The organism is Bounagaea algeriensis (assembly GCF_054491375.1).
Genome location: NZ_CM137102.1, coordinates 115,343 through 227,802, shown reverse-complemented (window position 1 = coordinate 227,802; position 112,460 = coordinate 115,343). Strand labels below are relative to the sequence as shown.

107 protein-coding genes, 3 tRNA genes, 3 pseudogenes and 1 riboswitch (1 of these 114 cut by a window edge) are annotated in these 112,460 nt (G+C 70.3%); of the genes and pseudogenes, 63 read left to right on the top strand and 50 right to left on the bottom strand.

The annotated features are described in order from the left end of the window. Positions 1–525: 525 nt before the first annotated feature. Positions 526–939 (bottom strand): VOC family protein, encoded by a 414-nt coding sequence (locus tag ACVGV2_RS01055; RefSeq protein ID WP_459164175.1) that lies wholly within the window; start codon positions 937–939, stop codon positions 526–528. A gap of 138 nt (positions 940–1,077) precedes the next feature. On the opposite strand from ACVGV2_RS01055, the pseudogene ACVGV2_RS01050 reads away from it, so the two are divergent. Both ACVGV2_RS01050 and ACVGV2_RS01045 read left to right on the top strand, forming a co-directional pair. Beyond that, a pseudogene (locus tag ACVGV2_RS01050) lies at positions 1,078–1,158 on the top strand (recombinase family protein); the annotation flags it as partial. A 506-nt stretch (positions 1,159–1,664) separates the two neighbouring features. Continuing rightward, positions 1,665–1,868: a hypothetical protein gene (locus tag ACVGV2_RS01045; RefSeq protein ID WP_459164174.1), complete on the top strand. Its 204-nt coding sequence runs from the start codon at positions 1,665–1,667 to the stop codon at positions 1,866–1,868. A 217-nt stretch (positions 1,869–2,085) separates the two neighbouring features. Here the strand turns inward: ACVGV2_RS01045 and ACVGV2_RS01040 are convergent, their stop codons facing one another. Then, a complete protein-coding gene (locus ACVGV2_RS01040; RefSeq protein WP_459164173.1) occupies positions 2,086–3,048 on the bottom strand; it encodes an arsenic resistance protein in 963 nt (320 codons plus the stop codon). A 67-nt stretch (positions 3,049–3,115) separates the two neighbouring features. After that, the gene (locus ACVGV2_RS01035; RefSeq protein ID WP_459164172.1) at positions 3,116–3,577 is read right to left on the bottom strand and encodes a DUF5313 family protein; all 462 of its coding nucleotides are present in this window, start codon (positions 3,575–3,577) and stop codon (positions 3,116–3,118) included. A 230-nt stretch (positions 3,578–3,807) separates the two neighbouring features. On the opposite strand from ACVGV2_RS01035, the gene ACVGV2_RS01030 reads away from it, so the two are divergent. The 3 genes from ACVGV2_RS01030 (at position 3,808) to ACVGV2_RS01020 (ending at position 5,278) form a co-directional block, all read left to right on the top strand. After that, positions 3,808–4,275 (top strand): MarR family winged helix-turn-helix transcriptional regulator, encoded by a 468-nt coding sequence (locus ACVGV2_RS01030; RefSeq protein WP_459164171.1) that lies wholly within the window; start codon positions 3,808–3,810, stop codon positions 4,273–4,275. Positions 4,276–4,463: 188 nt separating this feature from the next. Beyond that, entirely contained in the window at positions 4,464–4,697 is a 234-nt protein-coding gene (locus tag ACVGV2_RS01025) for a hypothetical protein (RefSeq protein ID WP_459164170.1), read from the top strand. Positions 4,698–4,807: 110 nt separating this feature from the next. Continuing rightward, the gene (locus ACVGV2_RS01020) at positions 4,808–5,278 is read left to right on the top strand and encodes a GtrA family protein (RefSeq protein WP_459164169.1); all 471 of its coding nucleotides are present in this window, start codon (positions 4,808–4,810) and stop codon (positions 5,276–5,278) included. Positions 5,279–5,515: 237 nt separating this feature from the next. Here ACVGV2_RS01020 and erm read toward each other — a convergent pair whose 3' ends face one another. From erm to ACVGV2_RS00995, 5 genes are all read right to left on the bottom strand, one after another. Continuing rightward, a complete protein-coding gene (erm, locus tag ACVGV2_RS01015) occupies positions 5,516–6,340 on the bottom strand; it encodes a 23S ribosomal RNA methyltransferase Erm (protein WP_459164168.1) in 825 nt (274 codons plus the stop codon). Between the two features lie 459 nt (positions 6,341–6,799). Next, positions 6,800–8,758, bottom strand: a complete 1,959-nt coding sequence (locus tag ACVGV2_RS01010) for a PIG-L family deacetylase (protein WP_459164167.1) — start codon at positions 8,756–8,758, stop codon at positions 6,800–6,802. Then, entirely contained in the window at positions 8,755–11,022 is a 2,268-nt protein-coding gene (locus ACVGV2_RS01005; RefSeq protein ID WP_459164166.1) for a hypothetical protein, read from the bottom strand. Before ACVGV2_RS01005 ends, ACVGV2_RS01010 begins: the two co-directional genes overlap by 4 nt. Then, on the bottom strand, positions 11,016–11,447 hold the full coding sequence (locus tag ACVGV2_RS01000) for a GtrA family protein (RefSeq protein WP_459164165.1): 432 nt from the start codon (positions 11,445–11,447) through the stop codon (positions 11,016–11,018). Before ACVGV2_RS01000 ends, ACVGV2_RS01005 begins: the two co-directional genes overlap by 7 nt. Next, a complete protein-coding gene (locus ACVGV2_RS00995; protein ID WP_459164164.1) occupies positions 11,435–12,484 on the bottom strand; it encodes a glycosyltransferase family 2 protein in 1,050 nt (349 codons plus the stop codon). Before ACVGV2_RS00995 ends, ACVGV2_RS01000 begins: the two co-directional genes overlap by 13 nt. 568 nt (positions 12,485–13,052) lie before the next feature. Between ACVGV2_RS00995 and ACVGV2_RS00990 the strand changes: the two genes are divergently transcribed. Continuing rightward, positions 13,053–13,511, top strand: a complete 459-nt coding sequence (locus ACVGV2_RS00990) for a nuclear transport factor 2 family protein (protein ID WP_459165820.1) — start codon at positions 13,053–13,055, stop codon at positions 13,509–13,511. 573 nt (positions 13,512–14,084) lie between these two features. On the opposite strand, the gene ACVGV2_RS00985 is transcribed toward ACVGV2_RS00990, so the two are convergent. The 4 genes from ACVGV2_RS00985 to ACVGV2_RS00970 form a co-directional block, all read right to left on the bottom strand. Then, positions 14,085–14,157: transfer RNA gene (locus tag ACVGV2_RS00985), tRNA-Arg, on the bottom strand. 28 nt (positions 14,158–14,185) lie between these two features. Next, positions 14,186–14,274 (bottom strand) — tRNA-Ser (locus ACVGV2_RS00980). A gap of 256 nt (positions 14,275–14,530) precedes the next feature. Then, complete coding sequence (locus ACVGV2_RS00975; protein WP_459164163.1) at positions 14,531–16,531, bottom strand: acetoacetate--CoA ligase; 2,001 nt, start codon at positions 16,529–16,531, stop codon at positions 14,531–14,533. Positions 16,532–16,588: 57 nt separating this feature from the next. Continuing rightward, entirely contained in the window at positions 16,589–17,281 is a 693-nt protein-coding gene (locus ACVGV2_RS00970; RefSeq protein WP_459164162.1) for a dienelactone hydrolase family protein, read from the bottom strand. Between the two features lie 195 nt (positions 17,282–17,476). Between ACVGV2_RS00970 and hisC the strand changes: the two genes are divergently transcribed. Then, complete coding sequence (hisC, locus tag ACVGV2_RS00965) at positions 17,477–18,529, top strand: histidinol-phosphate transaminase (protein WP_459164161.1); 1,053 nt, start codon at positions 17,477–17,479, stop codon at positions 18,527–18,529. Positions 18,530–18,855: 326 nt separating this feature from the next. Here hisC and ACVGV2_RS00960 read toward each other — a convergent pair whose 3' ends face one another. Both ACVGV2_RS00960 and ACVGV2_RS00955 read right to left on the bottom strand, forming a co-directional pair. Beyond that, positions 18,856–19,353: a hypothetical protein gene (locus ACVGV2_RS00960; protein ID WP_459164160.1), complete on the bottom strand. Its 498-nt coding sequence runs from the start codon at positions 19,351–19,353 to the stop codon at positions 18,856–18,858. A gap of 66 nt (positions 19,354–19,419) precedes the next feature. Continuing rightward, positions 19,420–20,241 (bottom strand): L,D-transpeptidase family protein, encoded by an 822-nt coding sequence (locus ACVGV2_RS00955; RefSeq protein ID WP_459164159.1) that lies wholly within the window; start codon positions 20,239–20,241, stop codon positions 19,420–19,422. 304 nt (positions 20,242–20,545) lie between these two features. On the opposite strand from ACVGV2_RS00955, the gene ACVGV2_RS00950 reads away from it, so the two are divergent. Further along, complete coding sequence (locus tag ACVGV2_RS00950) at positions 20,546–21,784, top strand: hypothetical protein (RefSeq protein WP_459164158.1); 1,239 nt, start codon at positions 20,546–20,548, stop codon at positions 21,782–21,784. A 236-nt stretch (positions 21,785–22,020) separates the two neighbouring features. Here ACVGV2_RS00950 and ACVGV2_RS00945 read toward each other — a convergent pair whose 3' ends face one another. The 5 genes from ACVGV2_RS00945 to ACVGV2_RS00925 all read right to left on the bottom strand — a co-directional run bounded on the left by ACVGV2_RS00945 (position 22,021) and on the right by ACVGV2_RS00925 (position 26,522). Next, positions 22,021–23,346, bottom strand: coding sequence for an IS701 family transposase (locus tag ACVGV2_RS00945; protein WP_459162755.1), 1,326 nt, complete (start codon positions 23,344–23,346; stop codon positions 22,021–22,023). Between the two features lie 187 nt (positions 23,347–23,533). After that, positions 23,534–24,373, bottom strand: a complete 840-nt coding sequence (locus ACVGV2_RS00940) for a hypothetical protein (protein ID WP_459164157.1) — start codon at positions 24,371–24,373, stop codon at positions 23,534–23,536. Then, a complete protein-coding gene (locus ACVGV2_RS00935; protein ID WP_459164156.1) occupies positions 24,370–24,936 on the bottom strand; it encodes a DUF6114 domain-containing protein in 567 nt (188 codons plus the stop codon). Before ACVGV2_RS00935 ends, ACVGV2_RS00940 begins: the two co-directional genes overlap by 4 nt. A gap of 21 nt (positions 24,937–24,957) precedes the next feature. Further along, positions 24,958–25,569 (bottom strand): DUF6230 family protein, encoded by a 612-nt coding sequence (locus ACVGV2_RS00930; protein ID WP_459164155.1) that lies wholly within the window; start codon positions 25,567–25,569, stop codon positions 24,958–24,960. 503 nt (positions 25,570–26,072) lie between these two features. Continuing rightward, positions 26,073–26,522 (bottom strand): hypothetical protein, encoded by a 450-nt coding sequence (locus ACVGV2_RS00925; protein ID WP_459165819.1) that lies wholly within the window; start codon positions 26,520–26,522, stop codon positions 26,073–26,075. Positions 26,523–26,836: 314 nt separating this feature from the next. On the opposite strand from ACVGV2_RS00925, the gene ACVGV2_RS00920 reads away from it, so the two are divergent. Genes ACVGV2_RS00920 through cobM form a run of 3 tightly spaced genes read left to right on the top strand, consistent with a single transcriptional unit; the run spans position 26,837 to position 29,179 of the window. Continuing rightward, a complete protein-coding gene (locus tag ACVGV2_RS00920; RefSeq protein ID WP_459164154.1) occupies positions 26,837–27,235 on the top strand; it encodes a pyridoxamine 5'-phosphate oxidase family protein in 399 nt (132 codons plus the stop codon). A gap of 4 nt (positions 27,236–27,239) precedes the next feature. After that, positions 27,240–28,439, top strand: a complete 1,200-nt coding sequence (gene cbiE / locus ACVGV2_RS00915; protein ID WP_459164153.1) for a precorrin-6y C5,15-methyltransferase (decarboxylating) subunit CbiE — start codon at positions 27,240–27,242, stop codon at positions 28,437–28,439. After that, on the top strand, positions 28,436–29,179 hold the full coding sequence (gene cobM, locus ACVGV2_RS00910) for a precorrin-4 C(11)-methyltransferase (RefSeq protein WP_459164152.1): 744 nt from the start codon (positions 28,436–28,438) through the stop codon (positions 29,177–29,179). The genes cbiE and cobM overlap by 4 nt, the downstream gene beginning before the upstream one ends. A 248-nt stretch (positions 29,180–29,427) precedes the next feature. Here the strand turns inward: cobM and ACVGV2_RS00905 are convergent, their stop codons facing one another. Then, entirely contained in the window at positions 29,428–30,498 is a 1,071-nt protein-coding gene (locus tag ACVGV2_RS00905) for a cobalt-precorrin-5B (C(1))-methyltransferase (protein WP_459164151.1), read from the bottom strand. Between the two features lie 20 nt (positions 30,499–30,518). Here ACVGV2_RS00905 and ACVGV2_RS00900 point away from each other — a divergent pair, with 20 nt between their 5' ends. Continuing rightward, entirely contained in the window at positions 30,519–31,259 is a 741-nt protein-coding gene (locus tag ACVGV2_RS00900; protein ID WP_459164150.1) for a cobalt-precorrin-6A reductase, read from the top strand. Here the strand turns inward: ACVGV2_RS00900 and ACVGV2_RS00895 are convergent. The 3 genes from ACVGV2_RS00895 to cobG are packed head-to-tail and all read right to left on the bottom strand — an operon-like array spanning position 31,247 to position 34,754. Further along, positions 31,247–32,839 (bottom strand): precorrin-2 C(20)-methyltransferase, encoded by a 1,593-nt coding sequence (locus tag ACVGV2_RS00895; protein WP_459164149.1) that lies wholly within the window; start codon positions 32,837–32,839, stop codon positions 31,247–31,249. The two genes, ACVGV2_RS00900 and ACVGV2_RS00895, sit on opposite strands and share 13 nt — an antisense overlap. Continuing rightward, positions 32,836–33,462, bottom strand: a complete 627-nt coding sequence (locus ACVGV2_RS00890; RefSeq protein WP_459164148.1) for a precorrin-8X methylmutase — start codon at positions 33,460–33,462, stop codon at positions 32,836–32,838. Before ACVGV2_RS00890 ends, ACVGV2_RS00895 begins: the two co-directional genes overlap by 4 nt. Beyond that, positions 33,459–34,754, bottom strand: a complete 1,296-nt coding sequence (gene cobG, locus ACVGV2_RS00885; RefSeq protein ID WP_459164147.1) for a precorrin-3B synthase — start codon at positions 34,752–34,754, stop codon at positions 33,459–33,461. Before cobG ends, ACVGV2_RS00890 begins: the two co-directional genes overlap by 4 nt. A 38-nt stretch (positions 34,755–34,792) precedes the next feature. After that, positions 34,793–34,962, top strand: a riboswitch (cobalamin riboswitch). 118 nt (positions 34,963–35,080) lie between these two features. On the opposite strand from cobG, the gene cobN reads away from it, so the two are divergent. From cobN to ACVGV2_RS00860, 5 genes are all read left to right on the top strand, one after another. Continuing rightward, on the top strand, positions 35,081–38,713 hold the full coding sequence (gene cobN, locus ACVGV2_RS00880; protein ID WP_459164146.1) for a cobaltochelatase subunit CobN: 3,633 nt from the start codon (positions 35,081–35,083) through the stop codon (positions 38,711–38,713). A 130-nt stretch (positions 38,714–38,843) separates the two neighbouring features. Then, positions 38,844–39,851 (top strand): cytochrome c oxidase assembly protein, encoded by a 1,008-nt coding sequence (locus ACVGV2_RS00875; protein ID WP_459164145.1) that lies wholly within the window; start codon positions 38,844–38,846, stop codon positions 39,849–39,851. Positions 39,852–39,947: 96 nt separating this feature from the next. Further along, positions 39,948–40,568 (top strand): DUF5134 domain-containing protein, encoded by a 621-nt coding sequence (locus ACVGV2_RS00870; protein WP_459166090.1) that lies wholly within the window; start codon positions 39,948–39,950, stop codon positions 40,566–40,568. Positions 40,569–40,610: 42 nt separating this feature from the next. Beyond that, positions 40,611–41,177: a sigma-70 family RNA polymerase sigma factor gene (locus ACVGV2_RS00865; RefSeq protein ID WP_459164144.1), complete on the top strand. Its 567-nt coding sequence runs from the start codon at positions 40,611–40,613 to the stop codon at positions 41,175–41,177. A 108-nt stretch (positions 41,178–41,285) separates the two neighbouring features. Continuing rightward, positions 41,286–42,041 carry a zf-HC2 domain-containing protein gene (locus tag ACVGV2_RS00860; protein WP_459164143.1) on the top strand — a complete coding sequence of 252 codons (756 nt, stop codon included), beginning with the start codon at positions 41,286–41,288 and terminating at the stop codon, positions 42,039–42,041. Positions 42,042–42,250: 209 nt separating this feature from the next. On the opposite strand, the gene ACVGV2_RS00855 is transcribed toward ACVGV2_RS00860, so the two are convergent. Both ACVGV2_RS00855 and ACVGV2_RS00850 read right to left on the bottom strand, forming a co-directional pair. After that, complete coding sequence (locus ACVGV2_RS00855; protein ID WP_459164142.1) at positions 42,251–43,273, bottom strand: zinc-dependent alcohol dehydrogenase family protein; 1,023 nt, start codon at positions 43,271–43,273, stop codon at positions 42,251–42,253. Between the two features lie 94 nt (positions 43,274–43,367). Further along, the gene (locus ACVGV2_RS00850) at positions 43,368–44,135 is read right to left on the bottom strand and encodes an SDR family NAD(P)-dependent oxidoreductase (protein WP_459164141.1); all 768 of its coding nucleotides are present in this window, start codon (positions 44,133–44,135) and stop codon (positions 43,368–43,370) included. Between the two features lie 142 nt (positions 44,136–44,277). Between ACVGV2_RS00850 and ACVGV2_RS00845 the strand changes: the two genes are divergently transcribed. From ACVGV2_RS00845 to ACVGV2_RS00825, 5 genes are all read left to right on the top strand, one after another. Further along, complete coding sequence (locus ACVGV2_RS00845) at positions 44,278–45,201, top strand: helix-turn-helix transcriptional regulator (protein WP_459164140.1); 924 nt, start codon at positions 44,278–44,280, stop codon at positions 45,199–45,201. Between the two features lie 721 nt (positions 45,202–45,922). Further along, positions 45,923–46,270, top strand: a complete 348-nt coding sequence (locus ACVGV2_RS00840) for an SAV_915 family protein (RefSeq protein ID WP_459164139.1) — start codon at positions 45,923–45,925, stop codon at positions 46,268–46,270. Further along, positions 46,267–46,566 carry a hypothetical protein gene (locus tag ACVGV2_RS00835; protein ID WP_459164138.1) on the top strand — a complete coding sequence of 100 codons (300 nt, stop codon included), beginning with the start codon at positions 46,267–46,269 and terminating at the stop codon, positions 46,564–46,566. Before ACVGV2_RS00840 ends, ACVGV2_RS00835 begins: the two co-directional genes overlap by 4 nt. Positions 46,567–46,585: 19 nt before the next feature. Beyond that, positions 46,586–47,821, top strand: a complete 1,236-nt coding sequence (locus ACVGV2_RS00830) for a WXG100 family type VII secretion target (RefSeq protein ID WP_459164137.1) — start codon at positions 46,586–46,588, stop codon at positions 47,819–47,821. Positions 47,822–47,837: 16 nt separating this feature from the next. Continuing rightward, a complete protein-coding gene (locus ACVGV2_RS00825; protein WP_459164136.1) occupies positions 47,838–48,467 on the top strand; it encodes a hypothetical protein in 630 nt (209 codons plus the stop codon). A gap of 14 nt (positions 48,468–48,481) precedes the next feature. Here ACVGV2_RS00825 and ACVGV2_RS00820 read toward each other — a convergent pair whose 3' ends face one another. Then, positions 48,482–48,679, bottom strand: coding sequence for a hypothetical protein (locus ACVGV2_RS00820; RefSeq protein ID WP_459164135.1), 198 nt, complete (start codon positions 48,677–48,679; stop codon positions 48,482–48,484). A gap of 23 nt (positions 48,680–48,702) precedes the next feature. Between ACVGV2_RS00820 and ACVGV2_RS00815 the strand changes: the two genes are divergently transcribed. Both ACVGV2_RS00815 and brnA read left to right on the top strand, forming a co-directional pair. Next, positions 48,703–48,954, top strand: coding sequence for a BrnT family toxin (locus tag ACVGV2_RS00815; protein WP_459166089.1), 252 nt, complete (start codon positions 48,703–48,705; stop codon positions 48,952–48,954). Next, the gene (brnA, locus tag ACVGV2_RS00810) at positions 48,944–49,177 is read left to right on the top strand and encodes a type II toxin-antitoxin system BrnA family antitoxin (protein ID WP_459164134.1); all 234 of its coding nucleotides are present in this window, start codon (positions 48,944–48,946) and stop codon (positions 49,175–49,177) included. Before ACVGV2_RS00815 ends, brnA begins: the two co-directional genes overlap by 11 nt. A 153-nt stretch (positions 49,178–49,330) precedes the next feature. Here the strand turns inward: brnA and ACVGV2_RS00805 are convergent, their stop codons facing one another. The 3 genes from ACVGV2_RS00805 to ACVGV2_RS00795 form a co-directional block, all read right to left on the bottom strand. Next, complete coding sequence (locus ACVGV2_RS00805) at positions 49,331–50,023, bottom strand: TMEM175 family protein (protein ID WP_459164133.1); 693 nt, start codon at positions 50,021–50,023, stop codon at positions 49,331–49,333. A 144-nt stretch (positions 50,024–50,167) separates the two neighbouring features. Then, positions 50,168–50,395: a hypothetical protein gene (locus ACVGV2_RS00800; protein ID WP_459164132.1), complete on the bottom strand. Its 228-nt coding sequence runs from the start codon at positions 50,393–50,395 to the stop codon at positions 50,168–50,170. Between the two features lie 404 nt (positions 50,396–50,799). Then, complete coding sequence (locus ACVGV2_RS00795) at positions 50,800–51,150, bottom strand: hypothetical protein (protein WP_459164131.1); 351 nt, start codon at positions 51,148–51,150, stop codon at positions 50,800–50,802. A gap of 465 nt (positions 51,151–51,615) precedes the next feature. Here ACVGV2_RS00795 and ACVGV2_RS00790 point away from each other — a divergent pair, with 465 nt between their 5' ends. From ACVGV2_RS00790 to ctaD, 3 genes are all read left to right on the top strand, one after another. Next, a complete protein-coding gene (locus tag ACVGV2_RS00790) occupies positions 51,616–52,791 on the top strand; it encodes an NAD-dependent formate dehydrogenase (protein WP_459164130.1) in 1,176 nt (391 codons plus the stop codon). A 191-nt stretch (positions 52,792–52,982) separates the two neighbouring features. Continuing rightward, positions 52,983–53,423, top strand: a complete 441-nt coding sequence (gene cynS / locus ACVGV2_RS00785) for a cyanase (RefSeq protein WP_459164129.1) — start codon at positions 52,983–52,985, stop codon at positions 53,421–53,423. A 120-nt stretch (positions 53,424–53,543) separates the two neighbouring features. Further along, positions 53,544–55,229: an aa3-type cytochrome oxidase subunit I gene (gene ctaD / locus ACVGV2_RS00780; RefSeq protein WP_459164128.1), complete on the top strand. Its 1,686-nt coding sequence runs from the start codon at positions 53,544–53,546 to the stop codon at positions 55,227–55,229. Positions 55,230–55,367: 138 nt separating this feature from the next. Here the strand turns inward: ctaD and ACVGV2_RS00775 are convergent, their stop codons facing one another. Further along, positions 55,368–56,531, bottom strand: coding sequence for a beta-ketoacyl synthase N-terminal-like domain-containing protein (locus ACVGV2_RS00775; RefSeq protein WP_459164127.1), 1,164 nt, complete (start codon positions 56,529–56,531; stop codon positions 55,368–55,370). Positions 56,532–56,921: 390 nt separating this feature from the next. Here ACVGV2_RS00775 and ACVGV2_RS00770 point away from each other — a divergent pair, with 390 nt between their 5' ends. The 5 genes from ACVGV2_RS00770 to ACVGV2_RS00750 all read left to right on the top strand — a co-directional run bounded on the left by ACVGV2_RS00770 (position 56,922) and on the right by ACVGV2_RS00750 (position 61,972). Then, entirely contained in the window at positions 56,922–58,910 is a 1,989-nt protein-coding gene (locus ACVGV2_RS00770; protein WP_459164126.1) for a putative bifunctional diguanylate cyclase/phosphodiesterase, read from the top strand. Between the two features lie 244 nt (positions 58,911–59,154). Continuing rightward, entirely contained in the window at positions 59,155–59,493 is a 339-nt protein-coding gene (locus ACVGV2_RS00765) for a hypothetical protein (RefSeq protein WP_459164125.1), read from the top strand. A gap of 163 nt (positions 59,494–59,656) precedes the next feature. After that, positions 59,657–59,992, top strand: a complete 336-nt coding sequence (locus tag ACVGV2_RS00760) for a cupin domain-containing protein (protein ID WP_459164124.1) — start codon at positions 59,657–59,659, stop codon at positions 59,990–59,992. Between the two features lie 211 nt (positions 59,993–60,203). After that, positions 60,204–61,721 carry a molybdopterin-dependent oxidoreductase gene (locus tag ACVGV2_RS00755; RefSeq protein ID WP_459164123.1) on the top strand — a complete coding sequence of 506 codons (1,518 nt, stop codon included), beginning with the start codon at positions 60,204–60,206 and terminating at the stop codon, positions 61,719–61,721. 14 nt (positions 61,722–61,735) lie between these two features. After that, positions 61,736–61,972 carry a heavy-metal-associated domain-containing protein gene (locus ACVGV2_RS00750; protein ID WP_459164122.1) on the top strand — a complete coding sequence of 79 codons (237 nt, stop codon included), beginning with the start codon at positions 61,736–61,738 and terminating at the stop codon, positions 61,970–61,972. Positions 61,973–62,104: 132 nt separating this feature from the next. Here the strand turns inward: ACVGV2_RS00750 and ACVGV2_RS00745 are convergent, their stop codons facing one another. Further along, positions 62,105–63,040 carry an Acg family FMN-binding oxidoreductase gene (locus tag ACVGV2_RS00745; protein WP_459166088.1) on the bottom strand — a complete coding sequence of 312 codons (936 nt, stop codon included), beginning with the start codon at positions 63,038–63,040 and terminating at the stop codon, positions 62,105–62,107. Positions 63,041–63,336: 296 nt separating this feature from the next. Further along, the gene (locus ACVGV2_RS00740; protein ID WP_459166087.1) at positions 63,337–63,642 is read right to left on the bottom strand and encodes a DUF3040 domain-containing protein; all 306 of its coding nucleotides are present in this window, start codon (positions 63,640–63,642) and stop codon (positions 63,337–63,339) included. Positions 63,643–64,321: 679 nt separating this feature from the next. Between ACVGV2_RS00740 and ACVGV2_RS00735 the strand changes: the two genes are divergently transcribed. Continuing rightward, a complete protein-coding gene (locus ACVGV2_RS00735) occupies positions 64,322–64,546 on the top strand; it encodes a hypothetical protein (protein ID WP_459164121.1) in 225 nt (74 codons plus the stop codon). A gap of 126 nt (positions 64,547–64,672) precedes the next feature. Here ACVGV2_RS00735 and ACVGV2_RS00730 read toward each other — a convergent pair whose 3' ends face one another. Then, the gene (locus tag ACVGV2_RS00730; protein ID WP_459164120.1) at positions 64,673–65,173 is read right to left on the bottom strand and encodes a hypothetical protein; all 501 of its coding nucleotides are present in this window, start codon (positions 65,171–65,173) and stop codon (positions 64,673–64,675) included. Between the two features lie 497 nt (positions 65,174–65,670). On the opposite strand from ACVGV2_RS00730, the gene ACVGV2_RS00725 reads away from it, so the two are divergent. The 7 genes and pseudogenes from ACVGV2_RS00725 (at position 65,671) to ACVGV2_RS00695 (ending at position 69,663) form a co-directional block, all read left to right on the top strand. Next, positions 65,671–66,531, top strand: a complete 861-nt coding sequence (locus ACVGV2_RS00725; RefSeq protein ID WP_459164119.1) for a hypothetical protein — start codon at positions 65,671–65,673, stop codon at positions 66,529–66,531. A 674-nt stretch (positions 66,532–67,205) separates the two neighbouring features. Then, positions 67,206–67,706 carry an STAS domain-containing protein gene (locus ACVGV2_RS00720; RefSeq protein ID WP_459164118.1) on the top strand — a complete coding sequence of 167 codons (501 nt, stop codon included), beginning with the start codon at positions 67,206–67,208 and terminating at the stop codon, positions 67,704–67,706. Positions 67,707–67,779: 73 nt separating this feature from the next. Next, positions 67,780–68,031 carry a hypothetical protein gene (locus ACVGV2_RS00715; protein ID WP_459164117.1) on the top strand — a complete coding sequence of 84 codons (252 nt, stop codon included), beginning with the start codon at positions 67,780–67,782 and terminating at the stop codon, positions 68,029–68,031. 491 nt (positions 68,032–68,522) lie between these two features. Next, positions 68,523–68,891: pseudogene (locus ACVGV2_RS00710) on the top strand (helix-turn-helix domain-containing protein); the annotation flags it as partial. 23 nt (positions 68,892–68,914) lie between these two features. Continuing rightward, on the top strand, positions 68,915–69,370 hold the full coding sequence (locus ACVGV2_RS00705; protein ID WP_459166095.1) for a transposase: 456 nt from the start codon (positions 68,915–68,917) through the stop codon (positions 69,368–69,370). Then, positions 69,346–69,432: pseudogene (locus tag ACVGV2_RS00700) on the top strand (hypothetical protein); the annotation flags it as partial. The gene ACVGV2_RS00705 and the pseudogene ACVGV2_RS00700, both read left to right, overlap by 25 nt. A gap of 9 nt (positions 69,433–69,441) precedes the next feature. Then, positions 69,442–69,663 carry a transposase gene (locus ACVGV2_RS00695; protein ID WP_459166086.1) on the top strand — a complete coding sequence of 74 codons (222 nt, stop codon included), beginning with the start codon at positions 69,442–69,444 and terminating at the stop codon, positions 69,661–69,663. A 71-nt stretch (positions 69,664–69,734) separates the two neighbouring features. Here the strand turns inward: ACVGV2_RS00695 and ACVGV2_RS00690 are convergent. Next, positions 69,735–69,819, bottom strand: a tRNA-Ser gene (locus ACVGV2_RS00690). 72 nt (positions 69,820–69,891) lie between these two features. Further along, positions 69,892–70,350 carry a MarR family winged helix-turn-helix transcriptional regulator gene (locus ACVGV2_RS00685; RefSeq protein WP_459166085.1) on the bottom strand — a complete coding sequence of 153 codons (459 nt, stop codon included), beginning with the start codon at positions 70,348–70,350 and terminating at the stop codon, positions 69,892–69,894. A gap of 200 nt (positions 70,351–70,550) precedes the next feature. Between ACVGV2_RS00685 and ACVGV2_RS00680 the strand changes: the two genes are divergently transcribed. The 10 genes from ACVGV2_RS00680 (at position 70,551) to ACVGV2_RS00635 (ending at position 82,753) form a co-directional block, all read left to right on the top strand. Beyond that, on the top strand, positions 70,551–71,519 hold the full coding sequence (locus ACVGV2_RS00680) for an ABC transporter ATP-binding protein (protein ID WP_459164116.1): 969 nt from the start codon (positions 70,551–70,553) through the stop codon (positions 71,517–71,519). After that, a complete protein-coding gene (locus tag ACVGV2_RS00675; RefSeq protein ID WP_459164115.1) occupies positions 71,516–72,289 on the top strand; it encodes an ABC transporter permease in 774 nt (257 codons plus the stop codon). The genes ACVGV2_RS00680 and ACVGV2_RS00675 overlap by 4 nt, the downstream gene beginning before the upstream one ends. A 57-nt stretch (positions 72,290–72,346) precedes the next feature. After that, entirely contained in the window at positions 72,347–73,327 is a 981-nt protein-coding gene (locus ACVGV2_RS00670) for an NAD(P)H-quinone oxidoreductase (protein WP_459164114.1), read from the top strand. Between the two features lie 96 nt (positions 73,328–73,423). Continuing rightward, positions 73,424–74,572, top strand: a complete 1,149-nt coding sequence (locus ACVGV2_RS00665; protein ID WP_459164113.1) for an IS30 family transposase — start codon at positions 73,424–73,426, stop codon at positions 74,570–74,572. A 292-nt stretch (positions 74,573–74,864) separates the two neighbouring features. Beyond that, the gene (locus ACVGV2_RS00660) at positions 74,865–75,404 is read left to right on the top strand and encodes a bacterial proteasome activator family protein (RefSeq protein ID WP_459164112.1); all 540 of its coding nucleotides are present in this window, start codon (positions 74,865–74,867) and stop codon (positions 75,402–75,404) included. 212 nt (positions 75,405–75,616) lie between these two features. After that, positions 75,617–76,474, top strand: a complete 858-nt coding sequence (gene wzm / locus ACVGV2_RS00655) for a galactan export ABC transporter permease subunit Wzm/RfbD (protein WP_459164111.1) — start codon at positions 75,617–75,619, stop codon at positions 76,472–76,474. A gap of 12 nt (positions 76,475–76,486) precedes the next feature. Next, positions 76,487–77,419, top strand: a complete 933-nt coding sequence (gene wzt, locus ACVGV2_RS00650; RefSeq protein ID WP_459164110.1) for a galactan export ABC transporter ATP-binding subunit Wzt/RfbE — start codon at positions 76,487–76,489, stop codon at positions 77,417–77,419. 70 nt (positions 77,420–77,489) lie between these two features. Beyond that, on the top strand, positions 77,490–78,446 hold the full coding sequence (glfT1, locus tag ACVGV2_RS00645; protein WP_459164109.1) for a galactofuranosyltransferase GlfT1: 957 nt from the start codon (positions 77,490–77,492) through the stop codon (positions 78,444–78,446). A 411-nt stretch (positions 78,447–78,857) separates the two neighbouring features. Then, entirely contained in the window at positions 78,858–82,220 is a 3,363-nt protein-coding gene (locus ACVGV2_RS00640; RefSeq protein ID WP_459164108.1) for an arabinosyltransferase domain-containing protein, read from the top strand. 236 nt (positions 82,221–82,456) lie between these two features. Further along, positions 82,457–82,753 carry a hypothetical protein gene (locus ACVGV2_RS00635; RefSeq protein ID WP_459164107.1) on the top strand — a complete coding sequence of 99 codons (297 nt, stop codon included), beginning with the start codon at positions 82,457–82,459 and terminating at the stop codon, positions 82,751–82,753. Between the two features lie 155 nt (positions 82,754–82,908). Here ACVGV2_RS00635 and ACVGV2_RS00630 read toward each other — a convergent pair whose 3' ends face one another. Continuing rightward, positions 82,909–83,340, bottom strand: a complete 432-nt coding sequence (locus ACVGV2_RS00630) for a GtrA family protein (RefSeq protein ID WP_459164106.1) — start codon at positions 83,338–83,340, stop codon at positions 82,909–82,911. A 241-nt stretch (positions 83,341–83,581) separates the two neighbouring features. Here ACVGV2_RS00630 and ACVGV2_RS00625 point away from each other — a divergent pair, with 241 nt between their 5' ends. Beyond that, entirely contained in the window at positions 83,582–84,946 is a 1,365-nt protein-coding gene (locus tag ACVGV2_RS00625) for an FAD-binding oxidoreductase (RefSeq protein ID WP_459164105.1), read from the top strand. A 73-nt stretch (positions 84,947–85,019) separates the two neighbouring features. Further along, positions 85,020–85,775, top strand: coding sequence for a decaprenylphospho-beta-D-erythro-pentofuranosid-2-ulose 2-reductase (locus ACVGV2_RS00620; protein ID WP_459164104.1), 756 nt, complete (start codon positions 85,020–85,022; stop codon positions 85,773–85,775). 159 nt (positions 85,776–85,934) lie between these two features. On the opposite strand, the gene ACVGV2_RS00615 is transcribed toward ACVGV2_RS00620, so the two are convergent. Then, positions 85,935–87,536 carry an alkaline phosphatase D family protein gene (locus tag ACVGV2_RS00615; RefSeq protein WP_459164103.1) on the bottom strand — a complete coding sequence of 534 codons (1,602 nt, stop codon included), beginning with the start codon at positions 87,534–87,536 and terminating at the stop codon, positions 85,935–85,937. 310 nt (positions 87,537–87,846) lie between these two features. Here ACVGV2_RS00615 and ACVGV2_RS00610 point away from each other — a divergent pair, with 310 nt between their 5' ends. Beyond that, positions 87,847–89,172, top strand: coding sequence for an IS701 family transposase (locus ACVGV2_RS00610; RefSeq protein ID WP_459162755.1), 1,326 nt, complete (start codon positions 87,847–87,849; stop codon positions 89,170–89,172). 197 nt (positions 89,173–89,369) lie between these two features. Next, positions 89,370–89,843 (top strand): YbaK/EbsC family protein, encoded by a 474-nt coding sequence (locus ACVGV2_RS00605; RefSeq protein ID WP_459164102.1) that lies wholly within the window; start codon positions 89,370–89,372, stop codon positions 89,841–89,843. 47 nt (positions 89,844–89,890) lie between these two features. Here ACVGV2_RS00605 and ACVGV2_RS00600 read toward each other — a convergent pair whose 3' ends face one another. The 5 genes from ACVGV2_RS00600 to glf form a co-directional block, all read right to left on the bottom strand. Further along, positions 89,891–90,448 (bottom strand): Uma2 family endonuclease, encoded by a 558-nt coding sequence (locus ACVGV2_RS00600; protein ID WP_459164101.1) that lies wholly within the window; start codon positions 90,446–90,448, stop codon positions 89,891–89,893. Between the two features lie 122 nt (positions 90,449–90,570). Beyond that, positions 90,571–91,551: a decaprenyl-phosphate phosphoribosyltransferase gene (locus ACVGV2_RS00595; protein WP_459166084.1), complete on the bottom strand. Its 981-nt coding sequence runs from the start codon at positions 91,549–91,551 to the stop codon at positions 90,571–90,573. Positions 91,552–91,723: 172 nt separating this feature from the next. Further along, positions 91,724–92,191 carry a phosphatase PAP2 family protein gene (locus ACVGV2_RS00590; RefSeq protein WP_459164100.1) on the bottom strand — a complete coding sequence of 156 codons (468 nt, stop codon included), beginning with the start codon at positions 92,189–92,191 and terminating at the stop codon, positions 91,724–91,726. Positions 92,192–92,352: 161 nt separating this feature from the next. Beyond that, on the bottom strand, positions 92,353–94,311 hold the full coding sequence (locus ACVGV2_RS00585; RefSeq protein WP_459164099.1) for a glycosyltransferase: 1,959 nt from the start codon (positions 94,309–94,311) through the stop codon (positions 92,353–92,355). A gap of 1 nt (position 94,312) precedes the next feature. Beyond that, positions 94,313–95,506, bottom strand: coding sequence for a UDP-galactopyranose mutase (gene glf / locus ACVGV2_RS00580; protein WP_459164098.1), 1,194 nt, complete (start codon positions 95,504–95,506; stop codon positions 94,313–94,315). A gap of 423 nt (positions 95,507–95,929) precedes the next feature. Here glf and ACVGV2_RS00575 point away from each other — a divergent pair, with 423 nt between their 5' ends. Then, positions 95,930–97,219: a glycosyltransferase 87 family protein gene (locus ACVGV2_RS00575; protein ID WP_459164097.1), complete on the top strand. Its 1,290-nt coding sequence runs from the start codon at positions 95,930–95,932 to the stop codon at positions 97,217–97,219. Between the two features lie 669 nt (positions 97,220–97,888). Here the strand turns inward: ACVGV2_RS00575 and ACVGV2_RS00570 are convergent. From ACVGV2_RS00570 to ACVGV2_RS00560, 3 genes are all read right to left on the bottom strand, one after another. Next, positions 97,889–98,086, bottom strand: a complete 198-nt coding sequence (locus ACVGV2_RS00570; protein WP_459164096.1) for a helix-turn-helix domain-containing protein — start codon at positions 98,084–98,086, stop codon at positions 97,889–97,891. Positions 98,087–98,401: 315 nt separating this feature from the next. After that, positions 98,402–98,941: a DUF3558 domain-containing protein gene (locus ACVGV2_RS00565; protein ID WP_459164095.1), complete on the bottom strand. Its 540-nt coding sequence runs from the start codon at positions 98,939–98,941 to the stop codon at positions 98,402–98,404. After that, positions 98,938–99,351, bottom strand: a complete 414-nt coding sequence (locus ACVGV2_RS00560) for a hypothetical protein (protein WP_459164094.1) — start codon at positions 99,349–99,351, stop codon at positions 98,938–98,940. The genes ACVGV2_RS00565 and ACVGV2_RS00560 overlap by 4 nt, the downstream gene beginning before the upstream one ends. A gap of 292 nt (positions 99,352–99,643) precedes the next feature. Here ACVGV2_RS00560 and ACVGV2_RS00555 point away from each other — a divergent pair, with 292 nt between their 5' ends. Further along, complete coding sequence (locus tag ACVGV2_RS00555; RefSeq protein WP_459164093.1) at positions 99,644–100,522, top strand: LLM class flavin-dependent oxidoreductase; 879 nt, start codon at positions 99,644–99,646, stop codon at positions 100,520–100,522. Positions 100,523–100,585: 63 nt separating this feature from the next. Here ACVGV2_RS00555 and serS read toward each other — a convergent pair whose 3' ends face one another. Next, entirely contained in the window at positions 100,586–101,851 is a 1,266-nt protein-coding gene (serS, locus tag ACVGV2_RS00550) for a serine--tRNA ligase (protein WP_459164092.1), read from the bottom strand. Positions 101,852–101,996: 145 nt separating this feature from the next. Between serS and ACVGV2_RS00545 the strand changes: the two genes are divergently transcribed. Continuing rightward, positions 101,997–102,998: a septum formation family protein gene (locus ACVGV2_RS00545; protein WP_459164091.1), complete on the top strand. Its 1,002-nt coding sequence runs from the start codon at positions 101,997–101,999 to the stop codon at positions 102,996–102,998. Positions 102,999–103,258: 260 nt separating this feature from the next. After that, entirely contained in the window at positions 103,259–103,609 is a 351-nt protein-coding gene (locus ACVGV2_RS00540; RefSeq protein WP_459164090.1) for a metallopeptidase family protein, read from the top strand. Positions 103,610–103,633: 24 nt separating this feature from the next. Here ACVGV2_RS00540 and pheA read toward each other — a convergent pair whose 3' ends face one another. Continuing rightward, positions 103,634–104,569, bottom strand: a complete 936-nt coding sequence (gene pheA / locus ACVGV2_RS00535; protein WP_459164089.1) for a prephenate dehydratase — start codon at positions 104,567–104,569, stop codon at positions 103,634–103,636. Between the two features lie 343 nt (positions 104,570–104,912). Here pheA and ACVGV2_RS00530 point away from each other — a divergent pair, with 343 nt between their 5' ends. From ACVGV2_RS00530 to ACVGV2_RS00520, 3 genes are all read left to right on the top strand, one after another. Next, the gene (locus tag ACVGV2_RS00530; RefSeq protein WP_459164088.1) at positions 104,913–105,533 is read left to right on the top strand and encodes a macro domain-containing protein; all 621 of its coding nucleotides are present in this window, start codon (positions 104,913–104,915) and stop codon (positions 105,531–105,533) included. Between the two features lie 68 nt (positions 105,534–105,601). Further along, complete coding sequence (locus ACVGV2_RS00525; RefSeq protein ID WP_459164087.1) at positions 105,602–106,171, top strand: DoxX family protein; 570 nt, start codon at positions 105,602–105,604, stop codon at positions 106,169–106,171. Between the two features lie 84 nt (positions 106,172–106,255). After that, positions 106,256–106,897 carry a response regulator gene (locus ACVGV2_RS00520; protein WP_459164086.1) on the top strand — a complete coding sequence of 214 codons (642 nt, stop codon included), beginning with the start codon at positions 106,256–106,258 and terminating at the stop codon, positions 106,895–106,897. A gap of 2 nt (positions 106,898–106,899) precedes the next feature. On the opposite strand, the gene ACVGV2_RS00515 is transcribed toward ACVGV2_RS00520, so the two are convergent. Continuing rightward, on the bottom strand, positions 106,900–107,538 hold the full coding sequence (locus tag ACVGV2_RS00515) for a nucleoside/nucleotide kinase family protein (protein ID WP_459164085.1): 639 nt from the start codon (positions 107,536–107,538) through the stop codon (positions 106,900–106,902). A gap of 1 nt (position 107,539) precedes the next feature. Further along, positions 107,540–108,907, bottom strand: a complete 1,368-nt coding sequence (locus ACVGV2_RS00510) for a sugar porter family MFS transporter (protein WP_459164084.1) — start codon at positions 108,905–108,907, stop codon at positions 107,540–107,542. Between the two features lie 164 nt (positions 108,908–109,071). Here ACVGV2_RS00510 and ACVGV2_RS00505 point away from each other — a divergent pair, with 164 nt between their 5' ends. Next, complete coding sequence (locus ACVGV2_RS00505) at positions 109,072–110,094, top strand: LacI family DNA-binding transcriptional regulator (RefSeq protein ID WP_459164083.1); 1,023 nt, start codon at positions 109,072–109,074, stop codon at positions 110,092–110,094. 12 nt (positions 110,095–110,106) lie between these two features. Here ACVGV2_RS00505 and ACVGV2_RS00500 read toward each other — a convergent pair whose 3' ends face one another. Beyond that, positions 110,107–111,261, bottom strand: coding sequence for a GAF domain-containing sensor histidine kinase (locus ACVGV2_RS00500; RefSeq protein WP_459164082.1), 1,155 nt, complete (start codon positions 111,259–111,261; stop codon positions 110,107–110,109). A 213-nt stretch (positions 111,262–111,474) separates the two neighbouring features. On the opposite strand from ACVGV2_RS00500, the gene ACVGV2_RS00495 reads away from it, so the two are divergent. Continuing rightward, positions 111,475–112,460, top strand: the 5' portion of a protein-coding gene (locus ACVGV2_RS00495; RefSeq protein WP_459163172.1) for an IS30 family transposase. 163 nt of this gene lie beyond the right edge of the window; 986 of the gene's 1,149 nt are visible here — the first part of the coding sequence; the start codon lies at positions 111,475–111,477; its stop codon lies beyond the right edge, outside the window.

Genomic DNA, 112,460 nt, shown 5'->3' with positions numbered 1-112,460 from the left:
CGGGGTGGCCGCGGAGCACGACAGGAGTGCGCCCACCGGGGTGGGCACGGGATCCGCATCCGACTCCCGCTTCGGGAGGGCCGGGTGCGGCGAGGGGATGTCCGGTCGAGGAGCCTGCAACGGCGGACCGGCCCGGAGGCCGGAGCAGTTCTCGGCTCAGCTCGCCGGCGGTCCGCGAAGGACCGCACCCCGCATTTCGCGCCGCGTTCCGGTGTCGTTACGTCGAGTGCGGCGAATCACAGGTCCCCAGCGCACGCCGGGGCCGAGGGACGGGCCGTCTCGGCTGTCGCGCTCCACCAGCGTCACGGCTTCGTCGGCACCGAAGAGCTTGCAAGCCTGTTGCCCGATGGCGCGACCAGGGAGCAGTTGATGTCGAAGACGCTCGATCAACCAGCCCCGTCGGACCGGACGACGGAAAACCGCCCCTGCGGTCACGCAAGAGGATCGGCTCGCGGACGCTGCACATGGAGGTGAGTTGCTCCGCCATGTGCAGCGGCTTCGCCGGGTGGCTACTCAGCCGGGTGGCTACTCAGACGGGATGGCTGCGGGGTCCATGTACACGACCTCCCAGTAGTGGCCGTCCGGGTCGCAGAAGCTGCCGCCGTGCATGCCGGGCATCTCGTGCTTCTCCGCCTCCGGTGCCTTGGAACCACCTGATGCGAGTGCCTTGCGGACCAGCTCGTCGACCTCCTCCGCGCTGTCCGCGGACAGGGCCAGGATCGTCTCCGTAGTCTTGGTCGCGTCGGCGATCTCGCGTGTGGTGAAGGTCTGGAAGAACGGCTTGACCAGCAGCATCACCGTGATGGTGTCGCTGATGACAATGCTCGCCGCGTTCTCGTCGCTGAACGACTCGTTAATTTCGTAGCCGAGGCCGGTGTAGAAGTTCTTCGAGACCTCGAGATCCGAGACCGGCAGGTTGATGAAGATCATCTGCGCCATGACGCCTGTCCTTTCCTGATCTTTTGCTGTTGTTCTCCTGAAGTCGGCTGGTCGCTCTGCCGGGGTGGACTGACCTCGCCACCGGAAATCATCGCCCACCCGCGAAGTGTTCACCACCAGAGCCGGTTGCGGATCTTCGGCGACACCCCGGGCGTGCCGAAACTCGATCGACTGGCCCGGTCGGTGCCGGATACTCGCGCCATCGGCGATGACCTCGCCGAGGTCTGCACCGTCTCCCGCACCGCGGTCCACCGCACCCTGCAGCGCATCCCCGACAGGCAACCACGGTGACGACACCCCCCAGCGCCTCCGCGCTGGCTGGTAGCCCACTGCCGGCGAATCCCACGCGGTCGAATGCCGCTGGCTACCAGTGCACGGCCCGCGGAACCCGGCGTCAAGAACACACTTTCCGGTGCCTCAAGTCCGAATCCGAGCAGCAGGATCGGGCCGTTGCGCAGCACAATCCACTATGCACAAAGTTGTGCCTGGGATTTCACCGCACTGCTGGAGGCCAACCGGGGGCCAGTGCGTAGTCAACGGTCCCTACAGGACACACGGGCAGAGCAGTACATGAACACCTTGTGGTGAAACCCCGCCGTGTCACTCGGCGTGCACCCCGACGAATCGGTAGACAAGGAGTGCGCCGCGGGCTGCGATCCGGTCTCGGGCCGGTTCCCGACACCCCACCGGCGTGGTCGGACCCAGTGACACAGAAAGGAACCCCCATGCGTTCTCTGGTTCGCGGAGCTGTTGCCACCACCTTCGGACTGACCCTCGCGCTCGGTGGCGCGGGCGTGGCCGCCGCCGGCGGCGGCCACCACGAGGAAGTCGACGTCGACGCCTGCCAGGTGGTCAGCTGCAACGTCTGGAACTGGCACTTCTCCGACGACGACATGCAGGGCATGAACTTCGGTTCGGTCCTGAGCTGACAGCGGCAGCTGCACCGCCGACCCTGCCCTCCCCGGGGGCAGGGTCGCAGTGCGTTCCGGGCCGGTTCCGAGCGAACCCGCCCGCGCGCACGGCCGAGCCGTGCGATCACGCACGCGGCAGGCTCCCGGCCAACCCCAGCACCCGGCCAACGCCAGGCCACCGCCCGCAACAGCGGAACGGCTCGACAACGACCTTCTCCGAGGACAGCGCGCCCTTCTACCGGGACGTCGGCAACAGCCGCGGCACGAGGCGGATGCAGACGAGCATCCCGGCCAGCTCCACCAGCGTTTGCGTCACCACGACCGCCGGTGTCAGCGCGTACTGCGCCGGCAGAGCCAGCGCCAGCGGCAGCACGACCAGCGAGTTGCGCGTGGCCCCGGAGAACACCAGCGCCCGCCCGCGCGGCGCGTCGAGCCCGAACAACCGGGCCACGACCACTCCGATGAGCGCCATGACCACCAAGAACGCAACGTAGAGCGGCACGACCCGCACGACTTGGCCGATCTCGTGGCGCACCGCGGGAACCTGCCCGGCCACGACGACGAACAACGCGACCGCCAGCAGCGGCACCATCGCCGTCTGCACCCCCGAGCTGAACCGCTCGCCCGTCCGGTATCGCGCGGCAGCCGCCTCGGTGAGCCAGGCCAGCACCAGCGGCAGAGCGATCACCAGCAGGAACGCCTCCAGGAACGGTGCGGGATCCACGAGCTCACCCACACCCGGGCCGAGGAACAGCAGCAGGAGCACCGGCAGCGCGAGCATCTGCGCCAGCAGCAGCACCGGAGAGGCCGCCACCAGGCGCTCGCTGGCCGCACCCGCCAGCCCGGAGAAGACGATCACGTAATCCACGCACGGCGTGAGCAGCACGAGCAGCACGCCCAGCAGCACCGCGCGCGGCAACGCCACGAATCCCGTCAGCGCCGCCACCACCAGCGGTACGACCGCGAAGTTGAGCACGAGCAGCGCGAGCAGGAACCGCACGTCCTTGAACGCCCGGACCAGGCCGCGCGCCGGGACCTGGAGGAACGTCGCGTACAGCAGCGCCCCGAGCACCGGGTAGAGCACGGCGTCGAACAGCGGCGCCGCCGTGGGCAGCACCGCGCCGGTGAGCGCTCCGAGGCACAGGCCGACCAGGTAGCAGGCGATCTGGTGGCGTTCCCACCAAGGAGGGGTTGGCACGCTTCCGGTGTAGCAGGAGGTGCGCAGCTCGCGACCGCTCACCCGGGGAAGGCGCCGCCGGGCGGATTCACTCCCCCGCGGTGCCGCGTGGCGCACCGTTCTCGGCGGTGTGCTCGTCCGGAGGGGTTTCCGGCCGGGGCGCGCCCGAGTTCCGCGGGCCCGCGCCCTTGCGCGCGGCTTCCCGCTCGGCGATGCGCCGGTCCCTGAGCGCCCGGGCCGTGCCGAGGCGGTAGCCGTGCTTGTGGATGCGGTGTTCGACCGTGTGCTCCATGTACGCAGCGGAGAACCACAGGGCGAGGATGCCCCCGCCGAGCAGGGCCATGCCCTTGATCCACAGCGGTCCGGGCACGAGCAGGAAGAGCAGGCCGGGGCTGATCTGCACGAGGCTGCGGCCGAGGTGGCGCAGCACCCAGGTCCGGGCCGTGACGTCGTGCAACACCCACTCGCGGTAGCGCTCGGGCAGCCGTCCGCCGAACGCGTACCAGATCCACAGGATCGGATTCGGCCGAGGCGGCCGCCGGTCGCTCACCTTCCGCTCCTTCGCGCTGCCGTGCTGTTCTGCTGCCGTGCTGGTCCGCTCTCGGGCTGGTCTGTCACCGGGTTGGTCGGTACTGGGCGGGCCTGGGACTGGGCTGGTCTGGTGCTGGGTTGGTCTGGTACTGGGCTGCTCTGGTACTGGGCGGGTCACCCGGCGGAAGCCGGCGCACAGGAAAGTAGCATACTCATGTTTAGCGTACTAATGACCAGGAAGGTGCCGCGTTGGAGCAGATCGACCTGGGCGAGGACCCCCTGAAGCTGGACCGGCAGGTGTGCTTCGCGCTGTCCGTGGCCTCGCGCAACGTCATCGCGATCTACCGGCCGCTGCTCGCACCGCTGGGGCTGACGCACCCGCAGTACCTGGTGATGCTGGCGCTGTGGGAGCGGTCCCCGCGTTCGGCGAAGGAGCTGAGCGAGGTCCTGCACGCCGAACCCGCCACGCTCTCACCGCTGTTCAAGCGGCTCGAGGCGATCGGCTACGTGGTGCGCGCCCGCGGGCAGCAGGACGAGCGCTCGCTGCACGTCCACCTCACGCAGGCCGGCAGCGAACTGCGCACCGAGGCCGAGAGGATCCCCTACAAGGTGGTGGAGCTGCTCGGCCTCGACGTCGCGGAGCTGGAGCACCTCAACGAGGTGCTCGCCCGGCTCATCACCGCCAGCGCGCAGATCCTCGACGAGGGACACGGCTGACGCGACGACCTCTCTCCGCGCACTCCGATCCAACCACACCCCTCCTGACCAGGGGTTCGGACATTTCTCGAGAAATGTCGCCGACTTTTCTCGAGAAAAGTACACCCCCTCGTTTCGGTAAGGTGCTTGACAGCGGAACCGGCGGGACTCCCTGTGCGGAAGGGCTGCGGCGCACCTACCGTGCGGGTGTGCAGCTCGTGGTCGGCGAAGGACGGCCGGCGGAACAACGACCCGCAGGCCGCACGGGGCAGCGCACTGCGAACGCGGCAGGAGCAGGCGCTCCCGCCCTGCTGCACGCCGCCGCCGACGGCCAGGCCCTCTGCGGAGCCGAGCTCACCGCGATCCGCCAGGAGCCCTGGGACCCGAACGCCCCGCGCGCCTGCCCCGACTGCGTCGCCTCCGCCCCGGCCGGCCCGGAATGAGCGGCCTCGTACGCGGTCCTGGCGCGGCTCCGCGAGCACTGCGCTGGGCGAATCCGGTGCGCATCACGACTGCTACGGTCACCGCCGGAACGTGCTGACCAGGAGGTGGCGTGGCCGCGAACGCAACCCGCGCACCACAGGACGACGCGCACCAGCGGGGACTGCTCGCACAGGCCTTCCGCTTCGGACTGGTCGGCGTCGGTGGTGCGATCGTCGACTACGGCAGCCTCCAGGTGATCCTCGCGGCCGGAGTGATCCCGGACCTGGCCCGGGTGCTGAGCTTCAGCATCGGCAGCACGTTCGTGTACCTGATCAACCGCCGTTGGACCTTCACCTCGCAGCGCGACCTGCGCGAGGTGGTCTCGCTGGCGATCGTGCTCGCGTTGACGTTCGCCCTGGTCGGTGGCGTCAACGCGCTCGCCCTGCGCGGTCTCCCCGACTCGTCGTGGACGATCACGCTGGCGTGGGCGATCTCGCAGGCCGTGGGGACCGCCTTCAACTTCCTCGCCCAGCGCACGTTCGTCTTCCGGCACCGGAGCACTCGCGCGGATGACGACGCCCCCGCGCGGTCGGCGCAGTAACGCCGAGCGCGAACACCCGCACACCGCACCAGACCGCACACCCACTGGGGACGCCTTCGGAAGTGCCACGGCGACCACCGCCGCGGCACTTCCATCGGCCCGGCACGACGCAGCCAGCAGCGGGACCGCTCGCAATGCGAAACGAACGAGCTCCCGCAGCCGACCAACGCAGACCAGTCCACGAGCGACGCTCGCCAGAGCCGCGGAGCCAGGCCTGGAACCGGCTCTCCGGAAACCTCACCTCCCGTTCCGGGAACCACCCTTGCGTGCGGTGGCGCCCTTCGCGCGGCCGCCCGGAACGGCTCCGCGCACTTGCTGCCACAGCGCGGCCCACTGCTCGGCGGTCAGGTCCTTCGGCAGCGCCCGGTCGGGCACGCGTTCTGCGCGCAGCCACGCGTCGAGCGCGCCGCGGTGCAGACGTCCGGTGCGGTTCAGGATCTCCCGGAGTCCGCGCCCGCGGCCGGTGAAGACCTGCTTGACGAACGCCTGGTAGGCCACGCGCTCGGCCACCAGCGGATGCCGGCGCCGGTGCACCACCAGCAGCCCGCCGTCGACGGCCGGCTCCGGCCGGAACGAGCGGGCCGGTACGCGCCGGTGCAGCGTGAACTCGTACCACGGCCACCAGGAGGCGGTGAGCATCGAGGCGCCGCCGACACCCGCCCGGCGGCGCGCCACTTCCCACTGCACCAGCAGGACCGCGGTGTGCCAGTGCGCCGCGGACAGCAGGCGCTTCAGCACGGCCGTGGTGATGTGGAACGGCAGGTTGCCGACGAGCACGTGCGGCTGTTCCGGCAGCCGGAACCGCAGGATGTCGCCGGTGACGACCGCGACGTGGGCCGGGGTTCGCCGCTGCAGGCGCCTGGCGCGCTTCGGGTCGAGTTCCACGGCGGTGACCGGCCGCCGCGAGCGGCTCAACGGCGCCGTGAGGGCGCCGTCACCGGCCGCGAGTTCCACGATCGGACCGTCCGTTGCGGCGACGAGGCCGTGGATCTCGTCCACGACCGCCGGATCGACGAGGGAGTTCTGGCCGAGCTCGTGCGGCCCTCCCGGATGTGAAGACATGAGTGCGCTCCGCGCGGAGAGATCGGAAGCCGGCGCGGGACACCGCGGCCGGCGATGGCTCCGAAGCGCGGCGGAGCTGGCGACGCGCGCTCAGCGCTCGGTCAACGCGCGCTCAACGCTTGACGACGCGCGCTCAGCGCTCGGTCAACGCGCGCTCAACGCTTGACGACGCGCGCTCAGCACTCGGTCAACGTGCGCTCAACGCTTGACGACGCGCGCTCACCTCCGCCGCTGTGCGCGGCGGATGCGGATGTAGAACGCGGCACTCGTGATTCCCATCGCCGGCAGCGTAGCAATGCCGGCTCGCACGCCCCACCGAATTTTGCCCACCTCACCGCAGAACCGCCGCACCGCAAAACCGCCGCACCGCAGAACCGCCGCACCGCTGCGGAGACCGCTCCCGAGGCGGCTGTCCGCCCACGCCCCGCTGCTCCGCACCGGTGGCGAATACCGGCCCGGTCAGCCGGCGTGCGCCGCGACCTCGGGGGAAGCGGTCACCGCAGGACGCCATCCCGCGGAGGCGGCGTCGGCCGAGTCCTGCGCGCCGGTGTTGACCACGAGCCTGCCGTCGACGCCGAGCCCGACGAGCGTGATGGTGCCGTCGGGCTCGGTGACCGCCGCGGGGTGATCGGTGACCGCACCACCCAGGTCGGTCCAGCTCCCGCGCGGTCCGGCGCGCTCGGCCACGTGCACGGCGCCCGCGCTGTCCCGAGCGACCCGGACCAGGTCGGCGCGTGCGCGCGGCCCCGGCGCGGCCAACACGGGGACGCCGATCCCACCGGGGCTGGGCAGCGCAGCCCGCCCCTCCCAGCGGCCCTGCGGGGTGAGCGCGCGCTCGACCAGCTCACCATCGCGGTTCGTGCGCACCAGCAACCGGATCCGCCCCTCGCGGTCCCGCTCGGCCACCGGTGCTCCTGCGGGCTCGGCCGACCCGATCGGCACCACCTCGCGGCTCGCGCCCCCGCTGTCCGGAGCCTCCCAGTGCAGCACCTCCTCGCGGGTGGCGGCGAACACGTGCACCGCACCTCCCCGACCGGAGACCACCGAGAGGCCGTCCTGCACGTCGGCTCCGCCGAGATCGGTCCACGGCTCCCGCTGCAGGCTCCCGGGAGTGCTCTCCCCGCGGATGCTGACTCCGCCGGTGGCGTTCTTCACCGCCAGCACGATCCGCCCGTCCGAATCCACGGTGCCGGCGGGCGGTCCGGTCTGCGCCGGGTCACCTCCTGCCGGGGCGTCCAGGACCTGCCACTCCCGCGGCCAGCTGCCCTGCTCGTCCTGCCGCTTGACCAGCAACCGCGCCCCGTCCGCGCTCTGCGCGAGCAGCACCAGCCGTCCGCGCCCCTCCCCCAGCACCGAGACCTGCGGGCGGAGGGGTTCGGGCACTGGTCGCAGCTGCGGCCCCTTCCAGGTGCCCTCCGCGGTGCGCGTCCAGTGCGCGAGGCGGTTCGCCTGCACCGAGAACGCCTGCACTCGCCCCCACGCGTCCCGCGCCGCCCACGTGCCGCGGCGCGGCCACCGGTAGGCGCTGCGGTCGCTCCACGTCTCGTAGACGCCTCCGTTGGTGAACACGTCGTGCGCGGAATACGCGGCGAACGCCTCCCGCGTCGCGCGTTTGTCCGGTTCGGACAAGCCTCCCGGTGTGTCGGCCACGTTGTAGTCGCGGTAGCTCAGCACCGTCGGCGGCAAGGCGTCGGGCCGGTGCGCGGCGAGGGCTTCCTTGGCCAGCACCGCCCCCGCCACGTGGTCCGGATGGTTGTGCGCCCCGTCCCAGCCGGGCTGGTAGCGCTCATCGGGCTGGTCGTCCTGCAGGCGCACCGCGGTGGGCTGGAAGATGTCGAACAGGCTGGTGAGCGCTTCGACCAGCGCCCGCCGGTCGTACGGCTGGGGGTGCTGCACCGTGGCATCGGCCGGAACCGTCGTGTTGACGGTGAACGCGCCCTCGCGGTCCTGCACCAACCTGGTCAGCGCGTGCCCACCGCGCTGCGCGTTCGCGTCCTCGGGCAGGTTCAGGAACACGAGCTTGACACCGGGGTCCGCGCGCAGCGTGTCCATCTCGGCGACGCGCCCGTGGCCCAGCGGGATCGTGCTGCGCGCCCAGTCGTTCGGTTCGCGGGCCATCTGCGCGTAGCTGGCCCGGGTGCCCTCCTGGCGTTCGGCGCCGTAGCGGGCCGGTTCGGCCACGTTGCTCTCGCCGGCGGTGAGGTGGATCCCGGTGGTGGCACGCCCCGCGCGGATCCCTGCGGCCAGGTCGGGGTTCATGAACAGGATGTCGTCGTCGGGATGGGCGACGACCTGCACGTGGTGCGGCTGCCGGGGCGGTTCGCGCTGCTGCGGGCCGGTGTCGTGCCCCGGGGGCTGCTGGCACGCGGCCAGCAGCCCGAGAACAGCGGCGATGGCGAGCGCGGCCGCCCTGCTCATCGCGACACCCCGGCAGCCGCGGCACCGCCCCGGTTCCGCGCGCGGATCTGGTGCAGGCCGACTCCGGCCGCCAGCAGCGCCCCGGCGGCCGCCGCGGCCAGCCCTCGATTCATGCCCGGCGGGGTCCAGGTCAGTTCGAGCCGCCCGGGTTGGGAGCCGCCGGCGGGACCGGAGTGCTCGGCGGGCAGCACGACTTCCAGCAAGCCGGCCGGCCCGGCGCGCGCGGGGACCGGGACGCCGTTGTAGGTGGCGGTGTAGCCGGGCCAGGCGGTTTTGGCGAAGACCAGGCGGGCGTTGCCGCCGCTGTGGTCGACGTTGACGACTTCGCGGGTCGCGCTTTCGGTGACGTCCGAGGTCACGCGCAGGTTCGGCGAGGTGCCGCCGACGTAACCGCTGCCCGCCGACAGGGGGGCGTCGCGCTGCAGGACGCTGACGCGTTCGTTGCGTTCGCTGAGGTGCCAGCCCTCGGGAACGGCGGGCTGCGGGATGAGTTCGTGCTGGACGACGACGGTGTCGAGCAGCAGCAGGTCCGCGAGCGGGGTCTGCGCGCCCTGCGGTGGGCGCCACAGCGCGTCGTAGGCCTCGGGGCACGACGAGCCTTCGTAGCGCATGCACAGGAGATCGGAGAGGGGTTGGAAGCCGATCCCGGTGTACGAGTTGACGCTGTCCACTCCGGACGGGAGGTAGGCGTTGCCGACGGCCATGTCGCGCCACACTTCCCGCGGCCCGTCGGGTGATCCTTCCCCGTTCAGCGCGGTGTCGGCGATCTGCAGCACGCGCCCCTCGTACCGGCCCGCGTAGTTCTCCCGCATCTGCTGCGGCGAACTCGGGAAGAACTGGTGCAGTTCGGTGTTGCCGCCGATGAACCACACGGCCTGCGCGGAGAAGGTGAGCACGGTGCCGATCTGCAGCACCGCGACCAGCCGTCCGATGCGTCGTGCCCGGTAGGCCAGCACGGCCGCGGTGGTCAGGATCCCGATCAGCAGCACGAGGAACACCGCGCGGCGCAGCGACGGCGGGTCGGGAGTGCGCGCAGTGGTGAGGTACACGGTCAGCAGCAGGAACAACGCCGTGCCGCCGGCGCGGAGGCGCCAGCGGTCCAGCCGCAGTCCGGCGGTGAGCACCACGGCCAGCAGGACGGCCAGGGCGAGGTACCCGTAGTGCACCACGCGCATCGGCCAGCGGAACATCCACACCTCGGAGGGGCCGAGGACCATCAGCAGGTACACGCCGGTGATCGCGAAAACGCCGACCAGTTCGCGCCACCGCCTGCGCAGGACCGTCCAATCGCACCAGAACGCCAGCGGGACGGCGAACCAGCAGAAGTACACCGCGGGCACGCTCACATCGGGGATGTTCGGCACGTACGTCGGCATGCTGAGGTTGAACAGGTCGGTGAGGTGCGGTGCCAGCTCACCCGAGTCGCTCACCCCGCCGGCAGTGCGCCAGGTCATGTGCGTGGTGCCCATCAGCGGCAGGTACACCAGCGGCACGATCGCCCCGATCGCCGCGGAGACCAGGAACAGCCTGCGGGCCGCGGCCCACCGCCGCTGCAGCGCGGCTTCGAGCAGCAGCGCGCCGAGCACCACGCACACGCCGAGCAGACCGTAGGGATTGCCGGCGGTCACGGCGAGCGCGCCGACCACGAACACCCAGAACGCGTTGCTGCGGCCGTGCAGCGTGCGGCGCGCGAACAGCCACACGAACGGGACCCACATGAACGCCAGCAGCGCCGCGGGCCACTTCGCCACGTCGTAGTACAGCAGCGAGCCGGCGAACGGCAGGGCGGTTGCCACGGCGCTGGACGCCCACCGAGCGGCGCCGTGTTCGCGGCACACCAGGTAGCACCCCAGGCCCAGCACGGCCAGCGCGATGGTCCGCACGACGATGCCGGCCACGCCCAGGTCCGAGGCGAACGAAACCCCCAACCACACCAGGGCGTTGACCGGGTTCCAGATCCCGAACAGCGCTTCGGCGGCGAGGTTGCCGCCCATCAGCAGGTCCGGGTCCAGCAGCGGCGGCCAGACACCGTCCCGGACCTGCTGGCCCAGGTGGTACCACATGGGCAGGATCTGGTTGGCCGCGTCGTCGGCGAAGTAGAACCAGCCGGGGCGCAGGACGGGAAGCTGCGCCATGGCGGCGATGAGCAGGCAGGTGATCACCGGTGCCGCCAGCCGCCCGCGGTCGCGGGTGCGACCGCGGGCGGCGGCGGGCGGCTGGGGCGTGGTCTTCTCGGCGGGTGCTGCGACGCTGCGCGTCACCATGTTTTCCCAATCGTCAGCGGTTCTTCGGAGGATGCGCTGCGCGCGCGTTTCGGGGTGGTCAGGATCAGCCGGCTCACCAGGTAGGTGGCCGGGGTGGCGAGCAGTCCGCCCAGCACGGTCGACACCAGCGGGTGAATGCCGGCCACTTCGACCAGCAGCCACATCGCGGTGGCGCTGATGACGAGGTTGGTGGCGTTCGACGCGGGAAACAGCAGGAAGGTGCGCAGCCGCGGTCGGACGCGGAAGGTGAAGCGGCAGTTGAGCAGGTAGGACACCGACATCGCCACGGCCGCGGCGAACACGTGCGCGACCAGGTACGGGACCAGCAGCCACGTCGCGAGGTAGACCAGGTAGTGCACGCCCGTGTTCACCACGCCCACCACGACGAACCGCCCGAACTTGCCGGTTTCGCTCAGTCCGCCCACGAGTGCCTCCCGTTTCCCGCGGCGGGGTCGGTGACCACCGAGTCGTCGGCCGGGCTGCGCGGAACGACCAGTCCGGGGAAGGGATCGACCCGCCGCGGCAGGGCGGGTTGCTCGTGCACCGAACCGCCGAACTCCTTGACGAAGTAGTGCGGCCGGTTCTTCGACTCGTAGTAGATGCGCCCGACGTACTCGCCGATCACGCCCAGAAACAGCAGCTGTATGCCGCCGAGCCCGGTGATGCCGAGCATGAGGGTGGCGTATCCCGGCACCCCGGGATCGCCGGTCAACCCGGTGATGAGCACGTACACGGCGTAGACGAAGGCCAGCAGCGTGACCGCGCTGCCGAGGTATATCGCGGCGCGGAGCGGTTTGCTGTTGAACGAGACCGCGCCGTCGATCCCGTAGTTGACGAGCTTGCCGAAGCTGAAGCCCGAGTTGCCGTTCTTCCGGGTGACGTTGCGGTAGGGAAGGGTCGCGGTGCGGAAACCCGCCCACGCGAACAGGCCCTTGGAGAACCGGTTGCTCTCCGGCATGGCGAGCACCGCGTCGGCAGCGCGGCGGGACAGCACGCGGAAATCGCCCACGCCGTCCTCGAGCGGGACGTCGGTGAGCTTGTTGACCCCGACGTAGTACATCTTGGACAGCAGCGACCGGACCCGCGGCTCTCCCGCCCGGTCCCGGCGCGCGACGACCTGGTCGTAGCCGGACTCCAGCAGATCGAGCATCTCCTCGAGCAGCCGCGGAGGGTGCTGCAGATCGGCGTCCATGAGCAGCACCCGGTCACCGGCCGATTCGCGGATCCCCGCGAGCAGCGCGGCTTCCTTGCCGAAGTTGCGGCTCAGCGAGAGGTACCTGTAGTGCCGGTCCAACAGGCTCAGCCGCCGGGCTTGTTCCAGCGTGCCGTCGGAACTGCCGTCGTCGACGAGCACGACCTCGTACTGCCCCACCAGCGACGGCAGCACGGCGTCGAGCTCCTCGCGCAGCTCCTGCAAACCGCGCTCCTCGTTGAAGCACGGAACCACAACAGAAAGATCCATAATCGCTCTCGCACAAGATCGGGAACTCCGGAAGCCACCACCGCGCAATTCGATCATTCGGCAGGCGCCGGCGAGGCGGATCAGAAAGGAGCGGAAACCTCGGAACCGGCCGCCCGCAAAAATGATCTCCGACCGCCCCTCGGGCCCGCGCACCCGCTTTCCCCGGAATTGATCTCTAAACTCGCTCCAACGCGCCGGGATCCCGCTGACTCGTTGCAGCGCTGGACTTTCCGCGTGCTGAGGCGCAGCACAGCCACCTCCAAGATCGCCCCGGCCAGGCCGGTCCCCAACAGGAAGATCGTCACCGAACAGCTCGCACAGCCACCGATCCGCACCCGGCGGGATTCACCGATTCCCCTCCGTCTTTTGATCAGTTCTTCGATGACGATATTCGACGCGCTTTCCTGCCGCACATCGACATCATTTTGGCCACGCCATAGTGTGATCGCCCGCGGCGCGTCCCGCTGCCCGCCTGCACCGCTGGCTTCGAGGACGATCGTTGTCTACAGTCGCGCACGACGAGACGACGATCGTCCGCCAGGGACGAGCAACCAACGCCGGGGGAGCCGTGCCGACACGTCCGCCGTTTCCGCCGTTCACCGAAGAGACCGCGCTGCAGAAGGTGCGAGCAGCTGAGGACGCCTGGAACACCCGGGATCCCGAGCGGGTGGCGTCGGCCTACACGGAGGACTCGGAGTGGCGCAACCGCGACTGGTTCATCAGCGGCCGGGACGAGATCATCGCCTTCCTGCGGCAGAAGTGGCAGCGCGAACTGGACTACGCGCTGCGCAAGGAGCTGTGGGGGTTCCGCGGCAACCGCATCGCCGTGCGGTTCCAGTACGAGTCGCGCGACCGCAGTGGCCAGTGGTGGCGCAGCTACGGCAACGAGCTGTGGGAGTTCGCCGAGGACGGTCTGATGAACCGCAGGGAAGCCAGCATCAACGACGTGCCCATCACCGCTGACCACCGGCGCATCATCGGGCCACGGACCGACGACGAGCGGGACGTGGCGCTTCCGATCCATTGACACCGTGCGAGTGCGCCGCGGCACTTCCCGCCGCACGATCCCGGTGCACGTGATCCGCGGAGCGGCTGCGAGCAACTACGGCCGCGGTGAGCTCGCCCACATCGCCAACGCTGGGCAGCGTGATACCGATCTCAGGAGCCGTCATGCTCGGCACGCCAGGAGTTCCTAGCTAACTCGAAGTCAAACCCGCTGGGGAGTGCCCGCTGCGGCGGGCAGCCGGAGCGCAGTGATCAACTCTCCGCGAAGGGGAGAACCGTCCGCACGAGTCCGGGTACGTGGGGTGCTCGGTCGAGGGTTGGGAAGTGTTGCTGGTCGGACACCGCGCCGATTCCGCAGCCGCACCATCGGCCAGGACGGTGCGCTGGTCCCACAGCGCCGTCGCGCGCGGCGAGGCCGGTGCGATCGGGGAGGGTCGCGGGCCAGCGCGGAGGACCTGGACGCCCTGCGCTCGTCGGGCGGCGTGCACGGGGTCCGGACGCGCTGCGCCCGGCGAGCAGTGCACGCCAAAGTGGCAATAAAGTGGCAACGGCCCGGCCAAAAGAAGAGCCCCAGGCCTGTGACCTGGGGCTTCGGTGCGCCCGGAAGGATTCGAACCCTCAACCTTCTGATCCGTAGTCAGACGCTCTGTCCGTTGAGCTACGGGCGCGTATTCAGTTCGACTCCGAGGAGTCTAGCGGAGGCTCCGGGATTCGAACCCGGGAGGGGCGTAAACCCCTACCGCATTAGCAGTGCGGCGCCATAGACCAGACTAGGCGAAGCCTCCCGGTAGTCCTTTTCTCGGCCACCGGAGATAATCCTACACGCCCGCACAGCACCCCCGAGAAGGGGGCCCCGCTTCGCTGCCCCCGCGGGCGGCTACCCGATGTTCCGCTGTTCGGAGGAGGCGGCCGGGGGCAACTGGGACGTGCAGGAGGTCCCTCCCAGCAGCCCGCCCTCAACGGGCGAAGCGGCTCGACGAAGCCCAGCTGCGGGCTCCCGGGGCCCGGTTCCACAGGAGCCGGGCCCCGGGACGACGAGGCTCACCGCGCCCACTGCTCGCGCAGGCCGATGAACTCGTCCAACGCCTCCGGGTGCTGCAACGAGTCCCGGCTCACCGCCTTCTCCGGCTGCGTGCCGGCGAAGATCTTCTTCACCGGCACCTCGAGCTTCTTGCCGTTGAGCGTGCGCGGGACCTCGGCCACCGGGATGTAGCGGTTCGGCACGTGCCGCGGGGACAGCTGCTCGCGCAGCTGCGCGGTCAGCCGCGGCTGGAGGTCCTCGAGGCTCGCGCCCTCGGCCAGCACCACGAAGCACAACAGCTCCCCGTCCGGCCGCTGCGTGCTGGAGGTGTCGATGACCAGCGAATCGAGCACCTCGTCGAAGCCCTCGACCACCCGGTAGAACTCGGCGGTGCCCATCCGGATGCCGCCGCGGTTCAACGTCGAATCACTGCGCCCGTGGATCACGAACGTGCCGCGCGAGGTGCGCGTCACCCAGTCGCCGTGCCGCCACACCCCCGGGAAGGTGTCGAAATAGGACTCGTGCATCCGCGAGCCGTCCGGGTCGTTCCAGAACTTCACGGGCATGCTCGGCATCGGCCGGGTCAGCACCAGCTCACCGACCTCGTCGCGCACCGGGTCGCCGCCCTCGTCGAACGCGTCGGCCGCCGCGCCGAGCGTCGGGCAGGACAGCTCCCCGAGCCACACCGGCACGTCCGGCGAAGCACCGAGGAACGCGGTGCACAGGTCCGTTCCACCGGAAACGCTGGCGACCTGCACCCGCGGCCCGATCGCCTCGGCCACCCAGCGGAACCCGTCCGACGTCAGCGGCGCCCCCGTGGAGCCCACGGTGCGCAGCGCCGACAGGTCCAACTCGTCGCCCGGACGCAGGCCCTGCTTGCGGCAGGTCTGGATGAACGGCGCCGAGGTGCCGAAGAAGCTCACCCGCCACTCGGCGGCCAGCCGCCACAGCGCACCCGCATCCGGGTAGGCCGGGTGCCCGTCGTAGAGCACCAGCGGCGAGCCCACCAGCAGTCCGCCGACGAGGAAGTTCCACATCATCCAACCGGTGGTGGTGTACCAGAAGAACCGCTCGCCCGGCCCGAGGTCGCAGTGCAGGCCGAGCACCTTGAGGTGCTCCAGCAGCATGCCGCCGTGCCCGTGCACGATGCCCTTCGGCAGCCCCGTGGTGCCCGAGGAGTACAGCACCCACAGCGGGTGGTCGAACGGCACCGCGTCGAACTCGAGCGGTGCGTCCGCGTGCCGGTCCAGCTCCTGCTCCCACGAGTCGACCCCGGGCAGGTCCGCCCCCGTGCCGAGGTCGTCGACCAGCAACGCGCCCTGCAACGTGGGCAGTTCGTCGCGCAGCTGCTGCACCGTGTCCCGCACGTCGAACCACCGCCCGCCGTACGGGTAGCCGTTCACCGCCACGAGCGCGGTCGGTTCGATCTGGGCGAACCGGTCGGTGATCGCCCGCAGCCCGAAGTCCGGCGAGCAGGACGACCAGATCGCGCCGAGGCTCGCCGCGGCGAGGAACGCCACGATCGCGTCCGGGCTGTTCGGCACCAGCGCCACCACCCGGTCGCCGCGGCCCACCCCGCGGGCGGCGAGGGCGGCGCGCGCCGCCGCGACCCGGCCGCGCAGCTCGCCGAACGTGATCCGCTCGCGGTGCCCGTCCTCGCGGGCGAACAGCACGGCGACGTCCTCGTCGGCGCGGCCGTCGAGGTGGCGCAGCGCGTGCTCGGCGTAGTTCACCGTCGCACCGGGGAACCACTCGGCGCCGGGCATGGCCTCGGCGCTGAGCACCTCCCGCGGCCGGTCGTGGAAGTCGACGGCGAAGAAGTCGGCGATGGCCTGCCAGAACCCCGCCAGGTCCGAGACGGACCACTCCCACAGGGCCTGGTAGTCGGGCAGGTCCTGACCGCGTTGCGCACGCAGCCAGGAGCGGAAGGCGGCGATGCGGGTGCGCTGCACCCGGTCGGGATCGGGCTGCCAGAGCAGCTCGGGCGTTTCGGCGGCGTTGCCGGACGTGTTCGCGGTCATGACCCGTTCTTAGCGCACCGGCACCGGCCGAGGCCACACCGGGCACGCGCACGCGCCTCAGCGCAGGTGCATGTCGAACCAGCTGCGCACCCGGCGCCACGCGTCGGTGGCCGCGTTCGGGTCGTGGTCGAACCGGTGCCCCACCCCGGAGAAGCGGACGACGTCGGTGACCACGGACGCGCCGTCGGCCACCTCGGCCAGCTTGTCGACGTCCCCGCGCGGGTCCTCCGCGCCGTACAGCCCGAGCCACGGGCAGGACAGCTCCTCGACGACCTCCACCAGCGACGGCAACGTGGCCGACAGCTGCTCGTGGATGCCGGACGCGCCGACGCTGACCGCGGCGCCGAGCCGGCGGTTGGCCGCCACCACGGCCGCGGCGGTGCCGCCCACGTCGAAACCGATGATGCCGAGCTGGTCCGCGCGCACTCCGCGTTCGGTCAGCCACAGGAACGACGCGTCGGTGTCGTCGAGCACGAACTCGCCGGACAGCTGCCGGACCTGCGCGTGCACGGCTTCGGCGGAATCCGCGAGGAGCTCGTCGGCATCGTCCCGGTGGTACAGGTGGGGTGCGACGACCAACCAGCCCTCCTCCGCGAGAGAGGACACGAGCTGGCGAACCCGGTCCGTGACACCGCGCGCTTCGTGCAGCACGACGATCCCGCCCCGCACCACGCCGACCGGTTCAGCGACCGTCACCCGAAGCCGGTTCCCGTCTGTCAGCGCGAGCGTCTCGGTCCGGGGTTGCGTCATGCATGCAGGGAACACGCCGCGATCTGCGCAGTCAACACGCCCGCCCGGGGCAGCGGGGCAAGTGTGCGCGAGGACTCACTGGATCGACGCAGCCGCCCGGTGGTGCCGGTGGCCGTCCGGCGATCATCGCGCGCGAGCTACCGTCCGAGCGGGGACTCGTCCACAGCAAGACTCGTCCACAGCAAGGAGTCCAGGATGACCGTGCGCCCGCGCGCAGATCTCGATCAACTCCCGGCCTACGTCGCCGGCCGCAGCGTTCCCGGTTCGATCAAGCTCGCCAGCAACGAGGTTTCCGCAGGTCCGCTGCCGGCCGTGCTGGACGCGATCAACCGGCACGCGCCGCAGGTCCACCGCTACCCCGACATGGGCGCTTCGGACCTGACCGCGCGGCTGGCCGACTGGTTCGACGTCGCCCCGGGGCGGATCGCCGTGGGCTGCGGCTCGGTGTCGCTGTGCGAGCAGCTGGTGCAGGCCATGTGCGAGCCGGACGACGAGGTCGTGTTCCCGTGGCGCTCGTTCGAGGCCTACCCGATCCTGACCCAGATCGCCGGCGCGCGGCAGGTGCGCGTGCCGCTGACCGCCGGCCACGAACTGGACCTGGAAGCGGTCCTGGCGGCGATCACGCCGCGCACCCGCGTGGTGTTCGTCTGCACCCCGAACAACCCGACCGGCACCGCCCTCTCGCCCGCCGACCTGGAGGCGTTCCTCGACCGCGTGCCGGAGCACGTGCTGGTGGCGCTGGACGAGGCGTACTTCGAGTTCGACGACGGCGCCGACGCGGTCGACGGGGTGGCGCTGGCGCAGCGGCGCGACAACGTGCTGGCGCTGCGCACCTTCTCCAAGGCCTACGGGCTGGCGGGGCTGCGCGTGGGATACGCCGTCGGTCCGGAGCGCGTGCTCGAGGCGGTGCGCAAGGTCTGCATCCCGTTCAGCGTCAACGCGCTGGCCCAGGCGGCGGCACTGGCCTGCGTGGACGCCGGGCGGGAACTCGACGCGCGCTGCCGCGAAGTCGTCGAGCAACGCTCGCGCGTGCTGGGCGCGCTGCGGCAGGCCGGTTACACCGTTCCCGAGTCGCGGGCGAACTTCGTGTGGCTGCCGCTGGGTGAGCGCACCGAGGCGTTCAACGAGCACTGCATGCAGCACCGCGTCGTGGTGCGCGCGTTCCAGGGCGACGGGGCGCGGGTGACGATCGGCTCGGCGGCGGAGAACGACGCGTTCCTCGAAGCAGCGCGGTCGTTCGCGGGCTGAGCCCGCCCGCCGGCCGGTGGTGAGCAGCGGTGCGGCGAGCAGCGGCGGCGAGCAGCGGCGGCGAGCAGCGGTGCGGTCTCCGGAGTGCTGGGCGCTCGGCTGAAGCGCTCGAACCGCTGCGGGATCGGGGGGCTGCGGCGCGCGAACCAGCGGGCCGAAAGAAGTGGTGTCCGGCGGAGCGAGGGGGAGCACTCCACCGGACACCACACGGGCGCAGGGCCGGTGCTGCCCCGGCCCTGCGGGCGCGCAGATCACTGCGCACCCCGTCAATTTATCCAAGATCAATTCAGGGGCCAAGAGCCCCCGCCATCTCAGCGTGCCGGCCGTCAGCCCGTGACGGGCAGGTGGCCCTCCATCACGGTGGGCGCGGGAGCCGAGGGCAGCTCCTCCTCCGGAGCACCGCCCTGGCCACCCGGCGCGGGCGCCTCCGGTTCCTCCGGCTGCGGCACGTCGGGGACGTCCGGCTCCTCGGGCTCCGGCTGCGGCACGTCCGGCTCCTCGGGCTCGGGCTCCTCCGGTTCGTCGACCGGCGGCTGCTCCTCCTCCGGCGGTTCCTCGTCAGCAGGCGGCTGCTCCTGCTCCGGGTGGTCGCTCACCGGTGCGTTGGTGCACGAAGCGTCCTGCGACGATCCGATCGGCACCACGGCGCCGGCGACGGCGATGTTGTTGTTGCACAGCTGCACCGCCAGGACCTGGATGTTCGCATCGTTGAGCACCGTGATGCCGTCGTTGCCCTCGCTGTCGGCGAGCGCCGCGGAACTGCCGGCTGCCATCATCCCGGCCGTCGTGGCGACGACACCGAGCACGGAGGCTGTCTTCTGCATGTCTCCTACCTTTTCGAGTTCGCGTTTCCGTGTTCCGTGTGCTGGACACGCCTGTCGGCCGCGGGATCAGCGGAGCATGACCGTGGTTCCCAGCGGCAAATTCCGCAGCAGCTGCAACGCGTCGTCCGGAACGCGCACGCATCCATCGCTGCTGGCTTGTCCGAACACCCGCGAATCCGGCCACCCGTGCAGCGCCACCGTGCCGGGGCCACCGCCGTAGGTGCTGTAGGTGTCCGAATGCGCTCCGAGCGGCAGCACGATGGGGCTGTAGTCGATGACCTGGTCGTCGATCGCCGCCATGATGAACGTGCGCCCGCGCGGGGTCGGACTCTCGGCAGCGCCGACGCTGACGTTCCACGAGGCGATCTGCTCCCCGTTCTCCCGCACCAGCAGGGTGCGGTCGTCCACATCGACCTCGACTTCGTAGGGCGAGTGCGCCTTCGAGACGTGTTCGGAGCTCGAAACCGGAACCCACCCGGTCGATCCGTTGGGGCGGGAGGGCAGCATCACGCGCGCCCAGTCGTCCTGTTCCGCGATGACCGGAACCCACGTCTGCGATTCCATCTGCTTGGCGGGCAGCCGGGCGATGACCTGGCCACCGGGCGAGTCGTACACCGGGAGGTCCTTCTCGACCCGCAGCACGACGCCCGACGTGCGCTCCTGCGGCGCGGGGTCGTGCGGAGCCCGGGAGATGTCGGTGTACGTCGTCGACTCGGGGTACTGCGCCAGGTCCACTCCGTAGGCGTTCTGCACCGGCCGCGGTTGCGGCGGCTCGGTCCGCGGTTCGGCGTCGGTGCCGCAGGCGGTGAGCCCCAGCAGCAACGCACCGCAGGCTGCGAGCAGGCGCCCGCGCGGTGCGCTGCGCGCGGAAGCGGCGGCTGACCGCATCGCGACTCCTGACTGTGGTCCGGTGTTCTCGGGGACGCTGGCAGTACTGCCGCCGAGTGCGGTGGCACTGCCAGCGGTGACGCTGCGTGCGAACACGCGAGGCGGACAGTAGCTCGGACAAAACGCCGCGCTGAGCGGAGCCGACGGCGGGTCCGACATCAACAAACGGCGTTGATCAGCAAAAACGAGCCGCGTTACGGGAAATGCCGGGGAAATCCCAATCAGAAGTTCACACTTTCGTGTTGATCAAAACATTCGGCCGGGTGACATCGCCCATCGAGTGACGGGACGGCACAGTGGGGGCATGCTGATCCGCATCCCGACCCCCGGCACGGTGGTCGGCTTCGCCAAGAGCACGGCGAACCGGGCGGTGGAATCCGCAACGGCGGTCGCCACCGCGCCGATCCGCGTGCTCGGCCTCATCGGGGAAATGGAATCGCTGCTCACGCGCGTGCACGGCGCGGTCGACCGCGCCGAGGGCCTCATCGGCCGCGTGGAAGGTCTCACGCAGGACGCACGTTCGGCCGTGAGCACGGCCGGCGATGCCGTCGACGAGGCCCGCCGCATCATGCAGCAGGCGCACACCCTGGTCGCACGGGTGGACGCGCTCTCGGACTCGGCCGAGACGACGGTCACCGAGGTCCGCGACATCGTGCTGAACGCAGAAGCGCTCATCACGCGGGTGGGTTCCGTGTGCGAACGGGCCGAGCGGACGGTGGACACCGTCGGCGGCACGGTCGACTCGGCCAACGGCCTCGTCGCGCGGGTCGACGCGGTCGCCGACGACGCCTCCGCGATCGTCGGCGACGCGCGAAACGTCGCCGAGGGCGCGGAGAAGCTCGTCGAAACGGCGGGCGGCGTGGCCGGCGACGCCTCCCGCACCGTGGCCGACGCCCAACGCATCGCCGAGTCCGCCGAAACCCTCGTCAACCGCGCCGGCGGAGTGGCCGACGAAGCGGCGCGGACGGTCGAGGGCACGCGGAAGACGGCGACCACCGCCGATGAGCTGCTCACGGCTTACGAACCGGCGCTGCGCCGCGGTGCTCCGTTCGTCCGGCGCTTCGTGGACGAACTCTCCGAGGAGGAAGTCACCGCGGCCATCCGCATGGTCGACGAGGTGCCCGTGCTCACCGAGCACCTGCTCTCGGACATCCTGCCGATCCTGCGCACCCTCGACCACGTCGGGCCGGAACTGCACGCGCTGCTCGAAGTCACCGAGGACCTGCGCCAGGCCATCGTGGGCATCCCCGGGTTCAAGTTCTTCCGCCGCCGCGGCGAGCGCAGCGAGTCGCGCGCCAGCGACAACGGCGGGGACGCCGAGGACGGCGCGGCGAAAGCCGTGGAAGCGGCGCCGCCGACCGCAACGGCGGATGCGGGCTCAACTGCCGCAGCGGGCACGGGCACGCCCAACTCAGCGGGCACGCCCAACTCAGCGGGCACGGGCTCAGCCGCAACCGCGGGAACGGACGCGCGCACGAGCGACGGCAGGACCGACGGCTCCGCGGACGCGTCCTCCTCCCGCGGGCTACCCGGCCGCACCTGACTCCCGCGCACCCCGGAAAGCCGCTGCCCGGGGAACCGCTGTCCGGAGAACCGCTGTCCGGGGAACCGCCGGCCGGGGAACCGCCGCTCACCGCTACAGCCACTCACCGCTACAGCCGCCCACCGGGCAGCGCCGCCGCGGCTGCACGAGCACCTCACCTGGGCGAGGGGGTGTACGTTTCTCGAGAAAAGTCCGCGACGTTTCTCGAGAAAAGTCCGCGACGTGGGCTTTGGGGGTTATGTGGCTGCTTCGGCCCAGGCTTGGTGGATGGCGAGGGTTTCCTGTGGGGTGGGTGTGCGCTGGGTTTCTGGTTGAAATTGTGCGGCGATGATCAGGCGGCGGAGCTTGACGAGCATGTCTTGGTAGGCGGGTTCGGTCTTGCTGGTGTACCAGGGGGCGGCTTGGCGTCGTTGTTGCACATCGCTGGGGTTGTGGCCGGCCAGCGTGTACCACACGGTGGTGAGGCTGTAGGTGATCAGTCCGAAGGGCACAGTGCGTTCCACGGCGTGGGTGACGCGGTTTTCGGCGTGGCCGACGCCGGCGAGGTGTTTGGCGTCGTGGAAGGTGACTTCGATGGCCCACCGGGCGGCGTACCGTTCGATGAGGAGCTCGGCCGGGCTGTCGAGGTCGGTGGTCACCAGCGCCACATCGTGGTTGCGGCTGCGCGTGACTGTGGGTTCGCGGACGCAGATGAGGCGGATGTGCTGGTCGCGGAGCACGCCGGGCCAGAGGCACCGGCGTTCACAGATGTCGATGGCCGCGGTGCGGCCGTAGCGGGTGACGGTTCCGGTTCGCCAGGGCCCGGTTGCGGCGATCGCGGTCGGTGTGCCGATCTTGGGGCCCTTGTAGCGCGGGCGACCGACCCCGGGTTGGGGGGTGTGCACCGCGTAGAAGGCGGCGTTGCTCCGGGGCCGCACGGTCACCGTCACCGTGGGGGGCATGCCGCGCCAGTAGCGGGTGCCGTACAACGCATCAGCGACGACATGCACCCGGCGTTGCGGATACGCACCCGCGATCTGTGTGATCAACTCGCGGGCGAGGGCGGGTTTGGACGGGGCCTGCTCGGCACGGGGGTTCCACAGCCGTGCCAGGATCGGCAGACACACCGGGCGGGTGGCGAAGGGCAGCGTGATCAGCACGCCGGCCACGACCCAGGTGTGGCCCCACGCGCTGGCCGCGCCCGGGCTGGCGCTGGTGGGATCTCGGTGCCACGCGGTGCCATGCGTCTTACGCCCCGCCCGGCGGAACAGCGTGTCATCGACGGCCACCCGCACCGGCTCCTCCGGGCCCAGCACCCGGTCGACGATCACCGACAGCAGCTTCAGCCCGACCCGGTCGACACTCCACACCGCGCGGGAGAAAAACCAGTGCGCCCGCTCATGGCGCCACCGCCGGGCCAGGCCGGCCGCGGTGAGCATGCCGCACACCGTGGCCCGACCGGTCTGACTGATCATGCCCGTCACCAGCACGACAAACGTGGCAAACGACGGCGCCGTGAAACACGGCCGGAACACCTCCACCAACACCGCGAACGAACCGGGTAACCTCACCGGCCGGAGCATCGGCGGCACTCTCCTTACCGAGACGTGATGAGCAACCGCCGATGCTCCTTTCCATGATCAACCCACGTCACGCTGACACGCCGAAACCCAAAAACCCCAAAGCCCACTCCGCGACGTTTCTCGAGAAATGTCCGGCCTCCCCGGGTGGGCAGGGGCTCTCGACCCAGCGGGCGTTCAGGCGAGCCGGTCAGCCGGTGGGCTGGAGACCGATCCGGGCACCGGGCACGTGCAGTTGGGAGGCGCTGAGATCGACGTTGCGCACGGTCACGTCGTCGAAGGTGAGCGTGGGCAGCTGCAGGAAGCTCAGATCCACGTCCGGCGGGGCCATCGTCTCGGCCGACAGCACCACGGGAACGAGCGGGAACCCGCCCACGTCCAACGTGCCGCTGAGCTTGCGCACCTTCATCTCGACGGGTCCGGACACAGTGGACTCCGCTCCGGGCGCGCTGGCCACGCGCAGCTCGCGGCCGTTGCCCAGGTCCGACCGCTGCTCGAGGCTTTTCACCCTCAACCGGTCCGCGGTGAAGTGCAACGTGGTCACCGCCCGCCCGTCGACCTGCTCCTGCGAGGTCCCGTGGAACCGGGATCCCTCGAGGGTCAGCTGATCGGCCGTCAGCGTCCACGTGCGGCCGGGACCGGGCGCTGCGTCCCCGGAACCCTCCTCACCGGTGGGCAACCGGTTCCCGGAGTCGCCCTGGCCGGGAGCCTGCCCCGGCGGAGGTTCGGGCGACGGCGGATCCCCCGGCCCTGAGCCCCCGGGACCCGACTCCCCGGGGCCTGAGCCCCCCGGTGCCGAGTCCCCGGGTGCGGGCCTCTCCGACGGGTTCGGCGCCGAACCCCCGGGCGCGGGCTCACCGGAACCCGGCGAGGGGGTCTGCGCACCGCCGCCACCGCCGCCGTCCGTGTCCGCCCCCTCCTCCTCGGAGTCACCGAAGAGCGGCCCGAGGACGGGGACGTCCGCCTGGGCCGAGACCGCCGGCACGAGCAGCAGCAGCACCGCCACCAGCGGCACCAGCGCACGCCTCACTGCTCACCCCCGCCTGCGCGGACGGAGGTGCGAACCGGCGGGATCTCCCCGGTGCGCTCTTCGGCGGAGGGCTCGACCTCGGACGGTTCGGCCCCGGACGGTTCGACCTCGGACGGTTCGGCCCCGTCGGGGGGATCGTGCGCGCGGCGCTTGGCCGCACGCTTGCGGCGGCGTCGTGCGGCCACCTCGGTGCGCGGTGTCGGCGACCAGGAAATGCCGAGCGCAGCGCCGATTATCCCGAGCAACGTGGCGATGAGGAAGGTGCCCAGGTTGGCCGCGGAGATCGCGGCCAGCGACAGCAGCAGCGTGACGATCCCCGCAGCCAGGCGGAACTGCGGCCGCATCAGGAACGCACCGCCGCACACGAGCAGCACCGCGCCGATCACGGTCGCCGAGATCCCGCCGAGGGTTTTCAGCGTGATGACCACATCGCCCAGCTTCAGCGACGCGAACGGCGGGAACAGCACCGCCAGTCCGGCCAGCAGCGTGCACACCCCGGCCCCGAACGGGCGGCCGCGCCGCCAGTTCCGGAACGTGCCCCAGGCGTTCTTCATCGCAGCCATGGAAACCTCCCGCACGAGGAGTCAGAAGCACTCATTGCGGCCGGGCTCGGCCGAGATCTCCACCTGGTTCAGGCGCAGCGTGGAGGCGGTGGTCGACCACGCCTTCTGCTTGAGATCGGACAGGTGCATGGAGCCGGCCTGGATGCCGAAGTTGCCGGTGGTGGCGTGCTCACCGCCGCTCGGTCCGGCGTCGAACGTCCCGGCGTCGCGGCCGATCTGCACGTCGTCGAGCGTGAGGTCGCCGTTGACCTGCTCGACGCCGAGGACCAGGTTCTCCGCCGTCATGCCGTCGTCGCCCGGCGCTTCGATGCGCAGGGTCATCTGGCCGATCCCGGGCATGTCGTCGAGCAGGATCGACTGGCAGAAGTTGTCGAGCCGCGCCTCGCTGAACCCGTTCACCATCACCGGGTGCGCCTGGTCGGCGCTCTGGTCGACCGAGCCGTACTGGACCACGCCGTTCGCGTCCAGCTGGTCGGCCGTGGCCTTGTAGCTCGTGCCCGAGACGGCGAAGGACGCGGCCAGCGCGCCGTTCGACAGCCCCGCGAACATCACGCCGACCCCGGCCAGTCCGCACACGAACACGATCGCGAAGACCAGCCACCGAGTCCGCCCGGAAGCCACCTCACTCGCCATGACGCCTCCCTGCGAGTGCCGGTGAGCCAACTAACCCCCGTAGTGACCCACATTACTGAACTGGTGAGTAACTTTAGGGGAAGCAAACCGCCGAACGCTGTGAACTGCTTCACCAATTCAGGCTAATTCTAAGATCAATTCGCGTGTCGATCACTACCGTTCGCGCACAAAACCGCGGCAGAACGACCAAATGCAGCAAGATCTGACTTCCTCGGCGGACACGCTGCGCATCCGACTCGAGTTGCGGTCGCGCCCGCGGAGGCGCACATCACGACGGCCCGACCGCACCTCAGCGGCGCCCGGCACAGCGGCCCCAGCGCAGCGGCCCGGCACAGCGCCCCGGCACAGCGGCGCCGGCACAGCGGCCCGGCACAGCAGCGCCCAGCGCAGTGGCAGCGGCCCCGGCGCAGCGGCCAGGGGCCTACCGGCCACCCCGCCGGGACCGGCCGGAGCGAGCGCAGCGGCCGCGAGGTCAGCCGTGCACCCGCGGTCCGGCCGCGAGCTCAGCCGTGCACTCCCGGCCCGGCCTCGTGCCCGGGCAGCGGGTTCCCCTCGGCGTCCATGCTGCGCTCGCGTTCCTTGAGCTCGGCCTCGTACACGTGCCGCTGCCCCGCGCACAGGTGCTGCCGGATGCGGGCCTCCTCGGCGCGGAAGCGCTCCCAGTACTCGTCGTCGAACTCCTCGAGCACCTGGAACGTCCACCGCCCCGGCAGCACGTTGCGCCCGACGAGCACGCCCTCCAGCCGCTCGGCCGCGTTCTCGTGACCCGCGTGGCGCAGCTGCGCCACGGCATCGCCGAGCTGCGCGTCCGCGTCCCCGATGAGCTGGTGGAAGTCGTACAGCCGCCCGCGGGCGCGCTCCACCTTCTCCAACGCCTCGGTGACCTTGCCGACCGCGGCGACCGTGTCGTCGTCCACTCCCTCGGGGCGTCGGTGCAGCGCAGCGGAGTCCACCGCTTCGGACGGCTGCGCGGGGGTGTTCGACTGCGCGGGGGTATTCGGCTGCGCGGGATTGTTCGGCTGCACAGGGGTGTTCGACTGCGCGGGGCCACCGCTCGACTGCTCGGGCATGCGCACCTCACCGGCAGGATCCCGGCCTTCCACCTCGGTCATCACCGCAGTCTGCCGCACACGAGCGCTCCGCGCCGCCGCGCGGCGATCGTTCGAAGAGCTCCGCCGGGTCGCGAGAGGTCGCTCACCGGTTCCGACCCGGCCGCCCCGGCCGCGACTACACTCCCCGCAGTCGGCCCGCGCGGAAAGGAGCTCCTGTGATCGACGTCGCCGGCCGGGGCGAGGACTTCGCCGCGTTCTGGGCGGAGCGGCACCTGTGCACGCTGAGCACGGTGCGCCCGAGCGGGACGCCGCACGTCACGCCGGTGGGCGCGACGCTGGACGTCGAGACGGGCACCGCGCGGGTGATCAGCTCGCGCACCTCCCGCAAGGTCCGCAACGTGCTCGCCGCCGGCGAGCGGGGCGCGCCGGTGTCGCTGTGCCAGGTGGACGGACGCCGCTGGTCGACGCTGGAGGGACGCGCCTTCGTGCGCGAGGACGCCGAATCCGTCGCGGACGCGGAGCGCCGGTACGCCCAGCGCTACCGCACGCCGCGCCCGAACCCGCGGCGGGTGGTGCTCGAGGTGCGGGTTACGCGCGTGCTGGGCACGGCCTGATCCGATGGTCGCGGTCGTGGGGATCGGCGCGGACGGGTGGCGCGGGCTCTCCCGAGCCGCGCAGCAGGAGCTGCGCGCGGCCGAGGTCGTGCTGGGCAGTTCCCGGCAGCTGGAGCTGCTCGAAGACGTGCCCGCGCAGCGGGTGGCCTGGCCGTCGCCGATGCTGCCGGCCCTGCGCTCGCTGCTGGAGGAGCACGCGGGCCGGGCGGTCTGCGTGCTGGCCAGCGGCGATCCGATGTTCTTCGGCGTGGGCAGCACGATCGTGCGGATGCTCGGCGCCGCGAACGTGCGGGTGTTCCCGCAGGCCTCGTCGCTGTCGCTGGCGTGCGCGCGCATGGGGTGGGCGCTGGACCGGGTCGAGGTGGTGAGCCTGGTCGGGCGCCCGGTGCAGCAGCTGCTCCCGCTCGTGCAGCCGGGCCAGCAGGTCCTGGTGCTCAGCGCGGACGGCAGCACTCCCGCGGCGGTCGCGGAACTGCTCACCGCCCGCGGCCACGGCAGCACTCGGATGACCGCGCTGGAGCGGTTGGGTTCGGAGCAGGAGCACCGGATCGCCGGCGCGGCGCGGGACTGGCAGCACTCCACTGTGGACTCGCTGAACATCCTCGCGGTCGAGGTCCCCGCCGACGTCGAAATTCCCCCGCTGCCCCGCGTCCCCGGCCTGCCCGACGACGCCTACGAGCACGACGGCCAGCTCACCAAGCGCGAGGTCCGCGCGATCACCCTCGCCCACCTCGCCCCCGCACCCGGCCAGCTGCTGTGGGACGTCGGCTCCGGAGCCGCCAGCATCGCCGTCGAGTGGATGCGCACCCACCCCTCCTGCCGCGCGGTGGCCTTCGAGAAGCGGGAGGACCGCGCGGAGCGCTCCGAGCGCAACGCGGCCGAGCTGGGCGTTCCGGGCCTGCGGGTGGTGCGCGGTGCCGCGCCGGAGGTGCTGGTCGAGCGCGAACGCCCGGCGGCGGTGTTCGTCGGCGGCGGGGTGACCACCCCGGAGGTGCTCGAGACCTGCTGGCACGCGCTGCTTCCCGGCGGTCGGCTCGTGGCCAACGCGGTGACGGTCGAGTCGGAGGCGGTGCTGGCCGGCTGGCACGAGCGGCTCGGCGGCGAGCTGCTGCGCACCCAGATCAGCCGCGGCGCGCCGGTCGGCGGATTCACCGGGTGGCGCGCCATGGCACCCGTGACGACGTGGAAGGTGACCAAGGAATGACCGTGCACTTTATCGGGGCCGGCCCCGGAGCGGCCGACCTCATCACCGTGCGGGGCCGGACGCTCATCGAGCAGTCGCCGGTGTGCCTGTACGCCGGGGCGCTGGTGCCGCCGGAGATGCTGCAGGACTGCCCCTCCGGGGCGCGGCTGGTCGACACGGCGAAGATGACGCTCGACGAGATCATCGACGAGCTGGTGGCCGCGCACCGGCAGGGGCTGGACGTGGCGCGGCTGCACTCCGGCGACCCGTCAGTGATGAGCGCGATGGCCGAGCAGATGCGCCGGCTCGACGCCGCCGGCGTGCCCTACGAGGTAACACCCGGGGTGCCGGCGTTCGCGGCGGCGGCCGCGTCGCTGAACCGGGAACTGACCGTGCCGGGCGTGGGCCAGACGGTGGTGCTGACCCGCACCGCCGCGCGGGCGACGCCGATGCCCGAGGGCGAGGACCTGGCGACGCTCGGCCGGAGCGGCTCGACGATGGTGCTGCACCTGTCGGCGCAGCGGGTCGACGAGCTGGTGGCGGAGCTGACGCCGAACTACGGCGCCGAGTGCCCGGTGGCCGTGGTCGCCCGCGCCAGCCGCAGCGACGAGGTCGTCCTGCGCGGCACGCTGGCCGACATCGCCGAGCAGGTGCACGCCGCCGGGATCGAGCGGACCGCGGTGTTCGTGGTCGGCGAGGTGCTCACCGCATCGAAGTTCCGGGACAGCGCGCTGTACTCACCGGAGCGGGAACGCACGTGACGCCGGGCCTGCAGCAGCACGGCGAGCGAGGTTGTTTTTCGGGCGTTGGCGAAGTTTTCTCCTGTCAAGCGGCGAAGCCGCTTCCACCCCGTTGCCAAGCCGGCCACCAGCGGGTTCTCAGGCGTGCGCCTCGCGAGGACAGCTGGAACGTTGCATAGGGAGCTATTCGATGTGACAGATCCCGGAGCGAGGCGCCGCCTGAGGTTCCGCCACCCGAGCACCCCGCAACTGATCCCGAGAGCGACCTTCTAATGCGCCCGACCGACGATGGTTCCGCCCCTGTCGATGACCACGACGTCGACGGCGACCGGCGCCTCCCGCAGGACCTCCGCGGCGGTGCTGCGCGAGCGCTCGGCGATCACGTCGCCCAGCGGCACGCCCGCCTCGCGGCAGTGCCCGAGCGCTTCGAGCGCGGTGTTGCAGCCGCGCACCCGGGTGGCGAGCTGTTCGTCGCCGCCGGATTCCCGGGCCATGTCGGCGAGGACGGCGAAGTCCACCTGGCTGCGGCCGGAGTGCAGGTCGAGGTGGCCGGCGGCGAGCTTGGCGAGCTTGCCGATCCCGCCGCCGATGGTCAGCCGCGGGACGGGGTGGCGGCGCAGGTACTTGAGCACGGCGCCGGCGAAGTCGCCCATGTCCAGCAGCGCGTCCTCGGGCAGCCCGTGCAGCTCGGTGACCGCGCGTTCGGAGGTGCTGCCGGTGCAGCCGGCGACGTGCTGGCGCCCGGCGGAGCGGGCGACGTCGACGCCGCGGCGGATGCTGGCGATCCAGGCCGAGCAGGAGTACGGCACGACGACGCCCGTGGTGCCCAAGATGGACAGTCCACCGAGGATGCCGAGCCGGGGGTTCCACGTGTTGCGGGCGATTTCCTCCCCGTCCGCAACGGACACTTCGAGCACCACGTCGCCGGTCCCGCCGTGCTCGGCGGCGGCCTCGGCCACGGCGCCGCTCATGAGTTCCTGCGGGACGGGGTTGATCGCGGGCTCGCCGACCTCCAGCGGCAGGCCGGGTTTGGTGACCGTGCCGACACCGGGTCCTGCGCGGAACGTCACGCCCGCGCCCGGTTCGCCCGGGTGGGCGGTGACGCCGATCAGCGCCCCGTGCGTGACATCGGGATCGTCCCCGGCGTCCTTGACCACCGACGCGCTCGCCCGGTCCGGGCCCAGCTCCTCGTGGGCCAGCGCGAAGGCGGGCCGGTGCCCCTTCGGCAGCGTGATCACCACCGGGTCGGGGAACTCGCCCGTCAGCAGGGCCGTGTAGGCGGCGGCCGCGGCCGCGGTGGCGCACGCGCCAGTGGTCCAGCCGTGGCGCAGCTCGCTCATCGCGACCTCCGGGAGGCGGCATGAGTTCGGTGCTGCTGCTGGGCGGGACCGGTGAGGCCCGCGAGCTGGCCGGGGCGCTGGCCGAGCACCCGCGCTTCGACGCGGTCTCCTCCCTGGCCGGGCGCGTGCGCGACCCGCGCCTGCCGGAGGGCGAAGTCCGCATCGGCGGTTTCGGCGGCCCCGCGGGCCTGGCGAACTGGATGCGGGAACGCGGAACGGATGTGCTCGTCGACGCCACCCACCCGTTCGCACAGCGCATGAGCACCTCGGCGGTGCAGGCCGCGCACGCGGCCGGGGTCCGCCTGCTCGTGCTGCGCCGCCCCGGCTGGACGCCGGGGCCGGGCGACGACTGGCGCTGGGTGCCCTCGGTGCGGGCCGCTGCGGACCTGCTGCCCGAACTGGGCCGCGGGGCGTTCCTCACGACCGGGCGGCAGGACGTGTCGGCGTTCGCCGGGCTGGACGATCATCACTTCCTGCTGCGCTGCGTCGACCCTCCCGAACCGCCGCTGCCGCGGCAGTTGGAGGTGCTGCTCGACCGCGGACCCTACACGCTCGACGGCGAGCTGGAACTGCTGCGCAGCCGCGACCTCGACGTGGTGGTGACCAAGGACAGCGGCGGGCCGACGACGGCGGCGAAGCTGCGCGCGGCCCGCGAGCTCGGGCTGCCCGTGGTCGTCGTGCGCCGGCCGCCGCCGCCCGAGGCGCCCCTGGTGGAGACGCCCCGGCAGGCGGTCGCGTGGCTGGAGGCTCACTCCGGGTAGCGGCGCGGGGTGTAGACGGCCGCGCCCGCGCCCCGCTCGACGGCGCGGGTCGTCGACGAGCCCACGATGAGCAGGCAGCGCATGTCCACCTCGGCCGGGTCCAGGTCGGCCAGCCGCGCGGTCGTGACCCGCTCGTCGTCCCGGCCGATGTTGCGCCCGATCACCACCGGGGTGTCCGGGGCCCGGTGCTCCAGCAGCAGCTCGCGGGCGGCCTCGACCTGCCAGCCGCGGCTGCGCGAGGCCGGGTTGTAGATCGCGATGGCGAGGTCGGCGGCCGCGGCCGCGCTCAGCCGCCGGGCGATCGCGTCCCACGGTTTGAGCCGGTCCGACAGGGACAGCACGCAGTAGTCGTGCCCGAGCGGCGCCCCGGCGCGGCTGGCCGCGGCGTGCGCGGCGCTCAAGCCCGGCAGCACGCGCACCGGCACGTCCTCGTACGAGGGTTCGCAGGCGGTCTCCAGCAGCGCGGTGGCCATCCCGAACACTCCCGGGTCGCCGGAGGAGACGACCACGACCCGCGATCCGGCGCGGGCCAGCTGCAACGCGTGCTCGGCGCGCTCCGACTCGACCCGGTTGTCCGAGGCGTGCCGCACCTGCCGCGGGTTGGCGGGAACCCGGTCCAGGTAGGGCCCGTAGCCGACCAGCTCGTCCGCGCTGGCCAGCGCGTCCTGCACCTCCGGGGTCTGCCACGGGCGCCCGGCCGGGCCGAGCCCGACGACGGTTACCTCGCCGCGGCGCGGCGCCGGCCCCGCCGCGGTGGCCTCGTTCGCGCTCGCCTCCGGCGCCACGTCCGACTCGGGCCCCGAATCGGGTTCTGAGCCGAGCACCGAGTCGGGCACCGACACCCGGCTGGGGAGCAGCGCCAGCGAGAAGTAGGGCACCGTCTCCGGGTCGACCTCGCCCATCGGCTGGATGCGTTCGCGGTCGGTGGTGGCGCGCTCGACGTACCACGCCTCGTCGAGCCGCCCGGCGGAGTCCAGCGCGTCCCGCACGTGCCCGAAGGTGCGGCCGAGCTTGAGCACCGCGGCCGAGTCGGTCGCGGCCAGCCGCCGGGACAGCTCCTCCGGCGGCAGCGTGCCGGGCAGCACGGTCAGCGTCTCGTCCCGCTCCACCAGCGGGCGGCCCAGCATCGCCGAGGCCGCGCTCACCGAGGTCACCGCGGGCACGACCTCGGTGGGGTAGCGGTGCGCGAGCCGCTTGTGCATGTGCATGTAGGAGCCGTAGAACAGCGGGTCGCCCTCGGCGAGCACCACGACGTCCCGGCCCGCGTCCAGGTGCGCCGCCAGCCGCTCGGCGCAGTCGGCGTAGAACTCGTCGATCGCTCCCTGGTAGCCGCCCGGGTGGTCGGTGGTCTCGGTGGTCACCGGGTAGATCAGCGGCTCCTCGACCTGGTCGCCGCGCAGGTGGGAGGAGGCCAGCGCGTACGCGACGCTGCGGCCGTGGCGGGCGCTGTGGTAGGCGACGACGTCGGCCTCGCCGAGGATGCGGGCGGCCTTGACCGTGATCAGTTCCGGGTCGCCGGGGCCGAGCCCCACGCCCCGCAGCCGGCCGGTGGCTCGTTCGCTGCTTGCCGGGTTGCTCAATCTTCTTCGCTCGCAATCGCGTTGATCGCCGCCGCCGTGAGCGCGCTGCCGCCCCGGCGCCCGCGCACCACCAGGTGCTCCAGTTCCTGCGGGCTCTCGGCCAGGGCCTGCTTCGACTCGACGGCGCCGACGAATCCGACCGGTACGCCCAGCACCGCGGCCGGCCTGCCGGCGCCTTCGGCGACCAGCTCCAGCAGGCGGAACAGCGCGGTGGGGGCGTTCCCGATGGCGACCACCGCTCCGTCGAGGTGCTCGCGCCAGTGCTCCATGGCGGCCGCGGTGCGCGTGGTGCCCAGCTGCGCGGCCAGCTCCGCGACGTCCGGTTCCGCCAGCGCGCACAGCACGCGGTTGTCGGCCGGCAGCCGCCGTCGGGTCACGCCCGCGGCGACCATCTTCGCGTCGCAGAGGACGGGGGCGCCGTCCTGCAGCGCCGCCCGCGCGGCGGTGACGACGCCCGGTGACCAGGCGAGGTCGTCGACGAGGTCGACCATGCCGCAGGTGTGGATCATCCGGACGGCGACCCGCGCGAGATCCTCCGGCATCCGGGACAGGTCGGCCTCCGCCCGGATCGTGGCGAAGGAGCGGCGGTAGATCTCCGCCCCGTCTCGGACGTACTCGTTCACGATTTCCTCCGCAGCGCCGCGATCGCGGCCGTCGTGCCGGGGCCGGCCGCGCCGTCCCGGTCGTCGTCATTGGTGCCCCCGGACCCCCCGGAACCCTCCGGATCGGTCGCCCCGGAGCCCTCCGGGCCGGTCACCTCGTAGCCCTCCGGGCCGGCCACGACGTCGACCACCTCCCCGCGCGGCCGCCCGCAGCGGCGCGAGCACCCCGCGAAGTGCACCGCCGCGCCCGCGGGCAGCAGCGGCAGCGCGCGGCGCGCGTCGCCGCGCACGTCGGTCCAGGACTTGGCACATCCCGGTTTGCCCGCGCATGCGGTGACGCCGTTCCAGGGCGAGGTCTCGTCCACCACCAGCCCCGCTTCGTCCAATGTAGACATGGCGGTGCCCGGCTCGGCGAGGTGCGGCAGCACGACCCCGCGCCACGGCGTGAGGCGGACGTTCCCCGAAGTGGCGGCGGCGACCGCGTCGAGCTGCTCACCGGCGAGGCGTCCGAGCGGTGCCGCGGCGGCGAGCGTCGCACACCCGTGCGCACCACCGCCGACGACGCCGACCGGTCCGTGCTGCCGCGGCGGCGGGGTTGCGACGGGGTCACCGGAGCCGGCGGCGCACTCCGCCCGCACGCGCTCGGTGATCGCGGGAACGGCCTCGGTGAGCTCGGCGAGCCGCCACGCGGCCGAGCCGCGCCGCGCGCGCTCCGCGAGGAACGCCCGCGCGACCGCGAGCAGGGCCTCGGCCGCCGCGTCGACGGCAACGCGCAGGCCGCTGTCCGCACCGGCGAGCAGCACCGCCGCGGAACGCTCGGAAACCGGCAGCGCGGCCACGTCCCCGCCGAGGCCGGCCACGTCGCCGCGGCCGTCGTCGAGCACGAACAGGAACCGGCCGGACAGCCCGGCCAGCTCCGGGTCGGCGCGGAGCCCGCGGTCCAGCTCGCCGACCAGCCCCGTGACATCGACCACGCCCGACCCGTCGCATCCGCTCAGCGGCGAGGCGATGATGTTGCGCACTCCCTCGTGCTCGGCCGACGGCAGCATCCCGTGCTCACGCAGCCGCGCGGTCAGCTCCGGTACCGCGTCGTCGGCCAGCCCGCGCAGCTGCACGTTGCCGCGCGAGGTCAGGTCCACGAATCCGGCTCCGAGATCGGCCGCGAGCTGCGACAACGCCGCGAACTGGCGGGCGTCGAGCAGCCCGCCGGGCACGCGGATCCGGACCAGACCGCCGTCGGCAGCGCGGTGCGGCTGCAGCGCGCCGGGGCAGGCGTCGGCGCGCGATCGGGAGCGGTGGGCGGATGAGGACATGCGCATGAATCGTAGTCGGCTGGTTTTTGCCACAGCGCGAACTGTCGGTAGGGTCACCCCGTAACGGAGGCAGGCGGAGGAAGCCGGTGCGAGTCCGGCGCGGTCCCGCCACTGTCACCGGACGAGCCCCTCCCGCTGCAGACTACGGCTCCGGCGGGCGCGTCACCAGGGCTCGCCCGGGAGCCAGACACTCACCCTGCCGTCCCACCGGCCAAACCCGGGGCGAGGACCCCGAGAGAGGTGCAACTGATGCGATTCGCCGCGGCAGCGCCTGCCCTGGCGCCCGCCCTCCCCGACGTGACGGCTCACGTGGGGAGGAGGTCCGCGTGATCCTGCTGCTGTCCACATCGGACACGGACCTGCTCAGCGCCCGCTCCAGCAGCGCCGACTACCGGCTCGCCAACCCGGCCCGGATCAACGCCGGCGCCGAGCTCGACGAGCTGCTGCAGGGCGTCGACCTCGTCGTCGTGCGCATCCTCGGCGGACGCCGCGCCTGGGAGGAGGGCCTGGACCAGCTGCTGGCCGGCACCCGCCCGGTGGTGGTGCTCGGCGGTGAGCAGCAGCCCGACGCCGAGCTCATGGAGCACTCGACCGTGCCCGGCGGCGTCTGCGCCGAGGCGCACTCCTACCTGGCCCACGGCGGCCCGGAGAACCTGACGCAGCTGCACAACTTCCTCAGCGACACGCTGCTGCTGACCGGCCACGGCTTCGCCCCGCCCGCGCCCGCGCCCGACTGGGGCAGGTTGGAGCGCGCGCCGCAGCGCGGAGGCGGCCCGTCGGACGGCCCCGTCGTGGCGGTGCTCTACTACCGCGCCCACCACATGGCGGGCAACACGCACTTCGTCGAAACCCTGTGCTCGGCGATCGAGGACGCCGGCGGCCGGCCCGAACCGCTGTTCTCCGGCTCGCTGCGCAGTCCCTCCCCCGAGCTGCTGGAGACGCTCGAGGGCGCGGACGCGCTGGTCGTGACGATGCTGGCCGCCGGCGGCTCGCGCCCGGCGACCGCCTCCGCCGGCGGCGACGACGAGGCCTGGGACATCGGCAAACTCGCCGAACTGGACGTGCCGATCCTGCAGGGCCTGTGCCTGACCAGCAGCCGCGCCCAGTGGGAGGCCAACGACGACGGTCTGTCCCCGATGGACGCGGCGACCCAGGTGGCGGTGCCCGAGTTCGACGGACGGCTGATCACCGTGCCGTTCTCGTTCAAGGAGAACGACTCGGAGGGGCTGCCGGTCTACGTTCCCGACGCCGAGCGCGCGGCCCGCGTCGCCGGCATCGCGGTGGGCCACGCGCGGCTGCGCCACACCCCCGCCGAGCAGCGGCGGGTCGCGCTGATGCTGTCGGCCTACCCGACCAAGCACTCCCGCGTCGGCAACGCGGTCGGCCTGGACACCCCGGCCAGCGCGGTGCGGCTGCTGCAACAGCTGCGCGAGCGCGGCTACGACGTCGGCCCCGAGCAGGGCGAGGACGCGCTGCCGGGCGTGGCCGAGCAGGACGGCGACGCGCTCATCCACGCGCTGATCGCCGCCGGCGGCCAGGACCCGGAGTGGCTCACCGAACAGCAGCTGTCCGGCAACCCGGTGCGGGTGCCCGCCAGCCGCTACCGCGAGTGGTTCGCGACGCTGCCGCAGGAGCTGCGCGACGCGGTCGAGCAGCACTGGGGCCCGCCTCCGGGCGAGCAGTTCGTCGACCACTCGCAAAGCTCCGAGGGCGAGATCGTGCTGGCCGCGCTGCGCGCCGGCAACGTCGTGCTCATGGTGCAGCCGCCGCGCGGCTTCGGCGAGAACCCCATCGCCATCTACCACGACCCGGACCTGCCGCCGAGCCACCACTACCTGGCCGCCTACCGCTGGCTGGCCGAGGACTTCGGCGCGCACGCGATGGTGCACCTGGGCAAGCACGGCAACCTGGAGTGGCTGCCCGGCAAGTCGGCCGGGCTCTCGGCGTCCTGCGCCCCGGACGCAGCGCTGGGCGACGTGCCGCTGATCTACCCGTTCCTGGTCAACGACCCGGGCGAGGGCACCCAGGCCAAGCGCCGGGTGCACGCCACGCTGGTGGACCACCTGGTGCCGCCGATGGCCCGCGCCGAGAGCTACGGCGACATCGCGCGGCTGGAGCAGCTGCTCGACGAGCACGCCAACATCGCCGCGATGGACCCGGCCAAGCTGGAGGCCAGCCGCAGCCAGATCTGGACGCTCATCCAGGCCGCTCAGCTCGACCACGACCTCGGCATCGAGGAACGCCCGCACGACGCGGAGTTCGACGACTTCCTGCTGCAGGTCGACGGCTGGCTCTGCGAGGTCAAGGACGCCCAGATCCGCGACGGGCTGCACGTGTTCGGCGAGCCGCCGACCGGTGAGGCCCGCGTGAACCTGGTGCTGGCGATGCTGCGGGCCCGCCAGATGTGGGGCGGGCAGCAGGAGGCGCTGCCCGGTCTGCGGGAGGCGCTGGGCATGGCCGAAGACGGCTCGGCCTCGCGCGGCGACACCGACGAGACCGAGACGCGGGCGCACGCGCTGGTGCAGGCCATGGAGCAGCGCGGCTGGGCCGCGGGCGCGGCCGCCGAGGTCTGCGCCGAGGGGCTCGACGCCGCGGCCGACCCGGAGCCGGTGCGGCAGGTGCTGGAGTTCGCCGCGCAGGAGGTCGTCCCGCGGCTGGAGTCCACCACCGACGAGGTCACCGCCACGCTGCACGCCCTCGACGGCGGTTTCGTGCCCGCCGGCCCGAGCGGGTCCCCGCTGCGCGGGCTCATCAACGTGCTGCCGACCGGCCGCAACTTCTACGCGGTCGACCCGAAGGCCGTGCCGAGCCGGCTGGCCTGGGAAACCGGCTGGGCCATGGCCGACTCGCTGCTGGAGCGCTACCGCGGCGACAACGGCGAGTGGCCGACCTCGGTCGGGCTGTCGGTGTGGGGCACCTCGGCCATGCGCACGGCCGGCGACGACATCGCCGAGGTGCTCGCGCTGATGGGCGTGCGCCCCACCTGGGACGAGCAGTCGCGGCGGGTCAACGGGCTGGAAGTGGTCCCGCTGGCGGAGCTGGGCCGCCCGCGCGTGGACGTGACGGTGCGGATCAGCGGTTTCTTCCGCGACGCGTTCCCGCACGTGGTGGAGATGCTCGACGACGCGGTGCGGATGGTCGCCGCGCTCGACGAGCCGGACGAGCAGAACTTCGTGCGCACGCACACCCGCGAGGACGTGCAGCGGCACGGCGACGAACGCCGCGCCACCATGCGCATCTTCGGTTCGAAACCGGGCACCTACGGTGCGGGCGTGCTGCCGCTCATCGACAGCCAGGACTGGCGCGGCGACGCCGACCTCGCCGAGGTCTACACCGTCTGGGGCGGCTACGCCTACGGCCGCGAGATGGACGGGGCCCCGGCGCGGGAGGACATGCAGAACGCCTTCCGGCGGATGTCGGTGGCGGCGAAGAACACCGACACCCGCGAGCACGACATCGCCGACTCCGACGACTACTTCCAGTTCCACGGGGGGATGGTCGCCACGGTGCGGGCGCTGACCGGGCAGTCCCCCGCCGCCTACATCGGCGACAGCACCCGGCCGGACTCGGTGCGCACCCGCTCGCTGCACGAGGAGACCTCGCGGGTCTTCCGCTCGCGCGTGGTGAACCCCCGGTGGCTGGCGGCGATGCGCCGGCACGGCTACAAGGGCGCGTTCGAGCTGGCCGCGACGGTGGACTACCTGTTCGGCTACGACGCGACGACCGGGGTCGTGGCGGACTGGATGTACGAGCGGATCGCCGAGAGCTACGTGCGCGACCCGGAGAACCAGAAGTTCCTGTCCGAGTCGAACCCGTGGGCGCTGCACGGGATCACCGGGCGGCTGCTCGAAGCGGTCGACCGCGGGATGTGGCAGGAGCCCGACCCGGAGACGTTGCAGGACCTGCGGGAAACGTACCTGCAGGTCGAGGGCGATCTGGAGGACGGCAACCAGGGCTGAACCCCCGTGCGGGGCGGGGCCTCCCGCCCCGCGCGGCGCGTCTTGCGAGCCCTCCGGGACGGCCGCCTGCCCCACCTCGGCACACTCGGGGGCGGAAACGATCCGCTCGTGGGAGAGGGCACCGACCGACATGTCGACCGAGCAGCCGTTGACCTGGACCTCGGGATTGCTGAGCTGGGAGTGGTCGGTCTGGGACGCCGTCGTGGCGGCCCTGGCGATCGCCTACCTGGCGGGCGTGCTCGCGAGCCGGCGGCAGGGGCAGCGGTGGCCCGCGGGGTGGGTCTGCTGCTTCCTGGGCGGCCTGGTGGCGTGGGTGATCGCCGTCAACAGCGCCGTCGGCGTCTACAGCGACGTCCTCTTCGCGGTGCACATGGCCCAGCACCTGATCCTGATCATGCTCGTGCCGGTGCTGCTGGCCCTGGGGCGCCCGCTGTCGCTGTGGGTCTCCGCAGCGGCGACACCGCAGCAGGAGCGCCGCCGGGAGGCGCTGCTGGGCTCGCGCCCGATCGGCGTGCTGACGCACCCGGCCACGGGTTTCGCCCTCTACAGCGCCGTGCTCATCGGCACGCACCTCACACCGTTCCTGCAACTGCGGCTGCTGCACCCGTGGCTGGAGCACGTCGAGATCGCGGCCTACGTCATCGCCGGCTACCTGGTGTTCCTGTCGGTCATCGGCGGTGAGCCGGTCCGCTGGCGCCGGGTGCCGTACCTGCTGCGCATCGGGCTGCTCATGGGGGGCATGCTGCCGGACACGCTCGTCGGCGTGGTGCTCATGCTCGTCCCGCACCCGATGGCGCCCGCCTTCGCCGCGGCCCGTCCGGACTGGGGTCCGAGCCTGCTGGCCGACCAGGACATGGCCGGGGCGATCATGTGGTTCTTCGGCGACACCGGCATGGCGGCCGTGGCCGTGGTGATCCTCGGCATGTGGTCGAGGTCCCGTTCCTCCGAGGCAGGCCTGGGAGCGTGGTTGGAGACGGCCCGCCGCAACACCCTCTCCGCGGACGAGCACGCCGGTTCCACGTCGCTGGCCGACGCGGACGCGGATTCCGACGAAGCCCTGGCCGCCTACAACGCGAAGCTGGCCCGGCTGCACCGCGAGTCCGAGCGCGAACGCCCGGGTGGTGACGAAGCGCACTGACCGCCGGCGGTCCGCGGGCGGGAACTTCCGGTGGATCTCATCCGACTCGGTGACCGAAGGCGGAGTTGAGGCGAGGAGGAACCGCGCGTGGAACACATGACGATGAGCATGCCGCTGCTGCCGGAGTGGGCCCAGTGGGCCTGGAGCGCGGTCTTCCTCGGCATCGCGGTCGTGCACGTCTGGCACGCGTGGTCGATGCGCGGCCAGTCGCACTGGTGGCACATCGGGCACACGATCATGGCCGCGGGCATGCTGCTGATGTACGCGCTGCCGGGCACGCACCATCCCGGCACGTATCGCGCGGGGCTCGTGCTCTTCCTGCTCGTGGCCGCCGCGGAAGCCGTGACCGCGGTCGTCCTGCGCCGCCGCGAGGGGGCGCTCAACCCGCTGTGGACGTGCGCGGTCCTGGACAAGCTGGTCATGGTCTACATGCTGGCCCTGCCCATGCACGGCCCGGTGCTGCTGACGTCCGTGCTGGTGGTGTACCTGGGCCTGCAGGTGCTCGCCTGGTCCTTCGACCTGTGGAGCCGGCTCGCGATCGTGCGTCCGGCGGCCTCGGAGACGTCGGTCGCGGCGCCTGCCGGCGGACCCGCGGTAGCGGTCCCGCCCCAGCGCCCCGCCCTCGGGCTGACCGCGGACAGCACGGCCGCCGTGCGGATCAGCCTCGCGCTGATGGCCGCGGGCATGGGCCACATGCTGGTGGCCTCGCTCGTATGAGCCGGCGATCCGCGGCCGCGAGACGACAGCTAGGGTTCCCGCATGCGCTCCGAGGCCGAGGACGATCGCCTCACCGCGTTGGCGCTCGCCGCCCGCGCCGGCGATCGCGCTTGCTCGGAGGAACTCGTCGCCGGCACGCAGCGCGACGTGTGGCGTTTCATCGCCCACCGCGCCGGCGTCCGCGCAGCGGACGATCTCACCCAGGAGACCTACCTGCGTGCGCTGAAGGGGCTGCGCCGCTTCTCCGGCCGGTCCTCGGTCCGGGTCTGGCTGCTGTCCATCGCTCGCCGCGTCGTCGTCGACAACATCCGCTACGAACGCTCGCGCCCCCGGACGGATACCGGAATCGACTGGGCGGCAGCCGCCGATCGCGAGCGCGCCGCGGCGCACGCTTCCGGGTTCGAAGACATCGTCGAGGTGAACCTGGTGCTGTCCGGCCTCGACGGCGAGCGCCGCGAGGCACTGCTGCTCACCCAGGTGCTGGGCCTGTCCTACCAGGAGGCCGCGGACGTGTGCGGGTGCGCCGTCGGCACCATCCGCTCGCGCGTGGCGCGCGCCCGCGCGGAGCTCCTCGACCCCGAGGGCCGATCCTCCGAAGGAACCGGGTGAGCAGGTGTCGACGCCCTTCCCACCGCCGTCCCGCACGTGCGCGGGCGTGCGCGCCGCATCGCCGATCCTCCTCGGAACTTCGGCCGGTTCCCGCGCGACAGTATGGACGTGGACTGCGACACCTGCCGTGAAGCGCTCTCGGCCCGACTCGACGGTGAAACCCCTCCCGCGCCGGCCGAGCGCGTGGAGCACCACCTCGCGGGCTGCTCCGCGTGCCGCTCGTGGGAGCAGCGCGCGCGTGACCTGTCCCGAACGCTGCGCGTGCGCCCGGTGCGTCCCGTCCCGGACGTGTCCCGGTCCGTGGTGCGAGCGGCGGCGGCCCGGCGCAGTCGGCCGGTGCGCTGGCTGTCGGTGCGCTGGAGGCGCGTGCTGCTCGCCTGCGTCGCCGTGTGCCAGATCGCGCTCGGCGTGGCACAAGTACCGGGCCTGCCCGGTTCCCACCACGGCGACCGGGCGGAGCGAGCGCTGACCGCCGGGCACCTGTTCAACGAGAGCACGGCGTGGAACATCGCGCTCGGCCTCGGACTGCTCTGGTGCGCCTACCGCGTGCGCGCGAGCGCAGGACTGGTCCCCGTGCTCTCGGCGTTCCTGGCCGTGCTCACGGGGTTCTGCGTGGTCGACTTCGCCAACGGCGCCGTGTCCGTCCCCCGCCTCGCCGCGCACGGGCTGCTGGTGCTCGGCCTCGTCTGCCTGCTGCTGGTTCACCGCGGCACCGCGCGCCGGCGGCCGCGCTCCGCCGGGGAAGCCGAGGAGGACGGCGTGCCCGTCGACTTCGACGACGCGCAGCGGGGCGGGCCTGCCGCGGAAGCGGACGCGCACCGCCACGGGCCGCTGCCGCCCGCCGGGCTCCGCCGCGCCGGGTAGGCATCGTTGCCCGGTCCTCGCGAACGCCACCGACGCGCGCGGGCCACCCGCGGTATCTCCGAACCGACCGGCGTGGACGGTCCGGACGACGAGCGGGGCGTCGCGCCGACGACGTCGACTACGCGGTTTGGCCGCCGACGGTGTTCGGCATTGCTCGTCGTCCTCCTGCGTTGTGCGAAGCTCGGCTCGGTTTCGCCTGGGATCAGCGGTCAGGGGGTCAGCAGCACCTTGATGGCGCGGCGCTGGTCCATGGCCCGGTAGGCCTCGGCGGCCTGCTCCAGCGGCAGTTCGAGGTCGAAAACCCGGCCGGGGTCGATCTCGCGGTTGAAGATCAGCTCGATCAGCTCGGGCAGGAACCGGCGCACCGGCGCGGGCCCGCCGTGCAGGTGCACCTGGGAGAAGAACAACTCCTCACCGGGCAACTGCACGTCGTGCGCGACGCCCACGAAGCCGACGTGCCCGCCGGGGCGGGCGGCATGAATGGCCTGCAGCATCGATTCCTGGGTGCCGACCGCTTCGATGACGCTGTGGGCGCCGGGCCCGCCGGTCAGTTCCTTGATCCGGGCCACGCCCTCGTCGCCGCGTTCCTCGACGACGTCGGTGGCGCCGAATTCGCGGGCGAGCTGCTGCCGCGGTTCGTGGCGGCTCATCGCGATGATCCGTTCCGCGCCGAGCTGCCGGGCCGCCAGCACGGCCAGCAGCCCGACGGCACCGTCGCCGACGACCGCGACGGTCTTGCCGGGGCCGGCCTCGGCCGCCACGGCACCGAACCAGCCGGTGCCGAGCACGTCGGAGGCGGCCAGCAGGCCGGGGATCAACTCCGCCGGCGGGTGCTCCGGGGTGGCCACGAGGGTGCCGTCGGCCAGCGGGACGCGCGCCAACTGGGCCTGCGTGCCGACCGAATCCATGAACACGCGGTTCACGCACGCGCTCGGGTAGCCGGCCCGGCACGCCTCGCAGGTGCCGTCGGAGGCGATGAACGAGCCCACCACGAACTGTCCCGGCTCGACGGTGGTGACCTCGCTGCCCACCTGTTCGACGACGCCGACGTACTCGTGGCCCAACGGCCGCAGGCCATCGACCGGCTCGATCCCGCGGTAGGGCCACAGGTCCGATCCGCACACGCACGTCGCCGATGGGCGGATGATCGCATCGGTCGGGGCGAGCAGGGTCGGGGCGTCGCGGTCTTCGACGCGAACGTCGCCCGGTGCGTGCAGGACTGCGCCACGCATGGTGCGCTCCTTCCGGTCGGGACTGTCGGTGGGTTCGGGGCGGCCCGCGGCGTCGCGAGCCTTCCCTGTTCGTCCAGTTCGGGCGGTGCCCGGCTCAGCGGGCGGTGTATCCGCCGTCGACGGGCAGGGCGACGCCGACGACGAAGCTGGCGGCGGGGCTGCACAGCCACAGCGCGGCCGCGGCCATCTCCTCGGCGGTGCCGAGCCTGCCGATCGGCTGGCTGGCGGCGGCCTCGTCGGCGTCGAGATCCCCGCTGTCGATCATTCCTGTGACCATCGGGGTTGCGATGGTGCCGGGGCAGATGGCGTTGATGCGGACGCCGCGCGGGGCGTATTCGAGCGCAGCGGATTGGGTGAGCCCGATGACGCCGTGCTTGGACGCGTGGTAGGCGGCGCGGCCCGGGTTCCCGACGAGTCCGCCGAGCGAGGAGCAGTTCACGATGGCGCCGGAGCCCTGCGCGCGCATCTGGGCGAGTTCGTGCTTCATGGCGGCCCAGATACCGCGCAGGTTGACGGCGTTGGTGCGGTCGAAGACCTCGGCGGACTCGTCGGCGGCGTCGGTCGCGGGTGACTGGACGCCGGCGTTGTTGTAGGCGAAGTCGAGGCTGCCGAACTCCTCGACGGTGGCGCGGACCGCGGCCGCGACCTGGTCCTCGTCGGCGACGTCGCAGTGCGCGGCCAGCACTCGGTGCCCCGCCTCGCGAAGCTCGGCCTCCGCCGCCGCGAGCGCCTGCCCGTCGGCATCGACGAGGGTCACCGCGGCGCCGGCTTCGGCGAAGGCCCGGGCGGTGGCCAGCCCCATCCCGGAGCTGGCGCCGGTGACGAACGCGACGCGGCCGGAGAAGTCGTAGGTCGGGTGCAACGGAAGTCCCCCTTCGGTTCCACGATGTCTGCTCCCAGCCAACCCCGCAGGACGCGCGCGTGGGAGGTGGCGCTCAGACGGGGGCTGACAGCACTCCCCTCAACCTGGCAACGGTGCTCCAGCGCGTCGTAACGTCGAGACCATGGGCAAGCAGTACCGCGCGGAGATCGGTGAGTTCCTCACCTCACGACGGGCCCGGATCACCCCCGAGCAGGTCGGGCTACCGGTCTACGACGCCGCCAAACGCCGCGTCGCCGGACTGCGTCGCCAAGAGGTCGCCACCCTGGCCGGGCTCTCCGTCGACTACTACACCCAGATAGAACGCGGAAAGATCAACACGGTCTCCGAGCAGGTCCTCGATGCGATCGCCCGCGCCCTGCAGCTCGACGAGGCCGAACGTTCCCACCTGTTCGACCTGCACCGCAGCGTCATCACCAGCCCGCAGCGGCCCCGGCACCGCCGCACGAAGACCGTCAGATCGACGGTGCAGCGCATGCTCGACGCCATGAGCGTGCCCGCGTTCGTGCGCAACGCCCGCCAGGACCTGGTGGGCGGCAACCAGCTGGCCCACGCCTTCTACTCCCCGCTGTACCCCGACCAGTTCCGCCCCGATCCCGGCCATCCGGTCAACTTCGTCCGGTTCTGCTTCCTCGACCCCCGCGCACCGGAGTTCTACCCCGACTGGGAGGGGATGGCCGACAGCGCGGTCAACCTGCTGCGCACCGACGCCGGACGCGATCCCTACGACCGGGACATCTCCGACCTCGTCGGGGAGCTGTCCACCCGCAGCGAGGCGTTCCGGACGCGCTGGGCCCGGCACAACGTGCGTCTGCACCACACCGGCACCAAGCGCTTCCACCACCCCGTGGTCGGCGACATCGAGATCACCTACGAAACGATGCCGCTGCCCGCAGATCCCGGCCTGGTCCTGACCGTCTACAGCCCCGAGCCCGGCAGTCCCTCCGCCGACGCCATGACCCTGCTGGCCAGCTGGGCGAACACCCCTGCCGACGACGTCCCACCTGTGAGCAGCGACGACCAGGACCGGCGCAACACGACCCATTAGACGGGCGACCCAGTGGACAGGCGACCCATTGGACGGGCGGAGCGGAGCGACTCCCCTTCGGGCACCGCGTGGACACGTAAGGCTGGGATCCCCCCGAACTCGGGTGGGCCGTGCGTTCGACGCCGTGCATTCGACGCAGGCCACCCGAGTTCAAAAAAGGAGGTAGACATCTCGGTGTACCGGAATTGTGCCTTCGGAGGTCTACCCCGTCGAGCTTGTTACGGCTCGACAGCGCCGGGGGTTACGGACAGAGCCGCGATGATGGGCGGGGTGTCCGAGCATCGGTGCCAGGGCTTACGACCGACGGGGCCGGGTGCTCCTAGATTCCCGCGTTGCCTGGCACTCGAGCTGCACGCCCTCTGACGGCGTTCCTCACGGCTATGAACCGCGGCCCGGTCTCATCCCTGCCGCGCACCTGCCGGGAACGGTGAACGAGGGAGCCTATCCCGTGCTAGACTCTGCACTGCTTTATTTCTTGGTCGCACTTGGAATATAGCACGGCAGACCCCCGGTTGATCCGGGGGTCTGTTCGTATCCGGGGCCGCGCAACCGCCGCCGTTCTGGGGCCGCAACTGCCACTCCGGGGCGCACAACGGCCGCCGCTCCGCCGGAGCGATCACGAAGCGGGAATGAGTAGAAACACGCTCCCGCGTGGTCGGGTGTCCGATAGGGTGTTGCCCGATCCAGAGACGTGCTCTCGCTTGCCGGTTCAGGGGAGGCTATGCAGGAGCGGGACGGTGCCGCGCCATCGGTGATCGGTGCGGACTACGTGGCGGAGATCAACGACGAGCCGGCCGAGCTGGTGTACGTGCCGTGCGAGCGCGTGCTGCGCGGCGACACCGAGGTGACGGTGGAACTGCGCCGCCTGGAGGACGGGCGCACAGCTGTCGTGGCCTACACCTCGTTGGATTCGCTGGTGCAGAACTGCGGGGACTTGCAGCCCTGGGCCTCGCTGCCCTCCGACAAGGTGCAGGAGATCCAGGAGCGCAGCGGCGCGGACGTGGTGCTGTGGGACGTCGCGCTGCCGGCCGATCAGCGCAACGACTCGGAAGGGGTTACGGAGCAATGAGCGGCACGAACGCGCACCTCGGCGAGCTGGACGGGATCGCGAGCAAACTGCGCAACGGCGGCAGCCAGCTCGAAGACGGAGCCTCAGCTCCCCCGGCGCCCGATGTCGGGATGTCGACGCAAGCCGTGGCCGCCGCTCTGGCCATGCTGACGTCCTCGACCGCCGGGATCTCCGAGGGATTGGGCGCCGTGGGCGACGCGGTCCAGTCCAGTCGGGACGTGTACCAGGAGACCGATCAGACCAGCGCCGAGAACCTGCACAACACCGGGGACCTGGGCAACACCGGACCGCGGTGAACGACCACTGGGGTGGGAAATGCCGTTAAGCACCAAAATCGAGGGCAGCTCCGCGGACATGCGCGCCACGGCTCAGTGGCTGAGCCAGGTGGAGCAACGCATCCACACCGCCGGTACGGATGTTCACCAGGCGCGCAGCGCTTCCGAAGCGGCCTGGCAGAGCGAGGCCGGCGAGTCCTTCCGCAGCGGCATGTCCCGCATGGCGCCCGAGATCGACGACGTCGGCACCGACCACGCCGGGATGTGCCGCGAGCTGAACAAGCACGCGGACAACCTCGACACGGTCAAGCAGCGAGTCGAGCAAGCGCGCCACCACGCCCGGGAGGCGGGGCTGGAGGTGCACGGGGACCAGATCATGGAACCCGGGCCCGAACCGACGCCGCCCGCGCCGCTGCCGTCGGACAAGCCGGCCACACCCGAGCAGAAGCAGGCCCACGCGGCCGGGACGCAGGCGCAAGCCGCCTACGCCCGCAAGGTCAAGGCGTACCAGGAGTGCTCGCAGACCATCACTGATGCCCGGGACCTGGAGAACAGCTCGCTGGGCGTGTTGAACCGGTTCGTCAGCGGGCTCGTGGAGAAGAGCCCGTTCCACATCACTGATGTCATGAGCGGTCTTGCCGGGGCAGTTGCGACCCGGACCAGCGCCTTCCGGGCGACGGCCACGAGCATCGCCAACAGCGGCAAGCTCGAACGGGCCGCGCGTCTCATGCACAGCCCGAACCTGAGCTTGCAACAGCAAGCACGAGCAGCAGCCATCCACGCCACGAACTCCGTCAACAAGGCCGCGGCACAGAACAAGGCCACGGCGACCAGAACCGCGAAGCTCGTCGACAAGCTCAGCCCGAAAACCAAATCACTAGTTCAAATGAACCTCAATTTCGGGACGAAGCCGCAGGCGGTCGGAAACAAGGTTCTTCGAGGATCCCTTAAAGTCGGTAGCAAGCTTCCGGTTGTGGGCCTTGGTGTTGCTGTCACCGGAATCGGATTCGACGTTGGCGTCTCCGGGAAAGACCCTACGACCAGCGCCGCTTCAAACCTTGGTGGCTGGGCTGCTGGTGCAGGGGCTTCCGCAGCTGTGCTTGCCGCTGGTGGCCCCGTGGGCTGGGCTGTTGGACTCGGAGCAGTCGCCTCGGTTGGCGTCGGATTCGCCATCGAAGAATGGGGCGACGATGCCGTTGACCTGGCCGGAGACGCTGCTAGTGCGGTCGGTGATGCTGCTAACGCGGTCGGTGACTGGGCAAGCGATCTGTTCTAGAGGACGAGTGACAACCATGCGTGAAACTGACCTACCGCCGAAACCGAACCCGCAGACCGGGCAACCACGTCCGCCACACGCGCCACTGGAGCAGGACTGGTCAGGCCCCGACGAGAAACACAAGAACGGTGAGAGCAAGGTCCCTCGCCCTCCGGAAGACGGAGGCCCGATACTTGAGTGGTTCTACCCCCGCAAGAAAGATTGGGCAATCATTGGATCGATCCTCTCGGGGATCATCATCGTGTTCCTGACCTTCAAGGACTGGGGCGTCGGCTGGATGTCTGTATGGTGGCTATGGCTGTTCGTCATACCATGGCCATTCATCTTCATGCTCGCTGGAAAGAACCTTCGCCTGTCGGCGGGCGCGGACTGGGTATGTGGCAGCCAACGAACGTTCGTCAAAACCTATGAACTGGTTCAGGTGAAAGCCACGGTCGGCGGAGCTGCCCGGTCGATCGAGCTGAAAGACCGCCACGGAAACGAGTTCTCCGCGCAGCTCAACGACATCCAGCGCAACCGGGAGCTGTGGGATCTCGTGTACAACGGGATCCTGCACTCCGTCCACGTGCACGGAGCCGAGACCAACAAGATGGCCAGGGACTTCCTCGGGCTCAACATGCCTCCCCAGTACCGCCCGCAACGATGATGGCCAAAGGTCGATCATTCGTGCCAGCGCGCTGCGGACCTCGGCCCGCTCCTCGCCGTCCGGGTCCAGCTCCGGCGCACGGCGGCCGGCGCGGTGGCCGTCCAGTGCTCGTCCAGCAACCGCTGGATCGTCTCGTCCGCACTGGCGCCGCCGAACTCGTCGCGGGCGACGCGGTGGATGCGGCGGCGGGTGTCATCGCTGACGCGGATCATGATGCATCACCTCCGTTCACACGATCCGTGTACATGCGAGTACAACAACGAACCGGCGCAAGCACGGCATCGACTTCGACCAGGCCCAGGCCCTGTGGCGAGACCCCTTCCGCATCGAGGTCCCCGCGCGCACTGTGGACGAACCGCGATGGCTGGTCATCGGCCGCATCGACGACAAGTGCTGGTCAGCAGTGGTGACCGTGCGGCAGGGCGACATCGGAATCATCTCAGTGCGCCGGTCTCGGGATGAGGAGGTAGCGATCTGTGAAGGCTGACGAGTTCGACGACAAGTTCGACCGCGGCGAAGACATCACCTCAGCGCTCGACCTCGCCAAGGCGCAGCGCCCGGGTGAAGAACAGCGGCGAGTCAACGTCGACTTCCCCGAATGGATGATCGCAGCACTGGATCGCGAGGCCAGGCGGCTGGGCGTGACCCGCCAGTCCGTGATCAAGGTCTGGCTCGCCGACCGGCTCGAACATCCAACACGCGCTGCCTGAACGCGCGCAGCAGCGGACTCCCCACCCGATCGGGGGTTTCCCGAACGAGCACCACCTGAACCCGCTCGTGGCACTCCCGGAATCGGCTCGGCGGCGAATCCGCCACCGAGCGCACTGCCGGGATCGGGATGGGCACGCAGGAAGATCTGCCGCCTACTGCGCGGAGGGCCCGGCAGACCCGGTGAGGCCTGCCTCGACACGTGCCCGGCGCGCCGCGCGCTCGGCGATGCGTCCCGCGAGCGGACCGGTCACCAGCAGCAGCAGCCAGAACAGCTTGCCCGCGGTGGAATCGCCCCACAGCGACACTCCGACGTAGGTGACCGGAATCGAGGCGAACATCACCGCCGGCTGGACCAGCTCGCTGAGCAGCCGGGCACGACGCGCCCGCGGAGGGTCGTCGCTGTCGACCAGGCCGCGGGTCAGCGCGACCTGGTACATGACGATGTTCGCCAAGATCGCCACGCCCACGTTCAGCGCGTACACCGCAGTCGGCAGCGGCAGCTCCTGCAGATCCGCATCGCCCATCGCCTCGGTGGTGAACGGGATGAAGATGACGCACCCGATCACCACGACGTTCGCGGAGATCGTCCTCGAATCCAGCGCGGTGAACTCCCCGATCCGCGCGTGGTTCTGCCGCCAGAAGGCCACGATGACCACGAAGCTGATGAGGAAGGAGAACAGCTGGGCGCCGTCCTCGGCCAAGAGGCCGCCCAAGCTTCGCCAGTGCTGTTCGCCGCTGACGTCGATCGTCGTCACCAGCAGGGTCAGCGCGAACCCGTAAACGGCGTCGAAGAAACCCAGCGCCCTGTCGAAATTCGACGTGTCCCGCTCGTACTTCGTTGCCAACGCTTCTCCGACTCCACTGCACGTGCGGGACGACGGCCGAGGGCGGCGGGAGAGCCGGCCCGGCTGCGCACGCTGCCGACACCGGAGAGGAGACCACGGCGCCGCGCTACCCGCACGTGCAGCAGGCGGCTACGACCAGATCGCCTACACCTCTTCGACCCGCAGCAGAAAGCCCCGTTCGTCGAGGAAGCCCGAGAGCCAGTCGCGATGCTGCTCGCAGGCCAACCAGGTTTTCTCGCGCTCAGGGGCGTGGACCTTCGGGTTGTTCCAAACCACGGCGTACAACGCGGTCTGCTGACAGCCCTTCGCCGAGCAAATCCGCTGCTCGGTCTCGCCCGCGTGATCAGCGAACAAGGATGGCCACTGCTGCATGCGCCCATGGTGCCAGCTTCGCGGCGCGGGCCTTCGTGGAGGCTGGCTTGTCCCGCTCGCACTCCCCGCGTGAGCGGGACAAGCTCAGCACACCGATGCGAGCGCGTCACCTCTCGCATCGGTTACCCTGTGGTCGCATCAGCTCGACCACGTGCGGCCTCTTCCCACCAAGGAGCGTCGAAAAGATGGGGAGACCGCGATCGTGCTGCTGGCCAGGCTGTTCCGACAGCGCCGGGAACAGGGAAACGTCACCGATAATCACTGGCCAGCAGCAGCGGTGGCCCCTGGGGACGGTGCGAACCCCCGGGGCCACCCACCCCCTGCGTGCGGGTCAGGCGCGCACGGGCGCCCCGTTGTCGAACCCGATGACGCGGCTAGGCCGCGTGCCGCAGCAGAACGGTGCCTCAGTTCTGCTGGGCGGCCGGCTGGGTGCAGCTGTCGTCTTCCAGCTGCGGGGCCGAACCCTCGCCGCCGACACCGAGACCCAGCGCGCCCGTGGTGTCTTGCAGCGGAACCTGCACACCCAGCACGTTGGTCGGAACCTGGTTGTGGCAGGCCTGGATCGGAATGTTGTTGTGGCTCAGGTCGATGACCGACTGCGAGGGGGCGTACTCCGTGCCCTCCTGCTCCTGCGCCTGGCCGGTCGGCCCGCTGGCGAAGGCCGTGCCTCCCATCCCGAGCGTCAACAGCCCGCCGGCCAGAACGGCCGAGCTCCGGGCGACGATGCGGGTCGTGGACTTGCGGTTTCCGAACATGAACACCTTCCTTTGATTAGCCCATTTAGCCCAGTGGGGCTCAGGCATTCGATACGTTAATTACCCCTGTTTGGAGTCTCAACTCGGGGGGCACACCTCAGGATTTTCGGCAAAACGGAACTTTCTGCCAGCATGCGGGCGCATCTCACCCGAAAGGGGTTCACGAAAAGGGAGAACACGGCGTGGGCGGCTTGACATTTACTTTCCGCGAAAGAGAAAAATTCACCGATCACGGTGCGTGTCAAAGAAAAGGCCTGATCAGGTGAACCGTGTTCCTCTCCGCGAGGCCGGAATGCGTGACGCTGCGGCTGGCGCCGCAGACCAGCGCCGCGGAGTTGTTGCACCGTTGCGCCCGCAGCGGCCGGCCGTGGCTGCTCCAACCGGGTCAACTCGCGTTTCAGCTGGTGTTCCTGTGGATAGTGCTCCGCGCGGAATGCGACTGCACCGTCAGGAAGAGGTGGCCTTGTGGCGAAAGTAGTGTGCGTCCTGTTCGAGGATCCGCAGCACGGCTATCCCACGACGTACGCGCGCGAGGACCTGCCCACGATCACGCAGTACCCGGACGGGCAAACCACGCCCGCCCCCGGTGACGTCGACTTCACCCCGGGGCAACTGCTGGGCAGCGTCTCGGGCGAGCTCGGTCTGCGCCCGTTCCTGGAGGCCGGCGGGCACACGCTCGTGGTCACCTCCGACAAGGACGGGCAGGATTCGGTGCTGGAACGCGAGCTGCCGGACGCGGACGTGGTGATCTCCCAACCGTTCTGGCCCGCCTACCTCACCCGCGAGCGGATCGCGAAGGCGCAGCAGCTCAAGCTGGTGATCACCGCTGGGGTCGGTTCGGACCACATCGACCTGGACGCCGCCAGCGAGCACGGGATCACGGTCACCGAGATCACCTACTCCAACAGCATCAGCGTCGCCGAGCACGCCGTCATGCAGGTCCTCGCGCTGGTGCGCAACTACCTGCCCGCGCACCGGTGGGTCACCGACGAGCGGGGATGGCACGTCGCCGACTCCGTGGAACGCGCCTACGACGTGGAGGGCATGGCGGCCGGCACGCTCGGCGCCGGCCGCATCGGGATCGCGGTGCTGCGGCGCCTGCAGCCCTTCGGCATGCCGCTGCACTACCACGACAAGCAGCGGCTGCCGGCCGAAGTCGAGCAGGAGCTCGGGCTGACCTATCACGAAAGCCCGCAGTCGCTGGCCGCTGCGGTCGACGTCGTGTCGATCCACGCCCCGCTGCACCCGCAGACCGAGGGGCTGTTCAACGACGAGCTGATCGGCTCGATGAAGTGGGGCTCCTACATCGTCAACACCGCCCGCGGCCGCATCTGCGACCGCGACGCGATCGTGCGAGCTCTCAACAGCGGTCGCCTGGCCGGCTACGCGGGCGATGTGTGGTATCCGCAACCGCCGGCGGCGGATCATCCGTGGCGCGACATGCCGCACCACGGCATGACCCCGCACGTCTCCGGAGCCACCCTGTCGGCACAAGCCCGCTACGCCGCCGGAACCCGCGAAGTGCTGGAACACTGGTTGGCCGGCACGTCGATCCCCGAGGCGTACCTCATCGTCGACCGCGGTGAGCTCGCCGGCGTCGGCGCCCAGTCCTACACCCGCTCCGGCACCGCCGGCAGCTAAACCCCCGTGTCGGCACGGTGGTGCAGGGGTGCCGCGCCGCACCGCGCGTGTGCCGTGCGCGGGGGTGAGACTGGGCCACGGTGGGTGTCGCAGCACCCCACCCGCGGGGCCCCGCCCGCGGGCGGGGCAAGCCTGTGGGGCAGCGCTACTCACGGGCCCCGAGTAATGCGCGAGAAGGGAGATTACAGCTGATGCGGCGTTGGCAGGCCACGGAGGTCATCCTGGAGGCCAAGCGCACCCAGCAGCTGTCTTTCAGCGGCATTGCGGAACAGCTCGGCACGGACCGGGTGTGGACGACGGCGGCCCTGCTGGGCCAGCACCCCTTCGACGAGGGCACCGCACGCCGTCTGCAGTCCCTGCTGGGGCTGTCCGAGGAGACTGTGGCGGTGCTGTGCGAGATCCCCACCCGCGGCAGCCTCGACCAGCTGCCGCCGACGGATCCGACGCTGTATCGGCTGTACGAGGCGCTGCAGGTGTACGGACCGGCGCTGAAAGAGCTCATCCACGAGGACTTCGGCGACGGCATCATGAGTGCCATCACGTTCCGCGCGCACGTGCAGCGCGTCGAGGCCGCCGAGGGCCCCCGGGTGCAGATCACCTTGGATGGCAAGTTCCTGCCCTACACGTGGTGACCGGCACTGCCACCGCTGCGGGCCCAGTCCCGCAACCGCCGGGCCCCGCAGCGGTCTGCGGTGCATTGTGCGGTCCAGTCCAGCCACAACACGAGTGTGTTCGCGCTGAAGGAGACAGCCATGACCACGGTCGACTCCAGCTCGCCTCCGGTCGCCACGAGGCCCAGCAGCACGGCGCGGTCGCGCAAGGGAGCGTGGCTGCTCACGTCGCTGTACACGACGGACCACAAGCTCATCGGCCAGCTCTACATCATCACCGCGATGGGCAATTTCATGGTCGGCGGGTTGATGGCGCTGCTCATGCGCGGCGAACTCGCCGCACCGGGGATGCAGTTCCTGTCGCAGGAGCAGTACAACCAGCTGTTCACCATGCACGGCACGGTCATGCTGCTGCTGTATGCCACCCCGATCCTGTTCGGCTTCGCCAACGTGATCCTGCCGCTGCAGATCGGTGCACCGGACGTGGCCTTCCCCCGGTTGAACGCCTTCTCCTACTGGCTGTTTTTGCTGGGCGGGCTCATCGTGCTGTCCGGCTTCCTCATGCCCGGCGGCGCGGCGGACTTCGGCTGGACCGCCTACACCCCGCTGTCGCGACCGGAGGCGAGCCCGGGCATGGGCGGCAACGTGTGGGTCGCCGGGCTGCTCGTGTCCGGGCTGAGCACGATCCTCGGCTCGGTCAACATGATCACCACGCTGGTGTGCCTGCGCGCACCGGGCATGACCATGTGGCGCCTGCCCATCTTCTGCTGGAACATCCTGGGCACCAGCGTGCTGTCGCTGATCGCGTTTCCCATCCTCACCGCCGCGCTGGTCGGCCTGCTCGCCGACCGGCACCTGGGTGCGCACGTGTTCGACCCCGCCAACGGCGGGGCCATCCTGTGGCAGCACCTGTTCTGGTTCTTCGGCCACCCCGAGGTCTACATCGTCGCGCTGCCCTTCTGGGGCATCGTCACCGAAATCTTTCCCGTCTTCTCCCGCAAACCACTGTTCGGCTACACCGGCCTGGTGATCGCGACCTGGGCGGTCGTCGTCCTGTCCGTGCTGGTGTGGGCGCACCACATGTTCGCCACCGGCGCGGTGCTGCTGCCGTTCTTCTCCTTTGCGACGTTCCTCATCGCCGTGCCCACCGGCATCAAGTTCTTCAACTGGATCGGCACGATGTGGCGCGGCCAACTCACCTTCGAATCACCAATGCTGTTCGCCATCGGCTTTCTGGTCACGTTCCTGCTCGGCGGACTGACCGGGGTGCTGCTGGCCATGCCCCCGGTCGACTTCCACGTCCACGACACCTACTTCGTCGTCGCGCACTTCCACTACGTACTGTTCGGCACGATCGTGTTCGCCGTCTTCGCCGGCATCTACTTCTGGTTCCCCAAGATGACCGGCCGGATGGCCGACGAACGCTTGGGCAAGCTGCACTTCTGGCTGACGTTCCTCGGCTTTCACACCACGTTTTTGGTGCAGCACTGGCTCGGCAACGAAGGCATGCCGCGGCGCTACGCCGACTACCTACCCACCGACGGGTTCACCACGCTGAACATCATCTCCACCATCGGCGCCTTCATCCTCGGCGCCTCCATGCTCCCGTTCCTGTACAACATGGCTAAAAGCTACCGCTATGGCACCATCGCGAACGTCGACGACCCGTGGGGGCACGGCAACTCGCTGGAATGGGCCACCACCTGCCCGCCGCCGCGGCACAACTTCACCGAACTGCCCCGCATCCGCTCCGAACGCCCCGCCTTCGAACTGCACTACCCCCACATGATCGAACGCATGCGCAACGAAGCCAGCATTCGCCGGTGACAGCAAGCGGGGCCATACCGCTTTGCCGGTTGTTCCCGAATGTGTACTCGGGTGCAAAACACAGCGCTATTGCTGCTAAGACCTCCGCCGAGTTCGTGCTGGCCGAGTGGGCCCCCGAGCCGATGTGACTTTCTCCGGTTATGCGGAGGCGGGGCTGAGGATGACGGCGGAGTTGTGGCCGCCCATGCCGATGGAGGATTTGACGGTGAGTCCCCCGGTCGGCCGCGTGGGACCGTTCAGCAGGCGTGGGTGCCCGGAGGCGACGGTGGGCGGTGCGGGCAGCAGGTTGCGGTCGTAGCCCAGGGCGGTGGCAGCGATCTCGACGGCCGAGGCGGCGCCCTGGCAGTGGCCGGCGAGGGGCTTGACCGAGTAGAGCTGGGCCTCGGTGGGGAACAGGGAGTCGAAGATGGTGGCCTCGGCCTGATCGCATTGACGGGTGCCGGGTCCGTGGGCGTTGAGGTAGCGCACTTCGCCGGGGTCGACGTCGGCGTTGTCGAGGGCTTCGGTGAAGCAGCGTCGGATGTCGGTGAGTTCCGGGTCGATCGAGGTGACGTGGTGGGCGTCGTGCGACATGGCCCCGCCGAGGACATGTGCGTAGGGGTTGGGTGTCCGCCTGGACAGGACCATGCTCACGGAGCCTTCACCCATGCTGAAGCCGCGGCTGCCTTCCTGGAAGGGGCGGCATGCTTGCAGCGGATCGGTGTCGGTGATGGCCACGCCCATCTTGACGAAGTGCTCCACGTTCTCCGGGGTCGCCGACAGGTCGGTGGCCACGAAGACCACGTCATCGACGATGCCCGCGTCCAGCCAGGCTTTGGCGGTGAGCAGGCCCGCGTTGCCCGAGGAGCACATCGCTCCGACGTTCATCGCTGGGCCGTGGAAATCGTGTTCCTGCATCAACGTCGACATCGGTGTGGACGGCATGAGGGCGAGGTAGTCGCGCACGGGCAGCTGCCCGTCCTGGGTGATGTAGAAGTCCTTCCACAGATCGACTTCGCCCAGTACGACCGCGTGCAGCAGACCGACCCGCCGGCCGGGCTGCCACCCCCGCGCGCGGGCGTCCTGGACGGCCTCGCGGGCGGCGGCACGCATCGCGCGCTGGAACCGGCTGGTTCCGTCGGTCGGCTCACCCCCCTCGGGCACGAGTGCGGCCCACCCGGACTGCTGCCCAGCATCCTGATAGCCGGGATGCAGCGACGCAGCCGGTTTCGCCGCGATCAGACCGTCCCACAGGGTCTCCCGACCCCAGCCATAGCCGGTGACCGTACCCAATCCAGTGATGTCTAACTGCTGTGTGCTCATGCTGGTCTCCTCGCTCAGTTCCGCACGGTCGTGGACACGAGTCGTGAGCACGACCGCGCCCTCCCCTCACACGACAGTGCCGAGAACACCCGAGGTTTGCTACTACATGTGCTTGTATATTTCGTTTTTTAACCCATATGAATGAAACATCGAGCTGCAGTCGGCGGAGAAAAACACAGTATGTACTCCTCCGGATCCGCTATGCGGCACTCTCCGGACGTGCTCGCCGGAGCGCGCTCGCCGGACACGGCTACTGCGGAGGGCTGCGCACGTGGGCAATGGTGGAGACAGTTGCCCGTGTCAACACGGACGGAGAGGGGGACGTGGATGCCTCGCGAGGGGCACGAGCACGCCGGTGATCTTCCACCTGGCTCCGAGCTGAGTCGTGCGGTGCTGGATCTCGCGTTGACCGCACACGGGGCCGTGCTGTGGCAGTACCGCCACGACAGTGGCGATCTCACGTGGTTCTCCTCGGGCCTTTCCCGGCTGCTGGCAATGCCCGGCGCCACCACCGAGGCGCTGCGAACGCGCTTGCGTGAACTGCTCGAGCCCTTGATCATGTCGATGTCCGCGGTGCCGGTGTGGCAGGACGTGGAATCGGAACAATGGTTCGAGGGCGCAGACGGGGTGGCGCACTGGGTGCACTTCCGGGCACGTCCGTTCGGCAAGGACCAGTCGGAGGGGCTCGTGGGCATCGTCACCGACGCGCGGCCCGAGGGCGAGGACGTCCGGCAGTTGGCCGTGCTCGCCAATCGATACCGCTTGCTCGTCGAGCTCAGCCCCGATGCGATCTGCGTGCACCAAGACGGCATCCTCACCTACGTCAACCCCGCCACCGTGCAGCTGGTGCGTGCCGACTCGGATCAGCAACTGCTCGGGCATTCCATCGGCGAGTTCATCGCCGAGCCCTCCCTGCGCGCGCTGCGTCGGCGGGTGGAGGGGCTCACCGAGCCGGGAATGGCCTCAGAGCCCACCGAGGTGCGCCTGACCTGCCTGGACGGGAGCACGGTGCTCGTCGAGTCGATCTCGGTGCGCACGACGTGGAACGACCAGCCAGCCTTTCAGGTGCTCATGCACGACGTCACCGCCCTGCGGCACGCCGAGCAGGCGCTGCGCGATCAGGCCCGCCGCGACGAGTTGACCGGGTTGTTAAACCGGCGCGGCATCAACGAGCTGCTGACCGACCTCACCGTCGACAACTCCGAGCCCGTCGGAGTGATCTTCTGCGACATCGACAACTTCAAACGGATCAATGATTCGCTCGGCCATGAAGCCGGCGACAACGTCCTCCTCGCCCTGGCGCGGCAACTCACCGCCTCCCTCCCCGCCGAGTGCACGGTCGGCCGGCTCTCCGGTGACGAGTTCCTCATCATCGCCAGCGACCTGCACGCGCTCGGCGGGCTGCACGCGCTGACGCAGCGCGTCTCAGAGACGCTGCGCACCATGGTGCCGGCCGATAACCAGCTGGTCAGCATCTCCACTTCCATCGGGGGCGCGTTCCTCACCGAAGCCATGACCAACCAAGACGTGCTGCGCTATGCCGACGCGGCGATGTTCCACGCGAAAAGCCGCGGCCCCGGTCGGATTTCGCTGGCCGACCCGGAGCTGATCACCGCCGTGGAAAGCCAACTGCAACTCGAAGGCGAGCTGGGCCAGGCGCTGCGCACCGACGCTCTGGCCTTGCACTACCAACCCATCGTCGACCGCAACGGCACGATCACGGCTGCCGAAGCGCTGCTGCGCTGGCCCCACCCCGAACACGGCCTGCTGAGCCCCGGTGCGATCCTGCCAGCAGCCGAGCAAGGTGGCCTCACCCGCGAGCTCGACCGGTGGGTCCTGCGCACCGCCCTGGCCGAAGCCGCCAGCTGGCAACCGACCGGGAACGCACCTCCTGCTGTCGCGGTCAACCTCAGCGAACTACTGCCCGACGCCCAGCACTTCCTCAATGAGATCACCGATCTCCTCGACGAGTCCGGCATCGACCCCCGCCGCGTCGTGCTCGAAGTCGTCGAAACCGCCCTGGTCGATCTCACTAACCAGGCCCACGAGGCCATGACCCACCTCGCCGACCGCGGCGTGCGCTTCGCCCTCGACGACTTCGGCACCGGCTACTCCACCCTCACCCGCCTGAAAAACCTGCCCGTGCACATCCTCAAACTCGACCGCAGCTTCGTGAACACCATCGACACCGACCCGGTCGACCACGACATCGCCCACGCCATCGTCACCATGACCCACGCACTCGGCCACACCTGCGTCGCCGAAGGCATCGAAACACCCCAGCAACTCCGCACACTGCAAGCCCTGAACGTCGACGCCTACCAGGGCTACTTCTTGTCCCACCCCCAACCCGCTACCGACTTTCGCGAGCACTTCTGAAAGTGGACTGCTCCCGGTGGTCCCCGTTTCAACACCACAGGCCGGGTGTGCATCCGGTGATCACGCCGCTGCGCTTCTAACATCACTCGTGCCCTCACACGTCCCTCGCGTGTCTCTGCATCGGGCCCCCAGGGCGTGTGATGGCCCGTGCCCGTGGACGCATCGGCTGCGGTGAACACCGTGGTTCTGCTGGTCGCAGCGCGGGCGAAGGTTCCCCGACGTCGGAAGGTTAGGGCACAGGCTGATGGGGACGACACCGTGGGTGCTGGCCGAGGACGAGCGGGTGTTGTTCGAGCAGCACTGCACCGGCAAGATCCCGCGCAGGCGGCGGCATCAGCAGGTGCTGGGCAGGTTGACGGTGACGAACCGGCGGATCGTGCACGACTACGCCGGATTATTCGGCCTGGGCGCGTCACGGCACGTGATCCCGCTCGAGCAGGTGGCAACGGCCTCCCCCGCGGCGGGCGCGTTCGGCTGGTTGGAGGTGGCCACGGTGGACGGGCCCAGGGTGCTGTTCCAACTCGGCCCGACGAAGGCGGAGGAAGTCGCCGGACGGATCCGCACCGCACGAGCCGAATCATAGACCTCCTGCGGCACGGCGCGATGCCGAGGGCGACGCAAGCGAAGTGCCCGTGGACAGCAGTGCGGAGAGCGCCGGCAACCGGCTGGGACGTGGCACCGCGTCGACGCGCATCGGACTATTGCTCCAGCATGCGCGGGGGATGGTCGGTGCACACACTGACCGCATGGGAGAGAAGTTCTCACTGCAGGCCCTGGCCCGCGAGCAGCTCGAGCTTGCGCGCCGAAACCGCAGCGGGCGCAGCGCGAAGACCGTCGTCGGTGGGCACGAGCGGTCGCTGCGCCAGACACTGCTGACCATGGTCGCCGACGTGTCCCTGGCCGAGCACGAAAGCCCGGGCGAGGCCACGCTGTTCGTGCTGTCCGGCCGAGTGCGGCTGACCACCTCGGAGACTTCGTGGGAGGGCATCACCGGCGACATGCCCATCATCCCGCCCATCTCGCACGGTCTGCACGCGGTGGAGGGCTCCGCAGTCATGCTCACCGTCGCCAAACACCCCTGAATGATCGCAGCGAGGTCATGCTGTGACTGTTCGAGGTGGGCCAAAGAAGCTCATGGCCGCAGAACTTCCCAACATCCACTGGAAAGTCCGTTGCGGTTCAACTGATCTGATCGAATCGCATCAGCATGAAGGAGTGCGCGGGCGACCCGAGTTGTTCGCGCAGCTGGCACTCGTTCCCGCTCCTTGCGTTGTCAACGCCGTGGAGGACCGCATGAATCCCGATTTCCCGCTCTGGCTGCGGACCACGCACCTGTTGAACTTCGTGCTGATCGGGATCGTGCTGCGCAGCGGGTGGGAGATCATCGCCTCGTTGCCCCGTTTCTGGTGGCGCAACGACTGCAAGCCCGGTACTGAATGGATCAGGTTCACCCGCCGGAAGGTTCCGCGGGAAGAGGGCGTCTACACCTCGCTCATGGATGAGCGCACCGCCAGCCCCCTGCTGACGTTGCCGGGCAAGAAGAACATCGGCCTGGGGCGGCACTGGCACGGGCTGGGCGTGACGCTGTGGCTGGTCAACGGCCTCGTGTACACCGTGCTGCTGTTCGGAACCGGGCTGTGGCGGCGTATTGTACCCACCTCGTGGAGCGTGTTTCCCGACGCGTGGGCCTCGCTGCGCGTCTACGCCGGCTTCGGGGTCCCGTCGATCGAGCACTTCCAGCCCTACGACGCGCTGCAGATGCTCACCTACACCGCTGTCATGTTCCTCCTCGCACCGTTTCTGATTCTCACGGGGATCGCGATGTCCCCGGCCGTTCGCTCCCGCTTCCCCTGGTACGTGAAGTTCTGGGGCGGACATCAAGGGGCCCGTTCCCTGCACTTCATCGGCATGGTGCTGATGACGCTGTTCATCGTGCTGCACGTCGGGCTGGTCTTTCTCACCCATCCCGAGTACAACCTGCCGCACATGGTCTTCGGGGTGACCGACACTTCCCGCTACGCCCAGGCCTTCACGATCGCGATCATCACGATCCTCGTGGTGATCGGATTCTGGATCGTTCTGAGTTATCTCACCCTGGCCGACCGGCCTCGCGCGCAGCGGGTGCTGGTCGCAGTCACCGAGCCGATCCGCAAGATCACGCTGAACTGGATGGAGCCCCGCCTGAAGCACCAGGGCAGCTACACCGACAAGGACATCTCCGAGTTCCACTGGACCAACGGGCTCTCCCCGACGGCGGACGAGTCCACCGAGTGGCTCGCCCACCGCGACACCGACTTCCGCGACTGGCGACTCGAGCTCGGCGGTGCGCTGAGCGGGACGACCCTGCACCTCAGCCTGGACGACCTGCGCCAGCTGCCCAAGACCGAGTACATCGCCGTGCACACCTGCATGCAGGGCTGGTCGGCGACCTCCAAGTGGGCTGGCGTGCGCTTGCGCGACGTGCTCGCCCTCCTCGGCCCGCGCCCGGCCGATGCGCACTACGTGATGGTGACCTCGCACGGCCTGGCCCAGGAGATGGTCGACCACCGACCGCGCGAACCCTTCTACGCCGTCCTCGACATCGCAACGCTCCACGAGGACCACACGATCCTGGCCTACGAGCGCAACGACCGCCCGCTGGAGCTCCACCTGGGCGCACCGCTACGGCTGCGGGTCGAATCCAACCACGGCTACAAGATGGTCAAGTGGATCCGTTCCCTCGAATGGATCCGGGACTACGGCGAGCATGGCGACGGCCGGGGCGGCACCCGCGAGGACGCCGCGATGCAGGCGTTCAACGGCCGGATCTGACGAGGGAGCGGGCAATGATCAGCACCACCTACACCGTCCTGGGCATGACCACGTCCGCGGACGCCCGCGCCATCAAGGACAGCCTCAGCGCCGTGGATGGCATCGGCGCCGTCACCACCGAGATCGTCCCCGGCGGTGACTCGATCGTCACCCTCAAACACACGGACGACGTCGCACCCGACCGCGCGGACATCGAAGCGAAACTGCGGGAAGCCGGCGACTACGCGCTGCGGAACAGACCGAGCCCCTGATGTCTCCCCACCGCGCGTGATGGCCATCGCCCGGTGGAGGAGATGATCCAGTTACGGCCGTGTTCGCCCCGACCGGCCCGAATAGGCTCTTGGTCTCAGAGCTTTCCGACCTTAACGGGAGTCCACTTCGGATCAATCGAGCTGGCCGAATCGCATCAGCATGAAGGGGTGTGCTGCCGATTCGAGTTGCTCTCGCAGCTGGCTGCGTACTTCCGGAAGATGCAGCGCCTGAGTCGTCACTGACGCTGCCAGCCCGTCCGCTGCCGCCTGCAACCAGAGCTCCTGCATGGCCTCGCCCACCTGCAGCCACCCGATCCGATCGTCGGCCCTGCTACTCACAAGCAGGACCGACTCCTGGCGGATCCACTCGGTCAACCGCTCCTCATCGGCCAGATGCGTTCGCGAGGTGGCCAGTCCAGCTGCTCCGAGCCCGACCGACCCCAATGCCTCCAGGCGCAAACCCTGCTGCGGTGCCTGCGTCGAGGTGTTCATCCACATTCCGAGCTCGCGCTGGTACCCGCGGTCGCCGCGGAACACCCGCGCTGCGTAGGACAGCGCCCGCGCCACGGTCGCAGCCTCCGCCTCGTTGCCGATCCAGCGGAACGCAACCTGATCCTCCGCAACCGCGGGGCGCGGCGACGACCACGACACGGTGGACGAGGCATCCGCCGCGAACGGACGTCGTTCGCTCCGGCGCACACCGATCGCCTCGTAGCGTCGGACTTCCTCCGGAGCCGGATCACTTCGGTATAAACCGGCCAGCGTCGCCACGGCATCTCCCTGCTGGTGGCGGTGCAGCTGCGCATTCCACCCGAGACTGCGGGCCGTCACGAAGAGGTTCAGCAGCGCCGCACCGCAGGAGATGATCAGATCGCGACCCTTCGGATCGTGCCGCGGCAGCTCCAGGCCCTTCCGCAGGAACAGCACGACCCGGCGTTGCTGCAACTCCAACCACCACGGGCGGACGTTGTGCACCGACGGCGCCTGCTCCACCGCGTGTTCGAGCGCCGAGGCCTCATGCGAAGTCCAGCCTCGCTCACTGCGGCTGTCGACCCCACACCCGTCCATGGCACTCACCCCCAACGGGTACACGCCCACCGCACGCCGTCACACCCGCAACGTGCCCAGCCGCTGGATTCCCGGCGCTAGCCGAGGTGAAACGAACGGGCGACACGATCTGGTCGTCAAAACGCCGCGCACGGATCGGCGAGGCGCAAGAACGCGCTCTTCCATCAATCGCGCTGACGTCGTGTTGTCGGCACGAGCGCGCTTCATCGCCGACAACGGCGACGCGCACGAGGAGCGTGCACGCGGACTGAACGGGTCCCGCCACGAGACCGACGCGTTCCCGCTTTTCGGGTCAGTCACGGACGGAGCCGCGATCGCTCGCCTGTGCCCCGGGAGCGTTCATCGTGTGCTTGCCACCGCGCATACGTCAGCAGTACCGCAGCGAGCACGGACGCCAGGAGGAAGCCCGTGCCCGTACCGAGGAGCAAGCTCAAAACGGCGAACATGCCCGCGAGCACGCCCAAGGCCCGCCACACGGTCATCCAGTGCATCACTCGTGTGATGAGTCGGGGGTTCGTCATCCTGCGCGCGAAGTCAGGATCATCAGAACTGAGCTGACGTTCGATCTTTGCGAGTTGACGCTGCTCACGCCGGTGAAACATCTCTGCCCCCCAATCGACGTGGACGACCTGATGCACCCCAGCGTGCGAGGGTGCTGCGGGCCCCTATAGAGGACATCGCCCCTATTTGCTCCCAGCAAACAACCTGCTCGCAGGATTCGGGCCGGGCCCCGGGGTTGGCGCTGGATGCGCTCAAGCCCGGCTGCTCGGCACTTCTCGACGGGCAGTGTGCTCAGGGGTTGGCGGAGCCGTGGGTTCAACCGGTTGTTGCAACACTGGCTTGTTGGCGCAAGGAGTCCGGGTGCGGCGGTTTGTGCAGTGAGCACGACGAGCAGCACATCGGTGATCCTGATGCCCCGGACTCGCGCTGTCCGACGAGGCGCATCAACAACAGCACCACCAGGTATGCACCGTTCCGCGAATGATGCTTTCGAACAGTGGAACGGACAAGGAAAGAGCTGCTGCCACTCAGGCATGGTGACTCCCCTCGGCGTCGCCTCCCACCTCGCCCGCGACCCAGCCAGACGGCCCGGATGTGCGGCAGGGCCGCCCGGGCCTGCGCGTACACTTTCGGGTGGCGTCGTGCTCCCGGTGACCCCCAGGCCGGTTGAGCACGATGCCACCCGCTGGCCCCGGAGCAGCCTCGGCTGGTCGGTCGGGGCGGGGAGGTCGCCCGCTTGCGCGACGCACGCGTCCGGCGGGCTCGGGCACGATCGCGACCATGCCTCATGAGCAGACCGCGAAACCGACGGCCGGTCGCGACGATCAGCTCGTCCGCGAGCTGACGTTCCTGCGCCAGCAGCTGCACCAGGTCGAGCAGCACCTTTCCGAGATGCTGGAGTCTCTGGGCGGCACATTGCTTCCGGACCACGCCGCTGACACCGGGCCCACCGCCGCAGAGGGAGAGGGCACGAGCCAGAACGGGCGTTGTCGTGGGTCCCCGTAGCTAGCGTCCCCGGGCGCCGTGTGGCCGGGATCGCAGGGACCGGGCCGGAGTGAGGGCCCGGGCGGGCACGGCGTCGGTCCTGGTCCGCGGGCATGACCATGGCTGGGTGCGGCACGTGCGGTGGCGCTACGTCCAGGCGCATGCCTCGTCGAGCAGCCGCTGCGGGTCGTATTCGATGAGCGCCTCCGCTCGGGTCCGGCGGTCCGGGGCGGTCAACGGCAGCGCCACGCTCAGGGCCGCGCCGGCGGGGGTGTCACCGCGCAGGTGCAGCGCCGGGGTGGCCCGGTCGACAGGCCAGAGCCCGAGGATCAGAGACACCAGCCGCGGACAGTGCCGCCGCAGGTACTGCGCCCACAGCCCGGCCGGGGCGTCGGTGGTCAGGCTGACCACCCACAGCGGGGTGTCGTCGTCGCAGGCCTGCACGTCGAGGTGTGCCACGCCGCTGGCGGGCAGCGGCGCCTCGGCCACGCCGACCTCGCAGATCGTGCCGTCGAGATAGGACAGGACCAGCCGCAGCGACGGGTCCGTGGCCAGCACCACGGCGGGCACGAGGCCCGGCTCGCCGGTGCCGTCATCCAAGGCGAACGTGTCGATGGTGTCGCTGTCATCGCTGTCGGTGTTGTTCATGGTCGCTCGGTCCCTCCGTACGGTGGGGCGGCGGGGCCGGGGTGGTTCTCACACCCCGGCCCCGCCGGGGTTGACTCTCTGCCGCCCGGATGGCTTGTCTGATCTGCTCGACCGTGCTCGTCACCCCCGTGCCGGGTGCTGCGCCCGCACGAATCCCGGTGGCACCGTCCGCGGCTTTGACGCGCACGCCGCAGGCCGTCTCGGCGAGGAGGGCGCGGGCGAGAGTCTGCGGGAGCGCGGATGCGGCCGCTACCGCGTACCGCGCGGAGGGGCCCGTTCGAAGCCTCGCGACAAGGATGCGCTGCGTGTCAGCATGAATGCACACCGTCAGAAAAGAGGACAGTGGCCGTGTGCTCGTCGAAGGTGGCCGGGTGCACGTCTGCCGACTGTGGGTGGGCTGGTTCGTCCCTGGGGTGAGGAGCATGTGGTGGCGTCGATCCCGCGGCCGGGAACCCTCGACTGAGGGCGCGGTGGCGTTCACCTCGGAGGAGGTGGCAGTGGTGGACCGTGCCGTGCGCCGCGCTCCGACCGTCGGCGACAGCGGCTCGTGGTCGCTGTCGGTGCAGGACCGCGTCGCGTGGCTGTATGCCCCGTTGCTTCCGGGGTGGCACTCGCGCGAGGCGGAGGAACGTGACCGCTTCCTCACCGGCGGGGCGGCCGTGGGCAACCTGCAGCTGGCGATGCGTCAGCTCGGCTGGGCCACGCAGACCGGCCCTGAGCACGACCCTGGGGTGGTGCTGACCGTGCGTGGCAGCCACCGGGACGCACCGTCCCGCTGGGACGGGCAGCTCTACCGCGCGATAAACCGGCAGCTGCGCTACCCGCACGCCTTCGCCGGCCCGGCGCTGTCGCAACTGGCCACGGAAGCGATCGAACAGGCCTGCCACACCGACCGGGTCCGGCCGCGCTGGCTACGCAGCTACGACGAAGCCCTCGCCCTCGCGCACGTGCTGCTGGCCGCACGCCAGCCGCACCACCGACAGCAGCGCGACGACGAGGAGCTCGCCATGTGGCCACTCATCCAGTACGGATCTCGTGCCGGCCTATTCGGGGTGGAGGCGGCCACCACCCCGGAACAACTCGCCGCGTGGATCGCCGACGAGGACGTGCTGGCGCTGGTCACCAGCTGCGACGACACCGACGACCAGCTGCGGGCCGGACAGGCCATGCAGCACGCCTGGCTGACCGCCACCAGCCTCGGCTTGGTCGCCTCGATCATCACCCAACCCCTGCACCTGGACCACCTCCGCCAACAGCTGGCCGAGGTGCTCAGCACGCCGGAGACGCCGCACCTGCTGCTCCGCTGCGGCTACCCCGCCCGCATCCCACCCCCACGCCACACCGCGTCACGCCCGTAACACCCCGTTCGGCACTCCGCCTGGGACGGGGCCCGGAATCCGTGCGGCACCGCGAGCCTGCGTTTTTCTGGGGTCGGGGGAGATCCTGCTCCCGAACTGGGGGTTCGTGGGAGCGGGAACTGTGCTCGAACGCGGGGGAAGCATGCGAGCTGGCACGACGGTAATGATGGTGATGCTTTGCGAGGCTCGCGTGCTGGGCGCTGGTGTCGCGGTACTGCTCGGCGAGCGCGGTAAACGCCGGTGCTGGTCTGCTCGCGATGCTGCGCGCCGGTCGTGCCGGTAGCTGCCGCTGGATGTCGGCGGCGGGCCGGGGGTAATGGGGGCGATCCTGCGTCGGTGTCTGCATCGGTATGTGCAGGCCCGGGCGGTGATACACCCCTCGGAGGAGGGGTCGGACGCGACGCGGCCACCATGGTCGCTACAAAGTGATTTGTGACTGACACGATGTGTTGTTTTTCCTGGTGAGAAGGCAGAGTGGGTGGTGTTGGGCAAGCACCAACGGCACGGGCGAAGGGTGTTATCCGGGCAGTCGCGACCGCGCCTGCCGCGTGCTCGCCTGTCGGGTAACTCGCCGTGCAGCTGCTAGCCGGCGGCGAGTGCCTTCCGGACGCTTGTGTCCGCGCCAGCATCCTCGCCGCTTGGCGCGCTGTTCAGGGAAAGGGAGTGGTATGGCTGTGTCCGCCGTCGATCGCGATCGTTCCGTTCAGGCCGACAGCACCGCAATGCTGCCCACCGAGGCCGGGGCCGGCCGGTCGACTCCGGCGGTGGCATCGAGGGTGCGGTTGCGCATGCACTATGCGCCGCCGCAGGCGCCGGTGCTCGCCGTGGCCGGCGAGGTGGATGCGGTCACGACACCGCGGCTGGCCGAATTGCTGTGGGCGCGACTGCAGTCCACGATGCCCGCGCTCGTGCTCGACCTCAGCGAGGTGAGCTTCCTCGGCCTGGATGGCATCACCCTGCTGGCCGCCGTCGAGCGCTACGCCCGCTACCGCGGCACCGCCGTGCATCTGGTGACCCGCACCCGCGCCGTCGACCGAGCGCTGCAGGCCGGCGGCCTGACCGACACGCTGCCACGCTTTCACACCACGGCCGCCGCCCGCGCCGGGCAGCCGAGCGCGACCCCACCGATGGTTCCGATGCCGCGCAGGCCCAACCGCCTGGAGCAGGCGAACTGACACGCGCACCGTTGTGCGCTCACAGCAGCAGTACGAATCGACAGCCACAGACCAAACGAGAGCGAGGACAATCATGAAACCGAGTCTCGCGTCCGCGTTGGAGATCAGCGATGAGCTGCGTGACCTGCTCGATCGTGAGCGTGGCAACGAGCAGGCCGAGCAGGACGAGCGGATTCACGCCGAGGCGCACAGGTTGGAACACCTCACATGCGCGGCAGCGCGGGAGGGAACCGCCTACCCCGCGCTGGCAGCGGGCCTGGCCGATTTCGCCCACAACATCAGGAAACGACTGGAGACAGCCTCCGAACAAGACCAAGCCACCTGAACAACGACCCAAAGGCGGATGGGTGCATGCTGCCATGCACCCATCCGCCCAAGCCGCACCAGCCCTCGCGCAGCACCGCCACCGGCCGGGCGATTTCCCAGCTCAGCTCGCTCGTGAGGCGGGCTCGGCTCGTGAGGCGGGTCTCGGGCCGGCCAAACGGAGCGTCTCAGAACCAACATGCTGAAACATGGGCCCCTGAGTCGCCGGTACACTGTTCGACCCCACAACGCTTGTACCCTCCGATGCTGTCGGACCTCTGCGGACACGGGGAGTCCAGCACCGTAGGTGGCGCATCCCTGCGTGCGCGGGGATCACCCTTGATGGCCACACGATATCTGCCTGAACCCCGTTGTACTTTCAGTTCGTGAGCAGCAACCAGTAGAGGACGAGCCACTACGTACGCCAAAAGATCCGGATCACCCCCCGCGGCGGTCCTTGCGCCTAGTGGCTCGTCTATGAACGTTGATCGGGCTATTTGATCTTTGCTTGGGATGGTCGGACATGCTGTCTCTGCGACGGTGGTGAGTTCGTGGAGGTGGTCGATGCCGCGTCGTCCGGAGGTGTTCGTGCGCCCGGTCAGCCTGGCTGAGGGTCAACGCCTGCAGAAGGTCAGTCGCACCTCGACCGACCCGGTCAAGCTGCGCCGGGCGATCGTGGTGTGGGCTTCTGCCCAGGGTCAGTCGGTGCCCGACATCGCGCATCTGCTCGATGTCAGCGCCGACTACGTCCGCGATGTGGTCCACGCGTTCAATGAGCGGGGGTTCGAGGCGTTGTCGGCAAAATGGAGCGGGGGCGCACCGAGGGTGATCGATGAGTCCACCCGAGCTCGGATCTGCGCGATCGCCGGGTGTGACCCCCGTATCCTGCGGCAACCGTTGAGCACGTGGTCGCTGGCCAAGCTGTGCGACTACCTCGTGGCCACGGTTACGTCGAGCGGATCAGCCGCGAGACGTTGCGCCGGATCCTGCGTGACGGCGGCGTGTCCTGGCAGGCCACCACTACGTGGAAAGCCTCCAATGATCCCGAGTTCACCGCCACAATGAGCCGTATCCTCGATCTGTACGATCACCCACCCGCCGACGGGCGCGTGGTCTGCGTCGACGAGTTTGGCCCGCTGAATCAGCTGCCTCGTCAGGGCAAAGCATGGCGTCCGTGCACAAGTCCCCGGCGCCTACGGGCGACCTATCGCCGCACTCAAGGAGTGCGGCACATGTTCGCCGCCCTCGACCTGGCCACCGGCAAACTCACCTACCGCATCCGGGGCCGCAAACGCTGGCGCGAGTTCCTCACGTTTCTCAAGCAACTGCGCAGCCGCTGGCCGGGCCAGCGCTCTACCTGATCCTGGACAACTTCGGGCCGCACACGCGGCCCGAAGTCCTGACCTGGGCCGCGGCCAACAACATCGAGCTGGTGTTCACCCCGACCAACGCCTCCTGGCTGAACTGGATCGAGCCCGAGTTCGCCGCCACGGGCTATTTCGCGCTGAACGGCACCGACCACCGCAGCCACGCCGAACAGAACGCCGCCATCGGCGCCTACATCCGCTGGCGCAACCAACGCGCACAGCCGAAACGAGACTTCGCGATCAACTCAAAGATCCGACAACCCGATTACACGATCAACGCCGCCTGACACGCCACTAGAGCCAACGACGCCGGCCGGTCCGAGTCCGGACCGGCCGGCGTCGCCGCTGGTCGCAACGGCGGAGGCGGAGGGATTCGAACCCCCGGAACCTTGCGGTTCGCTCGCTTTCAAGGCGAGTGCATTTGGCCGCTCTGCCACACCTCCTCGGCACCGCCAGCCTAGCGCTCGCGCCCGCGCGGGCGACTCCCCGGGCCGGGGCCCGGGCACCTCCCGGGGTCAGTCGACGGCCGCAGCGGTCTCGTCCACGGCCTCGGTCGCCCGTTCGTGCTCGATCAGCCGGCCGAACACGCGCGCCAGCACCTCCTGCTCCTCCTCGGTGAGCAGGTCGATCATGTGCTCGCGCACACCGGCCACGTGCCACGGCGCGGCGCTGCGCAACTTGTCCCATCCGGCGTCGGTCAGGATCGCGAACACGCCACGGCCGTCCTCCTCGCAGTCGAGGCGGGTCACCCAGCCGGCGCGTTCCAACCGCCGCACCTCGTGCGAGATCCGACTCTTCGAATGCGCCACGTCCTCGGCGAGTTCGCGCATGCGCATGCGCCGGTCGGACTGCTCGGACAACCGGACGAGGATCTCGTACTCCGCGATGGACAGCTCGTGCTCGGCCTGCAGCTCGCGGTTGAGCCGGTGCTCCAGCAGCGCGCTGCCGACGATGTACGAACGCCACGCCGCCATTTCGCGCTCACCGAGCCACTCGGCCCGCCGATCGTTCCCGTACCTCACCCGGCCAGGCTATCGCCACGCGCACACCTGCCGGGATGACGCGGCTCTTCGGAGCATCCGCGGGGCGCAACTGCGCTACCGCGACCGCCGCGGCAGCATTAGGCTCAGCAGCAATCCCCGCACAGCCGGATCCCCACCGGAAAGAAGGTCCGTTGACCGCAGCGGTTGAGATCATCGACCTGGTCAAGCGCTACCCGAAGAGCAACACCACCGCCGTGGACGGTTTGAGCTGCACCGTGCAGCACGGCGAGATCTTCGGCCTGCTCGGCCCGAACGGCGCCGGCAAGACGACCACGGTCGGCATCCTCACCACGCGCGTCGTTCCCACGGGCGGCGTAGCCCGGGTGGCCGGTGTCGACGTGGCACGCGACCCGGTGCGCACGCGCCGGCACGTGGCCGTCGTGCCGCAGCGGGTGAACCTCGACCGCTCGCTGAACGTGCGGCAGAACCTGCTCTGGCACGCGATCTACCACGGCGTGGACCGGCAAACCCGGCGCCGCCGCGCCGACGAGCTGCTCGAGCACCTGGGCATCGCCGACAAGGCCACCTCCCGCGTCGACCACCTCTCCGGCGGGCAGTCCCAGCGGGTGATGATCGCGCGCGCCCTGATGCACTGGCCCACGGTGCTGTTCCTCGACGAACCCTCCACCGGGCTCGACCCGCAGGCCCGCCTGTTCGTCCACGAACGCATCGCCGAACTCCGCGAAGCCGGGGTCACGGTCGTGCTCACCACGCACGACATGGACGAGGCCGAGAAGCTCTCCGACCGGGTCGGCATCGTCGACCACGGCAGGCTGCTCACGCTGGACACGCCGCGCGCGCTGATCAAATCGCTGCCCGGCAGCGGGACCGTGCACGCGAGCCTGCGGGCGAACGGGCACGACGCCGCGCGGATCTGCACCCGGCTCGGCGAAGTGGGCGGCGTGCACCGGTGGGAGCGGATCGACGACGGCGCCGACGAGCTGCGGCTGCGGCTGTACGTGGCCGAGGAACCCGCGAGGATGCTCGCGCCCATCGCGCACACGCTCAACGCGCACGACGTGGACATCCTCGAGCTGTCCCCGGCCGGTGCGACGCTCGAGGACGTGTTCATCGAGCACACCGGAAGGGAGCTGCGTTGACCTCGGTGCGCGCGTTCTTCGCCGTCCTCGGCCGCGACGTCGTCGTCACCGGCCGCGAGCTGCCCAGCTTCCTCGCCCAGGTGATGATCCAGCCGGTGTTCATGCTGTTCATCTTCGGCAGCGTGCTCGGCCAGCTCGGCTACGTGCAGCCGGAGTACGCGCGCATCCTGCTGCCGGGGATGATCGCGCTGAACTCGTTCCTCGTCGCGTTGCAGACCACGTCGTTCCCGCTGGTCGTCGACTTCTCCTACACGCGCGAGATCGACGACCGGCTGATGGCGCCGCTGCCGACGCCGTGGGTGGCGCTGGAGAAGATCCTCTTCGGCGCCACGCGCGGGCTGTTCGCCGCGGTGCTCATGGTGCCCATCGGCTTCCTCATGCTCGGACCGATGAACTGGGAGTTCGGCCTGCACACGCTGCCGGCCGCGGTGTGCCTGCTGCTCGGCGCGATCACCGGCGGTGCGACCGGGCTGACCTTCGGCACCGCCGTGCCACCGCACCGCATCAACATCATGTTCGCCGTGCTGCTGGCACCGCTGATGTTCACCGGCTCCACGCAGTTCCCGTGGGCGCAGCTGCAGGACCTGCGGTGGTTCCAGGTGGTGTGCGCGATCAACCCGCTCACCTACGTCAGCGAAGGCCTGCGCGGCGCGCTCGTGCCCGAGATCCCGCACATGCCGTCGTGGATCTGCGTGCTCGCGCTCGTGCTCGGCTGCGCCGGGTTCACCTGCGCGGGGATCCGGTTCTTCCTCCGCCGCGCGTTGGACTGAGGAGGTTTCAAATGTGGTTCGCCCGGCGGAGGCGGCCGCGCTGAGTACGGTCGGGGCATGTACGCGATCACGATCCGCGAACCGGGCTCCCCGGACGTGCTGGAATGGACCGAACACCCGGACCCGCGCCCGGCAGCGGGCGAAGTCCTCATCGACGTGGCCGCCAGCGCGGTCAACCGCGCCGACCTCGTGCAGCGCCAGGGCGCGTACCCGCCGCCGCAGGGTGCCAGCGACATCCTCGGCCTGGAGTGCTCGGGCAGGATCGCCGAGCTCGGCGAGGGTGTGACCGGCTGGTCCGTCGGTGACGAGGTGTGCGCGCTGCTCGCCGGCGGCGGCTACGCCGAGAAGGTCACCGCGCCGGCCGAGCAGGTGCTGCCCAAGCCCGCGGGGGTGGACCTGACCGCCGCGGCCGGGATCCCCGAGGTCGCCTGCACCGTGTGGTCGAACGTCGTCATGCACGCCGGGCTGCGCGAGGGGCAGCTGCTGCTGGTGCACGGCGGTTCCGGCGGGATCGGCAGCATCGCCATCCAGATCGGCACCGCCTTCGGCGCGCGCGTGGTCACCACCGCCGGTTCCCCGGAGAGCCTGCGCTACTGCCGCGAGCTCGGTGCCGAACTCGCCGTGAATTACCGCGAGGAGGACTTCGCGGCGGCGGTGAAGAAGCTCGGCGGCGCCGACGTCGTCCTCGACAACATGGGTGCGTCCTACTTGGACAGCAATCTGGCGGCGCTCGCACCGGACGGGCACCTGGCCGTCATCGGCATGCAGGGCGGCAGCACCGCCGAGCTGAACATGGGCAAGATGCTGCTCAAGCGGCTCAGCCTCTCCGTGCTCGGGCTGCGCGGCCGTCCGGTGCACGGTCCGCACGGCAAGGCCGCCATCGTCGCCGACGTGCGCGAACGCCTGTGGCCGCTGATCGGTTCCGGGCAGGTGCGCGTGCACGAGCACGCCCGCGTGCCGATGCCCGAGGCCGCGCGCGCCCACGAGACCCTGGAGTCCGGCGGGGTGCGCGGCAAGGTGCTGCTCGAGCGCCCCTGAACGCGAGCGCCTCACCTCTCGAGGGGTGTACGTTTCTCGAGAAATGTCGGCGATGTTTCTCGTGGGTGCTCAAGGGGTGGGTGCAAGACTGGCGGTATGCCTACGAGTGTGTCGTCGTTGCAGCAGCAGCGGGTGTGGTGGTGGCATCGTCAGGGAGCGACCGTGGCCGCGATTGCTCGGCTGGTTGCGGTGTCGTCTACGGCGGTGGAGGGTGTCCTCAATGCGCATGGCGGGATGGCGCCTGCGCCGCGGCGGCGGCATCCGCAGGCGTTGACGCTGTCCGAGCGGGAGGACATTTTCGCTGGTCTGGCCGCTCAGCAGACGTTTACCGCGATCGCGGCCGGACTGCGCCGGTCCGTGTCGACGGTCTCGCGCGAGGTGGGCCGCAACGGCGGTCGGGAGCACTACCGGCCGGCCCAGGCCGAGCAGGCCGCCGCCGATCGGGCGCGGCGGCCGAAACGCTCGGCCCTGGCCGAGCGGCCGCAGTTGGCCGCCTGGATCGCCGACCGGTTGGTCTACGACCGGTGGTCGCCGCGGCAGATCGCGGCCCGGCTGCCGCAGGAGTTTCCGCATGATGAGGACATGCGCACCTCGCACGAGACGATCTACCGCAGCCTGTATGTGCAGTCCCGCGGCGAGTTCCGCCGCGAACTGACCCGCTACCTGCGGCGGCGCCACTCCCGCCGCCGGCCGCAGACCCGTGTCGGCGAAACGCGGGGCCGGCTGCCGGACGCGGTGCCGCTGTCGGCCCGGCCGGCCGACGCCGAGGACCGCGCCGTGCCCGGCCACTGGGAAGGCGATTTGATCCTCGGCCGCGGTGGCTCAGCAATCGCCACCCTGGTCGAGCGGCACTCCCGCTTCGTGATGCTCACCGCCCTGCCCCACGGCAAAACCGCCGACGCCGTCGCTGAGGCGCTGGCCAGCATCATCACCCGCCTGCCCACCCAGCTGCGCCGCAGCCTCACCTGGGACCAGGGCAAGGAAATAGCCAACCACGCCCACTTCTCCGTCGCCACCGGCCTGCCCGTCTACTTCTGCCCACCCGGCACCCCCTGGCTCCGCGGCAGCAACGAAAACACCAACCGACTGCTCCGAGACTTCCTGCCCAAAGGCACCGACCTGGCCCAACACAGCCAAGCCGACCTCGACACCATCGCCAACAAACTCAACGCCCGCCCCCGCTGGACCCTCAACTGGGCCACCCCCGCCGAAACACTCCACCCCACCCTTGCACCCACCCCCTGAACCCGCCCGAGAAACGTACACACCCCCGGCGGAACAGCAGGTCAGCGGCGTCCGCCCGGCAGCACTGGCCGCGGGCCTACCTGCGGGACCTCCCTGCGGGGCCTGCCTGTGGAGCGTGCGGGGACGGGCATCGGGGGCGCTGGTCGCGGGCGGTCCGGGCACAATGGGGTGCGGCGGAAGGGCCACCGCACCGGCAGGGCCACAGGCAGGCACAGGCAGGCACCGGCACGCACCGGCAGGGCCACCGGCCCCGCTATCGGCAGGACCACCGGACGACAACCCGGGAGCAACGATGTCGCAGTTCTTCCCCGGTCAGCAGGAGCAGGGTGAGACCGAGCACCGTTCGCCGGTGTTCGTCCTCGAAGACGACGCGCAGGGCGGCGAGGAGGCCGCGGGCTCCGAGCAGCAGGGCGAGGACCTGCGCAGCATGGTCGAGCAGCCGGCGAAGGTCATGCGGATCGGCACGATGATCAAGCAACTGCTCGAGGAAGTGCGGGCCGCACCGCTGGACGAGGCCAGCCGCGGTCGCCTCAAGGAGATCCACCAGTCCTCCGTCCGGGAGCTCGAACAGGGCCTGGCTCCGGAGCTGGTCGAGGAGCTGCAGCGGCTGGCGCTGCCGTTCACCCGGGACGAGACGCCCTCCGAGCCGGAGCTGCGGATCGCCCAGGCCCAGCTCGTCGGCTGGCTGGAAGGTCTGTTCCAGGGGTTGCAGACGGCGCTGTACGCCCAGCAGATGGCCGCTCGGGCCCAGCTGGAGCAGATGCGCCGCGGTTTGCCGGCGGGCGAGGAGCAGCAGCAGGAGGCGGGCCCGCGCACCGGCCAGTACCTGTGAACCGCCGCACCCGCGCCCGGCGGCTGCGGGGCGAGGCCGGTGCGTCCGCCGCGTCGCACCGCGGGCTCGTGCAGCACCGCCGCGGCGGACATCGAAGCGAACACCGGGTGCACCGGGAGGAGACTCCCCGTTCGGCGCCGGAAAAGCACGAACTCGCGGATGGATGACGCCCCGAGCAGGGACCGCGTTGACGGTCGGTAGTCTGACGCATTGTGCAGGCAACGAGCACGCAGGAACACGTCCCGGTTCCCCCCGCGAGTTCATCGCGCTCTTGGAGCAAGGGAGTCGGTGACGTCATCAGCGCACTCCGGCAGCGGGAGTTGTGGGCGCACCTCGGCTGGCAGGACATCAAGCAGCGGTACCGCAGATCCGTGCTCGGGCCGCTGTGGATCAGCTTCGGGATGGGCGTCACCGCCGCCGGCCTCGGGGTGATGTACTCCACGATCTTCGGCCAGAACCCCGCCACGTACGTGCCGTACATGGCCATCGGGTTCATGATCTGGTATTTCATCCTCGGCTCGTTGACCTCGGGCTGCACGGTGTTCATCCAGAACGAGGGGCTGATCAAGCAACTGCCCGCCCCGATCAGCGTGCACGTGCTCCGCACGGTCTGGCGGGAGTTCCTGCTCTTCCTGCACAACTTCGTCGTCTACTTCGCGATCCTGGCCATCTTCTGGCCGTGGATCGACATCAGCTGGACGATCATCACGGCGATACCCGCGCTGGGCCTGCTGCTGCTGAACAGCGGATGGGTCGTGCTCCTGTTCGGCGTGACCAGCACCCGCTTCCGGGACATCCCACCGGTGGTCAACAGCCTCACCCAGCTGGTGTTCTTCATGTCGCCGATCGTCTGGCCCATCGACGTCCTGGAGGAGAACGCCGGCCCGCGGGCGTGGCTGGCGCAGCTCAACCCCGTCTACCACTACGTGGAGATCCTCCGCGCCCCGCTGCTGGGCAGCGACCAGGTCTGGCACCACTGGTTCGTGGTGCTGTGCCTCACCGCGGGGGGATGGCTGCTGGCGCTGCTCATCCTGCGCAATTACCGCTCGCGCGTGCCGTACTGGGTCTGATCGGGAGGAACCGTGGTCAGCATCGACGTCTGGAACGCGGCGGTCGACTTCCCGATCTTCGACGCGAAGTCCCGCTCGCTGAAGAAGGCCGTCCTCGGCAAAACGGGCGGCAAGATCGGCACAGACAGCAAGGTGCCGATCATCGAGGCGCTGCACGACATCAACCTGTCGCTGCGGCACGGCGACCGCGTCGCGCTGGTCGGGCACAACGGCGCCGGCAAGTCAACGCTGCTGCGGCTGCTGTCCGGCATCTACGAACCGACCCGGGGCCATGCCCGCGTCGCCGGCCGGGTGGCCCCCGTGTTCGACCTGGGCGTGGGCATGGACCCGGAGATCTCCGGCTACGAGAACATGCTCATCCGCGGGCTGTTCCTCGGCATGAGCCGCAAGGAGATGCTCAAGCGGGTCGACGACATCGCCGAGTTCACCGAGCTCGGCGACTACCTGGAGATGCCGCTGCGCACCTACTCCACCGGCATGCGGGTGCGGCTCGCGCTGGGCGTGGTCACCTCGATCGACCCGGAGATCCTCATCCTCGACGAGGGGATCGGCGCGGTCGACGCGGAGTTCCTGGAGAAGGCGCGCGACCGGCTGCACGCCCTGGTGCGGCGGTCCGGCATCCTGGTGTTCGCCTCGCACTCCGACGAGTTCCTCATCGAGATGTGCGACTCGGCGCTGTGGATGGACCGCGGGCAGATCAAGGAGAGCGGTGAGTTGCGCCACGTGCTCACCGAGTACAAGGGCTACGATCCGTTCCCGTACCTGAGCAAGGAAGCCCGGGAACGCCTGGGCGGCACCGAGTCCGCGGCCAGCGGTGCGAACGGCTCCAGCCTGGGACCGGCCTCGCACACCGGCTCGGCCGGGGCCGCGGCCGACGGAGCGCCCGACGGAGCGCCCGACGGAACGTCCGCGCAGTCGGCCAGGGAGGACGACACGAGCGGTTGACCGCTCCCCGCCCGAACGGCCCCACCCAACCGAAGACCACCCGTCGGAGCCCACACAGCCGGAGCCCGCCTTGTCCGAACCGGTCTCGCCCGAGTCCGCCGCCGGAAACGCCCCGTCCGAGCGCACGCTGCCGGACGACGCCGTCGTCGCGGTGGTCGTCACCCGGCACCGCCGCGAACTGCTCGCCGAGTCGCTGAAGGTGATCACCAGCCAGACCCGCGTGCCCGATCACCTCGTCGTCGTGGACAACGGGCCGGAGGAGCCGGCCGCGGACGTGGTGGCCGAGGCTCCGGTGCCGACGACGTACCTGCCCGCGCACCGCAACCTGGGCGGAGCCGGCGGCTTCGCGCTGGGCATGCTGCACGCGCTGGCGCTCGGCGCCGCCTGGGTGTGGCTGGGCGACGACGACGGCCGCCCCGCCGACGAGCACGCGCTGCGCACGCTGCTGGACGAGGCCGAGGGCCGCGGGCTGGCCGCGGTCTCGCCGGTGGTGGTCAACATCGACAGCCCGGACAGGCTCGCGTTCCCGCTGCGGCGCGGCCTGACGTGGAAGCGGCGGCCGGAGGAGCTGCGCGGCCCCGACGGTTCGGAGTTCCTGCAGGGCATCGCCTCGTTCTTCAACGGAGCGCTGTTCCGCGCCGGCACGCTCGACGTGATCGGCGTGCCGGACTACCGGTTGTTCTTCCGCGGCGACGAGGTGGAGATGCACCGCAGGATGGTGCGCTCCGGAATGCCGTTCGGCACCTCGCTGCGCACCCGCTTCGTGCACCCGGACGGCTCGGCGGAGTTCAAGCCGATGCTCGGCGGCCGGTTGCACGCGCAGGACCCGGCGGACGCGAACAAGCGCTACTACACCTACCGCAACCGGGGTTACCTGCTCTCCCAGCCGGGGATGCGCAAGATCGGCGCCCTGGAGGTGCTGCGCTTCGGCCTGTACTTCGTGGGGCACCGGCGGGATCCGAAGGCGTTCCGGGAATGGCTGCGGCTGGTGCGCCAGGGGCAGCGGGAACACTTCTTCCGCCGCTGAGCGGTGCGGCCGCCTCCGGCGGTGCCGTTCACGGCGATTCACGTCGAGCACGCCAGCCAGGCCGCCCGCGTCGTCCGCACCGGTTTCGCGAGCCCTGCCGCAACACCGGCCGCCCTCCCGAACGGGAACGGCAGTCCCACGAGGACGATTCACGTTTTCTGCGGGAATTCCCGCACTCAGCACGGATCCGGCATTTCCGCTGCGCCGCGCCGGCGGGCGGGGCCGCCACCCGCTGGTACCGAAATCCGGCGTCATTCCGGGGAAAACCAGATCACCGCCCGGTCACGGAACGCTGAGACAAACCTGAGAAATCCCTGTGCGCAGGGCACACGGCGTTACCGGACGTGGCAACTCGCACAAGCGCCGCACTCGGGGGAAGGACGCCAACCCCCTACTACTATTCTCGCTTCCGTGTTCACCGGGCATGATCAGCAGCAGCACTCGGACGAGCAGGAACCGTCCGGCACACCGCGGAGTGATGCCAGGGCGGCGCCGCGACGGGTCACGCTCCTGGCAACGCTGCTCGGCCTGCTCGGCACGCTGCTCTCGCTCGCCGTGCCGTTCATGCCGGTCAACCACGACATCACCACGCTGAAGTGGCCCACGGCCGAAGGGACCAAAGCCGTCTCCGCACCGCTGGTGTCCTACCAACCGGTGTGGCTGGATCTCGACATGTCGTGCGAGACCGCGCGGAGCCTGGACGCGCGGACCCCCGGCCCCGGCACGCTGCTGGCCACGAACCCGCCGAACTCCGAGTACGGCAACCTCACCGGACTCACCCTGCAGGTCAACAACGGGCAGCTGGCCCTGCTCAGCGGCGGTGAACGCGCCGGCAGCACGGCTCTGCCCGCGGGCGACTGCGCGATCTCGGTCAACTCGAACGGCAGCAGCACCACGGCCAGCGTGGGCGACACGCAGCTGGCGCAGCTCAACGGCGACCAGCGCCCGCAGCTGACCGGAATCTTCTCCGACCTGGACGAGAACCAGGACCCCGTGTCCGGCACCTCGTTCCAGGCCCGCGTGGACGACCGGTACGAAAGCTCCCCCACGATCCTCAAGATCGCGGTGATGGTGCTCGCCGTCGCCTGCTTCATCGGCTCGGTCGTGTGCGTGCGCCGGCTCGACGTGCGGGCGGGCAGGCGACCACCGAGGATCGCGCCGCGCGGGTGGTGGCGCCCTACCTTCCGGGACACGTCCGTCATCGGTGTGCTCGTGCTCTGGTGGATCGGCGGCGCGATGACCTCCGATGACGGCTACCTCCTGTCGGTCGCGCGAGCGCGCGAGACCGCGGGCTACGTGATGAACTACTACCGGTGGCTCGGTTCGCCCGAAGCACCGTTCGGCTGGTTCTACGAGATCTACGCCTTCTGGGTCCAGATCTCCACGGCCACGCCGTGGGTGCGCCTGCCAGCCCTGCTCATGGGCGTCATCAGCTGGATGCTCATCAGCCGCGAAGTGCTGCCGCGGCTGGGCCAGCAGGTCCGCCGCAGCAACGCGGCCGGCTGGGCCGCCGCGGCCGTGTTCCTCGCGTTCTGGCTGCCCTACAACAACGGGCTGCGCCCCGAACCGGTCGTCGTGCTGTTCTCCCTGCTGGCGCTGTGCGCGGTGGAACGCTCGGTGGCCACCGGGCGCCTCATGCCGGCCGTGCTCGGCCTCGTCGGGGCCGCGCTGTCCGTGGCGGCCAACCCGCACGGGGTCGTGTCCGTGCTGCCCTACATCGCCGCGGCGAAACCGCTGCTGCGCCTGCTGCGCAAACGCGCGAACACCTACGGCTGGCTGCCCGTGCTCGCCCCGATCGCGGCGTCCGGTTTCGTGATCCTCACGCTGGTCTACGTCGACCAGACGTGGCAGTCGGTGCTGGACGCGACGTCGGTGCGCACCGAAATCGGCCCGAGCCAGAGCTGGTACGAGGAGTTCAGCCGCTACGTGCTGCTGTTCAGCCCCTCGGCGGACGGGTCGATGACCCGCCGCTTCCCCGTGATGCTGGTGATCCTGTGCATCGCCACGTGCCTGGTGATGCTGCTGCGGCGCGGACGCATCCGCGGGGCGGCGCTGGGGCCGAGCCGCCGCCTGATGGCGATCACCGCGATGTACTTCGTGGTGCTCATGCTCACCCCCACCAAGCACACCCACCACTTCGGCATCTTCGCCGCGGTCGGGGGCGCGCTCGCGGCGCTGACCGCGTTGGCGACCAGCAGCACCGTGCTGCGCTCGAAGCGCAACCGGGCCGTGTTCATCGCCGGGCTGCTGCTGATCCTGGCGTTCTCCACCACCGGCCCGAACGCCTGGTGGTACGTCTCCGGCTGGGGTGTGCCCTGGTTCGACAAGCCGCCGCAGCTGTTCGGCCACCAGGTGAGCACGTACCTGCTCGTCGCCGCGGGCATCGCGCTGGTCGTGGCCTTCATCGAGCACCTGCGCATCGACGAGAACAACCCGAAGGTCGTCGACGAGAGCTTCACCAGCTACGAGAAGCGCAGCCGCGCCCTGCGGCTGGGCACCGCACCGCTGTCGATCCTGTGCGCACTGCTCGTGCTGTTCGAGCTGGCCACCTTCGCCAAGGTGATCCAGAAGCAGTGGGGCAGCTACTCCATGGGCGCGGACAACGTGAAGCAGGTCTCCGGGGCGAGCTGCGGCCTGTCCGACTACATCTACGTCGAGACGAACCCGAAGAACAGCATGCTTCCGGTCTCGGAGAGCCAGCCGACGCGGGCCGCGCCGCTGGACGAGGACTCGAGGATCAAGATGCCGCCGTCCCGGCTCGAGGACCAGGAGGGCCCGGACGACTACCTGCAGGCCAAGATCGCCGGGTTCAACCGCGGTCGACTGCCCGCGGGCGACGGCACCGACCCCACCGAGCCCGACTGGACCCCGCCGCACAGGTTCGGCGACGACGACGCGCCCGTGTGGGGCAGCTACGACAGGCAGGGCGCGAGCACCGGCGAACTGCGCACCCAGTGGTATGACCTGCCCGACCGCGCCGCGAAGGGCGAAGTGCCGGTCGTCGTCTCGCTGGCCGGCAGCGAGGTCGGTGCCAACTCGCTGTACCTGGAGTTCGGGCGGGAGACCGAGAACGGCTTCGAGGTGCTCTCCCGCCAGGGCATCGCGCAGCGGGGCGCTCCCAAGTGGCGCGACCACCGCTACACGGTCTCCGGCAACGCCGAGGACGCCACGAAGGTCCGCGTCGTCGGCGTCGACCAGGCGATCGGCCCGAGCGGGTGGCTGGCGTTCAGCGCGCCGCGGGTGCCGCAGCTGGTCAACATGACCGATTTCGTGGGCGACGAGCGCACGTTCGTGGAGTGGCCGGTCGCGCTGCAGAACCCGTGCCTGGAGTTCTCGGGCAGCCACAACGGCGTCGCCGAGATCCCGCGGTTCCGCGTGGCCGGCGGCGCCGAAGTGCGGGAGATCGGACAGGGCTGGTCCTCACCGGACGCGGGCGGCCCGTTCGGCTGGCTGAACGTGGTCGCGAGCATGCGGGAGCTGCCGACGTACCTGCGCAACAACATCCACCGCGACTGGGGTTCGCTCTACGCGGTGGACCCCTACCAGCCGGACGCGCTGCCCGCGCAGGCGGCGATGCAGGTGCACTCGGAGACGCACTGGGGCGGCTGGTCACCGGGGCCGCTGCCGAACCCGGTGAAGTTGCCCGGCGACGTTCCCAGTTCGAACGACCGCAACGACATCCGCGTGTTCAACCAGAACGACAACGATCAGAACTCGGACGACGGCCAGGATTCGAACGGCCAGAACGCGAACCGCCCGGGCGCCGGCCAGTAGCGCGCACGCGGGCAGGGCGCCGGGGCGCCCTGCCCGCGTGCCTGCCGTTCGGCTGCTGGTTACGAGCGTCCGCTGTGCGGTCCCGGCCGTCCGGCCGCGCGGCTGGCGCGGGTTGGGCCGTCCGCTGTGCGGACCCGGCCTCGTTCGACTGCGGGCGCGGCCGATCGCTCGGCCGCACGGGCACGGCGGAGTCCGGCGCGTCCGCCCGCGGCGAACTCCGCCGACAGCGGACAACGGTGTTGCGCGCCGGAGGCGGTGTGCTGCGCTCGGCGCATGACCACCAACACACGCCCTGCCTCGTCCTGCACCTCGCCGGTGGGAGTTCACCGATCCGCGTCGCCCTGGACGGTGACGAAGCCGGCCTGCTCATCGACGCGCTCGAAGACGTCGTCATGTCCGGGCAGACGCGTTCGCTGGCCATGGCCGACGGGAACCGCTTCCTCGTGAACTTCGGGCACGTCGCCACGGCGCACGTCGAGATGTCCCGCCCCGACGGGGCCTACGGGTCCCCCACCGGCGCAACGGGGTTCTAGCTAGAAGACCTCACGGGCTCGTGCGCCCGGCCGGCCGTGTGTACGTTTCTCGAGAAAAGTCGCGGACATTTCTCGAGAAATGTACGAACCCCTGGTCAGGACGGGCCCGAGGAGACCTCGTTCGCCCGTCGCGGCGAGCGGCTCGGGCAACGCGCTCAGTCGCGGAAGACGACCCACTTGAGCAGCACGAAGTTGATGATCGTGCCCAGCCCCTGGCCGATGACCCAGCACAACCCGAGCAGCAACGCGTCGCCCTCGGCGCCCAGCAGGAGCACCGAGGCCTGGTTCGTCCCGATGTTCACGAAGAACGTGGCCACGTAGACGATGGCGAACCCGCCGGCCTTCAGCGCGGTGTTGCCGGTGTTCGCCCCCTGGAAGGTAAGCCTGCGGTTGAGCAGGTACGACGTACCCGTGCCGAGGACGAAGCTGATCGAACGGCCCAACCAGATCGGCAGGCCCAGCGAGAGCAGCAGGGCGTAGCTGCCGATGTCGATGAGCGCGCAGCCGCCGCCGATGACGATGAAGCGGAAGAACTGGCGGAGAAGGCCCAGCTTTCGCCGGCCGGCCTCGACTGCTGATTCGGCCACGGCCACGAATTCACCTCAGCGCTCGGTACGACGGAAGGTCGGTCCCGCACGGCGGTGACCGATCAACGCAGGATGCCCGCTTCCGGACGCGGCGCATCCCACGGGAGTGTACCGAGGCCTCCCCCGGGCGCATCGCACCGCCGAGCTGCGATGTCGTCTTTCGAGCCCGGCGGGAATTCTGCCCGGATTCACGCGTGAGCCCCGCGTAGCGGGTACCACCGACGTGGCTAGACTCGGCGAGGTGGAACCGGCAACAGACGAGCTACGCACGCTGACCGGCTGGGGACGCACGGCGCCGACCCAGGCCCGCGTGATCAGCACCCCGGACGTCGAGGTCCTCTCCCGCGCGGTGCGCGAGGCCGGGGAACGCGGTGTCATCGCCCGCGGCCTCGGCCGCAGCTACGGCGACCCCTCGCAGAACGCGGGCGGCACGGTCATCGACATGACCGCGTTGAACCGGATTCACCGCGTCGACGCGGACGAGGTGGTCGTGGTCGTCGACGCCGGGGTGTCGTTGGACACCCTGATGCGCAGGCTGCTGCCGTTCGGCCTGTGGGTCCCGGTGCTGCCGGGCACCCGCCAGGTCACCATCGGCGGCGCCATCGGCGCCGACATCCACGGCAAGAACCACCACGCGCAGGGCTCGTTCGGCAGCCACGTGCTGGCCATCGACCTGCTCACCGCCGACGGCGAGGTCCGCACGCTCACGCCGGAGGGGGAGAACAGCGAGCTGTTCTGGGCCACGGTCGGTGGCATGGGCCTGACCGGGATCGTGCTCAACGCCACGATCCGGCTCAAGCGCGTCGAAACGGCCTACTTCCTGGTGGACAACGTCCAGACGAAGAACCTGGACGAGCTGCTGGAGCTGTTCACCGACGGCTCGGACGACAACTACACCTACTCGGTCGCCTGGTTCGACTCGCTCGCCCGCGGCGAGAAGATGGGACGGGCGCTGCTGACCCGCGGCAACCCGGCGAAGGTCGAAGACCTGCCGAAGAAGCTGCGCAAGGACCCGCTGGGATTCAACGCGCCGCAGCTGATGACCGCCCCGCCGATCTTCCCGAACGGCCTGGTCAACAAGTACACGATCACGGCGTTCAACGAGGTCTGGTACCGCAAGGCGCCGACCAAGTACGGCATGGTCCAGAACATCACCCAGTTCTTCCACCCGCTGGACCTCGTCGGCGAGTGGAACCGGGTGTACGGATCGCACGGCTTCCTGCAGTACCAGTTCATGGTCCCGTTCGGGCAGGAGGACATGTTCCGCCGCTCGATCGACCGGATCAGCGCGTCGGGGCACGCGTCGTTCCTCAACGTCCTCAAGACCTTCGGCGAGGGCAACGCGGCGCCGATGTCCTTCCCGAGCAAGGGCTGGACGCTGACCGTCGACATCCCGGTCACGCCGGGGCTGGACCGGCTGTGCCAGGAGCTCGACGAGATGGTGCTGGAAGCGGGCGGCCGGCTGTACCTGGCCAAGGAGTCGCGCACCTCGGCCGAGATGATCGAGCGGATGTACCCGCGCATCGACGAGTGGCGCAAGATCCGCGCCGCGGTCGACCCGGCGGGCGTGTTCCGCTCGGACCAGGCGAGGAGGCTCAACCTGTGACCACCGCGCTGCCGACCAGCGCGCTTGACCCCGAAGGCATTTTCGCCTCAGACATGAGCCGGAGGCTTGAGCTTTGATTGACGCGGTAGGTAATCCCCAGTCCCTGCTCGTGCTCGGCGGAACGTCGGACATCGCTCTGGCGACCGCGGAGAAGTACGCCCAGAACCGCCCCCTGCGGGTCGTGCTGGCCGCGCGGGAGGGCGAGCGCCTCAACGCCGCCGCCGAGCGGCTGCGCGCCACCGGAAGCACTGTGACCACAGTGGACTTCGACGCGCGCAAGGAGGACACGCACGCGCAGGTCATCGACAAGGCCTTCGCCGACGGCGACATCGACATCACGCTGGTCGCCTTCGGCGTGCAGGGCGACAACGAGCAGGGCTGGACCGATGTGGACGCCGCCCGCGAGGTCGCCGAGATCAACTACGTGGCCCCGATGACGCTGGGCGTGCGGCTGGCCGAGAAGCTGCGCAAGCAGGGCCACGGGCACCTGGTCGCGATGTCCTCGCCCGCCGCCGAACGCGCCCGCCGGTCCAACTTCGTCTACGGCTCCTCCAAGGCCGGCATGGACGCCTTCTACACCGGCCTGACCTACGCGTTGGCGGACTCGGGCGTGAAGGTCACCGTGGTGCGGCCGAACTTCGTGCACACCAAGCTCACCGAAGGCCTCAAGCCCGCCCCGATGGCGCAGAAGCCCGAGCAGGTCGCCGACGTGATCGTCGACGCGGTGCGCAAGGGCAAGGAGCAGGTGTGGGCCCCGGCGCAGATGCGCTGGGTCATGTCCGCGCTGCGGCACGTGCCGCGCGTGCTGTTCCGCCGGCTGTCGTTCTAGGGATTCGGCCCTTCGGCGCTGGCGCGCCGAAGGCACCGTGGTCCGCTGGCTTGTGCTGACCGTTGCCGGGCGAGGTGAAGGCTCCGAACGAGGGGAAGGCGGGGTGCGGCGCCCGCGCTGCACCGCACCCCCTGACCCGCGGGGCCGGCTCCGAGCGGGTCAGGCCTCTCGCAGGCCCGGCGTGCCGTCGGAGATGACGAACGAGGCGTGCGTTTCCACGTCCGCTCCCTTCTCCGACACGTACGGCACGATCCGGTAGTCGGCGCGGATCTCGTCGGCGCTGATGCGGGTGCGCACGTATCCGCGCTGGTTGTTGTACATCTGCACGTGCGGGTTGTCGCGCAGGTAGCCCTTCTCCTCGTCGGTCAGCTCGTCCGAACCGTCGCCGCCGCTGCTGATCGACGTGGTGACGAGCTCGCTGCCGATGGTGCGGGACCGCTCGGCGTCCGGGATGTTGTTCGCCCAGTTGGCGTGCACGTCGCCGGTGAGCACGACCGGGTTGCGCACCTGCGCCTGCTGCCAGCCCTGCGCCACGCGGCGCCGCGAGGCGACGTAGCCGTCCCAGCCGTCCGGGTTGTAGCCCTCGTCCGACCCGTTGACGTAGTCGATCTCCGAGAACATGACCTGCTGGCCGAGGAGGTCCCAGCGCGCCTGCGACTGGCGGAAGCCCTGCAGCAGCCAGCGCTCCTGCTCCGCACCGGTGATGCTGCGCTTCGGGTTGTGCCGCTGCGGGTCGTCCATGCCGAACTCGTCGTCGCCGACCTGGTCGTCGCGGTACTGGCGCGTGTCGAGCATGTGCAGCGTGGCCAGCCCGCCCCAGTGGATCCGCCGGTACAGCCGCATGTCGATGCCGGAGGGCACCGAGCGGCGCCGCAGCGGCATGTTCTCGTAGTAGGCCTGGAACGCGGCCTTGCGCCGCTCCAGGAACGCCGGGCCGGGCTTGCCGGGTTCTTCGGGGATCTCGTCGGCCCAGTTGTTGTCCAGCTCGTGGTCGTCCCACACGACCACCCACGGGGCGGCCGCGTGCGCGAACTGCAGGTCCGGATCGGTCTTGTACTGGGCGTGCCGCTGACGGTAGTTGGCCAGCGTCTTCGTCTCCGGCCCGACGTGCTCGCGCGGGTTGTCGCCGGGGACCTCGTAGTCGCCCGCCTTGTACTCGTACTGGTAGTCGCCGAGGTGCAGCACCAGGTCCGGTTCTTCCTCTCCCAGGTGCCGGTAGGCGGTGAAGTAGCCGTGCTCGTACTGCGCGCAGGACGCGAACGCCATGGTCAGCGGGCTCATCGCGGTCGGCAGCGGGGCTGTGCGGGTGCGGCCGGTGGGCGAGACCGAACCGAGCGCGCGGAACCGGTAGAAGTACTCGCGGTCCGGGCGCAGCCCTTCGAGCTCCACGTGCACGCTGTGCCCCATCTCCGGTACGGCTTCCGCCTGGCCGCGGCGGACGGCGCGGGTGAACCGCTCGTCCTCCGCGATCTCCCACTCGACCGGGATGGTCTTGTCGGGCATGCCGCCCGTGCCGTCCTCGGCCAGCGGTTCGACGGCCAGCCGGGTCCACAGCACGAACCCGTCCGAGGCCGGATCGCCGGAGGCGACACCGAGGGTGAACACCTCCCCGCGGCGGGAAGAGCCGGCTCCTCGCGCGGACGCGGCGGCCGTGCCGGACAGGGCGATGACACCGGCGGTCGCCGTACCGCCGAGGAGCACGCCGCGGCGGCTCACTGCGGAAGACGTCGTGGTGGTGGGGTCGGACACGTCAACCTCCATAGTTCAGTTCGGGCCGCGAATCACTCTCGCGTGAATCTGTGAAGATCCACCGGCTTGCGCGTGAGCACAAGATGAACACGTCGAATGCGTCTTTTCGGGCGATAGGGGCACATGGGCGAGAACCGCACGGACGACCCGCGATGGCCCGGCTGCGAGGCTGGGCCCGGTCAGCCGTGTGTACGTTTCTCGAGAAAAGTCGCGGAGTGGGCTTTGGGGTTTTTGGGTTTCGGCGTGTCAGCGTGACGTGGGTTGATCATGGAAAGGAGCATCGGCGGTTGCTCATCACGTCTCGGTAAGGAGAGTGCCGCCGATGCTCCGGCCGGTGAGGTTACCCGGTTCGTTCGCGGTGTTGGTGGAGGTGTTCCGGCCGTGTTTCACGGCGCCGTCGTTTGCCACGTTTGTCGTGCTGGTGACGGGCATGATCAGTCAGACCGGTCGGGCCACGGTGTGCGGCATGCTCACCGCGGCCGGCCTGGCCCGGCGGTGGCGCCATGAGCGGGCGCACTGGTTTTTCTCCCGCGCGGTGTGGAGTGTCGACCGGGTCGGGCTGAAGCTGCTGTCGGTGATCGTCGACCGGGTGCTGGGCCCGGAGGAGCCGGTGCGGGTGGCCGTCGATGACACGCTGTTCCGCCGGGCGGGGCGTAAGACGCATGGCACCGCGTGGCACCGAGATCCCACCAGCGCCAGCCCGGGCGCGGCCAGCGCGTGGGGCCACACCTGGGTCGTGGCCGGCGTGCTGATCACGCTGCCCTTCGCCACCCGCCCGGTGTGTCTGCCGATCCTGGCACGGCTGTGGAACCCCCGTGCCGAGCAGGCCCCGTCCAAACCCGCCCTCGCCCGCGAGTTGATCACACAGATCGCGGGTGCGTATCCGCAACGCCGGGTGCATGTCGTCGCTGATGCGTTGTACGGCACCCGCTACTGGCGCGGCATGCCCCCCACGGTGACGGTGACCGTGCGGCCCCGGAGCAACGCCGCCTTCTACGCGGTGCACACCCCCCAACCCGGGGTCGGTCGCCCGCGCTACAAGGGCCCCAAGATCGGCACACCGACCGCGATCGCCGCAACCGGGCCCTGGCGAACCGGAACCGTCACCCGCTACGGCCGCACCGCGGCCATCGACATCTGTGAACGCCGGTGCCTCTGGCCCGGCGTGCTCCGCGACCAGCACATCCGCCTCATCTGCGTCCGCGAACCCACAGTCACGCGCAGCCGCAACCACGATGTGGCGCTGGTGACCACCGACCTCGACAGCCCGGCCGAGCTCCTCATCGAACGGTACGCCGCCCGGTGGGCCATCGAAGTCACCTTCCACGACGCCAAACACCTCGCCGGCGTCGGCCACGCCGAAAACCGCGTCACCCACGCCGTGGAACGCACTGTGCCCTTCGGACTGATCACCTACAGCCTCACCACCGTGTGGTACACGCTGGCCGGCCACAACCCCAGCGATGTGCAACAACGACGCCAAGCCGCCCCCTGGTACACCAGCAAGACCGAACCCGCCTACCAAGACATGCTCGTCAAGCTCCGCCGCCTGATCATCGCCGCACAATTTCAACCAGAAACCCAGCGCACACCCACCCCACAGGAAACCCTCGCCATCCACCAAGCCTGGGCCGAAGCAGCCACATAACCCCCAAAGCCCACCGCGGACATTTCTCGAGAAATGTACAAACCCCTGGTCAAGTGGGGTATGACTGGGAGCTGGCGCGGCGGGGTGCGACGTCGGAAAGCACACCGACCCGGGTGCGGACCTGTGGCGACCATCACCTCGGGAAAATGGACGAGCTGGGCAGCCGACTTGGACGCAGCAGATCGAGAGGTGGACCGATGGGCGAACTGCCGGAACGCAGCAAGCAGGTGGCGAAGGCGCTCGCGGCGGCAGGCGTCGGCGGTGAGGTCCGCGAGATGCCGGATTCGACGCGCACGGCCGCGGACGCGGCGGCCGCGCTCGACTGCGCGGTCGGCGCGATCGCGAACAGCCTGGTCTTCGGCACCGAGCGGGGTCCGGTGCTCGTGCTCGCCAGCGGTGCGCACCGGGTGGACACGTCCGCCGTGGCCGAACACACGGGCTGGGCTCCGCTGCAGCGGGCCACGCCCGAGCAGGTGCGGGACGCGACCGGGCAGGCGATCGGCGGTGTCGCCCCGCTCGGCCACCCGGAACCCCTGCCCACCGCGGTGGACGCGAGCCTGGCCGAATACCCCGTCGTGTGGGCCGCGGCGGGCACGCCGCGCACCGTGTTCCCCACGAGCTACGAGGAACTGCTGCGGATCACCGCGGGCGCCGGCGTGGCCGTGCGGTGAGCGGTCGCGGGCACCGGTTCATCCGGCGATCCGGGTCGATCCGCAAGTCAGCCGGCGAGCGCGGCCGGGTCGATCCGCAGGTCAGCCGGGTCGTCCGTGCGCACGGTGGTCGCGCTTTCCGCGACCAGCACGTAGTGCCCGTTCTTCAGCTGATACATCGCGATGGTTGCCGGGTGGTCGAGGTCCACGATCCAGTAGTGCTCGATACCAGCCGCAGAGTACTCGGCGAACTTGGTCACCCGGTCGGTGCCGACGGACCCCGGTGAGACCACCTCCACGGCGACGAGGACCTCCTCAGCCGCGCAGCGCGGTGCCGCACTGCCCGCCACGTCCGCTGCGACGACGACGAGGTCGGGGATGCGCACGGTCGCGGGCCAGTGCTCGTGGACGACCACCTCCACTTCCGGCAGCACTTCCAATCCCGACGGCAGCTGCGCCGAGAGCTGACTCCCCAGGCGCATGATCGCCCGCTGATGCGCCACCACGGGGCGGGGACTCACGTGCAGCACCCCTTCGACGAGTTCGGTGCGGTGGGTGCCGTCCTCCGGCAGCTCCGTCCAGTCGGCCAGGGACAACAGGCGGTCCGGCCACGTCGCGGCGCTCATCAGCCTGCCTCCTTCACCAGACCCGGTCCGTCGGACATCCATTCTGCACCAGCCCGGCGCAGCAGAACACGACAACGCCCCGCGGCGTGAGCTCGCGGGGCGTTGAAGTCCGGGGCGGGCGGCTACAGGTAGAACGCCAGGAACAGGCAACCGGCGAGCAGGACACCGAGCACCATGAGGACCTTGTCCTTGAGCACCACTTCTTCGGGCTCGCCGGCCACGCCCTTGTCGATGTCCACCGCGTACCGCAGGATCGCGATCACCATCGGGATGATCGCCAACGTGCCCCAGCGGGACTGCTCGTACTCGCCGATGTCGTAGGCCCACAGCGCGAACGACATGATCGAGATCGCCGCCGAGATGGCCCAGACGAACCGCAGGTAGGACGGCGAGTACGCCTTCAGCGATTTGCGGATCTTGGCTCCGGTCTCGTTGGCGAGCTTCACCTCGGCGTAGCGCTTGCCGGCCACCATGAACAGCGAACCGAACGAGACGACCAGGTAGAACCACGAGGTGATCGCCAGCCCGGCCGCGGCACCACCGGCCAACGATCGCAGCAGGAAGCCCGAGGCCACGATGCACAGGTCGATCACCGGCTGGTGCTTCAGCCCGAAGCAGTAGCCCAGCTGCACCGCGATGTAGACGCCCATCACCGCCACCAGCATCGGGTGGGTGAGGGTCGAGATCGCCAGCGAACCGATCAGCAGCAGCGCGCACACCGCGTAGGCGACGGGCACCGGGATGAGCCCGGCGGCGATGGGCCGGTTGCGCTTCGTGGGGTGCGCCCGGTCGGACTCCACGTCGATCGCGTCGTTGATGAAGTAGATGCCGGACGCCGCCATGGAGAAGGTGATGAAGGCGACGACCGCGTCCAACAGCACCGCGATGTCGAGGATCTGACCGGCCGCGAACGGAGCGGCCAGCACCAGAACGTTCTTGACCCACTGCTTCGGGCGCAGCTCCTTGATCAGCCCGCTGGCCAGGCCGGAGAGCGTACCCGCCTTGGCGGTGACCTTCGCGTGGTACTCGTCCGAGGCCTTCGGGTCCTCGGTCTCCGTGCTCTCCGAACCGTTGAGCACCTCGTCGCCGAACTCGGAGCCGATGCTTCCTTCGCCGTCGGTTTCGAGCTCCTGCTGCACTTCCGCGTCCACCGCGGAGTGCTCCGCGCCGTCCGGGGCGTGGTGCCCGGATGCGGTCGCGTCCTGCTGCACGTCCGCGGACGAGGACGCACCCGCATCCACGTCCTGGCTGACAGCAGCAGCGCTCTCCTTCTTGTCAGCCACGGTTCCTCCGCCGTTTCACGAATCGCCGAAAACCCCACGCCACGGCACCGCCGAGCGCGGAACCGGCGAGCACGTCGCTGGGATAGTGCACTCCGAGGACCACGCGACTGGCCAGCATCGGCGGCACCAGCACCGGTGTCAGTCGCCGCCCCGTCAGCCCGCCGTAGAGCACTGCCGCTGCGGTGGTGGACGTCGCGTGGGAGGACGGGAAGCTCAGCCTGCTGGGGGTGTCCACCAGCACGCGCACTTCGGGGTCGGTGGGTCGTTGCCGCCGCACCACGCGCTTCACCGCGACCGACGCGGCGTGCGCGGCGGCCACCCCCGCGGAGGCGGCGATCCACTCGCCGCGGTGCTCGCGGTCGGCCAGGGCACCGACCGCACCGGCGGCCAGCCACCCGGCGGCGTGCTCACCGAACAGCGACATGGTCTGCGCCGTTTTTACCACCGGGGGCGTGGCCATGGCACCTTGCACACGTCGCAGCGCCACGGTTTCGCACGTGACGCTGCTCGCGTCCGACTCGCCGCCGGACGCCTCCTCGTCTGTGACCGGCTGCCCAGCCGGCACGCTCACATCAGCAGCCACATCTTCTCCGGGTCGGGGGTTTGCGGCGCGGCAGCGAACTACCGCTGGTCGAAGACCTGCTTCCACGATTCGGGGCTGGTCAGGTCGGGCAGCGCAGCACGGTACCGCTCCCGCAGGTCGGACCACGTCTGGCCCAACTTGCGGTACAACGTCAGCGCCCGGGTCCCCAACCTACGGAACTCGGCGGGGTCGCGGCGACGGAACGCCACGCCGCTGCCGTCGGCGGTGGAGACGGTGGCGCTGTCGAGGTTGCCGAGCAGGAACCAGCGGGCGCTGGCAGCCGGGACGTTCAGCTGCGGGCGGCGCTCCGCTTCCTCGTCCGGCTCGGTCAGGTTGTGCAGCAGCGCCTTGGCCGCGCGCTTGGCCATCGCCGGTGTGCCCACGGGCGGGTTGAGCATGCCCTCGGCCATGATCGGATCGGCCGTCGGTGGCGGAACCTCGCGGGCGGAGGGCAGCGTCTTGGCGTCCTCGTACTCCGCGCGCAGCGCACGCACCTCCGGCAGCGCCGTGCGCAGGCTGTCGAACAGCCCTTCGGGACCGGCCATGAAGTCCTCGACGGCTTTGAGCTGCACCGCGACCGTGGAGTACTCCATCGACAGCAGGTGCCGCAGGGTGAGCTTGAGCTGCTGCTTGACGATGTTGTGCTTGACGTCGTCCGGGCTGTGCAGCGCCGCGAGGATCAACCGGTTGCGCACGTGGAAGTACGCGGTCCAGTCGGTGGCGTCGTTCTTGTCGGTCCACGGCATGTGCCAGATCGCCGCGCCCGGCAGCGTCACCGTCGGATAGCCGTGGCCGGCTGCGCGCAGCGAGTACTCCGAGTCGTCGTGCTTGAGGAACAGCGGCAGCGGCAGACCCGTGTTCTCGATGACCTCGCGCGGGAACAGGCACATCCACCAGCCGTTGTAGGTGGCGTGCACGCGCTGGTGCATCTTCGGCGACTTGCGCAGCGGTTTCTTGGCGAAGTCGTGATCGGTGGGCGCGCCGGGCGCGGCGCGCCACATCGCAGCACCGAGGTCGACGACCTCGCCCATGGTGTGCAGCCGCGAACGCGCCTGCAGGTTGAGCATCTGGCCGCCGACGATGAGCGGTTGCACGGCTGCGCGGGAGAACGCGTTGACTCGCAGCACGCTGTCCGGTTCCAGTGCGATGTCGTCGTCGAGCAGCAGCACCTGCGCGGCGCTGGAGTTGTGCACCCCCTCGTACATGATCCGGCCGAACCCGCCGGATCCGCCGAGGTTGGGCTGCTCGATCACGCGCAGCCGGTCGCCGAGCACGGCGGCGGCCTCGTCGAAGCCCTCGGTGTCGCGGATGCGCTGCTGCCCCTGGTCGGCCACGAGCACGGTGTCGACCACGTTCATGACCTCGGCGTCCTCACCCAGCGCGCGGAGGGTGAGCACGCAGTCCTGCGGGCGCATCGTGGTGGTGCCGACGACGACGTCCTGCCGGGGCAGCTCGGTGTCGGTGGTCCAGGCGGCCCGGTCGATCTCCAGCTCGGCGTCGTCGGTGAACACGTCGAACCAGATCCAGCCGCCGTCCTCGAACGGTGTGAGCGCGACCCGGAACTCCAGCGAGTCCCACTCCTCACCGGTGGAGATCGGCGTGCCCTGCAGGTGCACGCCGTCACCGTTGGGCTTGGAGCGGTACAGGTCGAGGCGGCCGGTGCCCCGCACCCGCAGGCGCAGCACGACCTCGTCGACCGTGGTCCACCGCTTCCAGTAGCTGGCGGGGAAGGCGTTGAAGTACGAGGCGAACGACAGCGATCCGTGCTGCGCGACCCGCAGGCTCCGGCGCGAGGTGAGCGTGGCCGCGCGTCCCTGGCCGGTGGACTCGTCGAGGTAGAGCACCCGCACGTCCAGCGGGTCCTCGCGCCGGGGCAGGACCACGCGCTGGAGCACCTGTTCGGGGCGCACGTCGCTGGTGCCCGCCGAGCTCATCGAGGTCACGTCGCTGAGTTTGCTCTCACCCGCGGTCGCGGAACGCGGAGTTCGGTCGGTCACGTCAGTCCTCCAGGGAGCCGTCCAGCGACCGCCCCTCGGTGAAGTGCGGGGCGATCTTGTTGTCGAACATGCTCAGCGCCGAACCGATCGCCATGTGCATGTCGAGGTACTTGTAGGTCCCCAGTCGACCACCGAAGATAACCTTGCGCTCCTTGGCTTCGCGCTTGGCCAGCTCCCTGTACGCGGTGAGCTTGGCGCGGTCGTCCGAGGTGTTGATCGGGTAGTAGGGCTCGTCGCCGCTTTCTGCCGCGCGGGAGTATTCGCGGAAGATCACGGTTTTGTCCTTCGCGTGCCGCGACTCCCGTTCCGGGTGAAAATGCCGGAATTCGTGGATGCGGGTGAACGGGACGTCCTCGTCCGCGTAATTCAGCACGGGCGTGCCCTGGTAGTCCCCGGTCGGCACGACCTCCTGCTCGAAGTCGAGGGTGCGCCAGCCCAGCTCACCGGCCGAGTAGCCGAAGTACTGGTCGAGCGGTCCGGTGTAGACGACCGGGCCGTCGGCCGGCAGCTGGTCGCGGACGTCGAAGTAGTCCGTGCTCAGCATGACGTCGATGTTCGGGTGCTCGGCCATCCGCTCCAGCCACGCGGTGTAGCCGTCGACCGGCAGGCCCTCGTAGGTGTCGCTGAAGTACCGGTTGTTGAAGTTGTAGCGGACCGGGAGCCGCGTGATGTTCGCGGCGGGCAGCTCCTTCGGGTCGGTCTGCCACTGCTTGGCCGTGTAGCCGCGGAAGAACGCCTCGTACAGCGGCCGTCCCACCAGGGAGATGGCCTTCTCCTCGAAGTTCTGCGCGTCCTCGGTGTTGATCTCCGAAGCCTGCTCGGCCACCAGCTCCCTCGCCTCGTCCGGCGAGAAGGCGCGGCCGAAGAACTGGCAGATCAGTCCCAAGTTGAGCGGGAAGGAGTAAATCTGGCCCCGGTGCTTGGTGAACACCCGGTGTTGGTAGTCGGTGAAATCCGTGAACTGCGTTACGTAGTCCCAGACACGCTTGTTCGAGGTGTGGAACAGGTGCGCACCGTAGCGGTGCACCTCGACACCCGTCTCGGGCTCCACCTCCGAATAGGCGTTGCCCCCGATGTGGTCACGTCGGTCCAGCACCAGCACGCGTTTGTCCAACTGGCTGGCGGCGCGTTCTGCGATCGTCAGTCCGAAGAATCCGGATCCCGCGACGATCAGGTCATAGCCTGCGAAGCTCACACACGAGAGGGTAGCGGGCTGGCGCGGACGACCCGAAACCGCCGTGACATCGGACCGGACGACTCGCTACGCGCCGTGTCAGCAGCGTATCCTCCGCCAACGGCGATCGAGCGGGGCTCACCGCACCGAGTGTCGATTCCGGCACGATACGCATTCGATTCCCGGATGAAATCCGCTTCCCGCGATCTCGGTCGTCGGACCCGGCCCGCGTGTCGGGTTTCGCTATGATCGCACGGCGCCGCACCGGCGGACCCGGACGGGAACACGATAATTCGAACACTTTTCGCATGGTTGCGGAAATTGCGGACCCCACCGGGGACGGTGGCGCCGGAAACGGCCGGGACCGGAGACGGCGGATCTGGATACACGGCCGGCGCCGGAGATGACCACGACAGGCACGATCAGGACGGGACGCAGAAGGACATGGCGGCAAGCGGCACGACCCCTGCAACCGTGCGCACCCCCGCTGAGCGGGCCGGCGCGGGACCACCCGCCCGCGACTGGCGCCCGCTGCTGATCGTGGCGATCCTGCTCGAGATCTTCGCCGTGTGGTTCGTGCACTGGATCGACACCCGCGGCTACGTCGACACGCAGGTCTACCAGCTCGGCGGCCGCGCCTGGCTCAGCGGCTTCGACCTCTACGGCGACCTCACCCCGGAAAGCCCGGACAGCAGCACGCTGCCGTTCATCTACCCGCCGTTCGCCGCGCTGCTGTTCACCCCGCTGAGCCTGGTGCCCGCGAACACGGCCGTGCTCGCCGTCTCGCTCACCTCGCACCTGTCGATCCTGGTCACCGCCTACGCGCTGGCGCGCTGCTCGCCGTACTTCGCCGCCCGGGCACCGTTCGTCGCCGCGGGCGCGGCAGCGCTCATGCCGTGGCTGACGCTGATCGAACCCGCGCGCGAGACGCTGAACTACGGCCAGATCAACCTGCTGCTCATGGCACTGGTCGCGGCCGACTGCCTGCTGCCCCGCACCCGCTGGCCGCGCGGGCTGCTCGTCGGCCTCGCCGGGGCGATCAAACTGACCCCGCTGGGTTTCCTGCTGTTCTTCCTCATCCGCAGGGACCACCGCGCGCTCGGCACCGGCCTGGCCACGTTCAGCGGCACCGTCCTGCTCGGCGTGCTCGCAGCGCCGCGCGACTCGGCCACCTGGTGGCTGGGGCAGATGTTCGACACCGGCAGCTCGATGGGCACCGTCTACGCGGGCAACGTGTCACTGCGCAGCCTCATCGCCAAGCAGGACATCTCCGGAACGGGGCTGAACCTGCTGTGGATCGCGGGAGCCATCGCCCTGTTCGGCATCACGGTGTGGGCGATGCGCTACGCCCAGCAGCAGGCCAACACCGCGCTGATGCTCGCGTTCAACGCCGTGCTCATCGTGCTCATCTCCCCCATCTCCTGGTCGCACCACTGGGTGTGGGCCGGGCCGACGTTGGCGCTGCTGTTCGCCATGGCCGTGCGACACCGCCGGTACGGGCTCCTCGCCGCGGTACTGCTGGCCGGGGCGACCGTGCTGTACGGGCCGCACTGGCACCTGCCCTACACCGAGAACCGGGAACTCGACTGGACACCGCTGCAGCAGGTGCTCGGCAACTCCTACACGCTCTGGGGCATCGCGCTGCTCATCGGCGGTGCGGTGGCGTACTGGCGCTGGACCGCGCCGACCGAGGTCGCCGACACGCCCGGAATCGTTGCCGAGCGGGGCCGTTGAGACGTCCGGCGCCGCTGAGGCGGCCAGGGCCGCTGGGACGTCCAGGGCTGGCTGAGGCGGCCTGTCCCAGTGGTCGGCGGTCTCGTCGGCGATGTTCGTCAAGCAGCACCGGAGGAGCGAAGCGACGACTCCTCTCGGGAACCGCGTGGACCCGTAAGGCTGTTGATCCTCCTGGCCACGATCAACGAACACACGTCGACCGGGACCAAAGGGGGCGAGGCTTCCGGAGCAGCCAGCCGAACGGCTGAACTGCGAGGGTCGGAACCAGCCTATCGCTGGGTTCCTCCGGTACGCCGGAGTTGTGTCTTCGGAGTCTTCACCCGGACAGATTGTTACCACTGTCCAGCGCCGGGGAATGCAGCGAGACCGCGATGTCAGGCGTGATCGCTGCGTCTGTGCCAGGGCTTACGACCTACGGGGCCGGGTGCTCCTACGCTCCCGCGTTGCCTGACACTCGAGATTCACCCGCTCTGACCGGGTTCCTCACGGCTGTGAACCGTGGCCGGGGCTCATCCCTACCCGGAGTCCGCCCGAAGCGACTACGGAGGAGAGCATATTCCGTGCTATGCTCAGCACTGCCAATTTGATTGGTCGCACTTTCAAGATTAGCACGGCGTGCCCCCGGTTTCGATCGGGGGCACGTTCGCTTTTCAGGCCACTTCCGGGTTTTCACTCCGACTCTCGCCGCTGCCGCCTCGCGTGCTCGCGCAACTGCTCCCGAGCATCCTCCAGCCGGAACCGGGCCTGTCCACCCGGGGTGTACAGCTCCGGGACCAAGATCCCCGCCGACACGTAGCGAGCGATCGACCGGCGGGACACGCCCAGCTCATCAGCCAGCTGTGACGACGTGAGCAACTTCGGAGCCATGCCCGGAAGCTGACACGGTTGGCTCAGTTGTCACGCGTTGTCTGTCCCAGATAAGTTTGCATGACCTATTATGTCTCGTGATGTCTCAGTTGAAGAGTCTGATCGACCGAGCTCCGAAGGTCTACGAAGCACCACTACAGATGCCCGTCCCGGCCGGCTGGCGAGCCCGACGGGACGGGGAACCGAGCGACAGCGGGTGGAACGGGTGAGCCGGTCGTGCTGCTACTGCGGGGAGGAGTTCAGTCGCGCCGGGGCCGAGCTGGACGCCCACGAGGACCAGCACTGATCCGCGAGCGTCCACTCGGGCCACGGCGGTCACTCCGGCAACCGCGAGGCCGTCGCCTCGGCCACCTTCTTCAGCTCCGAGCACGGATCCATCGGTTCAGTGCCCTTGTCGGTGATCTGGTAGATCGCGACACCACCGCCCGCATCGACCAGAACATTGCAGCCGAAGCCATTAGCGGCCGAGCTCGGCGTCTGAGCCACCGCGGCCGAACGACCCGCGATCTGCTGCTTCTCGTACGAGCCCCAGCTCCCGTTCTGCTCGTACGAGTCCACGGTCTCCTCGGTGCTCTTATTGAGCCCCACTGTCTGTTCGGCACCGCTCCACATGCACCCCGGTTCCCACGGAACCTCGGTTCCGTCCTCCGCGTTCGTCGAAACGCCCCACGACGTCAACTCGTCGTGCTGGAAGAACGTGCACGGGTCGAACTGCTCCAGCGCCTTGCTCTGCTGGGCTTCCGAAGTTTCGGGCTGATCCGAGTCACCACCACCGGCAGGGGTGGCGCACGCCGAGACCCCCAGCAGCACCACACCGGCCGACATTCCCAGCACCGAACGAGTGGTCCTGTTCACTGTTGCAACCCACCCTTGAGATCGTCAGCGGCCTGTTCGTCGGTAGCACGGTAGTCCTTCGCCGCACCCTCGAACGCATCCGCCAGCTTGTGGAGCTCCTGCTCCATCTGCTTCAGCAAAGTGACCGCGCCAGCCTCGGGATCCACCGCCTTCTGCCGGAACCTCTCCGCCAGGGCCTTCCCGTCCGGGTAGTCACCGAGGCCTTCGACGCGCTCAAGCGTTTGGGCACTGTGTGCCATATCGCCCATCGCGTCCGCCTCCTCCCGACACCGCTTCGCGGCCTCGTCCGCGGCGTCGGGATCGAGCCGCAGCTTGCCCGCGCCCACCTGCTCGTTGATCCACGCGGTCTGCTCGCTGACCTTCCCGAGCGCCTGCTTCGACCCCTCGAAGCCGCCGCCTCCGTCGTCCATGGCACCCCCTTCGCGATCGGAGATCACCCTAACGAGGGGTGGGCACGTGCGGGAGCCGTTCCGGTCAATTCCCGCGAACCGCCGAGACAACCGCGACGCGCCCGCGATCATCCACTGTGTCCCGCACCCGCGTGCTCGGGCGCGAACGGGCAGGAATCGCCCGTTCGGGCGCGTGCGGGCACGTCCGAGTGGAGCAGCGCGGTCGCCCCATCCGGTCGCCCTGCCGCGTCGAGCCGCCACGCGCAGGCCGATCGGGTCGATACCGGGGGATCCGAACCGATACGGTCCCGGTGTGCGCATCGGGATCGTGATTCTGCCGGAACATCGGTGGTGGGCCGCCGAACCGCTGTGGCGGATGGCCGAGGAGTACGGCTTCGCCCATGCTTGGACCTACGACCACCTGGGCTGGCGGTCCCTCGTGGACAAGCCGTGGTTCGACGCGGTGCCGACGCTCACCGCCGCGTCGGCGGCGACGTCCACGATCCGCCTCGGCACGCTGGTCACCTCACCGAACTTCCGCAATCCGGTGCACTTCGCCCGCGAAGTGACCGCGCTCGACGACGTCTCCGACGGCCGGTTCATCGTCGGCCTCGGCGCCGGCGGCCCCGGGTTCGACGAGACGGTCTTCGACGCCGCCGAACTCACCCCCGGGCAGCGCGCCGACCGGTTCGGCGAGTTCCTCCAGCTGCTCGACCGCATCCTGCGGCAGGACACCACCGACTACTCCGGCGAGTACTACACGGCCCGGGCAGCGCGCCGCAGCCCCGGCTGCGTGCAGCAACCCCGCGCGCCGTTCCTCGTCGCCGCCAACGGGCCGCGGACGATGCGCCTGGCCGCCCGCTACGGCGACGCGTGGGTGACCAACGGCGACGGCACCGCCGCCGACGACGAGAGCTGGTGGCGTTCCGTCGGCGACATGGCCCTGCAGTTCGACGACGCGCTCGCTTTCGAGGACCGCGACGGCCCGCTGGCCCGCTACCTGTCCGTCGACGCCGCGCCCACGTACTCGATGTCCAGCGTCGAGCACTTCCGCGACGTGGTCGGCCGCGCGAGCGAACTCGGCTTCACCGACGTGGTCACCCACTGGCCGCGCTCCGACGACGGGCCGTACGCCGGGTCGGAGGCCATCGTCGAGCAGATCGCCTCCGAAGTGCTGCCCGAGCTGAATTGAGCCGGATCCCAGGGCAGTTCAGCGTCTGATCCGTGACGCCGGCCGGTGCCAGCCGTGCCCGCATCACGCAGCCGGTTCGAGCACCTCGCGGCCGCCGAGGAACGGGCGCAGCGCCTCCGGCACGCGCACGGAACCGTCCGACCGCTGGTGGTTCTCCAGCAGCGCCACGATCCAGCGGGTCGTGGCCAGCGTCCCGTTCAACGTCGCGGCGAAGCGCGGCTTGCCGTCCGCGTCCCGGTGCCGCGTGTTCAACCGCCGCGCCTGGAACGTCGTGCAGTTCGACGTGGACGTCATCTCCCGGTAGGCCCCCTGGCTGGGCACCCACGCCTCGCAGTCGAACTTGCGGGCCGCGCTGTCGCCCAGGTCACCGGCCGCCGTGTCGATCACCCGGTACGGCAGCTCGAGCTTGCCCAGCATCTCCTCCTCCCAGGCCAGCAGCCGTTCGTGCTCGGCACGCGAGTCCTGTTCGGCGCAGTAGACGAACATCTCGAGCTTGTTGAACTGGTGCACGCGGATGATGCCGCGGGTGTCCTTGCCGTACGAACCGGCCTCGCGGCGGAAGCACGTCGACCAACCGGCGTAGCGCAGCGGCCCGCGGGAGAGGTCCACGATCTCGCCGGAGTGGTACCCGGCCAGCGGCACCTCCGAGGTGCCCACGAGGTACAGGTCGTCCTCGTCCAGGTGGTAGACCTCGTTGGAGTGCGCACCGAGGAAACCGGTGCCGTCCATGACCTCCGGCCGCACCAGCACCGGCGGCACGACCAGGGTGAACCCGGAGGCGGTGGCCTGCGCTGCGGCCATGTTCAGCAGCGCCATCTCCAGCTGCGCACCGACGCCGGTGAGGAAGTAGAACCGGGCGCCGGAGACCTTCGCACCGCGTTCCACGTCGAGCGCGCCGAGATCCGTGCCCAACTGCAGGTGGTCGCGCACCTCGAAGCCGAACTCGCGCGGGTCGCCGACGTGCCGCAGCACGGCGTAGTCGTCCTCCCCGCCGTGCGGCACCTCGGGTTCGATGAGGTTCGACAGCTGCCGCTGCAGGCGCTGCAGCTCCTGCTCCGCCTCGTCCTGCTCGGCCTCGGCCCGCTTCACCCGCGCGGCCAGGTCCTTGGCCTGCGCGAGCAGGTTCTCGCGCTCGTCGCCGCTGGCCCCGCCGACCTGCTTGCCGAGCCGCTTCTGCTCCGCGCGCAGGTCGTCGGCACTGGACACGGCCGACCTGCGACGCTCGTCGGCGGACAGCAGCGCGTCCACCAGCTCGGGGTCCTCCCCCCGGGCGCGCTGGGACACGCGCACGGCTTCCGGGTCCTCGCGTAGCGTCTTCAGGTCGATCATAGCTGGTCAGCCTAGCGGCAGCGGCGATGCACGACCGCGCGGGGGTTGCGGTGCGCCGCCGCTGCGCGGGACACGGCTGCCCCGGCGGGACGGAATTGAGCAGGGTGCGGGCGCGCTCGCAGCGGGCACGGCATGATAGGTGGCGATGGCCGAAACCGACTCCTCCCGATCGCGGCATCTCCGCGGCCGCAACACGCGGCTGATCATGGTGTCCGCAGCGATCGGGGCCCTGCTGATCCTGCTCATCTCCACCCTGCTGAACTGGCCCACCGGCGAGGACGAGGGCTCCGGCGGCGGTCCGGGAGGAATCGGTGCGGCCCCCACGCCGCAGGAGTTCAACGCGCCGCGCGGCACCTGCCTGAACTGGACGCAGGTCAACGCCGCGGACCTGGAGCAGGTGGGCTGCGATCAACCGCACCTGTTCGAGGTCACCGGTAAGAGCGACATCGGCGGCGACTTCCCGCCGAACGCGCCCTACCCCAGCACCGAGCAGTGGCAGCGGCTCAAGCAGGAACGCTGCACCGACGTCTCCACCGCGTACCTGCAGGGCTCGTTCGACCCGCAGGGGCGGCTGGCGGTCGGCGCGTTCACCCCCAGCGAGGAGGGGTGGAGCGACGGCGACCGGACCCTGCACTGCGGGTTGCAGCAGCCGGGGCCCTCCGGGGAGCTGTACCGGCTGAACGAGCGGGCGATCGACATCGACCAGTCGAACGTCTACGAGGCGGGCCGCTGCCTGGGGATCAACGGCACGGCCGTGTGGGACCCGGTCGACTGCTCCCGCCCGCACGCGGCCGAGATCACCGGAACGGTGAACCTGGCCGACGAGTTCTCCGGCGAATACCCGCCCGTGGAGGCGCAGGACAACTACCTCGCCACCCGCTGCCAGCAGATCACCGCCGAATACGCCGGCGGACCGCAGGTGGTCGAGGACAAGGGTCTGGTGACGTACTGGGACACGTTGTCCGAGGAGAGCTGGGGCGCCGGGTCGCGCCTGGTCAACTGCAAGGTGAGCGCCCAGTTGCCGGACGGCAGCGGGCTGGCACCGGTCACCGGCGGTGTGCGCGGCGAGGTCAGCATCGGCGAGGAACCCGCGCCGGAGAAGACCGACCGGGCGCGCCCCGGAGCTCCCGCCGAAGGCCCGCGATGATCCCGCCGAAGGCCCGCGGTGATCCCGACCGGGATGACCTCCCAGGCCAGCGTGACGCCCCGAGCAACGTGACCGGCCGATCTCCCCGAGCGGTGGCTCGCGGCCCTGGCCGGATCACCCCTGGCCAGGGCGGTCCCTGACCGGATCACCCCTGGCCGGAGCACCCCTGACCAGGGGTGATCTCCCCGGGCGGTGGCGCGCACCCCCCGACACGCGCGGTGTCCTTTTCGCGCGGAACACCGCTCGGGTACAACGGCGGCATGCCCGTGGAAATGCCCCGCGCCCGGTTCGAGGAGCTCGTCTCGGACGCGCTCGACCGCGTTCCGGAGGAGTTCGCCTCCGCGATGAACAACGTGGCCGTGCTCGTCGAGGAGCGTGACCCCGATGACCCCTCGCTGCTCGGACTCTACGAGGGCGTCGCGCTGACCGAACGCGATCACACCTACGCGGGCGTGCTGCCGGACACGATCACGATCTACCGGGAACCGCTGCTGGACATGTGCGACGACGAGGAGCAGCTCGTCGAGGAGATCGCGGTGACCGTGGTGCACGAGATCGCGCACCACTTCGGCATCGACGACGCCAGGCTGCACGCCCTCGGCTGGGGCTGAGCGGCCGCCCGAGCTGGGCAGGACTCACGCCAGGCGGCCCGCGCGCACGTCCTCGAGCCACTGCAGCGACTGGCGGAACGCCTGCTCCGAATCGGCCGGGCGCACGCTCGTCGGCTGCCGGTCCGCCCGCGGGTAGGAGCCGAGGAAGCGGACTTCGCTGCAGCGGCGGCGCAGCGCGGCCAGCACGTCGCCGATGCGCGAATCGTCGACGTGCCCGTCGCAGTCGAGGAAGAACCGGTACTCGCCGAGGCGGTCCTTGGTGGGGCGCGACTCGATGCGGTTGAGGTTGATGCCGCGCAGCGCGAACTCGGCGAGCATCTCGGCGAGCGAGCCGACCTCGTCGCCGATCACGGCCGCCACGGACGTGCGGTCGGCCCCCGTGGAGTCCGGCAGCGAGCCGGGACGCCGCACGAGCAGGAACCGCGTGCGCGCGTCCTGCACATCGGCGATGCCCTCGGCCAGCCGGGCGATCTCCGGGTAGTGCTGCGCGGCCAGGGGCGCGGAGATCGCGGCGTCCACCTCGCCCGCCTGCACCGAGGCGGCCGCGGCGGCCGTCGAGGCGGCCGGGAGCTCCTCCGCGTCGGGCAGGTTCTGCCCCAGCCATCCGCGCACCTGCGCGAGCGCGTGCGGGTGGCTCGCGACGGACCGCACGGTGCCCAGGTCGAGGCCGGGGCGGGCGAACAGGTCGAACCGCACCGGCAGCGCGACCTCCGCGACGGAAACCACCGGGTCGCCGGTGACCAGCGAGTCCAGCGTCGCCGGAACGGCCCCTTCCACCGAGTTCTCCACCGGCACTCCCGCTGCGGAGATCTCGCCGGCGCGCACCGCTCGCAGCGCCGACGGCACGCTCTCGTAGGGCACGAGCTCCGTGTCGAAGCCGGTGGGGAACCGCGCGGTCATCGCGTGCACGGCTTGCTCGCTGAACGTGGCCCACGGCCCGAGGAACCCGATCTGTGGCACGCGCCCACCCTAATCACCGCTCGACTCACCGTCCGAGCGTCACCGTACGCAACCGGACAGGCCGCAGCGGCGTTCGACCCGACGTGCACGATCGTGTCGGGCGCAACTCGCCGACACGGTTACGCGCTGCCAGCAAAAACGATCAACAACTGGGACGATTCGGAAGATGCGCGAGGCCCCGTCACGCGAGAGCACCCTGCCCCTCAGAAGCGCTCCGTCACTCGGAAACTCCCCGCCGATCGGAAGCTCCATGTCACGCGAAAGTACTTCGGTGCTCGACCAGTGCGAGACTGCGACGTCACGGTGTGACCTACTCAATCCCACGGTCGGTAATGTACCTGCGATGCTGTGGGGCGTGACTGCGCACGCGGAGCACTCACCGGAAGGAGCGGAACCGCACCAGCTGCGGCTGGTGCTGTGCGCGTTGGACGACGACCTCGCCGCGGCATGGCAGGAGGTCGCCGACAGCAGGTCGGGGGTGCACGTGCACCCCGGATCGGTGCTGGACGTGCCCGCGGATGCGGCCGTGAGCCCTGCGAACTCGTACGGCTGGATGCGCGCTGGTGTCGACGAGCACTACGCCCGCACGTTCCCGGGCATCGAGGAGCAGGTCCGCAGTGCGGTGCTCGCCTACCACGGGGGTGAGCTCCCGATCGGCGAGGCACTGCTCGTCCCCACCGGTTCGCGCACCCCGATCTGGCTGATCAGCGCGCCGACGGTGCGGGACCCCGCGGAACGCCTCCCGGAGGACACGGTCCACCCGTACCTCGCCGCACGGGCCGTGTTCCGGCTGTGGGCCGAGGGCGCGCTCGAGGACGGCGAACCGGTCCGCAACGTCGTGCGGTCGATCGCCATGCCCGGCCTCGGCACCGGCGTCGCCGGCCTCGACCCGCGCTCGTGCGCGCGGCAGGTCGCCGCGGCGTGGGACGAGGCGTTCGCTCCCGTGGACCACCCGCAGCGTTGAGCGAGCGCGAGCGGCGGCTTATCAGTAAGGTCAGGGAGCAGGGGACGATCACCGCGAGGAGGCCACCCATGCTCATACGCCGTTTGGCTCGTCCGCTGCTCGCGAGCATCTTCATCTACGGCGGGATCCAGGAACTGCGCAACATCTCCGCCCACGCACCGGCCGTGTCGCACCTGCTGGAGCAGACCGCCGGCCAGGTCAACGAAACGCTGCCCGACCAGGTGCCCGCGGACGCCGAAACGCTGGCCCGCATCGACGGGTCGGTGAAGGTCGGCGCGGGGGCACTGCTGGCGCTGGGCAAGTTCCCGCGGCTGACCTCGCTGCTGCTGGCGGCGAACATCGTGCCGACGACGCTGGCCGCGCACGCCTTCTGGGAGCACGAGGACGCGGAGCAGCGCGGCACGCAGACCATCGAGTTCCTGAAGAACCTCGGTGTGCTCGGCGGCCTGCTCGTCAGCGCCACGGAGACGGGCGGCAAGGCCAAGCACGGCCGGTGCCCCAAGAAGGCGCAGCAGACGGCGCCGCACACGCCCAAGGTCGGCAGGCCGAACAAGAACGGCAAGGAAACCAGGAAGGGCAAGTGCGCCAAACCGGGCAAGCAGGCGAAGCACGGCAGGGCGGCGAAGGCCAAGCACTGAACCGCGCCCCGTCCGGCCGCCGGCGACCTGCACACCTCGGGGCGGGTGGCCGCCGGCGGCGCGCCGCGTCGTAACGTGTTGACCGTGCCGGTGAAGGTGCTGCTCGTGGACGACCACGAAGTCGTCCGCCGCGGTCTGCGCGAACTGCTGAACATCGAGGACGACCTCGAAGTCGTCGCCGAGGCCGGCGGGGTGGACGAGGCGCTGGTGCGCGCCCGTGCCACCCAGCCCGCGGTCGCCATGGTGGACGTGCGCCTGCCCGACGGCGACGGGTTGGACCTGTGCCACCGGCTGCGGGAACTGCCGTCCGCACCGCGCTGCCTCGTGCTCACCGCGTTCGACGACGAGCAGGCGCTCGTCGGGGCGATCAACGCGGGCGCGTCCGGCTACCTGCTCAAGCAGGTCCGCGGGCAGGACCTGGTCAACGCCGTGCGGGAAGTCGCCGCGGGCCGTTCCCTGCTCGACCCGGTGACCACGACCCGGGTGCTGGACCGGTTGCGCCAGTCCACCGCGCCCGAACCGGAAGGGCTCGCCGCCATGACCGAGCGGGAGCGGCGCGTGCTCGATCTCATCGGCGAGGGCATGACGAACCGGCAGATCGCCGAGCGGCTGTTCCTCGCCGAGAAGACGGTGAAGAACTACGTCACCTCCGTGCTGGCCAAGCTCGGCATGGAACGCCGCACGCAGGCCGCCGCCTGGATCGCGCGCCACAACAGCGAAACGTGAGCTCAGCCGGTGACGGCCCCCTCGAGCGGATCCCCGCGGACGACGAGATCGGCGTGCGCGCGGTGCGCCGCGACGAGGGAAGCGTTGCCCTCGTCGACCTCCCGCACCCACGCGCAGGCCCGCTGCCGCGAACTGCCGCAGCGCACGTGGCGGGAAACGAGCCGCTCCCGCCGGAGCTCCTCGTCCGGCGCCAAGAACCAGGCCTCGTCGAGCAACGCGCGCACCGCCGACCACGGCTCGCGGTCGAGCAGCAGGTAGTTGCCCTCGGTGATGACCAGCGGGGTGCGCACGGGCACGGCGATCGCCGCGGCGACCGGTTCCTCGATGTCGCGGTCGAACCCCGGGGCGTGGACGAGCTCCTCCGCGTTCCACCGCAACCGCCGCAGCAGCGCCGTGTAGCCGGCGACGTCGAACGTGTCGGGCGCGCCCATCCGATCGCGCAGGCCGAGGCGGCGCAGCTCGGCCTGCGCCAGGTGGAACCCGTCCATGGGCACGACGACCGCGTGCGGTCGCAGGGCGCGCGCCACGGCCTGCGCCGCGGTGCTCTTGCCGCAGCCGGGCGGACCGGCGATGCCGAGAATCCGCCGCTGCCCCGTCTCGATCAGCGCGCGGGCCCGCGCGAGGAGCTCGCCGAACGGCATCTCATCCGTCCTTCCGCCCGCGCAGGGAATGCTCGACGTCCTCGAGGCTGCGGCCCTTCGTCTCGGGGAGCTTGCGGTACAGGTAGAGGAGTCCGGCGAGCCCGAGCAGGCCGTAGAGCCAGAACAGCCCGGTCTCCGTGATCGCGCTGATCAACGTGAGCACGGAGATGGATACGAGGAAGTCCAGGCCCCAGTGGGTCAGCGAGCCGAGCCCGGCGGCCTTGCCGCGCACCGCCGTCGGGAACACCTCGCTGTTGATCAGCCAGATCGCGATGCCGAGGCTGGCGGCGAAGGCGGCTTCGTAGAGCATCAGGCCGAGCGTCAGCAGCAGTCCGAGCCCCTGCACCGACGGCAGCAGGTACAGCGCGCCGAGCCCGAACAGCACGACGATGACCACCCCGGTGCCGCCGAGCAGCAGCGGGCGGCGGCCCACCTTGTCGACGAGCAGCAGCGCCAGCGCGGTGAACACCATGTTCGTGGCGCCGATGCCGACCGAGGACAGGATCGCAGCCGAGTCCCCGAGCCCTGCCTGCTTCAGGATCGTCGGGGCGTAGTAGATGATCGCGTTGACGCCGACGAGCTGATTGGTGGCGGCCACCGCGATGCCGAGCAGCACGGCGGGGCGCAGCCGCGGGCGGAACAGGTCGCGGTAGGTGAACGAGCGCTCCTCGCGCATCGCGGTCTGCAGCTCGTGGATCTCCGCCTCGACCTCTTCGCTCGGCCGGGTGCGCGTCAGCACCGCGCGCGCCTCCTCGGCGCGTCCGCGTGCGAGCAGCCAGCGGGGGCTTTCGGACAGCCGGAACAGCCCGAGGAACATCACCAGCGAGGGGATGGCGGCGATGCCGAGCATCCACCGCCACGCACCGGCCTCGGCGAAGGCGTAGCCGACGAGGTAGGACGCGAAGATGCCGATGGTGACCATGAGCTGGTGCATCGACACGAGACGTCCGCGCACGTGCTGCGGGGCGATCTCGGCGATGTAGGCGGGCACGATGAACGAACTCGCCCCGATGGCGACGCCGAGCACCGTGCGCGCCGTGATCAGCGTGGTCACGTCCGGCGCGAGCGCGGCGAGCAGCGCGCCGAGGGTGAACGTCGCCGAGACGAGCATGAGCGTGCGGCGGCGGCCGAGGCGGTCGACGACGGGGCCGCCGCCGAGGGCGCCGGCGACGGCGCCGAGCAGCAGCGAGGACACGACCAGCTGCTGCATGCCCTCGCCCAGGTCGAACTCGGGCGCGATGTAGAGCAGCGCCGCGGAGATGACTCCGGTGTCGTAGCCGAACAACAGGCCGCCGAGAGCGGCGATCACGGTGGAGCCGACGACGACACCGCGCCCCGGTCTCGCTGCCGGGAGCTGCTCTGTCCGCATGGGCCTCCCCTTCCTCGGCCGGTTCTCGAGAGGCGCTGATGGCAGATTTCACGCCCTGACTGAGGCAGGAACACTAGGTTGTGGTTAAGCGGTTGCGCAAGCGCTTAACTTGTTAATCTGCCCGCACCGGGACAAACCCGTGCACCGACCAACGGGGAGGCGGCATGGCGACCATGGCGGACGTCGCCCGCGCGGCCGGCGTGTCCATCGCGACCGTTTCGCACGTGGTCAACGGGACTCGCGCGGTGCGGGAGAGCACGCGCCGCGCCGTGGAGGGCGCCATCGAACGGCTGGGCTACGCCCCGAACACGCTGGCGCGCTCGCTGGCCACGGCGAGCACCCGCACCCTCGCCGTGGTCATGTCCGCGATCAGCAACCCGTACTTCAGCCGCGTCCTCCAGGGCGTCGAAGCGGCCGCGGTCCGCGAGGGCTACACGCTGCTGCTCGCCGAGTCCCACGACGACCCGGAGCACGAACTCGCCGCAGTGCGCACCATGCGCGAACGCCGCGTCGACGGAATCGCCCTGGCACCCTCCGCGAACCCCGCGCGCGCACTGGAATACGCCGCCCGGCAAGACGTTCCGCTGGTGCTGTTCGACCGGATCGTCGACGACCGCTACGACCAGGTCGGGCCGGACAACAGCGAACCCGTGGCGTGCCTCGTCGACCACCTCGCCGCACTCGGACACCGGCGGATCGGGATGGTCTCCGGCCGCGCCGGTCTGTCCACAACGGACGAACGCATCGCCGGTTACCGGATCGGGCTGCGGCGCAACGACCTTCCTTGCGACGAAAAGCTCCGCGCAGGCGGGGAATCCGAAACCGGATCCGCCGCCGAAGCCACCGCTGCCCTGCTCGCGCACGAGCGGCCGCCGACCGCACTGATCACCGCCAACGACAGCATGACCATCGGCGCACTGCAGGCGCTGCGGGACGCCCGATTGCGCGTGCCCGCCGACATCGCGCTGGCCGCCTTCGACGACTTCCCGTGGGCGGACCTGTTCGCACCCCGGCTGACCGCGATAGCCCAGGCCTACGAGGACATCGGCGCCGAAGCCACCCGCCTGCTCGCACGCCGCATCGCCGAGCCCGCGCTGCCCGCCGAAACGCACCGCCTGCCATCGCGATTCGTGCACCGCGAATCCTGCGGCTGCGCACCGGCCGACGACGCGCACGCGCCGGCATGACCGCCCCACTGCTCACACGCGCACGAGGGGGACCTCCCAGGTGATGGTCGTGCCGGCTTCCGGGGAGGAGTCGATGTCGCAGTGCCCGCCGGCGGCCGCGGCACGCTCCTCCAGGTTCCGCAGACCACGCTTGCTCACGTCCCGCGGAATGCCGCAGCCGTCGTCGGCGACCTGCAACGACAGATCGTCCTCGCCGCGCCGCACGCGCACGGACACCTCCCGCGCCCCCGCGTGGCGCACCACATTGGACAGTGCTTCGCGCAGCGCGGCGCGCGCGTGGTCCGCCACCGCGACCGGCACGTCGGACAGGTCGCCGGTGACGTCCAACCGCGGATCCCGGCCGAGCAGTTCGCCGGCGATGCACACCTCCGAGCGCATCGACTCGTCCAGGTCCGCCGACTGCCGCGAGGACTCGGGATCGGCGGAACGCAGCGTGCGCGCGGTCGTGCGCACCTCGTCGATGGCCTGGTCGATCTCCTGCATCGTCTCGGTCAGGCGCTCGCTGTCGGCCGAGGCCAGCTGCCCGGACAACCGCCTGCCGAGCACCTCCAGCTGCATGCCCGCGGCGTAGAGGCGCTGCACGATGACGTCGTGCAGCTCGCGGGCGATCCGCTCCCGCTCCTGGTACACGGCGATGCGCTGGCGAGCCGTCGACCCCTCCGCGAGCACCAGGGCCAGGCCGGCCTGGGCGGCGAACGACGTCAGCACGTCGACGGCGTTGCGGGCGAAGGACGTCGCACCTCGCCGCCGGTAGACCGCCAGCGCGCCGAGTCGGCGCTCGTTCGTGCCGAACGGCGCGACCGCGAACGGCCCGTACACGCGCAGCTCGGCGGGCACGTACGGCGCGGTCAGCGGATCGTCGACGAGGTCGTCCACCACCACGGGCACGCCGTTGCGGGCAACGCGGGCCGCGGCCGAGTTGGAGGAGAGCACCGTGCCCACCGGGTCTCCGAGCGGGGCGGTGCCGTCGGAGGAGCCGTAGACGGCTTCCACCGTGACCCGGCCGTCGTCGCCGCGCACCGTCACCACACCGAGGTCGGCTTCGACGAGTTCGGCGGCGCGGCGGACCACGAGCGGCAGCACCGCATCCGGGTCGTCCGCCGCGAGCGCGGCCTTGGTGATCTCGGTGGACGCGTCGAGCATCCTGCCGGCGAGCGCGGAATCCATGGCGCACTCGACACTACGCGCTCACCCGCGCAGCCAGCCGCGCAGCCGCCTCAACTCCTCACCGCCTCGCCGCCTCGCCGCAGCACGCTCACCTGCATCGGGGCGACAGAGCCCCCGCCAAGAACCCCGCGAGGCAGGAGTGGCGGACGTTTCTCGAGAAATGTCGGCGATGTTTCTCGTGGGTGCTCAAGGGGTGGGTGCAAGACTGGCGGTATGCCTACGAGTGTGTCGTCGTTGCAGCAGCAGCGGGTGTGGTGGTGGCATCGTCAGGGAGCGACCGTGGCCGCGATTGCTCGGCTGGTTGCGGTGTCGTCTACGGCGGTGGAGGGTGTCCTCAATGCGCATGGCGGGATGGCGCCTGCGCCGCGGCGGCGGCATCCGCAGGCGTTGACGCTGTCCGAGCGGGAGGACATTTTCGCTGGTCTGGCCGCTCAGCAGACGTTTACCGCGATCGCGGCCGGACTGCGCCGGTCCGTGTCGACGGTCTCGCGCGAGGTGGGCCGCAACGGCGGTCGGGAGCACTACCGGCCGGCCCAGGCCGAGCAGGCCGCCGCCGATCGGGCGCGGCGGCCGAAACGCTCGGCCCTGGCCGAGCGGCCGCAGTTGGCCGCCTGGATCGCCGACCGGTTGGTCTACGACCGGTGGTCGCCGCGGCAGATCGCGGCCCGGCTGCCGCAGGAGTTTCCGCATGATGAGGACATGCGCACCTCGCACGAGACGATCTACCGCAGCCTGTATGTGCAGTCCCGCGGCGAGTTCCGCCGCGAACTGACCCGCTACCTGCGGCGGCGCCACTCCCGCCGCCGGCCGCAGACCCGTGTCGGCGAAACGCGGGGCCGGCTGCCGGACGCGGTGCCGCTGTCGGCCCGGCCGGCCGACGCCGAGGACCGCGCCGTGCCCGGCCACTGGGAAGGCGATTTGATCCTCGGCCGCGGTGGCTCAGCAATCGCCACCCTGGTCGAGCGGCACTCCCGCTTCGTGATGCTCACCGCCCTGCCCCACGGCAAAACCGCCGACGCCGTCGCTGAGGCGCTGGCCAGCATCATCACCCGCCTGCCCACCCAGCTGCGCCGCAGCCTCACCTGGGACCAGGGCAAGGAAATGGCCAACCACGCCCACTTCTCCGTCGCCACCGGCCTGCCCGTCTACTTCTGCCCACCCGGCACCCCCTGGCTCCGCGGCAGCAACGAAAACACCAA

Bases quoted from the DNA above. Each gene is read 5' to 3' on its own strand.
- ACVGV2_RS00610 (WP_459162755.1), top strand. From the start codon at position 87,847: ATGCTCCGGCCGGTGAGGTTACCCGGTTCGTTCGCGGTGTTGGTGGAG.
- ACVGV2_RS00835 (WP_459164138.1), top strand. From the start codon at position 46,267: ATGAGCGGCACGAACGCGCACCTCGGCGAGCTGGACGGGATCGCGAGC.
- ACVGV2_RS00930 (WP_459164155.1), bottom strand. From the start codon at position 25,569: ATGGCGAGTGAGGTGGCTTCCGGGCGGACTCGGTGGCTGGTCTTCGCG.
- ACVGV2_RS00515 (WP_459164085.1), bottom strand. From the start codon at position 107,538: ATGCCGTTCGGCGAGCTCCTCGCGCGGGCCCGCGCGCTGATCGAGACG.
- ACVGV2_RS00845 (WP_459164140.1), top strand. From the start codon at position 44,278: ATGGGCAAGCAGTACCGCGCGGAGATCGGTGAGTTCCTCACCTCACGA.
- ACVGV2_RS00960 (WP_459164160.1), bottom strand. From the start codon at position 19,353: ATGCAGAAGACAGCCTCCGTGCTCGGTGTCGTCGCCACGACGGCCGGG.
- cobG (WP_459164147.1), bottom strand. From the start codon at position 34,754: ATGTCCTCATCCGCCCACCGCTCCCGATCGCGCGCCGACGCCTGCCCC.
- ACVGV2_RS00875 (WP_459164145.1), top strand. From the start codon at position 38,844: ATGTCGACCGAGCAGCCGTTGACCTGGACCTCGGGATTGCTGAGCTGG.
- cbiE (WP_459164153.1), top strand. From the start codon at position 27,240: ATGGTCGCGGTCGTGGGGATCGGCGCGGACGGGTGGCGCGGGCTCTCC.
- ACVGV2_RS00800 (WP_459164132.1), bottom strand. From the start codon at position 50,395: ATGCAGCAGTGGCCATCCTTGTTCGCTGATCACGCGGGCGAGACCGAG.
- ACVGV2_RS00955 (WP_459164159.1), bottom strand. From the start codon at position 20,241: ATGCGGTCAGCCGCCGCTTCCGCGCGCAGCGCACCGCGCGGGCGCCTG.
- erm (WP_459164168.1), bottom strand. From the start codon at position 6,340: ATGTCTTCACATCCGGGAGGGCCGCACGAGCTCGGCCAGAACTCCCTC.
- ACVGV2_RS00795 (WP_459164131.1), bottom strand. From the start codon at position 51,150: ATGTTCGGAAACCGCAAGTCCACGACCCGCATCGTCGCCCGGAGCTCG.
- ACVGV2_RS00715 (WP_459164117.1), top strand. From the start codon at position 67,780: ATGAAACCGAGTCTCGCGTCCGCGTTGGAGATCAGCGATGAGCTGCGT.
- ACVGV2_RS00590 (WP_459164100.1), bottom strand. From the start codon at position 92,191: ATGGCCACGCCCCCGGTGGTAAAAACGGCGCAGACCATGTCGCTGTTC.
- ACVGV2_RS00560 (WP_459164094.1), bottom strand. From the start codon at position 99,351: ATGGACGACGGAGGCGGCGGCTTCGAGGGGTCGAAGCAGGCGCTCGGG.
- ACVGV2_RS00755 (WP_459164123.1), top strand. From the start codon at position 60,204: ATGAATCCCGATTTCCCGCTCTGGCTGCGGACCACGCACCTGTTGAAC.
- ACVGV2_RS00685 (WP_459166085.1), bottom strand. From the start codon at position 70,350: ATGGCGGCGTGGCGTTCGTACATCGTCGGCAGCGCGCTGCTGGAGCAC.
- ACVGV2_RS00735 (WP_459164121.1), top strand. From the start codon at position 64,322: ATGCCTCATGAGCAGACCGCGAAACCGACGGCCGGTCGCGACGATCAG.
- cobM (WP_459164152.1), top strand. From the start codon at position 28,436: ATGACCGTGCACTTTATCGGGGCCGGCCCCGGAGCGGCCGACCTCATC.
- ACVGV2_RS00995 (WP_459164164.1), bottom strand. From the start codon at position 12,484: ATGGATCTTTCTGTTGTGGTTCCGTGCTTCAACGAGGAGCGCGGTTTG.
- ACVGV2_RS00970 (WP_459164162.1), bottom strand. From the start codon at position 17,281: ATGACGCAACCCCGGACCGAGACGCTCGCGCTGACAGACGGGAACCGG.
- ACVGV2_RS00950 (WP_459164158.1), top strand. From the start codon at position 20,546: ATGCTGATCCGCATCCCGACCCCCGGCACGGTGGTCGGCTTCGCCAAG.
- ACVGV2_RS00665 (WP_459164113.1), top strand. From the start codon at position 73,424: ATGCCTACGAGTGTGTCGTCGTTGCAGCAGCAGCGGGTGTGGTGGTGG.
- ACVGV2_RS00750 (WP_459164122.1), top strand. From the start codon at position 61,736: ATGATCAGCACCACCTACACCGTCCTGGGCATGACCACGTCCGCGGAC.
- ACVGV2_RS00730 (WP_459164120.1), bottom strand. From the start codon at position 65,173: ATGAACAACACCGACAGCGATGACAGCGACACCATCGACACGTTCGCC.
- ACVGV2_RS00670 (WP_459164114.1), top strand. From the start codon at position 72,347: ATGTACGCGATCACGATCCGCGAACCGGGCTCCCCGGACGTGCTGGAA.
- ACVGV2_RS00660 (WP_459164112.1), top strand. From the start codon at position 74,865: ATGTCGCAGTTCTTCCCCGGTCAGCAGGAGCAGGGTGAGACCGAGCAC.
- ACVGV2_RS00775 (WP_459164127.1), bottom strand. From the start codon at position 56,531: ATGAGCACACAGCAGTTAGACATCACTGGATTGGGTACGGTCACCGGC.
- ACVGV2_RS00605 (WP_459164102.1), top strand. From the start codon at position 89,370: ATGGGCGAACTGCCGGAACGCAGCAAGCAGGTGGCGAAGGCGCTCGCG.
- ACVGV2_RS00905 (WP_459164151.1), bottom strand. From the start codon at position 30,498: ATGAGCGAGCTGCGCCACGGCTGGACCACTGGCGCGTGCGCCACCGCG.
- ACVGV2_RS00945 (WP_459162755.1), bottom strand. From the start codon at position 23,346: ATGCTCCGGCCGGTGAGGTTACCCGGTTCGTTCGCGGTGTTGGTGGAG.
- ACVGV2_RS00740 (WP_459166087.1), bottom strand. From the start codon at position 63,642: ATGTTTCACCGGCGTGAGCAGCGTCAACTCGCAAAGATCGAACGTCAG.
- ACVGV2_RS00525 (WP_459164087.1), top strand. From the start codon at position 105,602: ATGCTCATACGCCGTTTGGCTCGTCCGCTGCTCGCGAGCATCTTCATC.
- ACVGV2_RS00825 (WP_459164136.1), top strand. From the start codon at position 47,838: ATGCGTGAAACTGACCTACCGCCGAAACCGAACCCGCAGACCGGGCAA.
- ACVGV2_RS00865 (WP_459164144.1), top strand. From the start codon at position 40,611: ATGCGCTCCGAGGCCGAGGACGATCGCCTCACCGCGTTGGCGCTCGCC.
- ACVGV2_RS00870 (WP_459166090.1), top strand. From the start codon at position 39,948: ATGACGATGAGCATGCCGCTGCTGCCGGAGTGGGCCCAGTGGGCCTGG.
- ACVGV2_RS00540 (WP_459164090.1), top strand. From the start codon at position 103,259: ATGCCCGTGGAAATGCCCCGCGCCCGGTTCGAGGAGCTCGTCTCGGAC.
- ACVGV2_RS00975 (WP_459164163.1), bottom strand. From the start codon at position 16,531: ATGACCGCGAACACGTCCGGCAACGCCGCCGAAACGCCCGAGCTGCTC.
- ACVGV2_RS00935 (WP_459164156.1), bottom strand. From the start codon at position 24,936: ATGGCTGCGATGAAGAACGCCTGGGGCACGTTCCGGAACTGGCGGCGC.
- serS (WP_459164092.1), bottom strand. From the start codon at position 101,851: ATGATCGACCTGAAGACGCTACGCGAGGACCCGGAAGCCGTGCGCGTG.
- ACVGV2_RS01005 (WP_459164166.1), bottom strand. From the start codon at position 11,022: ATGGTGACGCGCAGCGTCGCAGCACCCGCCGAGAAGACCACGCCCCAG.
- ACVGV2_RS00855 (WP_459164142.1), bottom strand. From the start codon at position 43,273: ATGCGTGGCGCAGTCCTGCACGCACCGGGCGACGTTCGCGTCGAAGAC.
- ACVGV2_RS00615 (WP_459164103.1), bottom strand. From the start codon at position 87,536: ATGGAGGTTGACGTGTCCGACCCCACCACCACGACGTCTTCCGCAGTG.
- ACVGV2_RS00840 (WP_459164139.1), top strand. From the start codon at position 45,923: ATGCAGGAGCGGGACGGTGCCGCGCCATCGGTGATCGGTGCGGACTAC.
- ACVGV2_RS01055 (WP_459164175.1), bottom strand. From the start codon at position 939: ATGGCGCAGATGATCTTCATCAACCTGCCGGTCTCGGATCTCGAGGTC.
- ACVGV2_RS00500 (WP_459164082.1), bottom strand. From the start codon at position 111,261: ATGGATTCCGCGCTCGCCGGCAGGATGCTCGACGCGTCCACCGAGATC.
- ACVGV2_RS01045 (WP_459164174.1), top strand. From the start codon at position 1,665: ATGCGTTCTCTGGTTCGCGGAGCTGTTGCCACCACCTTCGGACTGACC.
- ACVGV2_RS00745 (WP_459166088.1), bottom strand. From the start codon at position 63,040: ATGGACGGGTGTGGGGTCGACAGCCGCAGTGAGCGAGGCTGGACTTCG.
- hisC (WP_459164161.1), top strand. From the start codon at position 17,477: ATGACCGTGCGCCCGCGCGCAGATCTCGATCAACTCCCGGCCTACGTC.
- ACVGV2_RS01010 (WP_459164167.1), bottom strand. From the start codon at position 8,758: ATGAGCAGGGCGGCCGCGCTCGCCATCGCCGCTGTTCTCGGGCTGCTG.
- ACVGV2_RS00530 (WP_459164088.1), top strand. From the start codon at position 104,913: ATGCTGTGGGGCGTGACTGCGCACGCGGAGCACTCACCGGAAGGAGCG.
- ACVGV2_RS00570 (WP_459164096.1), bottom strand. From the start codon at position 98,086: ATGGCTCCGAAGTTGCTCACGTCGTCACAGCTGGCTGATGAGCTGGGC.
- ACVGV2_RS00510 (WP_459164084.1), bottom strand. From the start codon at position 108,907: ATGCGGACAGAGCAGCTCCCGGCAGCGAGACCGGGGCGCGGTGTCGTC.
- ctaD (WP_459164128.1), top strand. From the start codon at position 53,544: ATGACCACGGTCGACTCCAGCTCGCCTCCGGTCGCCACGAGGCCCAGC.
- ACVGV2_RS00765 (WP_459164125.1), top strand. From the start codon at position 59,155: ATGGGGACGACACCGTGGGTGCTGGCCGAGGACGAGCGGGTGTTGTTC.
- ACVGV2_RS00575 (WP_459164097.1), top strand. From the start codon at position 95,930: ATGGCGGCAAGCGGCACGACCCCTGCAACCGTGCGCACCCCCGCTGAG.
- ACVGV2_RS00900 (WP_459164150.1), top strand. From the start codon at position 30,519: ATGAGTTCGGTGCTGCTGCTGGGCGGGACCGGTGAGGCCCGCGAGCTG.
- ACVGV2_RS00545 (WP_459164091.1), top strand. From the start codon at position 101,997: ATGGCCGAAACCGACTCCTCCCGATCGCGGCATCTCCGCGGCCGCAAC.
- ACVGV2_RS00600 (WP_459164101.1), bottom strand. From the start codon at position 90,448: ATGAGCGCCGCGACGTGGCCGGACCGCCTGTTGTCCCTGGCCGACTGG.
- ACVGV2_RS00505 (WP_459164083.1), top strand. From the start codon at position 109,072: ATGGCGACCATGGCGGACGTCGCCCGCGCGGCCGGCGTGTCCATCGCG.
- ACVGV2_RS00820 (WP_459164135.1), bottom strand. From the start codon at position 48,679: ATGATCCGCGTCAGCGATGACACCCGCCGCCGCATCCACCGCGTCGCC.
- ACVGV2_RS00760 (WP_459164124.1), top strand. From the start codon at position 59,657: ATGGGAGAGAAGTTCTCACTGCAGGCCCTGGCCCGCGAGCAGCTCGAG.
- ACVGV2_RS00830 (WP_459164137.1), top strand. From the start codon at position 46,586: ATGCCGTTAAGCACCAAAATCGAGGGCAGCTCCGCGGACATGCGCGCC.
- cynS (WP_459164129.1), top strand. From the start codon at position 52,983: ATGCGGCGTTGGCAGGCCACGGAGGTCATCCTGGAGGCCAAGCGCACC.